Genomic DNA, 115,343 nt, shown 5'->3' on the forward strand with positions numbered 1-115,343 from the left:
GCTGACAAGATTGAGAGCGAGTTTACGCGGTTTATCATTGCGACGGTTTCATGTACGCAGTTGATTTACATGTCAGAGGTTGGGTCGCTGCTGATGGGTTCGAAGGTGCCTGTGAAGTTTTGGGAGTTGGTGGTGATCTTTGTGATTCGCACGATGATTACGTTGCCGATTGTTGTGGGGATGGCGTATGGGATGCAGTGGTTGGGTTGGATGTAAAGGATTGATGGGGACTAATGACAAGATAGAAAGCTCACGATGAAGGTCGTGAGCTTTTTTATTTGTATAAGTGATGAAGGCATGAAAGTGGTCACACTTCCGGGGGGGGATTAGCCTGTGCCGGAAAGTTTGCGGACGGTTTGGTCGAAGTTTTTGACCATCGCATTGAGCATGGCGGCGACGATGAAGAAGTAGCCGGCGGCGGCGATGACGGCGGAGATGGTCATGAAGATGCGAGAGAAGCCGGGGTGCGCGGGGAAGCCGGAGACGTAGTCCCAGGGGTTGATGATCATGAGTGCGGCGGTGGTGGGTGAGAAAGCGTTGAAGGTTGCGCCGAAGATGACGGGTGTGTTGAGTGCGAGGTTGAAGCCGCAGAAGCCAAAGACGAGTGAGACGAGGCCGATGATTGAGACGGAGGGGATGACGGCGCCGAGTACACCTTTGGATTTGAGAGACCAGTACATGCCGGTGGCGACGCAGAGGGCAACGAAGGGGATGAGGACGAGTGCGAGGAGGAGTGCGGACTCGGGAAGCATGAGCATGGCTTCGTTGATGCGTGTGGCGGAGGTTGTGGCGAAGGTTGATTGGTGGGTGTAGATGGCGCCTTGCCAGCCGAAGATTGAGCCGAGGATGCTGTAGACGGAGACGAGTGCGACGGTGAGTACGGGGACGGAGATGAGGAGGATGAGGAACTGGACGAGGCCGCGGAGTTTGCCCCAGACGTATTGTTTTTGGGTCATGGGTGTGGTGAGTAGGAGGTCGAGTGTGCCGTCTTCACGTTCACGGGAGACGCAGCCTGCGGCCATGTAGAGGGCGACGAGTGCGATGATGAGTATTTCCATGAGTAGGAGGATGTAGAGGCCTTGCTTGAAGGTTTCGACGGGGAGCTGGTTGACGCCGGTCATGGTGGTGTTGAGGGTTGGGAGTGAGTTGAAGTGGTAGAGAGCGAGCCAGAGGATGGCGAGGGCGAGGCCGATGACGAGGAAGGCGTAGCGAGAGAGGATGGCGTTGAGTGCGTTGCCACGGGTGTGGGATTCACGCCAAGCGATGGGGTTGCGGCCGGTGACGTGGCGGGGCTTGCGTTTGCGCGCGGCGCCGTCGGGGTTGAGTCGGAGTTTTGATTTGATGTAGATGACGAGTTTGGAGTCGCCGCGGCCGACGTTTCGGAGGACGAGGGCTGACCAGGTGATGAGGGTGAGTGAGGTTAATGAGGTGAGGAAGAGGAATGAGGCGAGGGGTTGGCCGAGGAGGTAGCGTGCGATTGGGCCGTAGGAGGCGAGCATGTCGGGGGTGTGGATTTGGTAGTTGTCGGGGCGTACGAGCGTGTCGAGGACGAGGAGGGGGTGGAAGGGTGTGAGGTAGGTGGTGTAGTTGCCGGGGGTGAGTCGTTGGATGATGAAGGAGTCGAGCATGTATGCGGCGAGGAGGTATGCGGCGATGGAGATGACGAATGTGAAGACGGCTTTGCGGCCGCCGAGTCGCATGACGGAGAGGAAGACGGCGACGGAGCCGACGAAGATGGCGGTGGTTGCGGCGATGGAGAATGCGTAGAAGACGGAGGAGGCGCGGACGCCGCCGAAGATGAGGAGGATGGCGAAGAGTGGTAGGCCTGAGGCGAGGAGTGAGAGGATGAAGAAGAGTCGTCCGATGAGGTTGCCGAGGACGATCTGCATGTTGGTGAGGGGGGTTGTGAGGAGGATGTCGTAGGTTTTGGCGGATTGTTCCTGGGAAATGGCGGCGGCCATGAAGAGGGGAGCGATGAGGCAGACGAGGACGATCTGGCCGTAGGCGATGATTTGGAAGATGGATGAGCCTGATGCGGCGAGGTCGGAGAGGGCGACATTGGAGCCCATGCCTTCACCGGCCATGAGACCGAAGAAAACGATGAGAACGAGTGCGCCGAGATAGCCCATGCGTAGCCAGAGATCGCGCATGCGGACGGAGCCGCCTGAGACGATACGGACGACCATGGGGTTGCCGGGGATCATACGCCAGAGCCAATGGGTCAGAACTTGCATAGTGACATCATAACTTCTGTAAGGGTGGGTGTTAATCGAAAAGGTTGTGCGGGTCGCATGTGTGGGGATGATGAGGTGAGAGGTTGCGTGTGAGGGGTAAGCGGCGTCCGTAGGTAGAGACGTTATTGAGGGGAGGATGTTTCAGGGAATTGGTGGTTGTGAAGAAAATGAAGCATCTGCGGCCAAGTATGATTGCGGCGAGGAATAGGTGGATACTTCACGAGTGGCGGTGGTGGGCTTGAAGGGGATGCGCAAGAGACACATTGAGGGGGGATTAGTCGTGCTGTTCTACGAATTGTGATTTTGCGGTGGCGAGGGTGTGGGTGTCGGTGGTGATTTTGGCTGAGAGGCGATGGAGATTGCGGCGGGATTCGTCGATTTTTGCGGTGACGGTGTATGAGCCAGTGAGGGGGGCGGGGTTGCGGAAGCGGATGTCGAGGGTGGCGGTGACGGCGTGGATGTTGTTGAGGAGGAGGCATTGGGCCATGGCGGAGTCGAGTATTGCAGAGAGGATGCCGCCGTGGAGCTGGTTGGGGAAGCCTTTGAGATGGGGTCGGGGATTGAATGTGGCGGTAACGGTGTTGTCGGGGTTGAGGGTGCAGCGGAGGTTGAGGGAGTGGGGATTGAGTTTGGAACAGATGATGCACTGAGCGTGAAGTTGATCGCGGAGGTTTTCGCCGGCGGGGGGTTCTGGAGGGATGTGTGTGGTGGTCATGGGTTTGGCTTTCAGTGTGAGGCGAGGCGGAGGGTCAAGGTCTGGCGAGAGGGGGGATGAATCACGTTTTACGTTTGCGTATTTTTAGAGTGTTTTTGCGTAAAAACTCATTTGTTGACCAGAAGGTCGATTGTTTGCGAACACTGTGGATCTTTGTCCCAAACACCCTGCCACCAGCGGTGGCAGGCTTGAGGGGAGTACGTCAGATTCAATGTGGTGCGTGTTAGTGATCGCAGTGATGCGGGTGATCGTGGCCGGGACAGACGGAGAGGTCGGCGCTGGAGGGGGCGGCGAGGTGCTGGGCGATGATCTGGGCGGGGTCGTCTTGCGGGGAGGCGGGTTTGACTTGGATGTTACGAGCGAGGAGGCCGTTGAGTGCGCCTTGGCCGAGGCCACCAACGAGGACGAGGTCGATGTTGAGCGAGGAGATCCAGGTGGGGAGGCCGGAGCAGCCGTCGATGGTGCGGGGGAGGGTTTCGGAGTTGGTGATGGCGTTGTTGTCGTCGATGGTGTAGACGGCGAGTGCGTCAGATTTGCCGAAGTGCCGGGAGAAGATGTTGTTTTTGAGTGGGATGGCGATGCGCATGTTGAAGCTCCAAAGAAAAAAGCCGCTGGATGGCCGAGGGATCGGCGGTTCAGGCGGCTGGGTGGTTCAGATTGAATACTAGATGATAAAGCAATCTCGTTAGTTTATGCAAGTGTGTAATTAGGCCTAGAAAGGAGCGAGTGATATACGGATATCATTATATTTAGCGACTATTTATAGGGTTATACCTTAAGTGGATGTTTCGTTTCGTCGATTTTTGAGGAGAGAACAGACCAAATTCCGTCGTAAGCGTCTTGCAGATATGAACAAAAGAGATGTAAGTCGTGATGATTTTGGGGGGAGCCAGCAGGTCGGTGAGTCGCCGGGGTTGTGCAGAAGCTGCTGAGAGATGGAATAAGAAGATCCTGATAGATGGAGGCATGATGATGTCGAGAATTAAATCGCTCTTATCACAGAGTATTGGTGTGCGGATTACGGTGATTGTGTTGGTGTTGATCACGGTTTCGATGGGTGTGTTGTCGTGGATGGCGGTGAGCAAGGCGAGTCGGGCTTTGAATGATCAGGGGGTTGCGAGTGCGAAGCAGACGACGGAATTGATCGTTGCGATGTGTAAGCTGCAGAAGGAGATGATTGGTGCGAAATTGGTGTCGGATTTGCGTGTGGCGGAGGACTTGATGGCGATTGAAGGGGGTGGGCTTGAGCAGTGGGAGGGAGCGATTGGTTTTGAGGAGCAGGTGAAGCAGATTGGGAAGTATGAGGTTCCGCTGATGAAGGTTGGTGGGCGAGAGTTGACGGGTGATTTTGGATTGGTGGATGAGGTGTTAGCGCAGACGGGTTCGACGTGCACGGTGTTTCAGGTGTTGCCGCGGGAGTGGTTGCGTGTGACGACGAATGTGAAGAAGCCGGATGGGAGTCGTGCGGTGGGGACGACATTGGGGAGTGGGTCGCCGGTGTATCAGTATGTGATGGGTGGTGAGACGTATTTTGGTTCGAATATGATTCAGGGTAAGCGTTATGAGACGGCCTATCGGCCGATTAGAGGCGAGGGTGGTGAGGTTGTTGCGGTGTTGTATGTGGGTGTGCCATACGAGCAGTTTAATTCGCTGAAGCAGGCGATGAAGGAGATGAAGATTGGGGAATCAGGGTATGCGTTTGCGGTGAATATGGATGGAGACGCGGTGATTCATCCGACGGTTGAGGGTGAGAATATGAGTGATGCGGCCTTTGTGAAGGAGATGCTGTCGAATGAAGCGGGTGTTACACAGTATGCGTATGATGGGGTTGAGAAGTTGGTGGCCTACGAGCGGTTTGAGCCGTATGGCTGGGTGATTGGTACAGGGTATTCGGTTGAGGAATTGGAAGCGGCTTCGACGCAATTGAAGTATGAAGCGCTGATGATGACGTTGGTGATTTTAGGGATTGGTGCGGTGGTTTGCGTGTGGATGGGGCGCACGATTAGTAAAGGGATTATGCGGGTTGCGGATGCGGTTAATGGGATTGCTGAAGGGGAGGGGGATCTGACAAAGCGACTGGAGGTGACTTCGAAGGATGAGGTGGGTGAATTGTGTCATCGTGTGAATGATTTTATTGGGAATATCCAAGAGATTATTAAAGAGTGTAAGCGTTCGTCGCATGAGGTGGCTTCGTTTGCATCACAGGTGGCGGCGAGTTCGGAAGAGATATCGCAAGGTCTTGAGGAACAGAAGCATCAGACGCAGCAGGTGTCGGCGGGCGTTGAAGAGATGAGCTCGAGTGTGGCGGAGGTGGCGACGCAGTCACAGAGCGCAGCACAGAATGCGATCGATTCGCGGTCACATGCTGAAGAGGGCAAGACGATTGTCAGTGATACGATTGAGTCTATTCATGTCATAGATGGCATTGTGAATAAGACGGGAGATGCGATTGGTCAGTTGGGGAATCGGGCGGATCAGATCGGTGAGATTATTCAAGTGATTAATGATATTGCAGATCAGACGAACTTGTTGGCGCTCAATGCTGCGATTGAAGCGGCAAGAGCGGGTGAGCATGGGCGCGGGTTTGCGGTGGTGGCGGATGAGGTTCGAAAGTTGGCGGATCGTACGACGACGGCGACGGAGCAGATTGAGGAATCGATCAATCAGGTGCAGTCGGATACGCAGCAAGCGGTTAGCCGGATGGCGGAGGGAACGGAGTCGGTGAAGCGTGGTGTTGAACTGGCATCGGGTGCGGGTGATGCGCTTGATCAGATTGTGACGCGGTCGGGTGATGTTGCGGGTGTGATTCAGAATATCGCATCGGCGGCAGAGCAGCAGTCGGGCGCGGCGCTTGCGATTGGTGAAAATGTACAGCAGATTTCAGCGATTGCTGATCAGACGGGGCAAGGCGCGAAGCAGTCGGCGGAGGCGGCGATGGAGCTGAGTGCAAAGAGTAAGCAGCTATTATCGCTGGTTGATCGTTTTAAGGTTTAAATAAGGTATATAGCGATTTCAACAGATGCATGGATGGCTAAGCTTGGACGTTACCCCACACGCAGAGCGTGTGGGCTTGAATTGAATCAATGATGCATTGTTTTGAAAATATGACGAGTAGACATGTGATTTATTTAGGATATACCGCGATTGGAATGATTTAAACGCATATCTTCCAAACACCCTGCCACCGGCGGTGGCAGGCTTGAAACAGAATTGATCAATTCGTTGGTGGTGAAAATTGAAAGTAGACCATCCTTCGAGATGAGAATAGGGCTCACGCTGAGAGGCGTGGGCTTTTTTTGTGTATGAAAAAGAGGTGTGGGGAGATAGAGGGGAAGGGGGGGCTAATCAGGAGATAGGCGGTAGGTTGTTGTTTTGGCGGATGAGGTCACGCTGGTTGTAGAGATGCCATGCGTAGAAGGTTTGGGCGATGGCGTAGGCGAAGATGGCGGAGCCGACGGTGTCGGAGAGGTAGTGACCGCGTGTGAGGATGCGGGTGATGGCACAGCCGATTGCGAAGAGATAGAGGACAGGTGCAGTTTTTGGGAAGAGTTTGGCGAGGATGAAAGCGGCGGCAAATGCGATGATGGCGTGTGATGAGGGGAAGGAGAGGCCGCCGGTGTCGAGGAAGTCGTGGGTGGTTGAGTTGAAGGGGCGGTATTCGTAGAGGTGTGTAGAGTTGGTGGGGGGAGTGAGGTAGTCGGAGTAGTATTTGTAGGGTCGCATGCGGCGGACGAGGAACTTGATGATTTCGGCGATGATGCCAGCCGAGACGGTGGTGAAGATGAGGAGCAGGCCGCGTGATGCGCAGACGGTGCGGTTGAATTTTGGGAGGTATTTGTGTGTGTCGTGGAGGATGATTGCGATGGCAACGGCGATCCAGAAGGGGAGGAAGCCCATGATGCGGAGCATGCGATAGGAGTCGGAGTCTTGCCACTTTTGGAAGCCGTTGTTGTCGATGGCGATGCGGTAGAGCGTGATGTCGAAGACGTGTGCGATGGCGAGTGTGATGATGGAGATGGTGAGAAAAATGATGAGGTGCTTGAAGTTGATTTTCAAGGAGAGCGGCGAGCGGAGATTGTCGGGGTTGATTGGCTTCATGTGATAGTCAGGTTAGCGAGGAAGGTGTGTGCGGTCTAGTGTCGTATGGGTTGTGATTGCGGATTGAGTTGTTGGTTGGTGAAGGTGTTGAGTTTTGGTGGAGAGGTTGGGCCTTGGAAGTTTGAGCCGATCATGAGTCGGTAGGTTGAGGAGGAGGTGGGGATGGCGGAGTCTTTGATGTTGGCGAAGCTGAATTCTTTGCGCCATTTTTCAGGTGTCAGGCCGATGAGAATGGCGGTGCGGTTGTGGAGTGATGGGTTGAGGAGATTTGTGTCTGCGAAGCGGTCGTAGTCGGTGGGGCGTTCGCCGTAGTAGTGTTGTGCGCTGAAGATTGTGGGTTGGCCTGGGAGGTAGAAAGCGAGGCGTGCGGTTTTTTGGTAGTTGTCGGTGATGATGATGGGTGCTTGGCCGGTTTGTTGGGTGGTGAGTTCGATTTGTTTTTGGATTTGAGCGGCGTCTTGTTTGAGGCCGGTGACGCGGCGCATGCCGGAGAGGTTGGGATAGATGTATGAGAGGTAGGGTGCGGACATGATAATGAAAGCGGCGACTGAGCCCCAGCCGATGGCGAAGTGGAAGTTTGCTTGCCATGGGTTGGAAGGTTTTTTGCCGGGCTTGTTGTTGGCTTTCCAGTCTTTGAGGCGTTTGGTGTAGTCGAGGAGTTGTGGGACAGCGGGCAGCGCGATGAGGGGGAGGAGGGTGAGGTAGCCAGCAACGGGCCAATTGGGCTGGACTTTTTTGACGAATGCAACGGCGAGGTAGAAGAGGATGACGGGGAGGGCGGCGTAGAGGAGGAAGCACGCATCTAACCAAAGGTTAGGATTTTCGTTGCGCTGTTTTTTGATTAGTCGGTAAGAGATGAAGGTGAGGATGACGAGTGGGATGCCGAAGGCGCCGACTTGTGTGCCGATCATTTCGAGGGGGTTGAGGATGAGCTTTTGGACGGTGAAGAATGAGGGGGCTTGTTCGATAACGCGGTCACCGCCTTCGACGCCGAGATGTCCGACGAGGTGTTTGACGGTGATCCAGTCGTGTTGTGCGTTCCAGATGAAGACAGGTGAGATGGTGATGAGGAGGATGATCGTGGCGGGGATGAGTGGGAGTAGGTTTTTGGGTTTGAATGTTTGGAGGGGTTTGTGGTGGATGAGTGCGAAGAGGATGAGGCCGGGGATGAGAAGGAGGATGGTGTATTTATAGAGGAAACCGAGGCCGATGATGAAGGCGGCGAGTTGGTAGAGGAGGAATGGGGATTGGTTTTGTTGTTGTTTTTTGAAGGCTTTGAGTGTGAAGAATGATGCGATGATCCAGCAGGCGAAGAAAGGTTCGTCGATGGTCATAAACTGGCCGGCGGCGAAGAAGGGCGGGCATAGGGCGACGAGTGCAGCGGCGAAGAAGCCGGGGCGTTGATCGTTGTTGGCGATGAGGGTGGTGAGCCTGGCGGCGGTGAGCATGATGATGGCGAAGGCGATGAGTGCTGGGAGTTTGACGGTCCAGGTGTATGAGCCAAGGAGTTTGGTAGAGGCGAAGATGGTCCATGCGACGCCGGGGCCTTTGGTGAAATATGAGAGGGAGAGGTGTCTGGACCAGTCCCAGTATTGCGCTTCGTCGCCTGCGAGTTCATAGGGTGAGAGCAAGAGCAGGTAGAGGAGTCGAATGAGGAAGATTGCGATGGTGAGGAGGATTGTGTTTTTCCAGTTGGCCCATGGGAAGGCGGCTTGCAGGTGTGCAAGATGGTTGTCGGGCAGGGGTTGTGTGTTGGGGGATTGATCCTCATGCATGGTAGATATGATATCGGAAGATAGGTGTGAGGTGGGAGACGGGGGAAGAGTGAGGTTGAATGAGAGAAGGTTGAGGGGCTTTAGGGGGAAAGCATTAGAGGTGAGCCGGGGTTGTTTGAGGGATAAATTTTAGCTGAGTCTATGGGGTGGAAATGTGGGATTGGGTCTGGATATATGGCCGATAAGTGGGTTAAGGCAGGATCATAAGCAAAGGCATGGAATCGGGTTTAGGTTCTTTGGTTCATGATAAGCGACAATGGTGCGATATGTGCAGGCGATGTGAGACAGTACTGCTGACGGTTGTGCTGTGCTTTTGCTTGGGTGGGGAAGTCGCAGGGTTTGAGTCGGTGGCGAGTGATGGGAAGAGCCGCGCGAAAGTGAAGGTGGATGCGAAGGCGGCTAAGGATGGGACTGATCAGAAAGATGAGCAGGGGAATAAGCCGAGCCAAGATGGGGATGTAAAGACAGATGATGCGAAATCGGATGACGATAAGAAAGATGATGAATCGGATGGGGGTGGGGCAGATGATAAGAAGAAAGATGATGACGATGATGGCGGGGGAGATGATGATGCGAAAGCTAATGTGCCAACGCAGCAGGCGCCGGCGATTATGCCGAAGACGCGGAAGCGTGTGCCGATCAATTTGAATCCCTTGTTGATTGATACGCCGGTGCCGGAGATTCGGAATCCGTGGGAAGATTTTAAGTTTATGTTTTTAGAAGATTATCGTGTGCGATCTAATATTTATGACACGATTTTTTTTCAGCAAGCTTCGGAAGTCATGGGTGGTGGGCCGAAAGATCAGACGTTTAATCGATTGGATGTTGGTTTGATTTGGGAGGTGTTGGCGCACAGACCGGAGACGTATCCGTTTATTGGTAATGGATGGGTTGAGTTTTTGCTGCGAAGTGGTGTGAATATTGATCATACGAGTCGATTTTTTAATTTGAGTGAGGAATCAGGTGTTCTGTCGCCAGTGAACTCGTTGTTTCAGCAGAACAATGTGTCGTGGAATATTATCTCGTACACGCAGAGCCTTTTTAAAGATGAGGTGTTTTTTACGGTGGGGAGGATTCACCCGAATCAGTATATTGCGTTGTTGACGGTAGCGAACGATGAGTCGTTGCAGTTTTTGAATTTAGCGTTTGATGGGGGATCGGTGATTCCGCAGATTGGTACGTATGCACCGGCATTGGCGATACAGGTGTTGCCAAACGATTGGTTTTCGTTTCATGGTGTGGTTGTGAACAATGATGGGGGGCCGGGTGTTACGGGGTTGAATACGTTGGGGAATGGTAATTACACTTTTATGGCGGATTTGATATTTAAGCCAAATATAAAGGGGGTTGGGCGAGGGCGGTGGCACTTGATCGCGTGGCAGTCGGAGGTTGAGGATAATGCGGCTGGGGGTGTGTCGACGATCATTGAACAGCATTTTGGTGGTGGGATTGTGGCGTTTTTTCGGTATGGGTATGGGAATCATGCGGTAGCGCCGGCGAAGCAACAGGTGGCGGCAGGTGTGACGATCTTGGGGGCGATGAATCGGATTGGTGATATGTTTGGTGCGGCGGTGGCGTGGACAGATCCGTCGTCAGCAGATGAGCGACAAGAGACGGTATTTGAGGTTTTTTATCGTGTGCAGATTACGAACTACATGCAGATAACACCGGATTTTCAGGTGGTTTTTAATCCGGCGGACAATCCGACATCTGATCCGCTTTATTTCTGGGGGATTCGTTTGAGGACTCAGTTTTAGAACGCCTTGCGTGATGGCTATTAATCAGGCAAATTGCTCTGGTGGCAATCATTCTTGTGTGATACTAAGTCTTGTTGCGTTTGGTGCAGAACGTTTAAGTTTCAAACACCCTGCCACCGGCGGTGGCAGGCTTGAGAAGGATTAGTCAGAATGAATTGTGATTAATTCAGAGTCAGTTGGATATTGATATGAAAAAACGCTGCGAGTTGCAGCGTTTTGATTTTTCGTTCTGTGTAGCGGTTGATTAGATTGTTTAATTGAGTTGTAGGTGGTTGTTTATGAGGAAGTGTTACTGGGGAGAGTGATTTAAAAGTCGTAGACGAGTGAACCGTAGTATTTGAGGTCTGAGCGTTTGGGGTTGCTGTCGGTGGTTAGGGTGTTGTATTCGTGAAGGAGGCCGAATTTTAGGGAGAGGCCTGTGAGTGTATCCATTTTGATTTTCCAGTCGAGGCTGGAGATGGCGCGATAGTCTTTGAGTGTGTCGGAGACGTCGGGGATGAATTGAGTTGAGCCGGTGATGGTGTTGTTATCGTTCATGTTCCAAGAGCCGTTGAGGCCGAGGGTTACTTCGGGGACAAACTTTTCATCGACGTCGCCGAAGTTGTAGGCAAAGCCGGAACCGATTTGGGTTTTGAGTTTGAATTTATCGGTGTCGTAGATTTGGTAACCGAGGCCGGTGTTGGGTGCGATGCGGTGACGGAAGGCTTGGAAGGTGTCGTAGTCGTAGCGGGTTTGTGCGAAGATGAAGAGTTTGGAGTTTGTGAATTTCCAGTCGCGTGTGAGTTGGGCGAAGGCTTGGTTTTTGTTTTCTTTGCCGTCGGCTTTGCCGTAGAAGAAGGCGGAGTCGAAGTCCCAGCGGCGGTCATCGTTTTCGAATTTGGCTTTGAATCCGCCGTTTAAGTTAGAGGTTTGGGAGTTGCCTTCGTTGCCGTTGAAGCCGAGTTGGATGGATTTTTCCCAGTCTTCGAGGAAGGTGAATCTAAAGGGTTTGAATTGTTCTTCAGTTTCTTTGAGTAGCGCTTCGGTGTCGGCTTTGGCGGCTTCTCTGGCTAGGGTTTGTTTTTTTTGTTCAGCTTTTTGTTCTGGGGTGGGTTGTGGTTTGGTGAGTTGCTTGGTGAGTGCGGTTGCGGTGATGGAGCCGGTGGAGAGTTTTGGAGATTCGATATTTTCAGTCGGGATGATGAGTTGGCCAAGGAGTGGGTGTTGGACGATGACGCCTTGTGGGGTGACTTCTTTGATGACTGCGGAGAGGGTGTCGCCATTGGTGAGGACGATGGTTTCAGCTGAGAGGGCTGAGGTGATGAGCAGCGAGGCGGCTAGCGATAGGATGGCGAGGCGTTTCATGGGGTAAAGATCCAAGCTTAAGGATTGCTGAAGAATATTGATGCGATTGATTTATAAGGTGGAATCCTGAAGAACGCAACTTAGTCGCGGTAGGGTATTAAAAAAGGCTGCAAAGGCAGCCTTTTCGTGTTCTTGTGGTCGGATATGGCTTATGCCTTGGAGCGAATATCCCAGCTATTGAGCAAGGCTTCGGTATCGATGTCAGGGTTGGCGTGCTTCATTGCAGCAGCGACAAGACCAAGGAACATCGGTTGTGGGTTGAGAGGGCGGCTGGTGAGTTCGGGGTGGAACTGTGCGCCGATGAAGTAGGGGTGTGTGTCTTTGGGTAGTTCGAGTATTTGCATGATGGGTTGCTCGGGATGACGGCCAGAGAAGATGAGACCGTTGGATTCGAGCTTTTCGATGAAGTTGGGGTCGACTTCGTAGCGATGGCGGAAGCGTTCACGGATGGTGAAGCCGTCGGCGTGAGGTTTGGAGGTGTAGTGATCGTCGTAGAGCTTGGCGGCGAGTGTTTGTGGTTTGACAAGGACGTCTTTGCCGCCGAGTCGCATGTTGCCGCCGAGACCTTCGATTTGTTTTTGTTCAGGGAGAAAGTCGATGACGGGTGCTGCGGTTTTTTGGTCGAATTCGGTGGAAGCAGCGTCTTTGAGATTGCAGACGTTGCGGGCGAATTCGACGACAGCCATTTGGAAGCCGAGACAAATGCCGAGGTATGGGACTTTGTTTTCACGGCAGTATTTGATGCATGCGATTTTGGATTCTGTGCCGCGATGTCCGAAGCCGCCGGGTACGACGATGCCGTCGAATTTTTTGAGTGCAGCGGGGATGTCGTCGGGCGCGATTTGTGTGGTGTCGAGCCAATCGAGTTCGATGTCTGCGCCGAGGTGTGTGGCGCAATGTTCGATGGCTTTGTCGATGGAGGCGTATGCGTCGCGGAGAGCGGCGTATTTGCCGGTGATACCGATTTTGATTTTGTGTGGGCGTTTGCTGTTGAGTTTTTTGATGTAGTTGCGCCAGCTGATGCGTGCTTCGTCTTCATGTACGACGTTGACGCGGTCGTGGAGGTTGAGCATGGTGAGGATTTGTGAGTCGAGGCCGGACTCGCGCATGGCATCGGGGATGGAGTAGATGGAATCGCGGTCATGCATGGAGAAAACGCGCTTGATGGGCACGTTTGAGAACATGGCGATTTTCTGGCATGCGGATGCTTCGACAGGTTTTTGAGCGCGGACAGCGATGATGTCAGGCTGGATGCCTGCTTCCATGAGTTTTTTGAGGCCGAGCTGTGCGGCTTTGGACTTTTGCTCGCCGAGGGCAGGGGGCTCGATGACGTAAGTGAGTGCCACGAAGGAGACGGCTTTTTCGCCCTCTTCGAAGGCGAGTTCGCGGAGTGCTTCGATATAGAAGGAGTTTTCGTAGTCGCCAACTGTGCCGCCGACTTCGATGAAGATGACGTCTGCACGCTGCTTGAGGGCGAGTTCACGTAGGCGGTATTTCACCTCGCCGGTGACGTGTGGGATCATTTGAACGTCACGGCCGAGATATCCGCCAGAGCGTTCACGGTCGAGGACGGTGCGGTAGATTTGGCCGGATGTGGTGTAATTGTCACGTGTGAGATTTTGGTCGAGGATGCGTTCGTAGGTCCCGAGGTCCATGTCGGTTTCGAGGCCGTCATCGAGGACGAAGACTTCGCCATGACGGTATGGGTTGAGGGTACCGGAGTCGATGTTGAGATAGCCTTCCATTTTGATTGGAGCGATGGAGAGGCCTTTATCTTTGAGTAATTTGGCGAGGGAGGATGAGAAAATCCCTTTGCCGAGTCCGGAAATGACGGTTCCAAGGACGACGACGTACTTGTGGCGGCCTTTGATGTAGCCCTCGGGGATGGGGTTGAAAAACTCCGAGTCCTGAGTTTGGTGGCCAGCCTTGGTGAGTAGGTCTTGTGTGTCTTGGTTGGTTTGTTTGGTGGGCATGTCCTACCGTACCACGGGGGAAGGGGCGATTCAAGTTGCCAGAGTCCTGTGTTTGTGGCTTGTGAATAATCATAGGTGCTAGATTGCCTAGGCGTTACAGAGGTATTTGGGGCTGGGGAAAAAAGTCGCTGAGTGGGGAATAAGAACGAAAGGGGTGCTGTTTACTGTATGGCCGAGACATGCGTGCAAGCGAGTGCTGTTCGGCAAAGCTTGTACGAAGTCTGTGTTGATTCGTCGTTCCTACTACAGCAGTATGTCTTATAAGGTCATTTACCGGCACAACTAATTGAGATAAGAGATGCACACGGATGCTGAGAGCTGTTGTGTGCGCTCGTTAAGGGAGCTGCTTACATGGTGTGAGCGGCAGAAGCTATCACTTTTTCATATCAGGAGTCTGTGTTTATGTTGAAGAAAGTAAAAACGGCGTTTGTTACATCAATGGTTGCGGGAACGTTTGGCGTGATGGGTGTGGCGAATGCGTCAGGAATTGAAGTGACGGTCGAAAATCTTGCGGCGAGCAATGGATTCTTTTTAACGCCGACATGGGTTGGATTCCATGATGGCTCGTTTGATGTTTATGATACGGATGCAAAAGCAAGTGCGGGTTTGGAGAGATTGGCAGAGGATGGTAATACATCGGTTCTGTCGAGTGAGTTTGCTGCGGTGACGACGCGTGGTGCGGGCGGTGTTGATGATGTGATTTTTGACGGCGGGCCGATTGCACCGGGTACAAGTGCGAGCAAGATGTTCGATGGTTTGGATAAATTGGATAACCGCTACTTTTCATATGCGGCAATGGTCATTCCAACGAACGATGCGTTTATTGCTAATGGATCTCCATCTGCATATGCACTATTTAATGATGCGGGTGAATTTACAGGCCCGATCGTGATTAATATTTATGGTAAAGATGTGTTGGATGCTGGTACGGAAGTGAACGATGAGTTTGGCGTTGCGTTTTTGACAGGTACAGGTGGCCAAACGTCGGCTGATCAAGGAAGTGTTGAGAGTAATCTGGTAGGCGCACATGCGGGCTTGCTTGATGGTGGTAATATTCTTGGCGGTACGACTGCTGCGGGTACTGTGTTTGGTGATGACATTATTGGTTCGGATACGTTATTAGCACGTATTACGATTAATCAACTGCCGGAGCCGTCATCATTGGGGCTGCTTGGCTTGGCTGGTTTGGCGATTGTGGGACGTCGTCGAAAAACTCAAGGCTAAGATAAATCTTAATGCTGAGACGAATTAAAATAAAAGCTGCTCCAGATGGGGCAGCTTTTTTAGTTTTGATAGGTAGATGGTTTATTGGCTGTTGAAGCGATTGACGAAGGCTTCGTATTGCTCGGGGGTATCGATACCGTGGTGTTGGACGTTGGCTTTGATGATGGCGATTGGGTAGCCGTGTTCGAGGGGGCGGAGTTGCTCGAGTTTTTCGGCGTTTTCGAGCGGTGTGGGTTCGAGATTAATGTAAGTGTTGAGGAAATCTGGGCGGTATGCGTACAGTCCGGGGTGCTTGAGTGGTTTGAGTGGGGTGTCGCCGTCACGGTTGTGAGGGATGAGTGAGCGTGAGAAGTAGATGGCGTGGCCTTTAAGGTTGGTGATGAGCTTGACGATGTTGGGGTTTGAGGGGTCTTCGTTTGGGGCAAAATCTGAGGCAAGGGTTGCCATGGGTGCGTTGGTATCGTCGTGCAAGCCGTTGATGAGCGTATCGATGACGTCGGGCTCTACTTCAGGTTCATCGCCTTGCACGTTGACGATGATTTGAGGCATGATTTCGCTTTTTGAGTGGTATTCAGCTTTGAGCTTTTCGACGACTTCGGCGATACGCGATGTGCCGTTGGGATGGTCTTTGCGAGTCATCATGGCTTCTGAGCCGCAATCTGTGACGGCGTCAAAGATGCGTTGATCATCAGTGGCAACGATGATGCGTACGACACGTTTTGTGCGGCGGACTTGCTCGATGACGTGTTGTATCAATGGTTTGCCGGTTTTGTTTGCAAGGGGCTTGCCGGGGAAGCGGGTTGAGTCGTAGCGGGCTGGGATGATGGCGATTGCTCGTGCGGACATTTTTGTTTTCCAATCCAACTAACAGGTCGATAGATGGTTGATATTGTTTTATTGAAAAGCCCACGATGTCGTGGGCCTTGGTGGTCTTGGTTGTAAAAACGGCAAGTAAGGAAAACTTAAGAAAGCTTATCGACGAGAGCGCGAAGTTTATTCATGCGGTCTTTAATGTCGCGGTAGTTGATGTTGGCTTGAAGGATGTTCGAGCCGATATCACGTGCTTCTTTGGCGAGTTCTACGTTTTCCTTCTTAGTTGCGGCTTTTTCAAGTGCATCCATGAGGAGATAGTTTAGGTCGAGTGCGATGCGGTCGTCGGGTACCTTGTGGTTCTGAATACCTTCCTTGAGGGTGTCGATGGCTTCGTCGGCCCAGCCTTTTTTGAGGTAGCAGTCGCCGAGGAAGTAAGACGCGATAGAACGGCGTTTGGGATCTTGTTTGGCGATCTGGAATGTGCCGATGGCATCATCGATCATGCCTGCCTGATGTTGGCGACGACCCAGTTCGAACTTGAGGCCCAGGTCGGTTGGGTAATTCTTAACGCGTTCATCGTATTCTTTGAGATCAAAGACAAGCTGCTGCTTACGTGCTTCTTGGTAATCCTTCTTGAGCTGCTCGTTGCTGGTGTCGTCTTGGAGTTGCTCGCGGAGTGCACGGATTTTGCGGTTGGTCTGCTTCATGAGGATATCGCCAATTTTAACTTTGTAGCGATATTGACTGGTTTCATCGAAGACAGATTGGTAGATGTCGATGGCTTCGTTTTCCGAGTCCATTTCTTCTTTGCGGAGAAGCGCATCTGCGAGTTTGAGTTTACGGTCGGTGTCGTTGGGTTCTTCTTCGACATCAGCACGTTTGGCGGCAATGAGCTGATCGAGTTGGGAGAGTGTGACGGTGGTTGCGTTTTCGATTTCAGTGATGGCTTGGCCTTCTTCGTCACGGATGTTGTCACGGAAGGAGCCGCTGCCGCTATCACGTCTCATACTGTATTCAGCAGCTTCGAGTTGTTTGAGTTGGAAACGAAGTTTGTCGTTGTTGGAGTTGTTGCGTACGAGCCATTTGGAGGCTTCGACGGCTTTGTCATAAGCGCCGATTTCAGCAAAAAGCTCCAAGGCGGTTTTGTAGAGCTTGTCGCTTTTCTTTTGTTGGGTGTTGAAATCGATGAGCTGTGACCCGATCCAATAGGCAACGTCTTCGATCATGAGATCGTCGTTGTCTTCTTCAACGGAGTCGACTGCGTTTTTCATGAAATCGGCCATGAGATCGCAGTTGAGCATATCCTTGAGCCAAATTTTTTCGGCGTGAAGCATTTTTTCGATAGGGGTGGAGCCGCCGCCTTTCATTTTTTCCATGAAGGAAGCGGGTTTGCCGCCACCGACTTTGCGGCGTTTGGCAACGTCGAGCAATGCGTCATGAACCTGCATGTTGTCAGGGTCATGCTTTAGACCACTGATGTACATTTCGATGGCACCATCGTAGTTGCGTGAGTCAGCATAGGTGTTTGCGTGCTCGAAGAAGCGTCGTGCTTTTTTGAGGTCGCGTTTGAAGCCGCTGGCTTTTGGTTTGGACTTCGTCTTGGTTTGATCTTCAGTTTTCTTGCCGAATAGAGCCAAGGTATCACTCGCTAAAACTTGAGGTTTACATGATGATGTCAGGGGACCGGTTTAATCGCTTGATACAAGCCTTTGTGGTGGGGCAACAGGCGGGGGTATGGCGGCAGTATCACTGGAATGCGTTTAATTCGGTGTGCAGACGCGGTTTAACCATGTTCTGCTTGTGTCAATTTTAACGCATATTCCCGTTGCTGTATACCAAATGTGCCTCGGAAAGGGTCATGAACGTGTGTAGTTTCGTCATATTCGCTGTGAATAGCCTAGCTTGACGTCTAAACACGAGTAGATGGGGCAGGGTTGGCAGGTGGTATGTGTGTATTTGATCATAATCGATGGTGCTATTATGTTGCACTGGTTTCCTGTAGAACCCGAGATAGATTGATATAAGAATGGTGGTGTGACATGACTAAAGTCGCAATATTTGGCGCAAATGGCCGTATGGGTCGTCGATTGGTGGCTCTAGCAACAGAGATGGAGGGATTATCTGTTGTGGCTGGGGTTGATGGTGCCGGCTCGCCACAGATCGGTGAGGATATTGGAGTGTTGGCAGGTGTTGGTGAGTTGGGCGTACCACTAACGGACCAATTGTGTGGGGATGTAGAAGTGGATGTTGTGATTGATTTCTCGGTTCCTGCAGCGTTGGCTGGGGTGATTGAGGAGTGTTGTAAGCGGAAGTTGCCGCTTGTAATCGGTACGACTGGGATCGGGGATGAGCATCAAGCCATGATTGATGAAGCGGGTCAGCGGATTCCGATTATTTGGGCGTCGAATTTTTCGTTGGTGGTTAACGTGCTGAACGTGCTTGCTGGTAAGGCGGCTCAATTACTCGGTTCAGATTTTGATATTGAGATTATGGAAGCACATCATCGCTTTAAGAAGGATGCACCATCAGGGACCGCGATCACGCTTGCAAAGCATATCTGTGATGCGAGTGATCATGATTTTGATCGAGATGTTGTTTTTGAGCGCCATGGTGACGATTGCCTTCGTCAGCCCAATGAGATTACGATTCAGACGCTACGTGTTGGTGATCATCCGGGCGAGCATACTGCGTATTTCGCGACTCTCGGTGAACGATTGGAAATCAAGCATGTCTCAACATCACGTGATTCGTATGTGATTGGAGCGTTGAAAGCGGCAAAGTGGTTATCGCTACAGAGTGCGGGGCGATATACGATGTCGGATGTACTAAAGCTTGATCGTGTCTAAGGTGAATGTTGATTTTACATTAATGATTCAGGCGATCGCCAGTGCATCGGCTAGCGGGTACACTATGTGGGTCTTGCTTTAGCATATTTCAGTGATATAAATTCTACTTATCTAATCGAATAGTCATCTGATGATCTGGATCTGTTTATCATTTATTGCGATATCATTTTTGATCGGTTTTCCGATTCTTGCTGTCATTTTGTACGCATCACGGCGAGTAGGGCTGCTTGATCAGGTTGGTTTAGAATCACATAAGCGACATCAAGTACCCGTTCCAAATACCGGTGGGCTTGGGATTTTTTGGGCGGTAGCGATCCCGATGATCCTTGTACTGTTTGGTATCTGGATTATTCAGCCCGAGACCTATGCGGAGTATGTGCCGCAGTTGTATGCACATTTGCCGGGGCTAAGATCGCGTACATCTATGGGAGGGGTGGTGCTGATTGCATTAGCGGTATTACATTTGATGGGGATAATTGACGATCGTAAGCCGTTGGGACCGTACATTAAACTGGCCGTGCAGTTATCCGTTTCAGCTGCATTGGTGATTGTTGCTGATATGCGTGTGTTGCAGTTTCTCGAGACGCCAGAATTGTTGGGCGGCTTGGGCTATGTCATTTCGATTGTGGTTTCGATCGTTTGGTTTACCGTGATTATTAATGCGTTCAACATGCTTGATAATATGGATGGATTGTCAGCTGGTGTGGCGATGATATGTACCGCGATCTATCTATCGGCAACCATTATCAGTGGGCAGTGGTTTGTCGCATCGTTAGCGGCGATGTTACTGGGTGCGTTACTTGCATTTCTTTGCTTTAACTTTCCGCCAGCGAAGATGTTTATGGGGGATGGCGGATCTTTGGTGATTGGGATGCTGATCGGTGTACTGTCTGTTCGTACGACATACTTTGATCCTGCGTCTGTGGTGAGGCCGGGTCATTGGTATGGCGTTTTGATGCCGTTAATGATTTTGGCGATTCCGCTTTATGACTTTGTTTCTGTCACCTTGATTCGGTTGGCACAGGGGCGCTCTCCATTTACTGGAGATCATCAACACTTTTCACATCGGCTTGTGGCGAAGGGTTTATCGCGTCGTGCTGCGGTACTGATTATTTGGCTATGTACTGTTGTGACCGGGTTGTCGGGAATAATGCTTGGCACTTTGGATAAATGGCAAGCAATATTGGCGGCTATTAATTCATTGGCTGTGATCGTATTGCTCGCGATTCTAGAGCATACAACATCACGGGCTGATCGTCTCAATTGAATTGGTCGGTATTGGAGCGGCTTGTTGTGGTGGAAGTGTTGGAATATTGCTTGAACGGATCAGTCTAAAGTTTTTACCATTTTGCGTTACTTCCCATTCAGAATGAAGTGTTTGTTTCCAAATGCCATACATGCCGACCAGATCCTCACTTTGATAGATATCGTCTAATCCATGGCTATACGCTGTCGGGATAACATAGAAAGACATTTCAATATCGATATTGCAGATGCCGTTCATGATACGATTTTTACAATGGAATAAACTTGCAGTATCTGCGAGGCCATAGGGATAACCGTTGATCAAGTTCATCGGTAAACCATCATAGGCCACCTTATCTACGTAAGCTTTGATCTGGAAAACATCATCCCATGGCGTGTCCTGACTGGTACGAGATGTTCGGGTTTGGCCTGAAAACCTCAATGCGTAAGTGTAGGCTGGTGAATCATCATAAAAACGATAAGTGATACTTTCTATCGCAATTGGACGATACCTCATTTTCGCGATGTGGACGATACTCTGTGTGTTGAGTGTTCCTTTCTCCAAAGCAAGTTTGAATACCGGTACGATAAATCTATCGGAATTTCCTAGATTTGTTGATTGTAACTTTGTTTGATATCGCTTAATGATCACATTCATGTCTTCAGAAGTGATATGATCATCTCGGATTCTTGCTGCGAGTTCTTGTCAAAGCAGTGGGTTTTCAAATTGTGTTTGGAATTGTAAAAGAAACACATCATTTTTGAGCGATTGATATATTCTTTCTAATCTGGCAATATTCTTTTTGGGAACAGTTATTGCGGCATAGCTAAACAAGCCAAGCCATGGCAGAGCTAGTAACAGTAATCCAATTAATAGCGGCCGTAGTGAAATTGCACGCTGGAAGTGAATATTCTTTGAATCGCTCAGATCGTTATCACAATGTTGGCATGTTTCAGTGAAAGGTGCAGATGACAAGGTAACATGCTTATGGCATTGATTACATTGAGGTTTAAAGGGGGATCGACTAAAAATTCCCGAGAAGAGAAGAATCAGTACACCGGATAATGTTGGAATGTATATCCAGATGATCCAATTTAACCAAGGTATTTGCTGGAGCCAATCCGATATCATTGTTGTGGTCTATTTGTTTGAGAGTGCAAATGATCTAAACGCAGAACGGGTATATTTTTGAACTCTCTTCGGCCGCTTGGAATTTGTTCTATCGATAAGTCTTTTTTTATGGTTTCCGCTTCGTCGATTAAGACAATATCGACAGATTCAAAGTCCCAGCTGTCAGGGATGGATAGCTCGAGATGCGAACCACTAGACAAGCTATATATCAGGGGCATCGTAATATCATCAACAATGCCCGTAGTTGATTGCTGTGCTTTGTGTGGTCTGATATGCACCCCTAATTCATAAGGCATAGAGTTTAGGTAATGGCTGAGATCGCTATTGAAGCCGATTTGTAAAAATCGTTTTCCTTGTCGATATCGGATCTGGCAATAGCGAAGGTTGACCTTCGTATCGAGCCAATTTTGGAACTCCTTGTTTACGACACGTTTAATTGCTTGCCGTTCATTTTTGTAGACGATGAAATCAAATTTTTTTGTTTCAATTTGATATGACACAGTTTTTTTGGGCCAATTCTTTCGCCAGTACTTGGTATTGCGATCAAGAATATCATTAACGAATGCTTGTTCGAACAGAATTTTTAGTGTGTGCTTACCAGGTTTAAGATCATGGTTTGTGGTTAGATGAATTTCGTTGAAAATAATGTCTGGAGAGACAGATTCATCAATGTTGATTTCATTGCCATCAATCCACATTTGTCTGACCCAGACAAGGCTATCCAAGCCGGTGATGTTAATAATGTGATCTATATCAAATAGAAGTATGAATACGTATTTGGAATCCTCTTTGAACATACGTTCTTCTAATCTAATTCGAAGTGGATTCCCGTATAGCCGGCGTGCTAAATCAACTGCGTGTTGTACATCTAGTGTGTCATATTGGCACAAATCAACAAGAGTGCGGATCTCGGGAGATGATATTGAGGACAGGCTGCCATTGTTGTACGGCAGATTTTCAATTTGCTGGATGAGATTTTCTTTCGCAAAATCTACAAGGTCTTCACTGATCTGTTGGTACTGATGCCGGCGTGTGATTTCACTATATAAGGTAGCATCAAATTCCTTATTCTCTAATTTGGTGAGTATTTCTTTGCTCGTCAAATATCGCGCTGATTTTAATGGCTTTTTTGCTTCAGTGATTTGTTTGAGTGGCTGTTTTTTTTCTTTAGGTATCAAATCTAAATAAATGATATGTACAGACCATATCGCGCATAACACAATCAGTGGTATGGCGGCCATTACTGCAAGCTGCTTACTCAAGATGTATTTTGCATGAAGTATTGATTTGGGTTTTTTGAGATTTATGCCACATTCAGGGCAACAGAAGTCTGTTCCATCATGGATGTTGCTGCGTAGATCATATTTACATTTTCTGCATCGTGGGCTATGCCATCGGAGCTTTATTGTTGCGGCGTTATACAACAGGAGTGCTATAGCAAGCCAAAGGCCTGAGCTATATGTGAGTGATGTGATTAGTTTGAAAAACACTTTGAAGCCCGGGGAAAAGTCGATTCGTTGCAGTGTGTTGTTTACTGTCGCATATTTTAACACGATTGACGATCCGATGGATTGACTGCACGTTTTGATATATGCATAAAAAAACCGCTGATCTGAGGAAGATCAGCGGTTTTAGCTCTTTACGCGTTGTTGAGTCTTATTGGCTCAACATTACTTCACCGATATTGAAGCTTTCAGCTGATTGCTGCATACCTGGGAAGTTCTTTTCTTCTTCTTCGCTCAGGATGATGATCGTTGGTTTGATCAGGATGAGCAAAGTTTTCTCGTCCTTAGCCGTGCTGCTGTTAGTGAACAGACGGTTGAGGAATGGGATCTTGGAAAGAACTGGTACACCAGCTTCAACTTCAACTTCTTCGACCAAACGCTGGCCACCGAGAAGGATTGTGCCGCGGTCAGGAACGCTGACAGTTGCACGCACTTCGGTGATTTCAGTTTCAGGTACTTCGATGAAGCCTTGGAGGACGATGGTTTGATCGTCCGTGTTGTCATTACCATTATTGATGTCGGTCGTGCCGATGACAGGGTAGCGTTTGAACGGAGCCTTAGCACGGCTGAGGCTTGGGTGAACGGTCAGTGTCACGTAGCGACGGTCAGAAGAGATCGTGCCTTCAACTTCGAGGAGTGTACCGCTGGTGAGGACAGAGATTGTGATATCCCAGCCTGCAGCATCGGAAACTGGCTCAAGGTCAGAAACGAACGCGATCTGACGTGCAACGGTGACCCATGCTTGCTGACCGTTAAAGAAGGTCAGGCGTGGGGCTGTGAGAGAGATCGAACGTTGATTCGCTTGGGTCGCACGAACGAGCAGGTTGACTTCAAGGTCATCGATGTAGGAGATGCCAAAGTCCATACTGCGGAGTGTACGTGTGAGGCCTTCGCCTGGGTTGAACGAATTTGGTGAGAGCCAATCAAAATCGCCCTTAGCGTTGGAACGATCGAATGGTGTGAGAGAGGTGGTTGCACCCTGAGCGATGGACATAGAGTCCTGCCCAAGAGCGATTGGGCCGAAGCCGCCACCGAGGTTATTGAGCTTGAGGTCAAGGTCGACGCCAACGTCTTCGAGGAAGTTCTGATCGACAACCAAGAAGCGAGATTCGACATTGATCTGGACCGCACGTGTTTCACGGAGCTGGCTGAGCAAGCCCATGATTTGCTTATGGTTACGTGGGGTGGATTTAACGATGAGTTGGCCGTTGAGTTCGCGGAGGCTGGAAACTTCGCCACCGTTGACATCCCATTCGTCGAACTGGCCGACGGTGTCCATGATCAAGTTCATGATCATTTCGATGGTTGCTTCACGGTCGAGTTGGCCTTCGTTCTCGTCGTTGTTGCTATCGCTGCCAAAGAGGCTGTTGCTGCTGCCGCCTGAGCCACCTGAAGAGGTGTTGCTAAGTGCATCGTTCAGGTCGAAGCTTGGAGCGTTTGAAAAGTTAGGCACTTGGACGAGAAGGTCACGGATATCGTAAGTACGAATCTTCGTTTCCTTCTGAAGGTCACGTTCTGTGGAGATCGTGAGGATGCCTTCGTTGATTGAGTAGCCTAAAGGATCGAATTCTACTTCAGCTGAAACCTGTTGGAGGATGAGCTGGAGTGCTTTTTCAGCTGGGACATTGTTGAGTTGAAGATCAACGAGTGTGTCACGATCAATACCAGCGTTTTCCAAAGCAGTCCAGTTGACGAAGATATTGACGCCAGTAGTTCTGCGGATGAAGTTGACGGTGTTGACGAACTGCCAGTTGTCGAATTCGACGGGGATTGGTTCAGCGAGCTTACGTGTGATACGGCTGTTTGCTTCAGCTTCTTCGCCACTCTCTTCGAGACCCTTGAGGCGGGTTTCAGTGAGCTGTGGCCAATCAGCTGGGTAAGTGATGAGCTCGTTGATGGGGATCGTACGCTCGTTGTTCATGAGGCTGGACTGAGCGATGGCGAGATTACGCTGGCGGTTAAGCTTGCCAGCTTGAACCATCACCTGGGTGTCCTGGATCATGTCACGGAAGCCCTTGGCAACGAAGTTCGTTGGGTCAAGGAACAGAGCGTTATCGAGAAGCTCAAGAGCTTCTTCGTATTTCATTTCATCACGAAGAGCGAATGCACGGCGGATCAGAGATTCAACCTTGGCACGGTTCTCAGCATCTGCACGTTTGCCTTCAATGGTGTTTTTACGATCACGCTTGATCTTTTCAGATTCGAGCTGATTCTTCAGTGCAATCATTTCAGCTGACTGGATCGCAGCTTCCATTTGGGTTGCATCATTACGTAGCTGTTTGTACTCAACATCCGGGAGGATGAGGCGAGCACTGTCCAAAGCATTCTTGGCAGAGTTCAGAGCATTCTTTGCAGCAGCAAAGTCTTTCTGGTTTCCGCCTTCAGCAGCATTATTCATGTACTGCTGGTAACGGGCACGTGCCTGCTGTGCTTGAAGGACGCGTGACGTTTGAAGATCTTGAATGGGGCTGTTTGGAGATGACTTGGCAGCGTTCATTGATGTGATCGCAGCCAGTTCATTCTTGTAAGCCTGATTTTCAGGGTCGTTTTGGATTGCTTGGCCTAGAAGCTTGATGGCAAAGTCGGTCTGACCTTTTGCTTTTGCTTTCTGTGCTTGCATTGCTGAACGCTTGGCGGCAGCGATGCGTGCGGCCTGCATCAAGTCGGCTGAGCTGGCGATGCTTGCTTCTTCTGCAGCAGCAGCTTCAGCTTTAGCCTGCTCAAGAGCAATTGCGACTGCTTCGGCTTTTTCAGCTTCAGCGGTAGCCTGTGCTTTGGCAACAGCCTTGGCGACTGCGGCTTCGCGCTCGGCTTCAGCTTGAGCAAGCTTAGTCGCTTGTTCAGCCTGAAGAGCCTTCAAAGCTTCTTCAGCTTCAGCTTTCGCTGCAGCTTCTTCGGCTTCGGCTTTCGCGAGTGCTTCAGCCTTCTCGGCTTGAGCTTTTGCGAGTGCTTCAGCTTCTGCAGCGGCTTCAGCTTCTGCAGCGGCCTTGGCGGCTTCTGCGGCTTCAACTTCTGCGAGCTTTGTAGCCTGCTCAGCTGCTGCGAGAGCTTCTTTTCGCTCAGCAACGGTGCTTGCAAGACTATTCATGCGGCCTGCATTAAACCAGCCAAGCTCTGCTCCGGCTTCCTTGATATTTTCAAGGCGAGCCTGCGCTTCATCAAGGCGACCTGCTTTGAGGTCTGCTTCAGCCAACGCAAGGGCTTTGAGAGCCGTATTGACGTTTGACTTAAGCTCACGCTTGATTTGAGCAAGTCGAGCATTTGCCGTTGCCTTGACAGGTGCATCTGCACCTTCGCTGGCAATGATCAGCTCGTAAATGGCTGCGGCCTTAGTCGTATCAGAGAGAGTGTCAGCCTCAGCGAGCATTTCTGCTGGCGTAGGGGCTGGAGCCACTTCTTCAACGACTTCAACAGCTTCTGCGGCAACTTCTATTGTTGCAACTTCAGCTGTTTCAGTGACTTCTGCGACTTTCGCGACTTCGGCCTTTTCGGCTTTCGGTGCGACTGCAGGAGCTTGATCCAAAGATTTCAGCGATTCGTACAAGCGTACGCGCTGGTCTTTTGGCAGCTGCATCGGGTCGATCTTGTGAAAGATCTCCCGGGCTGATTGAAGATCGCCTGATTCGAACATGTCCATACCGCTGACATAGAGTTCAGCAGCGGTTGGGGCAGTCGCAGCGGGTTCTTCTGCGTTTAGGTAAAGTGCTGAGCCGGTGATTAGACCGGTACACACTACGAATACGGAAAGGTGCTGACGGGTGAACAACGCGTAGCCTCCCAAGAGCTATGAAAGAACGTAAACGTCGGTAGATTGCGACGATCTTCACAGTGCGGATCACTGTGAAGCCAATGGGGTACAGCATATACAACAAATCTGATTTCCCACCAGTGACGCAGTCTAAACGACCCTTACCGCGTCTGCAAGTGAATGTTGCGACCTTATTTGACAACAAATTCATTCTCAGAAATGAGTAAAAAAAACGCTTGATATCTATTTACGACTATGTTAAGCCCACAATGAACATTGTTTCATACATTTGACCCAATCGCTCGATCATCGTGAAACTCATAAAAGTCTTTGTTTGTAGGGTAAAAACAATGTTTAGTCCGTTGATGCTAAATCTCACACTTGTATAGGTGTGTTATTTTTAAGCTTAAAACCTTGCGGTTTGAATGAAATTAATTGACTATGGCTTCCGGAGTTTAATTTTTATGAAAATTCTTCTCACAGGGATAGCAGGCATTTTGGGGGCAACAGTCGCAAGAGCGCTTGATGCGTTAGGACATGAGATTATTGCGGTCGACAATAGGCCCAATCCTTCAGTACCGATGCGTGTCTATCTTTGCGATTTAGCAGCCCCTAATTTACGTTTGCCAGAGGTCGAAACGGTCGACGCTGTAATACATTTGGCGAACCTCCCGAACATGATTGGAAAGCAACCAAATGAGGTCTTAATTCAGAATAACGCGATTAATGCCAATGTATTTCACATGGCAGCAATTTCAGGTGTGAAGCGTGTTGTTTTTGCTTCTTCGATTCAAGCAATCGCCGGTTATGAAGCAAAATGGACGATTCAAGATTTTCCAAGCCCCCGAATGACATATTTACCTCTAGATTCGAACATGCCGCAAAATCCCGGATCGAATTGGTATGCTTTGTCGAAAGTGCATGCGGAGTTGATGCTTGAAAATTTGGCGATGGAATATCCGGGTCGCACGTTTATTGCCGCAAGATTTCCATGGATTCTTACTGAATTACTTCATTGGAAATATATGACAGATAGCATTAATCATCAGTCATACCCCATACTGAATTATCTAGAGGGGTTTACGTATCTCTCAGTTACTGATGCGGCTACTTTTGTGCTTAAATGCCTTGATTCTGAACTGGTGGGATATCATAACTATCTGCCATCACAGTGTTTTCGTTTTTCAGATGTGTCACATAAACGCGTATTCCACGACTTTTTCGCAAGTATTCCACGACGAAATGAATCAAATCTCCCCAATACAACGGTTGATATTCGGAAAATTACGGATGAAATTGGCTGGGAGCCGCTTCATCCGCAGTGTCGCGTGCCGTTAGAGCCGATTGTTGCCAAATACTTTCCGCACTTGGGGTCTGCAATCGCCCCTTAACTTGCCTCGCACCCCCCGATTCCGCTATACTGCTCCGCCCAAAGGGTTTCCCGAATGGGGCGCTCTATCATTGACAGATCAAAAACACGGGACGCAGCTTGCACCATAACTGCCCCCGCATTGCCCAAAGAGGTGACACATGGCACATAAAAAAGGTCAAGGTTCAACCAAGAACGGTCGTGATTCAAACCCACAATACCGCGGCATTAAGCTCTACGGTGGCCAGACTGCAAAAGCTGGTTCTATCATCGTTCGCCAATGCGGCACCAAGTTCAAGCCTGGCTACCAAGTCGGCATGGGTAAAGACTACACCCTCTTCGCTCTGACCGAAGGTGTCATCGAATTCCAGGGTAAAAAAGTCCACGTCCGCTCTGCCTAATAGCGAGTCGACTGCCCAAATAAACAAGAACGCTCACAACGGGTGCCCAGTTAGGTGCCCGTTGTTCTTTATGTAGACAGAATTTGACTACCGCTGATACCGCTACCGATGATGTCTTAGCTGAAGATGATTTCGGTATGCCAAGATAGACTGCAAAAAATGATTGTTGACTCCGCAAAAATCTTCGTCTCTTCTGGTAAAGGCGGTAATGGCTGCTTGTCGTTTCGTCGTGAAAAGTACATCGCCAAAGGCGGGCCTGATGGTGGTGATGGCGGTGATGGTGGCTCAGTTATTCTCAAAGCTTCGCCCGATGTAGAAACGTTGCTCGACTTTGCAGGCCGTCATCACTGGAAAGCGGATAAGGGGCAGCCGGGGATGGGCAAGAACATGCACGGTAAGGCGGCTGACGACCTGACAGTCAATCTGCCCATTGGCACGTTAGTGTACAACGATGATACCGGTGAATTGATTGTTGATCTGACCGATGAAGGGCAGGAATACACCATCGCCAAAGGTGGCAAGGGTGGTCGTGGGAACGATCGATTCAAGACGCCCACAAATCAAGTGCCGACCGAGTGGGAACCGGGCGGCGAAGCTGAAGAGTTTAATCTACGTTTTGAACTTAAACTGATCGCGGACGTTGGGCTTGTTGGCAAACCGAATGCAGGTAAATCAACATTCCTCTCAGCAGTTTCAGATGCAACACCTAAAATTGCTGATTACCCCTTTACGACATTAACACCACAGCTTGGTATTGCCTCAATTATTGGTAATCGGCGTTTGGTTATTGCCGACATCCCCGGCCTTATCGCGGATGCGCACCTTGGTACCGGTCTCGGACATCAATTCCTTCGCCACGTTGAGCGCACTCGTCTTTTGCTCCACATTATCGAAATTGAACCAACCGATAATTCGGATCCGATTGAGAATTATCACACGATTAGGCAAGAACTTGATGCTTACTCATCTATCTTGGGAGATAAGCCTGAAGTTCTCGCACTTTCTAAGCTGGATTTGTTGGGAACCAAGGAGGATCAGCAAGTAGCCATTGAGTTGATTCAAGATCATCTCGGCACTGATCGTAAGATTTTCCCGATTTCATCAGCAACAGGGCAGGGCACAGAAGCATTACTAGAAGAGTGTTGGCGTTTGCTTCGGGATTCACGTGATCGCGATCAAAAAGGTTGGGGGCGAGATGATGAGGCAGATGCATACGACCAGCGAGAAGAGAATGATTCGTAACATCTTCTCATTTAGCGGGCAATCTGGCCTAATGCTTGATTAAAGTTTGATGTCGTTTTCTGCAATATCAAACACACTGACGCGATATCGTCCCCAAAAAGGCACACTCATTGTTTCGAGTAGTCTGATTTTCCATGCAAGACGTCGCATGATGCTTGCACCCGATTCAGGTAGAGTCCGTGACTCGCGAAGTGCCAGTCTTTCGTCCATAATCTCGATTTCATCAATGTCTTTGATGACCCAGTGAAATTCAAGCCCGCTTTGCCCCTGATTCGCATGTATCATTTTGCCCGGTTTTAAAAGGCGGCGATATAATTCTGTTTGTGTGTCGAATGCAATCCGTCCGCCACCAAAGTACCTGCTAATTAAGTCGAAAAATCGTCTGACGTCTTTACGTTCAAAGTAAGGCAGTACTCCCTCAACGATCAGCATGCATGGCCCTTCTTCGCGTACAACTCTTTGTATCCAGTTGCTTTCAAGCATCGAATCAACAATGTATTCGCATCGATTTTCTGCGGGGATTAATTTTTCACGTAATGCCATGCCTTGCGGTAAATCAAGGCAATACCAGTTTACTTCGCCATTATCAACCCGGTTGAATCGAGTGCTGAGACCGCAGCCTAATTCAACGACAGTGCCTCTTGGATAATCTGTCATGAAATCGCGGACGTAATCATCAAGTATTTTTCCTCGTGTAACTAATCTAACATTAAGATAGTCCATGAGTGTTTTGTTGTTTTCAATGATTGAAAAATCATAATCAAGTGTATCGATAATTTCTGCCGCATTTTCATCGCGTATGATAGGAGATGTTTGTTTTTGCTCTATGCCACGTGCCCACAAGGGGATGAGCATCGTTTCTTCAAATGCGTTAAGGTTGATTTTTACTTTTTGGTTGGGCGCAACCATTGTAAACCTCGTTCTGTTTGAATCTATGTAGCACTTGCGTGCTGGTTTAATAGAACGTATCCAATCTGGGTTTTACTTTGATCCGATCGGAACCATTCCAATACTTTCTCTTTTTTGGGCAAACGTTTGAATGCTCGTGTTCCTCGCTGTGGTATAAGCATGCTATCAGCGACTTTGAAACGATTATCCCAATGCTCAATCTCTTGGAGATTGGATGGGCACCAGCGAAACTCTGCGGTGAATGTTTTCATAAGTTGCAGATGCCCTTTCTCGCGGCGTAGTTTGAGCCAAGGTGTAATCGTGTCCATCAAGCAAACGCCATTTGGAAAAGCATCACTGAATTGGGTCAGTATGTGCCGAACTTGATGTTCATGAAAATACATGAGTACACCTTCGCAAATAATCAGACAATTTCCATTGAAGTTTGGATCGTGTTTGATCGTTTGTATCCAATCCGTATTCAAAATCGATCCTGCAAGATGATGACGTCTTTGGTGTTCTTCAATGATGGATTTTCTGAGCGTGATCGCATCAGCAAGGTCAACGTCGAACCAACGAAGTTGGCCGTTGTCCAGACGGTCGAATCGAGTGCTCAAGCCACAGGCCATTTCAACAACCGTGGATGAGGGATGAAGATCGATATACCGTTTGGCAAATTCATCAAATGCAGCATGCCTTGCCGCCATCACGACCTGGCTGAATGCGTCATTACCTAGTTTGTCCAGATCGCAGTCGATCCGTGACGCAACAGTGCTTGCAGCTTCATCCACAATTAATGGGTCTTTTTCCTTTAACTCGCGTACGCGTGCCCACAACGGCAAAAGCATGGTCTCTTGGACTGTGCCCAGCTTCAGTTTAGATTTGTCCGAGACGCTCGAAGTTGTTGTTTTACCGCTGTTTTGTAAGGTTTTTGAAGCCATCATGATTACTCCCTGTCATGTTGCTGCTACGCGTAAACCCTAGTGTTGCGCATATCGACTCGACTGGCTCTGTCAAACCAGATGAGCGAAGGGGTGAATGTTAGGCGTCTTCCACACGACTATCCTCCCAGCAATCGCCCTCGTTTTTCACGGCCGCGCTTTCCCGCTACACTTTCTAGTCAGCAGCCGCGGTTCCTTCTGGCTTGATCTAAGTAGTTCTACGCGTCAGACCGGCTGAATTTTGATATCTCGATTCCACCTAGTCAGACTGAGTAACACTGATGACCAAAGTTAATCTGCTTGCCGTTAGCGTTGGAAACACACGCACTCGTCTTGGGGCATTTGTTGATGGCGATCTCGTTGAGACCGCGACCTACGTCAACGGCCGTGAAGCCAAGCTCTGTGATGCGATGACCCATTCATTCGAACAGCTCCGCGACAAAGACGACGTTGTGATTCTCATGTCTTCGGTGAATGCCGCAGCCGAGCCACAAATCGAAAAATTGCTTAAGGACAATCTCGGCAACGTTGATATTAAACACGTCGAGCGAGACATACCCATCCCCATTGGCCGTCAGCTTGATCCAGAAGCGATCGTTGGTGAAGATCGTCTGCTTGATGCCGCTGCCGCTTACGAGGTACTCAAGCAAGCTTGCGTCATTGTTGATGCAGGAACTGCGATCACCGTTGACTTCGTTGATGGCGCAGGTACCTTCCATGGCGGTGCAATTGCTCCCGGTGCACAACTCCAACTCGACTCGCTCCATAACCGCGCCGCTCAACTTCCAGAGCTCTTCATCGAGAAGCCTATTGAAGCAATTGGTCACAACACCATCGAGGCGATGCGTGCTGGCGTTTTCTACGGCTTACGCGGTATGGTTCACGAATTAGTTGAGAAATTTGCTGAAGAAACTGGTCAATTCCCACTCGTCATTGCAACTGGTGGCGATGCGAACCTCCTTTTCCGTAACTACGAGCTTGTTGATCGTATCGTTCCCAACCTCACCTTGAACGGTATCGCAACCACACTCCGCAAGGCACTCGAAGCCGAAGAAGCTTGATCAAAAGGCAATGGATATCCCAAACGCTGATCTTTCAGGTCAGCGTTTTTTTTCTGCACATCTCAGATTCAAGTAGAATAAGCATATGCCTGATTCATCGACGCAGACTCATGGTGACCAAGAGCACATCCGACGTGTGTTAATTGTGATGCGCCTCGCCTACTTCGCATTGCTCTCTGGCCAGCTCGGCGCAGCAATCACCTTGCTCGCATTGTTTAGAGGTCGTATGCCCAATCCTCAGCCAGAGCTCGCCCCCACGATTACTATTGCGCTCATCGTTATTTTTCTCGTGACGACTCCGCTGACATTTTTCATCCGGATGCAGACCTACAAGAAGCATTGGAAAGGCGATCGAATATCGCCGCAAGCTTACATTTTTGCGACGCTTTTGGTTGTGACGGCGCAGCAGGCGATTTTTCTGGTTTCAGTGGCGGCGGCGTTTATTACGCAGGCTTATCTGGTGACGTTGGTTCCGGCGATGCTGGCACTTTTGGTGCAGCTGGCGAACTATCCAACGGGGAAGCCGCTTGAGCGGGCATCGGTGGTGTAACCTTAACTTGAATGCTGGAAATGAATTAGCATGGCAAAGATTGTTGCTGGCGGAGCTGTTATGTGGGGTTTGTCTTAAATAAAATTAAAAAATAATTAAAATAGTTTATTTTATCTTGAATAATGTTGAAAAATATTAGATATTATTTATATGGATAAGACTCAGACTCAACGTGAAAACTGGCTTGATGTGCTTAGCGAAGAGGATTCAGCATTTTTGAAGCGGTTCTTGCTGGCGTCCGGCTCGCTGAAGCAGCTGGCGAAGGAATATGACGTTTCTTATCCGACGGTGCGTGCGCGGCTGGATCGGTTGATTGAGAAGGTACAGTCGTACGAGCAGGAGCATACCAAGAGTGAATTTGAGCGGATCCTTCTTGCAACATATGCAGAGGGGAATCTGTCGCGTGAAACGATGAAAGTCTTAATAAGGGCATATCAAAATGAAACAGCTGCAGAATAAACAATGGTTGGTGGTGCTTTCGCTTTTGGTCATCAGTTCGATCGTTGCGATGGTGTTTTCGTATCAACTGCTTGACTTGATTTATGGCAATATTGAAGGCACAGGGAGCGAGCAGATGAGAGCCAGCGCTCTGATTGGGAGTATGGTCGGCGCTTGGATCGGTGTAACCGTCAGCGGGGCTGTGACGATTGTCGCATTCGGCAAAACCAGGTGGGTGTTTGTCGTTCAACGTGTTTTACTTGGTTTGCTTTGCGTATTCTCGCTATATGGGCTTATCGGTTTTCTTGTGAAAGGATGGCAATCTCATCTGGCGTATTACATACCGGGTTACATCGTTTTTGGCATTGGTGTGGTTGCATTTCTATATCTTCAAAGAATACCTAAGCGTCAAATAGATGATCTCGGCTTCGAAAAAATCAGATCGAAAGACGCTGTTTAAATAAGTGAGGCAAAAATGGAACCGAGCAATACATTCAACAAAATGGGGATTGTAATAAACGCTAGCGGAGTCGCACTGATTTCACAGAAGAAAGACAGATGGCGTATGAGCAGCAGCGCATAAACAAGTTGAATACATAGATGTAATCTGATTGGAGGCAAGTATGTTAATCGCAAATTATCCGAGGTTATCAATCATGGCAAAATCACAAGCTACCGAGTTACTCAAGGTTATTGCAATGGGAGTTGGGATCAATGTTATCTCGCTGATCTATATGATAATTGTGATTGGTGTTGAGCCAGATCGCTCATATTTTGCGGGGGATGTTAGTCCAGAGTTGCTGCAACATATTGAAGGCGCTTCGGCGATGGCTTTATTGGTGTTTTTGCTGTGGACAGTGAGTGTGATTGTAATGAGTCAACTGGGGCGGAAAAGCCGTTGGGCTTGTCGCATTCATGGTTGGCTTTTGAAGGCGGAGATGGTAACTGGCGGATTGTTGGTTATCGGGGGGTTGATGATGCCGATCTGGAACGTGCCGCTTCATGTGGGGCTGGTGTTTACTGCACCCGGATTGTTTTTGATGTGTGCGGGGATAATGATGCTGTACCTGACGCGGCGACAAATGATCGGTATTGAATCGAAGATCATGCGAACGAAAGATCTATCAGATTAGTTTGCGTGTGCTTCAAACATAACCTTCAAGCGAGTCTACATTCCTTCTCGCCACCGCTATTCGCAGCGTTTCGCAAAACGCCCAGAGCGGCATTTCACTCGTTTTATCCAGCAACAGATTCAGCCCCAAAACCTCAATGATTTGTTTTTGCAAAGTATCTAAACCATAGCCCGTCATTGCGGAAACCATGACTGTACTTTTATCGCAACCAGACTTTTGGTCTTCTGCAATCTGTTTATTATCGACTTTGTTCATCACATATAAATCGGGCACACAATCAAGTCCCTTAAGTTCAGCAAAACCTTGTTCAGTATCACGCATGGCAATCAACACATCCGCATCATCCAAAACTCTTTTCGCCAACTTAATTGCTTCTTGCTCTATTTCATCATTAGATGTTCGAAGCCCCGGCGTGTCATGCCATCTCACCGCGACATTATTGGATAGTTGTACCTCATCATTTAATGCGCTATCTGATATTGCCAGTTCAACAAAAGCGCCCACCCAATCCCGCGTCGTGCCCGGTAAGTCTGCCACGATTGCAGTATTCTGTCCCGTCAAGTAATTCAAAAGCGCTGATTTTCCAACATTCGGCCGCCCCACCACCGCAACCTTGGGTGCCTTCAATAACTGATTCAATCGCTCACTATCACGCTCAACAGCACCCCAATCCACCACTTCCTGATTCTCAATCACTTCGTACCATCTTTGTGTCTGCGATGCTAAGAGGCCAATCGCTGCAGGCGATGCTGCACTTGCAATTGCCGCCAGAACATCCGCTTCAAGCCGTGAGTTGGCTTCTGGATACATCAGCATCGTATCCATCTGTTCTTCATATATCGCACCTAGCGAGACCAGATAATCCGTCATTTTTTGCACCACACGCAGTCCGCCATGTGGCATCAGTTGCGCAGTAACCTGATGATCGATACGCTGCACCGGCAACACCGCCGTCAATCCATGATCGATTCCAGCGTAGTCCGTCAAATAGACACGCCGATCTTCGTAGCGCTCACGTCCTGTCAATCGCTTTAGCAGCGGCAGCACCTCATCACGCCGTCCACTCAATTGTAAAATCGCCACCGCGCCCGGTTGGGCAGGCGTCGTCACCGTAAACACGACTTCATGACCTTTTCGTTGCATCTCTCTATTTTACGGCACCTCCGCGCCAAATAAAAAACGCCCGCATTGAGCGAGCGTTGATCGTTTCAATCAAGGCGAAGTCATCCTTCTCACGGATTACTTCTTACCTTTATCGTCCTTATCCCCACCACCAATATTGTCACGCATCGACGTGTCAGCCTGAATGTTCTTCATACGGTAGAAATCCATGATCCCCATGTTGCCGCTCCTGAATGCTTCTGCCATCGCCTTAGGCACTTCCGCCTCCGCTAGCACAACTAACGCACGACTCTTCTGCACCTCAGCTTTAAATTCCTGTTCCTGAGCGATCGCCAATGCACGCCGTTTCTCTGCCTCAGCCTGGAATCGCTGCTTGTCAGCTTCTGCCTGTTCTGCCTGCAACTTAGCACCAACATTCGCCTCCCGGTCAACGCCCGCCACGCTCACATCCGCAATATCAACCGACAAGATCGAGAACGCGGTTCCCGCATCCAGTCCACTTTCAAGCGCACGTTTTGCGATCTTGTCCGGGTTCTCAAGCACATCCTTGTAGCTTCCCTGTGAGCCGATCGCAGACACAATCGCTTGGCCAACGCGGGCAATGATCGTTTCCTCTGTCGCACCGCCCACAAGCCTCGCAAGGTTGGTTCGCACCGTTACGCGTGCTTTACAGAGCAATCGGATCCCGTCTTTAGCGACCGCATCCAGCTTGTCTCCGCTTGATGATGCAGTGCTTGGGCAATCAATCACCTTGGGGTCAACACTCGTTCGAATGGCTTCAAGAATATCACGCCCCGCCAAATCAATCGCACACGCCTCATCGAAAGGTAATTGGATTTTTGCTTTGTCTGCTGCAATCAATGAATTCACGACGCGTGGCACGTTACCGCCAGAAAGATAATGACCTTCCAGCATTGATGTTGAGATGTCAATCCCCGCACGCACCGACTGAATCCTCGACAGTACGATCACTTTCGGATTCACTTTTCGTAGCCACATCCCTACCAGATCAATGAACTTCACCGGTGCTTTCGATGTCTGAGCCTGGATCCACAGATTCGCAAACTTAAACACAAAGAACAAGAAGATCAGCAGAAATATCCCACCAACCAAAAACGCGACCACAGAAATCGCAGCCCACGGGTCAATACTCTGTGCCAGTGATGTGACAGTATCCATTTCAACGCTCCTCTGTTGAGCAATCAGTCTTAAACTTGGCCTAAATCATCAGTGCGCATGCTTATGCGCCAATACCCCAGATGATTTGTCAATCATAGCCTACCGCCCCACGCATTCTCTCGCTAGCCCTAACCGTGACTTCTTCACACCCTTGGCAATCTTGCGATGCGAATTCTCATCCTTGCACGTATCGAATCCCCTTATTCATTTTCAATCATTACACCGTGATAGCTTGGGCAAACTGTTCCGAAAACGCCTTGGCCAGACCCAACTTTTTATTTTTTTACGTAATTGCAACACATTTTTTTATTTCCCCAACATGCAGTAGAGCCTACAGCACCGTCCCCGAAATGTGGGGCAGGCATTTCCCATAAATGCTGCAAAACCGTGACAATCCGTACTTTATAACCGGAGTTCACATCAAAAATCAGTTTGGTAACACTTTGTAAAGCTTTATAATGCCTCTCCCCCACGCACAAACGTACCTCGGCATCCGCCACTTGTGCGTAACACCGGCCTGCTTAAATACCCGCTGAATCGGCTGCCCGGTTGAGGATGAAAGCTTCAGCACATCTTCTCTCACGGAGATATTCAAATGCGTGCAATTATCACAGGTCAGGTCGGGATGGATAAACGGTCTTATTTCGAAAGGACCGCTAACTTCGCGAGTTCGCAAGGCCAAGACATCCAACTCTTCAACGTCGGCGACATGATGTACGCCGAAGGACGCGACGTTCCCAAGGGCCGTATCCTCGACCTCCCGCTCTCACGCCTCAACACACTTCGCCGCTCTGCCTTCAAGGACATCATCTCCCAGTCCGTCGGCAACGAGAACATTCTCGTAAACACCCACGCCACCTTCCGCTGGCGTCACGGCCTCTTCTCAGCCTTCGACTTTGACCAGATCAAAGCCCTCAAACCAGACACCCTCATCTGCCTCGTCGATAACATCGAAGTCGTCCACGATCGCCTTCACACCGAGCACACCGTCGACGCCACCTTGAAAGACCTCATGGTCTGGCGTGAAGAAGAAATCATGGCCACCGAACTACTCGCACAGGCCCTCGGCCTCTCCGACAAGTTCTACGTCCTCTCACGTGGTCGTCACGAAGACACCATCGAAACTTGCTACAAACTCATCTGCCGCCCCGAGATGCGCACCGTCTACCCCTCATTCCCTATGACCCACGTCGTTGGCATGCCCGACGTCCTCGCCGAAATCGACGCCTTCCGCGCCGAACTCGCCAAGCATTTCATTACCTTCGATCCAGGTGATGTTGATGAGAAGCTTTTACTCGATCAAGCCATCGCTGCCGCCAAAGATGGCAAAGACTTCATCGAAACACAAGCACACTCATTCAGTGGCAGCAAAGAACCCGTCCGTGTTTCCGTCAAGCAAGTCCTCGACATCGCAGGCGATATCGACGGCCAGATTTACGCACGTGACTTCAAACTCATCGACCAATCCGACATCATCGTCTCGCTTGTTCCCGAATTGCCCGATGGCATGCCCGGCCTATCCTCCGGAGTCGAACGTGAACTGCAACACGCCTTCGAGCACGGCAAAGAGGTCTACGTAGTCTGGAAACCACAAATCAAACAACCCAGCCCCTTCATCACCGAAACCGCTACCAAGGTTTTCAAAACCACCGATGAAGCCCTCAAATACTTCGAAGAAAAAGGCATGTTCCCCACCGCCAACCTCTTTGGCCAATAAGCCTTGCCCCTGTGACATCTATCTCCGCACATCCATCAACGTGCTGGGGATCAACAAACTGGTGAGAGGAAGCAACCCCCGTGGTTGCTTCTTTTCTTTTGATCCTTTTTTAAGTTTTACAAACTTATTCACCCGCATTTTTCTGCTCTTACACAGCTTTTGCCGTGGATCCAAGTGAAAAAACCTTCCCATTTGCCCGATTTCATGTAAAAATAGAATTTAGAGAGATTTCTATGAATGCAATCTCTAAATGCATTTTTCTCTGATAATCTCCTTGGCGAGTGTATTGCGGTTTGGTTTATTGGCGGTTGTTGAATTTTGAATGTAGCTTGAACAGGTATTCTTCAAGTTTGAGATAGTCATCCGGGTCACAACTTAACGTCTCATTCACGCATGCTTTGTCATGCTTTTTTCGCCGCACTCATTTAACCAATTCGCGGCCATATATTTTTAGATTAATCTGTCACATCTTTCTGGAGAGTACGATGGGTAAGATGCAATGGTTGCAGAAGCTGTGGGCGGCGGGAGGCGTTGCCGAAGCCGGTGGTGTGGATCTTGACGCCTTTTATCACGACAAAATCAAAGCCATGGGTAAGCTCCTCGGCCATCGTCAGCCTTTCGTCTTCAAAGACCTGCTCAAGGATGGCAAGATCGAAGTCCGTGAGTTTGAAGGCAAACTCACCGGCACAACCATGGCCACCGTCCAAATGATCGGCCCCGATGGCTCCGGCCCTCTCCCCAATAAACTCGGCACCTATGAGTTGGTCATGTTTACCAAAATCAAACGCCCTGAAGGCTTCGTCATTCGCTATAACGCCAATGATGTCACCGAGTTTGATCGTTCCTACTTTAAGCTCTATTTGACGCTTAGAGATATTATGGACAAGGTTGCTAAACTCGCCAAGGATGAAGTCATTCAGCCCAAGGATGCCCTCGACATCTCATGCGAAGTCACCGGCCGTACCTATCACTGCGTCTTTGATGAACTCAAATTCAAACGTAACCACTTCGAATTTGAAGGCCAGGACCACGGCCTCCTCCTTTGCGTACTCGTCTTCGAATCCGAATACATCTTCGCCAAAAACAACGGCGTCCGCGCACTCATGAACGAATTCAAAAAATCAGAAATCTATCCCTACTCAACACTCAAACGTAAACCCGTTATATAACCCGATACTGGAATAACAATAAAAAACGCGAAGCAATGTGCTTCGCGTTTTTTATTTGATTGATTAAGCCATTTATACCTTCTTCATTTTGCTGAAATTTTCCAGCAATGTTGCCAGCGTTTTAATCCCCAACTTATGCCGATCTAATCCGAAATGTTCATTCGGTGAGTGGATCGCATCTGACTCTAAACCAAATCCAATCAGCAGCGAATCGAGCCCAAGAATCTGCTTGAAATCTGCCACAATCGGTATCGTCGCGCCCTCTCTTACCAGTGCAGGCTTCTTTCCTGCGATCGCTTCTATCGCCTCGATAGCCGGCTGTATATATGGCGAATCTAGCGGCGTTGCGACCGGATATGCCACACCATGCGATTCTAATTTCCATTTCAAATCCGCAACTGGTTGATTGTTCAGCCAATCCGTAAACAGCTTCGCCGTTCGCACAGGATCCATCGATGACGGAATCCGAAACGATACCTTTGCCCCTGCAAACGATGGAATCACCGTTTTGGCACCTTTGCCCATATACCCCCCATAAATACCGTTCACATCACACGACGGCCGTCCCCACCTTCGCTCCAATGTCGTATACCGGTGTTCACCATACGGCTTCGCATCCACATCCCCTAAAAATTCATTCTCATCAAATGACAACCGATCCCACGATGATTTTTCTTCATCCGTAATTGGATCAACCTCATCGTAAAACCCCGGGATATTAATCCTATTCTTATCATCGAATAGATTGCCCAGCACTCGCGCCAAAATATTACACGGGTTCGCAAGCGTGCCTCCAAACACACCGGAATGCAGGTCACGTGATGGCCCATGCAACTGAACATCAAAATACAACAACCCACGCAACGCATACGTGATCGCCGGCGTCGTCGCATTCCACATCGACGTGTCACACACCAAACAGATATCAGCCCCCAGTTTGTCCACATTATCCTTAATAAACTTCGGCAAATGCTCCGACCCGCATTCTTCTTCGCCCTCGATTACCAGCGTCACATGGCAAGGCAATTCCCCATCTTTTCGTGTTGCCTTTAATGCCCGAAGTGCTTCCAGAAAACAGGTGACCTGCCCCTTGTCGTCACACGCCCCGCGAGCATAAACTTTCCCGTCCTTCACCACCGGCTCAAACGCTGGCGATTCCCACAAATCCTCCGGATCTGGTGGCTGGACATCGTAATGCCCATAAAACAAAACCCGTGGCGCATCAGGGTTCGAAACATCCTCGTCACCCGTCTTCACAAACACCACAGGATGCCCCGGTGTCTCCAGCGTTTCTGCCTTCAAACCCAAATCATTCTTAATCAAATCCACCAAGAAGTCTGCACATATTTGCACATCATTCTGATAGTGTGGATCCGTCGAAACCGACGGGATCGATAGCAATTCTTTCAGCCGATCTACCGCCGCATCGTGATTTTTGTCAATATAATCAAGCAATTCAGACATTATCGCCCTGCTTCTCTTTGTAGTGATCTCTCGTGAAAATACCGTAAGGCCCATCATAGCTTACGTCTTACCAGAGCTTATTAAGCTACATGGAAAACATCGACCCTCTTGGGGTTTTCCGGTGAATAAATCTCGCCCTCAAGCCCTCACTTTGCAGCCCCCCTCACACTTCGCCAAAATAGACCGATCCTCCCCCAACCAACGGAACCCCACACATGGACAATCTCGCCAAATACAATCGCATGATGCGCCGCCTCTCAGCCTCCATGCTCAGCAAGTACGACGACACGCAGCAATCCAACACCGATAATCCAAGTGTCGGTATCGGCGCCGCTGCAGGCCGCATCCTTGTCAGTGACACCATCAACCTCGACGATATCCCAGCCCTCCTCGACGGTCTCGACATCCTCGCCCATGCCGCTGAAGAATCCCATCTCTACGGCAAATGTGCCCGTTTTGATGACACGCTCGGCTTCACGCGCCCTTGCTACCACCCCATGCTGCTCCACCTCCACCTCGCTGCACTCACCATCGCTCAGCCGCACCTGTCGCCCGATCAACTCGAAAGGGCCAATCAGCTCACTCGGCAAGCCGCTTCTGCATTCACTTGGCTCGCCGGATTTGTCGTCAACAACAAACCGATCCCTGTACTCGAAATCGAGCAGGTTATCATGGCCACCGCCTGTCTGAACTGGTTCCGTGACTTACCCGCCTCACAAATCTTTGGCAACAATCTCGGCCAATTTCAGAACAACCCTGCTGCCGATATCATCGATATCCTCATTTCACGCGTTCTCTCACATATGGGCCATGACGGGGAGCTCCGTCCCTTTGATCACGATTCAGGCGATCTGCTCGACGCATGGTGGTATCGCGAACTCGTCGCTCTCCACGGCCTCATCGCTCTAGCCATCAAGCAACAACGCATCGATTGGCTCGACGCCGCCAAACGCATCGCCGCTCATCACCTCGCAAATACCCAGCCTGACCACACCACCGCTCAGCCTTGGGGTGTTGCCTGTTACGCCTCACAAATCGATTTCAACAGCTTCGCCGACCAGCAGCTCCATGACTGCGAAGCCAATTGGCACCTCACCCGTGGTGGCTCAGGCGTTGTTGCTGCTTTAGTCCTTGCAGATGCATCATTTACCGCAAACGCAATGCTCGCCTAAACTCAGCCTCATCGTTGTAACCCCACCAAAACCCACCCTGACTTTCAATCACCGTGCTTTTACCACTTGCCCTACCCGCCCCGCCATGGCATCATGCACAAGCACCTGATTTGCGACCCTCGTGGCTACCAAGCTAACGATGCTTGAGTTGCCATGATGTATCGCACAGATTGATCGATGAATCCACCCGGGGGATGGATACGAAATGAGGATGACGGAGTAATGAGAAAGCTTGGCACTGCTGCAACCATATTCGGCCTCTGCGCCCTCGCGTTCACTGCCAACACCGCCAACGCGGAATACCCCATCAAATCCCAAAACTCCAGCGATAGCGTTCCTTGGAAAATCAAGGAAATCAAATCCGACGAGCCAATCACCCAAGAAAGCCAAGCCGCCAAAGATAAAGCCGAGCAACAGGCAATTAAGCAAGCCGAGCAAGACAAAGAGAAAGCTGAAAAAGATAAGCTGCAACTCCAAGCTCAACTCGCAAACCTTCAGCAGGAAATGCTTGCAGTCAAACTCGAATCTCTCGCTGAACGCATCAAGCTCCTTGAAGGTGAACTCACCCGTGACGAAGCCTACTCCGAGCGTATCAAGCGCATGGCCGACAAGATCGTCAACGATGCCCGTGATGCTGGCAAAAAAACCGTCTCTCAAAAACTTAAAATAGACGCGTTCAACATCGAAATCAGCGTCTATGATCTCCTCGCCCAATTCGCCCTCCAAAACAAGAACTGGGATCTCCTCGGCGATCAAGCCGCCAAGCTTCTCGCCACCGGTGGCAAGCTCGAACGGCTCAACCGTCCCAACGGCAAAGCGCAAGGTGTTTTCTGGCGCCTTCAAGCTCAGCTTCTCGACAACCAACGCAGCCAACAAGCCATCAGTCTCGCCGCTGCCTCACGCACAAAGCCCGACAGCCGCAATACTACCGCCTATTGGCAACAAAAATCCATCAGCCAAATCGAACGCACGCTCACCGACCTGCAGCGACTCGATTCCGAGGCCAACCCCGAAGGTATGTCCAAAGGTGAAATCGGCCAGCAAATCGCCGACATCTACAAAGCCGTACAGCTTGGCCTCATCAACCTCTATGCCCAAGCCGGCCTCACCACTCAAGCTTCCGTCATGCTCGAAGAAATGCGCATCCGATGGAATGATGATCCCGAGTTCCTCTCCGCCACCACCGATGTTCAAGCGATGGCCGAGCAGCTCGGTGAAACACTCAACTTCCAGATTCAAACCGCCAAAGGCAAGCTCTGGAAACCCGAGGATTTCACCGGCAAACGTAAAGTTATCGTCTTCACAAACAAAGAACTTCAAACTGATTCCGCCTGGCGCGAAACGCAAACTTGGCTCAAGAAACTTTGGCAAAAACGCCAAGCCACAGGCGCCCAAGTCCTTCTCGTACACACGACCACGCCCGATTTAAACTTTCCCGCTAGCGCCGCCGGCAACACCTATCCTCAAGCCTCAATCTCTCTTCAGCCCAACGACCTACTCAAATCCCTCGGCATCACCAGCCTCCCTTGGATCATCGTCCTTAACAAAGAGAATAAAATCCAAGCCGTCGGCCAGTCCGCATCAATCTTCCTCAATCAGTTCCCCGACATCGATAAACAACCGAAAACAAAACCGCAATTCGTCCCACTTCAAGTTGGCCGCAAACTCAACCTCTCGCTCAACATCGCAAATTCTGTCGGCTGGAGTTCCGCAAATCACATCGGCAAAACCGTTGTCCTCATCCTCGGCGACGCCACACGCATCAAACAATTCGATAAAACTATCAGCGGCGCTCTCAAATCCAGAAACCTCACACCCGATCAGATTGCCCAATCGCTCGAAGCATTCCGAATCGCCATACTGGTCAATGATAAAGAGGGTGACGGTATCCAGTTCCTCCCTCGCACCTCAAAATGGGTTCAAACCTGTATCGCCGCCGGCCCAACGTCAAAAGCATTGCTTCAAAAATTGCACGTTAAAGCACTCCCCACCATGATCTTCGTCGACCCTGCCGGCGTCGTCACTTACGTCGGCAATGACTTCAGTCAGCTCACCACACTCATCAGCAACCTACCACTGGCCTCAAAAACGCAGCCCACCAAACCAGTTCCCGCCAAATCGCAGTCATCCACCAAGCCCCAACTTGCTCCAGCAAGCGAAACGCCAGGCCCCAAACTCCTGAAAAAACCCGCCGCACTCCGCAAGAACACGAAATAGCATCATCCAAAACCGAATCATTTCCCATAGCCCGCTACCAAACCGCGTAACCTTTCCCCAATGATTGTGGAAGCTTTGTTGAGATCAATGTGACTTTTTAGCGCAGATTCCGTCATCCGGATTCCGACCCGCCTTACGCAATTCGAATGGCAGGATGACGCATCTATAACACATACGCCGGATAAGAAACGCAAAATCGGATAAACTATACTTGTTTAACGCGACCGGTTTCAGCCACGGCCAAATCCAAGCGATAAACCAACCGCAACACCCTCAAATCCACATTTTCCTCATTTGATATCCAAAAAAATATCGCCCATCCCTCAGCCCTCTCAATCACTCTCGCGCCTCAGGCGCCTACAATCTCCCTGAATTTGCAGAAAAAGGACGTATTGGTATCTTATTAACTGCATATGGGAGCCATTCCACTAGCACGGGATGGTAATCGCAGCACAAAATTTAGCTTTTTTTGCCGGCTAAGCTGCAGGGCAGGGGACAACAAACAATATTTTTTGGGGATGAATCTGGGGATACCAAGAGGATGGGGGAGGACGACAGATTAATCGCCTGTCGTACATGAAATCAAAACCAAAGCCCGTGTCGACCTGTGTGGACTAGGGCGCCCGGCCTTGAATCGGCCCGATGTGTGGCAGCGCAACCGTCTTGATCCAAGACGCACGCACACCCGCCAAACATCTACCGCGACAAGGACTATTGGACACCCGATAAACCCTTTTTTTAACCATAGTTAAGGTGCTAAAATGACGAATGCAACCCTGACCAATCACAAAAAACTTTTGGCCTGGATTGATGAGATCAAAGAGCTGACCACCCCAGATGATATCTACATCGCGGACGGCTCCAAGGAAGAGTACCAGAACATGCTCAACCTCATGGTTGAGGGTGGTACGGCACAATGGCTCGCAGAAGACAAGAAGCCTAACTCTGTCCTCATCTTCTCCGATCCAGCCGACGTCGCACGCGTTGAAGACCGCACATTCATCTGCTGCGAAAAAGAAGAAAACGCTGGCCCAACCAACAACTGGAAAGATCCTAAGGAAATGAAGGACATCCTCATGCCACTCTTCAAGGGTTGCATGAAGGGCCGTACCATGTACGTCATCCCATTCTCCATGGGTCCTGTCGGTTCACCAATCGCCCACATCGGCGTTGAAATCACCGACTCACCATACGTTGTTGCAAACATGCACCTCATGACCCGCGTTGGCAAACCAGTCCTCGACGTTCTCGGCGAAGACGGCGAATACGTCCCATGTGTCCACACCGTTGGTGCACCTCTCGCCGAAGGCGAAAAATCAGCAGCATGGCCATGCAACGCTGAAAACAAGTACATCACACACTTCCCTGAAACCAACGAAATCTGGTCCTTCGGTTCAGGCTACGGCGGCAACGCACTCCTCGGTAAGAAGTGTTTCGCGCTCCGTATCGCTTCAACCATGGCTAAACGTGAAGGCTGGATGGCTGAGCACATGCTTATCCTCAAGCTCACAAGCCCTGAAGGCGTTGAGAAGTACGTCGCAGCTGCATTCCCATCAGCTTGTGGTAAGACTAACCTCGCAATGATGAACCCAACCATCCCTGGCTGGAAAGTCGAATGCGTCGGCGACGACATCGCTTGGATGAAGTTCAAAGAAGATGGCCGCCTCTACGCCATCAACCCTGAAGCCGGTTTCTTCGGCGTTGCACCTGGTACAAACTACCACTCCAACCCGAACGCCATGGAATCACTCAAGGCTAACTCCATCTTCACCAACGTCGCATTGACCGACGATGGCGACGTATGGTGGGAAGACATCGACGGCGACGTCCCAGCTCACCTCATCGACTGGAACGGCAACGACTGGACTCCAGACGGCGGCAAGAAAGCAGCTCACCCGAATGCTCGCTTCACCGCTCCTGCAGCACAGTGCCCCGTCATCGCTCCTAACTGGGCTGACCCAGAAGGCGTACCAATCGACGCGATCCTCTTCGGCGGCCGTCGTGCAACAACTCAGCCATTAGCTCTCGAAGCTTCTAACTGGGAACACGGTACATTCCTCGGTGCTGCAATGGCTTCTGAAAAGACCGCTGCTGCCGCAGGTGGCCTCGGCGAACTCCGCTTCGACCCAATGGCGATGCTCCCATTTATCGGCTACAACATGGCTGACTACTGGGGACACTGGCTTGAAATGGGCGATAAGGGCGGCGACAACATGCCTAAGGTCTTCTATGTCAACTGGTTCCGTAAGGACGAAGAAGGCAAGTGGCTCTGGCCTGGTTTCGGCGAAAACTCACGCGTCCTCAAGTGGGTCGTTGAGCGTTGTGACGGCAAAGCCGACGCAGTCGACAGCCCAATCGGTAAGCTCCCAACCAAGGAAGCTATGGACCTCGCAGGTCTCGATATGTCCGACAAGGACTGGGACAGCCTCATGAAGGTCGACGCCAGCGAATGGCTCGACGTTGCAGGCAAGATTGAAGAGTACTTCGCTAAGTTCGGCGATAAACTCCCAGCTCGCCTCACCAAGCAGCTCGAAGCGCTCAAGGCTCGCCTTGAAGCAGCTAAATAAGCTGACAAACTAACCAAAAGTTAGACGCAGCCCTCGGCTTCCCGCCGAGGGCTGTTTTTTTTATATCATTTATCTTCATGCCCTAACTCAACCTAGCAACCTCTAGAAACCTGCTTTATACTTGCGGTATTCAATCCTTTCCAGCACATCCGGAGACACGTCATGTCCGATCAAACACAATCCGCCCCGCAGCAGCCGCAAAGCCAAGGCCTCGCTATCGCCTCTCTTGTTCTCGGTATCGTCAGCTTCGTCCTGATCTGCGTCTGGTATCTTTCCATCCCTTGCGCCATCATGGGTCTTATTCTCGGTATTGTTGCCGTAATTCAAAAACAAGGCGGAATGGCTCTCGCTGGCCTTATCCTCTCCGCCGTCACCCTAATCATTGACCTGATACTTGTGATTCTTCTTGTCTTAGGTATTGCCGTCATCGGCATCGCCGCCAGTCAATCCGAAGATAGTTCCTTTGAATTCAATTTCGATTCCGATTCTGAGGAAATGGAGCAATTCCACGACGACATGCAGCAAAACATGAACAAAATACAAGAAGACATGGAAAATGAATTCGAAAGTATGAAACTCAAGATGGATAATCAATAATCCATCGCTCTCAAACACAACCTGACCCGTAAGCCCTCAGCAGAGGGCTTATTTTATAAACTGAGCGCATATCAGGGTTCCAACCTATCGCGTATTCACCTACCCACGCCCGATACCATCTTTAGACATAAACTGGAGCCATACTTGCCCGACCAGCCAACACAACCTCCCCCATCACCCCCTACCGATAACGGACGCACCTTTGCCTCCGGTTCACTCGCCCTCGGCTTCCTCGGCCTACTCTGTTCATGTATCCCCATCGGCGGCTTCCCCCTCTCGCTCATCGCTCTCGTATTTGGCATTATCGCCAAAGCACGCGGTCAAAACGGCATCGCCACCACCGGCATCATCCTCGCAATCCTCGGCCTCATCTTTTCTATCATGGCCATGTTCTCAACCACTCACATAACCACATCTTATTCATTCAGTATCTAATGGTTAGTTAGTCGATTCTTGATGCCCATCAATTCTTGCAGCATTTCTTAAACTTCATTCCCGATCCACACGGACACAGCTCATTCGGCTTCACCTTCTGCCCCGGACGAATCACCCCCGATTTCACCTGCTTCTGCCGCTCAATCTCCGCTTCAGTTGCCGGCAGCTCACCATAATGCCGATAGTGCGTCGCGATCTTTTCAAGCGTCGGCATCGCATGTTCAAAAAACAGTTTATATCCCTCACACAACACTGTTTTTTCCGTCACTTCTCCTCGGCGAGGCCGATGCTTTGGGCATCCCCCATAACAAAACCGTTGATACTCGCACCGTCCGCAATCTTTCTCTGGCAAGTCTAATTTGCGCTTAGCAAATGTCTCAAATACATCTCGATCTAACCCCTCATACCAATCTTCATCAGGCTCATCCCCCGCCGACACCGTTAACGCAACCATACCCGTATCATCCACCTTCTTATGCCGCCAATCTCGATCTGATACATGCCCCAACTGCCAGCGATGATTCACGTAATGATCGCAACCATACACCGACCCGTCATACTCAATCGTTAATTGGTTATGGCATGCATTGGAGTTAATGCATAAAGTCGACCTTGAAAACAAGTACTGATTCAACATCACATCAAAAAGTTGAATCGAAAGATGCGTTCGATGATGTGTGTTCCACATATCAAACGCCTTGCACAAAAACTGACCATATTCAACTGCACTTGGCGAGATCTTCTTTAATCCCACATCTGCCGCCGCATGCCCTTGAACATAATCTTCCTTCGTGTCCTCCCACTCAATAGCCGGAATAAATTGCACATACCTTGAACCCAACTTCGTCACGTAGTTATAAACCAGCTCCGGATGCTTCACATTCACATCATTCAGCACACATAAAATGTTGTACTCGACCCCATGCTTCTTCAGCACATCTAACCCGCGCAAAACCTTATCTGATGACGCATCGCCCTTCACTGTATAGCGATACTTGTCATGCAGATGTGGTGGCCCATCACACGACAATCCCACTAAAAATCGATTCTTTGATAAAAATGCCCCCCATTCATCATCCAGCAGCGTCCCATTCGTCTGCAGTAAATTCTCTATCACCTGTCCCGGCCGCTTATATTTCTCTTGCCAACCCATCGCTTTCTCATAAAACTCAATACCCGCCAATGTCGGCTCGCCACCCTGCCAACAAATACTCACATGATCTTCGTACTCAGGCAAGATCGTTCTGAATATCTCCTCCAAAATCACATCATGCATCCGGTGCGCACGATCACCATACACATCATGCGTTGGCAAATAATAGCAATACGTGCAATCAAGATTGCAAGCTGCGCCCACTGGCTTGATCATCAAACTCGCACCACTCGGATTGATTCGCCCGCTTTGATTGACCAATAATTTTCTGCTTTCGTATCCAAAATCTTAAAACTACAACCCAAGGTCCACAGCCTGAATTCTAGCAAATATCCACCAAACCTTAACCATCTTTTTACCAAGCATATTCATGAACGCCATAAATGACGCTTGCCGCAAGTGCCTAATTTAACAGCCCGAAACGCACTCAACGCGTTTTTCCGATATCATAGGAAACTTGCAGCTTGCATACGCAAAGTTATTGATAACTCGCATCGAGGTTCACATGCGCAATTTCGTCATCATGGGCGTTCAGGGCAGCGGTAAAGGCACCCAGTCCAAACAACTCGCTAAACACTTTAGCCTTCTCCATCTCGGAGTTGGCGACCAGTTTCGCAACGAAATTAAACAGCAATCATCCCTCGCTCAAACCATCAAAAACATCATCGACAAAGGTAACATGGTCCCCGACGAAATGGTCATCAAGATCATGGCCAAGCGCCTCGCTCAACCCGATACGAAAAACGGCTACATCCTCGATGGCTTCCCCCGCACCCTCCCACAAGCTCAATTCGCCCTCGATAACATCCCCATCGACGCCGTCCTCATCCTGCAAGTCCCTGACGAAGTTGTCATCCAACGCGTACTCGCACGCCGCCTCTGCTCCAATTGCGGCCGTGATTACAACCTCGACTACAAACCCCCTAAAACCCCCGGCCTATGCGATGTCTGCGGCGCAAAACTCATCCAGCGCGCCGACGACTACGAAGAAGCGATCAAAAAACGCATCGCCGATTACCACGCGCAAACCGCGCCCACCATCGAGCGCCTTAAAACCAAATTCCGCATTGAAACTTTCGATGCAACCCAAGATTCAAAAGACGTCCAGCAACAAATCCGCGAACGCATCGACTTCTCCTAATCTCTCTCCCCTGCACACACCACCACCCCTCCCGTCCCCTTGCTACCATTCACCATAACTCACACAAACTATTCTTCCATAGCATATATCTCTCCCCCCCCACCACACACACACGCCACCCTCTCTCCATCCCCCCCCCCCTCTCTCTCTCTCTCTCTCTCTCTCTCTCTCTCTCTCTCTCTCTCTCTCGATACAAAAAAATAACCACGTTTTATCTGGCTATACTAACACTTGATTAGGCGGTTAAGAAGCATTTTAAAAAACACCGCAAATTTTCTTTGAGTGGATCACTGATTACTTTCGCGCTTTCTCTCAATCTCAAGCAGTTGCCAGTCAGTCATTGAGTATTCACCATGTATTTGATGGGATGCGCACAAAAGTCCTAAACAGATAGCCGCCAATCACCGGGATATAGAAGACCGTCGTCAATTACTTATCTTGATGGATGATATACGGAAGATCCAAACGATAGAGCAACTTGCGTGATTATTCACAGATCTAGCCAAAGCAAGTCAGTAGCAAAATAGCGAACGCAGCCTCATCAAATCGTAAACGACCTTCTGGTCAACTAGTGAGTATTGACGCAAAACGCTCTAAAACAAGCCTCTACAAAGGAAGTTTGTATACATATTATGCATGATAAAACTTGGTTAAATGATGTATTAACGATTTAGATCCAGAATGCTGGATCTATTTGAGTATGATTCATCGCGATTTTCGGCTTTACCTCTATATGGAAACAAACTGGAAATCTGTCCACATCAAGAACAAGCAGATGAGGGTTATTGGCTACATACCGTTCTTTTGTGAAATTGATCGCAGGCAGTATACGAATGTAGTTATACGAAATCGTGTACGCTATAAATAAAAACAGACCTCTACTCGATAGAGGTCTGCAAAGTTTTGGCTATACTGACACTTGATTAGATGCTGTTGTAGCGGTTGAGTAAGTCGATGATTCGACCTTGATTAGGTTTGATTCGCAGCGATTTTCGCCACGCCTCGAAACCCAACTGCTTCAGCTTGATATCTTTTCGTCCTTCTTGCAGATACTTTGTTAAGTAGCATCCACCAATCCCGTTCAACGCCGCAACGTTCTTAGGTTGAATCTCTAACACGCGCTTATACCCAGCCATCGCGTCTTCAAAATGACTCAGTTTGAAATTCGCATATGCCAAACGTTCAATGATATACGGATCATTTTGATTGCCTGTCAAAGATTCAAGCAGGTTTTTCGCACGCTCAAAATTCTTCAACTTGATATGCGCCGCCGCAAACGCGGGTATCGCTTCCTTTGGCAACTCGCCCAATTCTGCAGCGGTGCGATAGGCTTCAACCGCCTCATCAAAATAACCAAGTAGGTTTGCTGTGGCCGCTAGGTTGCACCATGCTTCCTGCGAACTTGGATCGATTTTAACAGCCTTACGGGCATACTTAATCGCAGCTTCAGGTGCGCCGCCTTGCAGGTAAGCCGAGGCGACATCACGATTGGCTTCGACGCGTTTCGGATTAATCGTGATCGCACGCAGGTACTGGCGGATCGCTAGTTTGACCTTGTCTTGCATCTGGTAACTCAAACCCAGATAGTAGTTTGCATCATAATCATTGGGAGCGGATCGCACCGCACGCTGGTATGCATTTTCAGCAATTCCTGCGTTACCGCGATCCAGGAAGATGTGGCCCATTCCGATATGAGCTTCTGTGATCTGCGCGTTCTCTTCGAGCGCCAGTCCGAACGATGCCAATGCCGCATCCAGCTTGCCCATATCGCGGTATTCATGGCCTTCAGCGATGAGTGTATCGGATGTAACTCGTTGCTCTTGAGACATTTCCATGACGGGTGCAGCTTTGATCGGCTTACCCGGCTCGAAAGGGCGTGAATGTGTTTGTTCATAAGCATCACTGTTCGAAAACAGGAAGCAGCCGCCCTGCATAAGGCTCAGTGAGATGAGACATAAAGTACTGGCAGTTTTGAGGTTAATTTTCATCATGGCCTGATCTAAGTGGTTTAATTTAGGTAATCTTCAGGAGGATGCCATTATCGCGGAAGTTGGCTGTATGTTAAGCGCAGATTGTGAATCACACGTAAAAAATGATCTCATATTAACTTACAGCATTTATCCGAACTGATTTTGCCATGAGATGAAGGCCCAATACAGCGCTGGCAACATGAGGCATGGCTACTAGCACTACGATCGGCGCTGACGGGAGTTCAGTTAAGTGAGATTAACAAGTTATTGGGTATTTGGTTTGTAACTTATGTAATTTACAATGTTTAAGCGTGTTTCGTGAGTGAAATGATCCATGAAAAAACCACGATCAGGAAGATCGTGGTTCATATGTTCTATCGATTGTGGGCTGGAATCAGCTTTTGCGGATTTCGTCGGCTTCTTCTTCAGAAACGCCTAGCCATTCGAGCATATATTTCTCATACACATCTTGTTGGTTAGTGTCAGAGAAGTCTAACCTCAGTTCATTAATGACTTTAGTGCCTTGCTGAATCCATTCTCGCCAAGTGTCCTGACCGAAATTTTGGAAGATGAATTCGCCCATCGGGCCGCGCATTGGGGGGTCGGGGAGCTTGGGCTGAGCGGTGCCGGAGCGGCGATCAAGGACGGTATCGCCTGAGGCGGCGATTTCTTCGCGCTGTTTTTCGATGTCGACGATATCGGGGAGATCCTTGCCGAGCTTCTCGGTGAGGAGCGAGCCGATGGCTTTTTGGGGCATGACATCGCCACGTTGAGCGGCGATTTTGTAGCCTTGAGCAAGGAAATCGGCGGCGGAATCGTTGCGATCGAGCTTGATGAGGCATTGGCCAAGGAACTGATAAGCTCTTGACATGCCGTTATTTAGTTCGATTGCGCGGGTGTATGCGCCGGCTGCATCCTCGTAGCGTTCGGCTTCGCGATAAGCGTTGCCGAGGCTGAAGAAAGCCATGTCGTCGGGAGCGGCTTCTGCCATCTGCTCCCACTGTTCGATACGTTCTTGAATCGTTGCCATAGTGAATACTAGCTTACAGAGAATCGGTCTCAATTGGAAACAGAAGCAAAATAGTACGAAATGATCAATGGGGGATTTGCAGGCTGCGGAGGAAGGGAATGGGCGGGTGGATTGATGTGCGAAATTGTTTTCTGGTGTGCGCGCAGTGGTTGTGCAAAAGGCGCGTTTGTGCGCGCATCTGGCGCGATCTGGGGTTATGGATTGACGTAACTATATGTAAAGAAATAAGATGCGATTTGTGGGTAAATGCTGGGTGTGAGGATTTTAACATGGCTGACTTGGGATCGTTATGGGTGAAGAATCGTGAAGTCTGCTAAGAAATGGTCAAAAAATGGCTGGATTTGAGCAGATATGCATCAATCTCATTGTGGATTATGTGGGATAAATCGATGTGGATAGATGTGGATTGTGTCCCCCATCCCCCCATCCCCCCCCCATCTCATTCCCCTCTTCCTCCCTTTTTTCCATCCTCATTCTTCTCTCGTATTCATCCACTTCTGGAGTCGGTTTACGGTGCTCGGGAAAAGTGATGATGGCCTAGCTGCTCAGTTTAAATTCGTGGGGAGAGAAGATGACGGAATGGTGTCAGTTGGTCGGTGATTAGGGGGGCTGTAGGCGCGATTAGGGGCGGTGGGAAATGAGGTGCGGGGGTATACTGGGGGAATGGAATCAGAGCGGATATTTTTAGGATGGGATCGGCCTGCGCTGAGTGCAGCGGTGGAGTTTTTGTATGAACGCTACGCCCCCCATCCCCCCCATCCCCCTCACCTTCCCCGTTCTCCCCGCCCCCGGAAGTTGGCTTGCGGGGGTGAGAGAGATGATGATTTGCGCGCAGGGTCAGGGGCGGGATTGGAAGTTGGATCAGATGCAATAGGGGGGGGAGAGGTGGCTAATGGTGGGTTAGATGGACGTTTGGGTGATGATGTTGCAGGACATCCCGTGATCGGTGGTCACGGGCTTGACGAAGGCGTGCGTATTTCTAACGGAGAGTTAGATGATCAATGCGCTGCGGGTCAGAGGGCGGGATTGGAAGTTGAATCGGACGCAACAGGGGGGGGAGAGGTGTCTAATGGTGAGTTAGAGGAAGATTTGCGCGCAGGGTCAGGGTCAGGGTCAGGGTCAGGGGCGGGATTGGAAGTTGGATCGGACGAACAGGGGGGGGATGGGGTGTGGGATATGCGGGATGTGGTGGTGGTTGTGCCGGTGGCGAGAGCGGGGCGGCGATTGCTTGAATTATTGGTGCAAAAATCAGAAGAGCGAGGAGGCTGTAAAGGGAACATGCCGCGAAGTATTGCGGCGACTAATGGAGAATTAAATGGGCGCTTGAGTGATGTTGCAAGACACCCCTTGACCGCCGGTCAAGGGCTTGATGAGGGTGTAAGTGTCTCTAATGGTGAATTAGATGATGAATGCGCTGTGAGTCAGGGATCGGGATTGGAAGATGAGGATGACGGAACTGGGGGGGGAGGAGGCGGGTTGTTTCCGCCGCGGATCGTGACGGTGGGTCAGTTGCCGGAGCTGTTTTATGAGCCGAAGGCGGGGGTTGCGGATGGGTTAAGAAGCAGGCTGGTGAGGTTGTCGGTCTTGCAGGAGAAGGGGCAGCGGTTTGTGGAGGTTCTGAAGGGACGGGGCGGTGAGGTGAAGGATGGGGATGAGATGCGGATTGGTGGGGCTGATTGGGGTGTGGTGCAGCAGCTTGAGAAGCTGAGTGTGGACTTGGCGGGTGGGCTGCTGCGGGTGGAGCAAGTGCTGGAGAGGTGTGATGAACTGGGGATTGATTTGGGTGGTGAGGGTGCGGCTGCGCGCTGGCAAGCGGCAGGGATTTTGGAGGAGATGTATCACGAAAGATTGGCGGAGGTGGGATTGGTCGATCGGCAGCGCGAGCGGCTTGAATTGATCGCGGCGTGTGGCAGTGCGTATCAGGGGGACTTGGTTTTGGTGGGGATTGCGGATCAGAATCAGATGTTGAATACGATGTTACATCAGGTTTCGGCTGATGAAAATCGAGAAGGGCGATTGAGCGCGCTTGTGCATTGTGATGAGGCGCATGCTGAGGGATTTGATGAGGTGGGTGGGTTGGTGAGTCATTACTGGGCGGATCAGGAAGTGGTGATTGGGGATGAGATGTTACGGTTTGTTGAGCGGGAGAATGAGACGGGTGGCGAAGTGGTGAGGTTGCTTGCAGAGGTGGGGCAGTCGCTTAAGTCTAATGGCAAGTTAGATTCTGGTTCGAGCGATATTGAAGAACACCCCGTGACCAGCGGTCACGGGCTTGAAGAAAATGTGTATGTTTCTAATGGAGGGTTAGATGAAAAATGCGCTGCAAGTCAGGGGCCGGGTTTGGGAGATGTGGATGACGCAACAGGGGGGGGCGGGGGATTGGGGTTTGATGCGGTGACGGTGGGGTTGTGTGATGAGGGGATGGCGGGAGAGGTTGAGCGGGCGATGGGGTTGGCCGGGGTGAAGGGGCGGTATGCGGGTGGGAAGGCGATGATGTGGAGCGGGCCGGTGGTGCTGCTGGGGATGTTGGGGCGGTATGCGGATGGGAAGCGGTGGGAAGATTTTGCGGCGGTGATGCGGCATGTGGATATGGAGATTTATGTGCAGGGATTGGATGGCGATCATGAATCTAATCAAGAGTTAGGCGAGGTAAGCCGAGAGAGAATGAATGGGGTGTTAGATGGGCATTTATGGCGGTTGGACCGGTATGCGATGAGGTGCGTGCCGATGAGTGTTGAGGAGGTGGTGCGTGAGCATGGTGATGAAGGGGGGATGGTTGGGGTATTGAAGGGGATTTTGGAAGGGTTGTTGCCGGGGGATGTTGGTGGGAAGCAAGGTGTTGGCGAGTGGGCAGTTGAGATTGGGAAGATGATGGGGCGGGTGTATGAGGGAAGGGAGTTAAAGCGGTATGATCGGGTGGATGAGCCGATGTATCAGTGCTTGAAGGGTTTGGGCGGGGTGTTGCGTGAGATGGTGGGCTTGGGTGAGGATTGGGAGGGGATGGGTGAGGTGAGTTTTAGTGAGGCGGTGGTGTTGGTGTTGGGTGAGTTGAAAGAGGCGGGGGTGTCGCCGCTGGGTGGAGAGCGGGCGGTGGAGTTGATGGGTGTGTTGGATTTGCAGATGGATGATGCGCGGGGTTTGGTGTTGTGCGGGTTTAACGAGGGGCGGTTGCCGGCGAGTCGGAATGCGGACGCGTTTTTGCCGGATGGGCTGAGGAAGGGGTTGGGATTGATGGATAATGGGCGGCGGTATGCGCGAGATGTGATGTTGGTCAATGCGCTGATTAGAAGTCGTGAGGTGGTTCGGTTTGTGAGTGCGCGGAAGAGCCGAGAGGGGGATCCGCTGATGCCTAGCCGATTGATGTTGGCTTGCGGGGATGAGGGGATTGTGAGGCGGGTGATGGGGTTTTATGAGGAGGGTAAGAAGCGTGGGGATGAGGTGGGGCTGTTGAAGGCGGGGAAGACGGCGCATGATTTTTTGATTGCTAAGCCTTGGGACGGGAAGACGGTGGAGAAGATGCGGGTAACGGGGTTCAGAGATTATTTGGCGTGCCCGTACCGGTTTTACTTGAAGCATGTTGAGGGGCTGGAACGGATGGATGATGAGGTGGTGGAGTTGGATGGCGCGGGGTTTGGGTTGTTGGGGCACCAGGTGTTGGAGTTGTTTGGCAGAGAAGTAGGGATCAGGGATAGTGCGAATGCTGTGGAGGTGATGGGCTATCTATCGGATAGATTGGATGAGGTGGTGAAGGCTTGGTATGGGAAGAGGATGCGGGCGACGCTGCGGGTGCAGGTGGCGCAGTTGCGTGAGCGGTTGAACTGGTTTGCTGGTGAGCAGGCGAAGCGGGTGATGCAGGGTTGGCGAATATGTGGGGATTGGGTGGAATGGAAGCATGAGATGAAGGTGGATGTGGATGGGGAGGCAATGCGGATTGTTGGGAAGATTGACCGGATTGATGTGCATGAGACGCATGGGTTGTGTTTGATAGATTACAAGACGGGGGATGGGGGGCGGAAGCCAGAAGAGACGCATCGTCGGGGCGGGGAATGGGTGGATTTACAGTTACCGCTGTATATGGATTTGGTGCGAGATGCGAGGTTGAGTGGTTTGGAGAAGGGATTGAGTGTGGGGTATATGAACTTGCCGCGGAAATTGGAGGAGACGGGGTTTAAGGCGGCGGTTTGGGATGAGCAGATGTTGGCGTCGGCGAGGGACGTGAGGGATGAGGTGATACGGAAGGTGAGGGGGCAGGTTTTCTGGCCGCCCGCGGAAAGGCAGGGCGTGCGGTATGAGGATGGGTTTGAAAGATTGTGCGGAGATAAGGTGTTTGATCGGGAGGAATTGATTGAGCGCAGCTGGGAGGTGAAGTGATGATGAATGATGAGCAATACTTTATGTTTAGTGATGATACTAATCGGGAGTTAGATGACGCTTGTGTGTCAGCTCAAAATGCTGCAAATCAAGGGGCAGGTTTGAAAGAGGGATCTGATGGACAGGGGGGGGAGAATCCGCACCGAGTGATTCGTGCGTCGGCAGGGGCGGGGAAGACGTATCAATTGACGACACGGTATTTGTTATTGCTAAGAGCAGGTCAGGATCCGGATGAGATTCTGGCGACGACGTTTACACGCAAGGCGGCGGGTGAGATTTTGGGACGGGTGTTGGGACGGCTTGCCAAGGCGCTGGTGGATGAAGGTGAGCGTGAGTTGTTGAGTAAGCAGTTGGTGGAGGGTGCGTTTTATGAAGAGATGAAAGAGCCGATGGATCGTGGGGAGTGTTTGTTGCTGCTTAAGCGGCTCGTAGGACGGATACATCGGCTATCTATCTCTACATTAGATAGTTTTTTCCAGCGGATTGCATCAAGTTTTAGGTTAGAGATCGGGTTCCCAGGTGATGCAATCATGACTGATGAGCGGAGCGCGATTGCGACGAGGCTGCGATGGGATGCGATTGAGGCAATGCTGAGTAAGGCAACGGGGAGTGAAGATGATTTGCGAACGCTATTACGTCTGCTTAAAGAGTTGTATCACGATAGTGTGCGGCAGACGGTGACGGGGGCGATTGATGAGATTGTGATGGGGTTGTACGAGTTGTACCGCGAGGTGCCGGAGGGGACGAAGTGGTCGCGGATCGAGGCGGTGGGGAAGCTTGATGAGACGGGATTGCAGGCGGCTGTTGAGCGGTTAGTTGGGATGGAGGATGAGCTTGCGCAGACGAAGGCGGGTAAGGTGAATGCGAACTGGCTGAAGGCGTGGCGGAATGAGGTTGCGTGTGCGCAAGCTGGGGATTGGGGCGGGTTTGTTGAGAAAGGGATTGCGAAAGCGGTATTGAATGGGGATGAAAAATTTTCCCGTGCGGAGATTTGTGAGGTTGTTCGAGATGCGTATTGGGTGCTGATCAGTCACGCGCGTGGGGTGATGTTGGAGCGACATGGGAAACAGACGACGTCGACATGGCGGATGCTTCGTGATTTTGATGTGTGCTATCGGCGGTTGTGCGGGCAGCGGTCGGTTGTGATGTTTTCGGATGTGACGCATGAGTTGGCGGGGTATTTGGGGGAGCAGGAGAGCGGGGTGATGGAGGAGATTTATTTTCGGCTGGATGGGCAGGTGAAGCATGTGTTGTTGGATGAGTTTCAGGATACGAGTCGGGCGCAATGGTCGGTGCTTGAACCGATGGCTGAGGAGGTGAGTGCGCATGTTGATGGGTGGTGGGAGCGGAGTTTGTTTTGTGTGGGTGATACGAAGCAGGCGATTTATGGGTGGCGGGGAGGGTGCGCGGGATTGTTTGATGAGGTGGAGAGTTTGCCGGGGATTGATGAGGGGAAGAGTTTGTTGAGGCTGGATGAGAGTCGCCGATCGTCGCAGGTGGTGTTGGATGCGGTGAATCGAGTGTATGAGGGGATTGGTGGTTCTGATGTGATGGGGGGTAAGCCGACGGATTATCCGGAGCGGGTGATGGCGGCGGCGACGATGGGAGAGATGTTTGGGGAGCATCGGGCTTACCATCGTGATTTGGGTGGACATGCAGTGCTGGAGAGTTCGCCGGCGGCGGTGGCGCGGGAAGATGAGGATGATGGGGATATGGTTGATGAGGTGGTGGGGCATGAGGTATATGTGGCGGGGCGCGTGAGGGATTTAGCGGGGCGATATGCGGGTAAGGAGATTGGGGTGCTGGTGAGTCGAAATGCGACAGTGAATCGGGTATTGTTTGAATTGAAGAAGATGGGTGTTGCGGCGAGTGGTGAGGGGGGTGGTGTGATTACGGATGAGCCTGCGGTGGGCGCGGTGCTGAATGCGCTGAGTATGGCGGATCATCCAGGAGATAAGGCGGCTGTTTATGGGGTGGTGAATGGGCCGATGAGTGAGGTGCTGGGATTGAAGGGGAGAGGCAGGGAGCAGGTGGAAGGGGTATCGAAGCGTGTGCGTGGGATGTTGTTACGTGATGGGTATGCGAAGGTGATCGGGGATTGGGCGCGGTCATTAAGCGGGTGGTGTGATGGGGTGGCGGTGAAACGATTGGGGCAATTGGTGGATGTGGCGGAACGGTATGAGCGTGAAGGGATGGGGGGGAGTGGTGGTGAGGGGCTATTGCGGCCGAGCCAATTTGTGAAGTATGCGGAGATGACGCGACTGAGTGAGATGAGTGATGCGAAGGTGCGGGTGATGACGGTGCATCAATCAAAGGGGTTGGAGTTTGATATTGTGGTTTTGGGTGAGTTGGATCAGGCGATTCGCTGTCAGTGGTTAGCGGTGGCGGAGCGAGATGATGATGGGGAGGTTGTGGCGGTGTATCGGAGTGGGGATGAAGTGATTCGAGCGATGTATGAGCCGCTGCGGCGGGCATATGAGACAAGGTGCGCGGAGCAATGGGTGGAGGAGTTGTGCAAGCTGTATGTGGCGATGACACGGGCGAAGCACGGGCTGTACATGATTGTGAAGGGGGCGGGTATGACAAAGAAGGGGGCGTTGAGATCACGGGGTGGGAGTTATGCGGCGCTGTTGGTGGATCAGTTGTGTGAGGTTGAAGAGGAAGGGTCAGGGGGGCAGGTGCTCTTTGAAATGGGTGATGCGGATTGGGACTTGCAGATGAAGCGTCGGACAGATGGTGATGGTGTTGAGGATGTTGTTGATGAGGAGAGAGGGTGGGACTTGCCGGGGTCTATTGGACGGTTAGACGCGGGTGAGGTGTTGGAGGTGTTGGGCGAGGTGTATGGCGAGAAGGATGACGAAGGGGAGCGGATGTGGACGGCGGTAAGTCCGAGTTCGATGGAGGGGCAAGGGACGGTGTTGGCTGAGGATATTTTGCAGGTTGAGAAAAAGGAGCATGGGGGGCGGTTGTTTGGGACATTGGTGCATGAATGGTTTAGTTTGTATGGATTTTGGGGTGAGGAGCCACGGGTTGGAGAAATGGGAGGTCGAGGTGGGGTTGAGCGTTATTGGTTGACGGGTGAGATGGATGCAACGGATGGGATGCTGCTGCAGGTGGGTGGGAATGCAGTGGAGGGATTAACGGATGATGAAATATTGGAAAAGGCGGATCCGTTCCGGGCGATGTTGCGTCGGGAAGGGGTGCAGCGGGCGCTTCGTCGAAGAGAAGATGGGGCGATGGACTTGCTCTGGCGAGAGCGAGGTTTTGCGGTGCGTGTTGCAGATGGCCGATTGATGCGCGGCGCGTTTGACAGGGTCGTGGTCCATCGGTGTCAGGTGGGAGACGAGGTGCGGGTTGTTGGGGCGACGTTGATCGATTTTAAGACGGATCGTTATGAAGGGGAGGAGGGGTTAAGAGATAAGGTGGCGGTCTATCGGCCACAGGTTGAAGCGTATCGATTGGCGCTGAGTCGATTGTTGTGGCTGAGTGAACGCGAGATTGATGTGAAGTTGCTGTTCGTGGGTACGGGTGAGGTTGTGACTGTGGATTGATAAAATTCAGATCTAGACAGATTTTATGTGTTCGGCATATTTACTTATCTAATCATTAGTTAGTATAACTGGCTATAGCCAGTTTTTTATGGATATGGTATTGACAGGGGGAGGGGAGTTGATATTTTGCGGTGTGCGGTGAAAACGAAACGTACTATTATTATCCTTACGGTGGGTTTGAAACTTTTGTCTTCAAGAGAAGCCTTCAGCTTTTCATGCTGATAGAATCGTGTTCAATGGGGCGTAGCTGAACAAGTTCGTAAAGTCAATATGATTGAATGCTATTTTGTGTGGGTGACTAGATATCACAAGAAGGTTTTAGTTGGTGAGTTAGAGACCCGCATGCGTGAGTTGGTATGTGAAGTTTGTAGTATCATTGAGATTGGAATTTTGTCGGACAATGCGTGCGCTGAACATGTACGTGTACTGCTGTTGTATCCGTTGAATGTTTTACTTAGCAAAGCGATGCCCTACATTGAGGGAGTGTGGTTGAAGTTGACGAGTGCTGTATCGGCGGCAGATGTGTAGATAAGTTTGGTCGAGGGGCAGCAAGCGAGATTTCTGTGCTTGGCATTTTAGAGCGTTTTTCGTGATACTTTTGCGTTGACCAGTGGATCGTTACGATGAAAATGCTTTTGTCAGTATACCTGCTGCTGTTTGTGGCATTGGTTTACGGTAATAATTTATGCAAACCGCTCTAGGTCATAAAAACGAGGTGTTTACGAAGATAATCTCAAACGCTAGAGCGAGAATGCTGTTGTTGAATATGCGAAGCAGGATTATATCTGACAGTATTATATCCAAGGCTTAGATAATAAAGTGTGTGGCTACGAAAGATGAAGGCGGATGGGAGTGTTATTGATTGCGATAGTTCGTGGGGGAGAGGCCGGTTTGGGATTTGATTTGTCGGGCGAAAGTGTGCATGGAGGTGTAGCCGAGGGTTTGGGCGATTTCGTTGATGGATAGGTTGGAATGTTTGAGTAGTTGGCGGGCACGTTCGGTGCGGATGTTTTGGAGGTATTGGGCAGGGGGGATGCCGATGCGTTGGGTGAAATGGCGGGTGAGATGTTCGCGGGAGCAACCGACGGAGGCGGCGAGGGTTTTAAGTGACCAAGGATAAGTTGGTTGATTGATGATCTGATCGACGGCGCGATCAACTGGGGATTGTGTAGTATTGCGGCGTGATTCTGAGAAAACGAAAAGGTTGTTGATGAGCTTGTAGATATGTGAGGCGGTGGTGGTGGGTGGTGTTCGTTTATGAGGGCTAACCATGCGATAGATTTGTTGTATGTGATCGATGATGGCGGTGTTATGGGAAAGGTCAATGACGGGTGAGAAGCGTGAGCGGAAGAGGTTGATGTGATCGATGAGGCCGGCGCCGTCGAGGTTTAGCCAAAGGTTTTGATAGGTTTGTGAGGGGTGTGTGAGGTGAGGGTGGCCATAGGCGGAGGGTTCGCCGTAGACGAATATGAGGAGATGATTTGGGGGGGCGATCAGGGTTTGTTGTTGATCTTGATAGGTGATAGAGCCTTGAAGTGAGGTTTGCAGGACGATGCTGCGCGTGGGGGTTCGATCTTGGTTTTCGAACCAGTATGGGTGGCCAGGTGGGATGGCTTCAAGGCCTGCATATTGGGCGTGCCACAGGGTTGGTGTGAGGTTGGTTTGGGGATTATTCATATCACATAATGCACAAAATATGTCACAGATAGATGCTTTTCAAAGGTTATTTGTAAAGCATAATATCACGAAGTGGCAATGATAGATGGTATGTACTCTAGCGAATGAAATGAAAAAGGAAATGAAAATGGCTGATGATGCACAAGTCGTGGCTGGGAATGAGGATAAAGAACAGGGGCATGGTGCACATATTAAGAAGGCGGACGAGCCGCGTGGTTTGGATGGGAAGTTTTGCCGACCGATTAAGGTTTCGGTGATTGGGGCAGGGTCGTTTTTTACACACAGTATTATGTGCGATTTGTTTGCGATTAAGGGTATGCAGGGCGGTGAAGTATCGCTCGTGGATATTGATGAGAAGCGACTGACGACGATGCATGAGTTAGTGGGGCGGATCGTTGAAGCGAGAGGGTTAGCAGATTCGTGGAAGGTGAATGCGACGATGGATCGGCGAGAGGCGCTGAAGGGCAGTGATTATATAGTTTTCTGTGTTGAGGTTTCGGGTTTGGAATGTGTGGCATGGGATAATGATATTCCGCTGAAGTATGGGATTGATCAGTGTATTGGCGATACGATTGGGCCGGGTGGTTTGTTTAAGGCGCTACGGACTGTGCCGGTGTATTTGGATATGCTGAAGGATGCGGAAGAGGTTTGCCCGGATGCTTTGATTCTGAATTATACGAACCCGATGAATATCTTGATGTTGGCGGGTGGTCGGACGAGTGAGATGGAGGCGGTGGGTTTGTGTCACTCGATTCAGGCGGCGAGTCATAAGATGGCTGATGATGGAGGGGTGCCTTATGAAGAGATGGTGTGGGAGGCTGCGGGCATTAATCATATGGCTTGGTTTACAAAGCTGCAGCACAAGGGCAAGGATTTGTATCCAATTCTGCTAGCGAAGACGGAGGATGAGGAAGGGGAAATCTATGAGAGTGATCCGATTCGTTATGACATGATGAAGCATTTTGGCGCGTTTATGACGGAGAGTAGCGGGCATTTGAGTGAGTATTTGCCGTACTATCGTAAGCGTAAAGATTTGATGGAGCGATATTGTCGTGATGGGTATCGTGGGGAGAGTCGATTCTATGCATCGAATTGGCCGACATGGCGTAAGGAGTTTGATGAGCAGCGACAGCGTGTGCTTCATGGTGAGGAAGAATTGCTGAAAGAGCGCAGCTGGGAATATGCGAGCTGGATTATCGAGTCGAAGGAAAAGGATGTGCCTTATCGGATTTATGGAAATGTTATGAATCATGATGGTACGGGGAGTGGTAAGTTGATTACGAACTTGCCGACGGATGGTTGTGTTGAGGTTGCGTGTATGGTGGATCACAACGGGATTAATGCGACGCGTTATGGAAAATTACCAGCACAGATGGCGGCGATGTGCGCGACGAACATGCATATGTTTGATCTTGCGGCGACGGCATGCATTGAGAAAAGTAAGGAAGCAGCAATTCATGCGCTGTTGCATGATCCGTTAACGATGGCGGTGTGTAGCCCGGCTGAGATTAAGGCTATGACACTGGAGATGTTTGAGGTTGAGAAGGATTACTTGCAGGATTACAAATAAGATTGCTCCAAGTTTTGCAGATGATTGCAAAAGCCTCACGATTGTGAGGCTTTTTGTTTGGAGGCGTGGTTTAGGTTTCGCCGGCGAGTTGTCGGAGGGCGCGCGGGGGGAGGATCCAGTGGAGGATGCCGGAAGTTGATGGGAGAGCGGGTTCATTCTTTCTGATGGGCGCTTCGATGAGTGCGCATGATGCTTTTTTGAGTTCGACGGCGTTGGATCTTGCTTTAGGGAAGCAGAGTATGGAGATGAGTTCGGAGAGGTAGGGCTCGTGGCCGACGATGAGGATATCGTTTTCGGGACGGGCTTGAAGGAATTTGATGATTTTTTTGGTTGGCCCGTTGGTGAGTGGGTCGCAGAATTCGGGTGCGAGGTCGAAGGTGTCGCCAATGAAAGCGGCAGTTTGGGCGGCTCTTGTTTTAGAGGATGTGAGGATGGCTTGGGGGCGATCGATGAAGCGAGACAGGCCTTGAGCAGCGAGTGCGGAGCGTGTGAGTCCGAGCGGGGTCAGCGGTCGCAGATCGTCGGGCTGATTGGTTGTGCCGGGCTCGGCGATGCCATGCCTGAAGAGTAGAAGTCGCATATGAAATCCCCAAGTTACAACACAGAAACAGAAGCACGTTAACTGCTTATCGAGTCAATGTTAGCGTATCAGGGATTAAAGTGAAGGATATTTTAAGGTGGTGTTATAGGAATGAGGATTGTGAGTTTGGTGAGTGCGTTTCCCTCATGGCTCACTTGTAGGCCAGCGGGTTGATGATGGGGAATCGAGGTGTTTTCGGGGATTGGCTGTTTAAATTTCTAACACAAATCTTATGAATCATCACACAACTACTCTAGGCATTGGCTTTTTGGCGAAGCTTGGCGTGGCGGACGATTTCGCCATCGACGAGGTAGATGACATCTTTGGCGATGTTGACGGTGTGGTCGGCGATACGTTCGAGCTGACGTGAAACGTTTTGAAGATGGACGTATTGGTCGATTTGCTCGGGATTGTCTTTCATCGCTGCGATGGTTTTGGTGTACATGCCACGATGGATTTCGTCGACTTGATCGTCGAGTTTACGGACCTCACGGGCGAGCTCGACGTCTTGGTTGATGAGGGCATTAAGCGTTTTGTTGAGCATGGTTTGTGCGATTTTACCCATGTTAGGCAGATCGTATGGGAGGACATCAATGCGTGATTCTTGAGCAAGGAATGAAGCTTGCTGAGCAATGGAAGAAGCGAGATCGCCGATGCGCTCGAGGTCGTGGTTGATTTTGAGGAGGGCGATCACAAAGCGAAGGTCGTGGGCGACGGGTTGGTGGAGAGCAAGGGTGTGGAGGCATTCCTCTTCGAGGTCGATTTCAGCGAGGTCGATGAGTTTGTCGTTGTCGATGGTGGATTGAGCGAGTTCGAGATTTCTGTCCTGGATGGAGGTGATCGCGTTATGGAGGGCTTCCTCGACTTGTGAGCCAATGGCGAGGAGTTGGGTTTTGAGCTTGTCGATTTGTCGGACCAGGTGGAGCATGCGTATGACTCGCTTGTAAGGGGAGTGAAAGTGTTTGTTGTTTTATACACGGAGTGGGTCGCGTCGGCTATAGCGTTAACATTGCTAACACGATTAACAAGGAGTGGACATATAAAAAGCCCGCAGGAAGCGGGCTGTGTTGTTTGGTATTTTGTTGATCTGCTTTAAAGCGTCTTCCATGACGATTTACAGGTTGAGTCATTCCAAGTCATGGTGCAGATTACTCTCGGTTTAGATGAAGCAAATCTTGAGTGCGTAGAAGAAGAGGATCGCTAGGCAAGCGCCGGCGGGGATGGTGATGATCCATGAGGCGAAGATGTCGCGGATGGTGTTGAGGTTGATTGCCCCGATACCACGGGCGAGGCCAACGCCGAGGACGGCACCGACGAGTGTGTGGGTTGTGGAAATGGGCATACCAGCGAGTGAGGCGATGAGGATGGTGATGGCGGCGGCGAATTCGGCGGTGAAGCCGCGAGTTGGGGTGAGTTCGGTGATGCGGCGGCCGATGGTTTCCATGACGCGCCAGCCCCAGGTGGCGAGACCGATGACGATACCGACACCGCCGAGGATCAGGGCCCATTCAGGGACGTGCGACTTTGCGATGATGGCGCCTTCGTGGAGTGTTTGGACGGCAGCGGATAGGGGGCCGATGGCGTTGGCGACGTCGTTCGCACCGTGTGAGAAGGCGACGAAGCATGCGGAGAGGATTTGGAGGTAGACGAAGATACGTTCGACTTTTTGGAGGGCTGATTTGGTGAGTTCGGGGTCGGAGCGTTTTTCGATGTTCGATGAGAGGGTTTCGAGCTGCATGAGCAGGTCGGAAGCTTCGGAGGAGTTTGTGCCGGTGGTGTTTGAGGAGATGCGACGGAGGTGTTTCCGGGCTTTGTCGACGGATCGTTTGACGTAAACAGATTCGAAGTGCTGCGTGGATTCGACGGGGTCGTCCTCGATTTTACGAATCATGAACGAGGTGATGACGGTGCCGATGACGCCGGTGATGACGGCGAAGGCCATGGTGATAAGCAGGGCAACGGGGTGGGTTGGGCCGAGCTTATGGTTACTAAAGTATTGGATATTTTCGAGCCAAGCGGCGTCTTTCCAGAAGGCTTTGAGGCCTTTAAAGGAGGTGACGGCGATCATGACAAACATGGTGATGAAGACGAGGAAAGGGGCGACTTTCTTTGCGGCTTTAACGGGGTTGGGCTGGAAGAAGATGAGTTTGAGGATGATGCGGAAGAGGAGGTAAGAGACTGCGGCGGCGAGGACTGGTGAGATGATCCATGAGGACGCAATGGCGGTGACGCCTGAGAAGTCGGTGATACCCCAGTTGATGGCGGTTGGTCCGAGAGCGACGCAACCGAAGCCGACGACTGCACCGACGATGGAGTGGGTGGTTGAGACGGGCCAGCCGAAGTATGAGGCGAGTTGAAGCCAAACACCTGCGGCAAGGAGTGAGGCGATCATCCCGATCGCGAGTATGAGGTAGCCGTCTTCCCCGTAGAACTCGTTGATGAGTGCGGGGTCGAAGATGCCTTTACGGATGGTATTGGAGACGGAGGATCCGACAAAGTAGGCGCCTGCGAACTCGAAAATAGCGGCGACGATGATGGCTTTTTTGAGTGTGAGCGCACCGGAGCCGACGGAGGTACCCATAGCGTTGGCGACGTCGTTTGCGCCGATATTCCACGCCATGTAGAAACCGAAGGCAAGGGCGATGATCACAAGGATCTGTGAGGTGGGTTGCATGCCGGTAAACCAGTCAAAGACCGACAGCGTTTGTATGATCGCGAAAGTGTTCATACTGTTATGCACTTATGAATAAGGGAGGACTCATCGATTTTCTGCATCAGGTAAGCACCTGGTCACAGAACCCAAGAGCTATGTGAAAAATGTGATTGATCACACGGCTGAACAACTAAATTTCAAACGGATATCTCGTGGTTTGCGTGAGGGGGTGTGTTGAGGCGGTTATTTGAGTTCGAGCGTGCTGCGGATCTTGTTGGCGAGGGTTTCGCTGAGGTTGGCGAGTTCGCCAGCTTGTTTGAAGATACGCAACCAGAGATAGAATTCGCCGTGTGAGAAGTCCTTTTCGTGGGCGAAGATGCTTTTTAGGAGTGAACGTTGGATAACGTCGGCTTCATGTTCGAGGACAGCGACTTTATGAACCATTTGTGCGACTTGCTGGGCTTCAGCACCGCCGAAGGATGATTCGAGAAGCTCGTCGAGACGTTTAACGATTTCGACGACGCCGGCGACTGCTTCAAGGTTCTTGGCAAGGAAAGATTTGAAAGTATCTTTGATGCTGTCGGGGCAGTTGAGCGCTTTGATTGTGAGGAGGGTCGCAAAGTTTTCAGTTTTGCCGGCGAGACCATCTTGAATCGCGATGATGTCCAGCAGCTTACTACGATCGACAGCAAGGAACATACCCTTGCGTAGCGCATTCTGAATGTCGTGCTTTGTTTCGTCTGCAGCGTGCTCAAGACGAGAGATTTCCTCTGCGACTTGCTCGACTTTTGCCATGTCGTGTATGAGGAATGCATCCGTGAGAGGATTGATAAGATCGACGCACTGCTTGATCTTATCCATGTGCGTTTGGATCGGGATAAATGGTGATCGACCAAAGAGCTTTGCAATCGTACGCATACGAACCCTTTCATGCGTTTTGGAAGAATGCAATCCGCGTTGATCTTGCTCATTGTTGAGCGGATCGAGCGGTCGTGTGAGACTTGGAGCCTTCGAGGTATTCCATGAAACTCACGCGGTCTGCTTGCCTCAGACGAATGCTTACAACTGGCATCCGGTGATCTGAGGTGTGCATTCTCACCTGTGGCGGTGGTAATGTAAAGTTTACGCTAATGATATGAAAATGATGGACTTGTTGAATCCAGACAGGCCTGTCTGTTGAGGATTGTGTGGTGCTGAGAACGGGGATGAATGAGGCGGTTGTGTTTGTCTGTTCTTCGTCTAAATCTATTTGAATACTTGAGTTAGGATTTACGTTTTGTGGCAGCTAATTAGTACGGGTATTGATGCGATTGGGGTTGTCAGGTTTCGTGCAATGAAAGTGGGGAATGAGGTAGGGGGATCGTCTTAGAAATAAAAGGAGATAGAGGTGTGTTTGAGAGTTCAGTGTCGATGGTGATTTTGGAACCCATGGGATTGAGGATAAGAGATATGATCGGTGGTATATCAAGACGTGAAATGCTTTCAGGCACAGTTGCGGCTGGGTGTGGATGCTTGATGGGCAGCGCTATTGCGAACAGTGATGGCGTTTCGTTGATAGGTCGTGAGCAGCAGGGGGATGTTGTATTTAAGAAGCCGTATGGGGAAGTAAAGCAGTTGGGGGAGGGGGTGTATGCTGTGGTATCGACACCGTTTCTTGCTGATGGGAAGATTGGCGATTTGACGACGCATTGCAATGGCGGATTGATTGGTGGGAGAGATGGTGTGCTTGCTTTTGATGCGTATCGTACGATGGAAGGCGCGGTTTGGGTTGGCGAAGTTTCAAAGGCATTGTTTGGTCAGTTGCCGACGCATGTTGTCTGTTCTCATTTTCATTTCGATCACATTGGCGGTATTGCAGGGTTCTTTGATCGAGCAACTGTGCCCGAAATTGTGATGACTGAAACGACGTATCTGTTGGCGTTAGAGCATTATGCGAAAGTTGTTAGATCAAAGGAGAATGCACGCTTTGCGGAACATGGTCTAGAGACATGGGGAGGACAGTTTGTGAGCCCGACGAAGATCGTGATTCAAGAAGATGAAGACCTAACCATCGATTTGGGGGGGCGTGTCGTAAAGTTAACGCCAATGCGTGGTCATACTCAAAGTGATTTGGTTGCTGAGGTTGATGATCCTGCCGTAACGTTTGGTGGCGATCTTATTTGGAATGGAATTTTCCCAAATTTTATGTCAGCGATTCCATCATTGTATGTTCGTTCGGTTGAACATTTACTCAAGCGAAAGAAGGCAGTCGTGATTCCTGGGCATGGAATGGATGCTCGCGCGGATTCGGTTGGGTTGGTTAGTTATCTGGAATTGCAGCAGCTTATTGAAATGGAAGCGAAGCGAGATTTTACAAAAGGCTTGTCAGTGAGTGAGGCGGTTTCAGAGTTTATTGTGCCGGAGAGATTGGGCTATTGGAAGTACTTCAGGCCTAACTTTCACGAGGTTGCGTTTAAGGCTTGGTATCGAGAATTGGCAGAGAATCAAGGTTAAAACGTCGTCGCGATATCATTCACCTCGATCTTTGCAGGTAAATGAATTCTGAAAGTAGATCCTGATCCGAGGACTGAATCAACCGAGACGCGGCCACCGTGAGCTTCAGCGACATGTTTAACGATGGATAGGCCGAGTCCGGTACCGCCGAGTTCACGAGAGCGAGCTTTGTCAGTGCGGTAGAAGCGTTCGAAGATGCGCGGGAGATGCTCGGGCTCAATGCCGCGCCCCTGATCTGTTACAGAGATGATGACTTCGTTGTCGTGCAGTTCGCTGATGACTTGAACGAGCGTGTTCTCTGGGGAGTATTTAATCGCATTAGTCAGAAGATTGACGATGGCTTGTTCTAGTAGAGGAGGATTCGTTTGACAGGTGAGGACATCTGAGCAAATGATCTGTACTTCAGTATTTTTCTTGTCAGCTATCGCAGAACAGGTTTCGTTAACGGCTCGCAATACACCAATGAGATGGGTGCTCATGAGTTCTGCACGCATATCTTGGCCATCCTGTTCTATTCGAGCAATAGATAGTAGGTCTTCTACAATCGCCGCTAGTCTATCCGCTTGTCTGAGGATGATATTCAGGAAGGGCTTGCCTTGTTCCGAAACAAGCTCGGAGTCATCGAGTATGGTTTCGACAGAAGCTTTGATTGCGCTAACAGGCGTTTTGACTTCGTGTGACACATTGGCAACAAAATCTTGACGTACAGATTCAAGTCTTCGAAGGCGTGTGACATCATGTAATACGAGAACGACGCCGATATGGATGCCGGCTGCATCTCGAAGAATTGCAGATTGTGCTTGGAGTTGCCGATCACCTTCCGGATTGTCGGGCATGCGTAATGTGATTTCGGTAGAGATAGGCGCGTCTTGGCGATGCGTTTGTTTGACAAATGTCTGTAACGCGGTGTTTCGTATGACTTCTTGTATGGATCGGCCGATCGCATGGGTGGGGTCAACTTCAAGCATGGTTGAAGCGGCATTGTTCATGCTGATGATCTGGTCATCCAAATCAATGGCTACGACACCTTCAACCATTGACGTCAGAACTGTGCCAAGCTCGTTACGTTGACGGACGACTGTGGATAGACGTTCTTCTAGCTGGCGGGCCATGGTATTAAGAGCTTCCGCGAGTTCAGCGATCTGCAATGGGCCTTTAATTGCAACACGTTGGGAAAGATCGCCTTGTGCGAAACGGCCGGCTGCCTGCCTGAGTTCTTTGATCGATCGGCTAATCTGCATGAGGATAAAGATGCAGACGCAGCCGAAGATCGCTGCGCCGATGAGCACGATAATGATTTTTGTTTCGCCCTGTGCTTGAGCGATTGAGATCATTGTGTTCAGCTTGGCAAGCAATTCATTCATGAAATTTTACGATCCTATGCATAGCACGTTGTAAGAACTGTTCAGGGTAATCAAATTACAACCCTACACATTCATCGGCAAGCTTTTCGTGAAAAAGCTGTCGTGGCATGTGATAGCTAAGCTCATCATAGCTGCGGTGATATTATTGTATATGCGAAATCTAATGTCAGGGTAGGGGGCTACTCTTTGAAGCGGTAGCCAACGCCACGAACGGTTTCAATGTTGCGACCAGCGTCTTTGAGCTTGCGGCGAAGAGCAACGACCTGCACATCGACAGAGCGATCAGTTACCGCAGCAAAACCTTCATGAATCGTCTCAATGATCTGCTGCCGTGTAAACACACGGCCAGGCTTGCTCATGATCAATGAGAGCAGTTTGAATTCGGTTGCTGTCATGTCGATGGCTTCGCCGTTAGCAATGACTTCATGGCGATCCGGATCGATATGGATGCCGCCGGAAGACATTGTTGATCCAGATTGGTTGTTGAGTAATTCGGCTTCAGCTCGACGTAAGACCGCACGGATACGTGCCATCAAGATACGTGGGCTGAATGGCTTGGTGATGTAGTCATCAGCTCCCATTTCCAAGCCGCGTACGATATCCGATTCTTCGCCACGTGCTGTAAGCATGATGACTGGGATGTTCGCGGTGTGTTCACGAGATTTAAGTGTTCTACAGACTTCCAGTCCGTCCATTGCAGGCAACATCAAGTCTAAAAGAATCAGGTCTGGAGATGTGGAGCGAACTTGCTTCAAACCTTCCTCGCCAGTCATCGCGGTGATGGTGTTGAAACCTTCACGGTTGAGGTTGTATTTCAGCAGTTCAAGCAGATCTTGCTCATCCTCGACAAGGAGGATGGTGGTTAGTTCTTCTTGTTGGTTGCCGGTGGGTGTCGTCATTGTGCTTGAGGTATCTCTCATGTCTCACATTCCTTCATGTTGGCCTGCGTTGGGGCGTAGTTTAGTGAAGAAATGTTAGTAAATAATGAGATATGTTAGCCAAATTGTTAATGTTTGGTAAGAAGTAACTGATCTTGAGCTAAAACTATGCGGATGTCGAGGTTTTGGCAATTAAGTTTGATCAGGCTCTCAAACAGACGACCCCTATAAAAATAGCGACCCGGCGGTTGGCTGCCGGGTCGCATATGTTTTCCCATTCCTGCTGTTAAGCAGGCACAACATACGGGGCGTTAGAACGCAATCTGGAATTGACCGCGGATTGCAACGATGTTGTCGTCGCTGATGCGGCGGCCAGGCCCGTTGTTCAGGCCAAGTGCTGGACCGAACGGGTTACGAGCGAATGCGTAGCTCTGTGCTTGTGGGATGTCGCCTTGGAAGAACCAGACAACGTCCATGCTGAGTTTAGCATTCTGACGTGCGAAGTAGTAATTGAAACCAAAGGTAGCGCCAATCACATCTTCTGCGCCAGCAGTACCATCGGTAAACCATTCGCCGCGTATATATGGCTGGAGTTCATCAGTCAACATATAGGCTGCATATGCGATCGCGCCGTATGAGTCACGATCGGTGAAGCCACCTGTTGGGTTGATGTATTTCGAGCCCATGAAAGCACCCATGAGGCTCAAGCCATTTTGTTTCCACAGTGCGTCAGCGGTGTATGAGAAGTAATCTGCACCGCCGCCGAGGTTACGAGTCACGCCTTCTTTGGCGATTTCGTAGTTAACAGCAGCACCCACGAAGAATGCACTGTCATCGCCACGCCAAGCGACAAAGTCGTCTTGCTGTGACCAATCGCCCCAGACTTTCCAGTCTGCGCGTCCGGTGACGCCGAATTCAACAGCATTACTGCCGAAGACTGCGAAACCGTAGTTGTTCGAGTTGATCGTGTTGTTGCCGTAAAGCTGCAATCCGCCCTGATCATTGAACGGATTCAAGTTTACACGACTACCGTTGTTGATCGAGGTATAGATCTTGAAGTTTTCAAAACCAGTGTACTCGAGCAAGAACTGAGCCGTACGACCGATGTTGAAGAACTCGGTAGCTGACGCACGGTCAACTGCGAGTAAATCGGTTTCATACAAAAGAAATTCACGCAAGAAAGGTGTCTTCATAACACCAGCATAAAGCTTGATGTCATCTGTCACTTGCTTGCTCATCCCAGCTTCCTGCATGAACACGAAGCCGTTTTGACGGAGTGTGCCGTTAGCTCCTTGGTTCGTTGATGTATCGAACTCAGGATTGTTAGTTGCCAACTGGAGGAAGTAACCCCATGACGGGTCAATGATATGACCGTCAAGACGGATCTTCGCTCTGTTGAGCTGGAATTGGTTTTGGTCATCACCGCCGGTGCCGTTTGCTCGTCCATTCTGGAAGTTAGCAACATAACGAATCTGTGCAAACGCACTGATATTCATTAGGAAGTTACCATCTGCTGATTTCAGGAAGAACTTGCCGTTGTCATTACCGGCCATCATCCCTTCTTGCAACAGTGTCGACCGCGTTTCCGCGTCCGACAATACATCTCGAATTAAACCCTTGATCTCTGAAGCTCTGCGCTCGTTCAGCCAGTTTTCGTCAGTATTCTGACGAAGTGCTGCTACCTCAGCCCGCAGGCTATCGACTTCTGAGCGTAGTGCGTCAGCCTCACTAGCGAAAGCTGGTCCGGTCAGCCCTGCCATGAGTGCCCCAGCGATCAATGTCGTGGGTCGCTTACCAAACATGTAGCGTCTCCTTGCTTAAACATTGACTTTCTGTCGGTCCCTAACGTCCCCGTTATTGCCAACCTGAACGTAGGGAAAACTGAAAATTGATCCATGAGCCGCACGTACGACTCAGTCTGTTCCTTCGGTTTATTTCTCACAAATGATCAGAAAATCTTAAATTAATAGATGTTTCTTGCTATCGGTCGTTGTGCTAAAGACTGCTTCGTTTGAACTAAATTGCACAACAAAAATAAATAAGCACATCTGAATCAACTGCGAGACAAATACACTGCCATACTTATTGAACTAAGGGTTACAACCAACAAATAAGAATCATGAATCTGTGATTTACAGCAAACCGCTTCGCGTAAATCGAGTCAACTTTGTCCGTTATCGACTAGCTATCTCACGGACTGTAAAAATTCTTCGATCAATTCACCTGGCATTCGCCGAGGGCGATCTGTTGACATATCTACAAATATCCAAGTTGTCATTGCTCTGACCAATGTTTGGCCATCACTCACTCTTACAATTTCATATCGTCTAAGTGCAGTGAATTTCTCCATCTTATCGGGCCAGGTTGCAATCACGATCGGATCTTCAAGAAAGGACTGTGCCAAATACTCAACTTCATGCCGTCTTACAAAAAACGACGCACCCAATTCCTTATACCGCTGCCAATCGTAACCCAATGAAGTCGAGTGCGCTGTTGCCGCCTGCTCCATCCATTTTACATAAGTTACGTTGTTGACATGACCCTGATCGTCTATGTCGCCCCCATCTATCTGAACATGGTATATAAACGGTTTTTTCACATCAAACAAAATTTTGCAGCCATCGTTTGTGTATAAGTTTAGTTCTTGTTGCTTTTCGGATTTGATTGCTCTTTTATCCATAACAATGATTCACTTTTTAATGAAACGAACTAACCTATTAAATGAATAGAGCGTATTGCATCATGTTTTACCGTATTAATCTTAAGCGTAGTTGATTTTAACAATACATATAATTTCTATAATCAATCCGAGTGAGTATTTTCATTATTGGTAGCATCGAGTGATCTCAGGTATGACCATGAGTAGATACCCGTATGATGGCCATCGGAAAAAAAGATCCGGATGGCGTAGTTTCCCACAAGCTCAACATTCTCAATCAGTAAATTTTGATCATCCCGACCAGATGGCAGAATCGTTAATGGATTATTTCTCATCTCCTCGCGAAGTTTTTTTTCTTCTGCGCTTGGAGACATTTTTCTGAGATATCTGATTTCGTAGACCGATACCCGCCCATCGCTCCAATCAATTTGCAAAGATTTGTCACGCTTTACATCAATGTGTTTGGGTTTTACCGACATGCCCCCATTGTAGCATCACACGTTCATTGCCTCATACCCACAAAAGATTGCTCTAAAACTTTACCTGTAGTTGTGTCCGAAATACGACCATATTATTCGCCCCAAAGTTACCCGATTCCTCATCGATGCCATACAACCGGATAAACACCGGTTCAGTAAATGGATTGATCTGCAGTGAATTAAAGGCGTCCCCATTAAAGAACCAAAGCACATCAGTCGTCCATTTCAGTTTCTGTTTCGCAAAATAGATATTTGTACCAAAGGTCATAAAGATCGGATCATCATTCCCATTGATATCGGGGTTCATCCATTCAAGTCGAACAAACGGCTGATATGTGTCATCAAAAAGATATGCCGCTTCAACTTGTGCTCCAAACAAATCGCGATCTTGCAGGTTTTCATTCGTATGTCGTATAAATGCCCCGAATCCAAACGCTGCAAAATGCCAGTTGTTGTAATCCCAAGCACCGTCAACCGTAAATGAGAGATAATCACCGTTGCCGGGAAAGATGCTGAAGCTTTCGGTTACATCCAAGTTTGCAAGCTGATAGTTTATTGCAGCCCCGACGATCGCAGTCGATTCTGTCCCCGACCATGCCACATTCTTATATTGCTGCTGCCATGTGCCGAACAGTTTCCAGTCAGCTCGTGCAGTAACTGCAAGTGTCGCCGGATCTTTACCAATAGTTTCAAATCCGCGCGGAGGGATCTGTGTGAGATCACGTCTTGTTCCATTGCTAAGTGCTGCGTAAAGTCTTACATATTCACTGCCGAACCACTGGATTTGAAATTGTGTTTGACGGTTCAAATTGAAAAAGTAAGAGGTCAATGAGCGGTCGACCGCGAGCAGTTCCCAGCCATGCGTTAACTGCTCGCGCAGAAACGGCAATTTCGCCAGGCCGAAAATCATCTTCCAATCATCGTTAAACTGATAACTCCCCCATGCTTCCTGCATGAAAACGCGTCCTAAATCGGGCGGAGATGTTTCAAGTTGTAGCCTGAATCCGATTTTTTCGTTAATGATGTTTCCATGAAACCATAAACGTGCACGCCTTGTTTCAAAACCCAACTGTGTATCACCTAGCCCTCTTGGCGGTCGGGCATTCTGTTGATTAACAACAAACCAGTTTTGTGAAAATCCATTGATCAATAGACGGTAATCACCATTCTTCGATCGCAGGAAAAATTGTCCGCCTTGATTGCCCGCATAAATCCCCGAATCGTCCTGAAATCTGTTGTTATTCGATTCTTTCAGAACATCATCAATCAGCCCACGCATTTCTTCTGTCCAGCGTTGCTCTAACAGTTCTTGGTTGTACCGCTCGTCCAGTGTTTTTAGACGAGATTCCAGATTCGCAACATGTCCTTCAAGTTGACTGATTCGCTCTTCCGGATTTTTAGATTGCGCATATATATTTATAGGAATAAACGAAATGACAGCAATCAATATGTACATGACATATCGTTTTGCAATGTGACTGCAATCCGAGTTGAATCTGACTCTTACGATCATGGGTAATATACTTATCAATCGCTCCATTGAGGACTGTTGATAACCGTTAAACATATCGGTCGTGTTATTCGGCACTATTCAATAATCATTCGCTGTATGTGATTTGATCGATGATTTTAGACCCGGATAACTATGCATAAGCCCTAGGGCCCAATAATCTCATCGTCCATGTAACCCGTAATCCACTGTGTCCAAATAAAAAAAGCAGGCTCGCATATACGGGCCTGCTTGAATCAGTAGTCGAGTTGGATTATTAGAATTTCAGCTGGAATTGTGCTCGAGCTGCAATAATCTGATTGTCATCAATATCTGTAGCCGTGTGATTTAACGCTAAGCCTGTGCCGTATGAATCACCTGTAAAGACCATAGCACTGCCAGGGACAGCCGTACCTTCAAAACACCAAACCAAATCAGTTGTAAATTTCGCGTTGTGTTTGTTGAGGAAGTAATTCAAGCCTGCGCTAACAACCTGATTTGTATCTGAGCTGCCGCCCATGCGTGTGTCACTCCACTCATAACGCATAAATGGTTGCATCTTGTCATCCATGTTATACGCAAGCTGAAGAAGCGTGCCATAAGCGTTCGTGTCGGTATTTTCGTCGGTAAAGTAATGGCCACCGTTCACAGCAAGTGATGCTGTCCAGCTATTGACTTTCCAGAGCGTATCAGCAGTCCATGCTAAAAAGTCCATCGGGAATGCCATGCTTGTTGTGTCGCGGTCAGTTCGCTGATAATGAGCCGCTGCTCCAACAAAAATTGCGTCACTATCATCACGCCAAGCGACGTAATCTTTCATCTGCTTCCAATCGCCAGCCAGCTTCCAGTCTGCGCGACCCGTGACTGCAATGTCCGCCGAGTTGTTCTCGAAGTTTGTGTAACCATACTTATCGCCAATCGTACCGTTGCTGATTGCGACATTAAGCTTCAGATCATCACTCACATCAATCTTAGCTCCGAGCATTGCGGAGAAGCCAACACCAAAGCCTTTTGTGACGCATGCACGCTCAACTGCAAGCAACGTGCTTGAAGCCATCAGATCTTCACGCAAGAACGGCAACAAAGTTACACCAGCATAAAGCTTCACATCATCATCAAGCTTCATGTCAACAACAGCTTCTTCAGTATAAACTTCGCCTGTACTCCCATTGGTGGCAAAGCATAATTTATAGCCAAAATCATCCATCGCGTAGCCGGTGATGTATAGCTTGGCTCGTGCATTATTGAACCCGTGAATGGTTTCATTGTCGCGCTTGTTTTGCCAGTTCGTAGCATATCGGAATTGAATGTAACCGCTTAGATTCATGCGGAAGCTGTCGTCAGCACTACGAAGAAAGAAATTGCCATCATGCCCTGCGAGTATGCCGTCTTGCAACAAGGTTGCACGAGAATCAGCATCTGCGATTACATCACGGATCAAACCCTTGATTTCTTCCGCACGGCGTTCGTTTAGCCAATCCCCCTGTTGTGCTTGCTCAAGCTGGCTCACACGTTGCTCGGCTGCCTGTAATTGGGCAGCAAGTGATGCCTGATCCGCCTGGGCAATCGTGCCCGTTGTTAAAGCCATCGTTGCCGCAGCAACAGTTCCCATCATCCTTTGGGTATACATATGTCTCTCCATATTCAAAGAAGTGTGTTACATACAGGCGTAACGAGAAAGAGACACAGGCGATGAAAGTCTATTTGTGGTTAGTTGTAAAAAAGAGCGACCCATGGTTGGCAATGGGCCGCTCTTTTCGTTTACGCTCGACTTATCATGAATAATGAAGAGCGTGACCGGACGTTTAATTTAAATTAGAACGCCAACTGGAACTGAGCGCGAGCCACAACGAGATCGTTGTTGTCGAAGTCAGCACTGTTGTTGTTCAGGCCAAGGCTGTCACTGAATGGGTTTTCACCGAATGCAGTTTGGATGCCGTTGTCCATGCCTTTGAAGAACCAAACCAAGTCGGTCGTGATCTTCGCGTTGTGCTTAGCCAAGAAGTAGTTGACACCAACGGTTGCGCCTTGAATCTGATCAGCACCGTCGAGGTCCATCCACTCGTAGCGAACGAATGGCTGAATCTTGTCGTCCATGTTGTATGCGAGCTGTGCCAGAACACCGTAGTAGTTAGCGTCAGCTGTTGCATCGTCAGCAAAGAAGTGAGCACCGTTGACTGCAAGGTTAGCCATCCACTGGTTAGCCTTGTAAAGGGTGTCCATGGTCCAGCCGAAGTAGTCGCCGTCGAGTGCCGTTGGGGCAACATCGCGGTCAACACGCTGGTAGTTGAGTGCAGCACCAGCGAACCAAGCGCGGTCATCACCCATCCATGCAACGTAATCTTTCGCCTGGCTCCAGTCACCAGCAAGCTTCATGTCAACGCGGCCAGTCAAGGCGATATCACCAGCCATTTCGCCGTATTTGACGTAGCCGTTTTTGTCAGATGCCGTGTCGTTACCAGCTGCGATTGCAACCTTCACGTTATCAGAGACGTCGTACTTCGCACCAACAAATGTACCAATGTTAAGTGTGAAGAATTCAGTCACTGATGAACGCTCAACACCGAGCAATTTGCTTGAGCTTGTCAGTTCTTCCTGTAAGAAAGGAAGCTTATCAATACCCGCAACAACAGTTAGCTTGTCGTCATACTTCCAGCTGACCGCTGCATTTTCCATGCTAACGCTGCCGTCGTTACGACTTGTTCCGAGTGTCAGCTTAAAGCCAAACTCATCGTTGACCTTACCGCTGAACTTCAACTTAGCACGGCGGACTTGGAACGCGTGAAGCGTTTCGTTGTCACGGTCGTCAAGGAAGTTAGCCATGTAGCGGAACTGAATCTGGCCGCCGATGTTCATCTTGAAGCTGCCATCAGCACTCTTCAGGAAGAATTTTTTGCCATCATGACCAGCAAGGATGCCGTCCTGAAGCAAAGTTGCACGTGCGTCAGCATCAGCCAAAACGTCTGAGATCAGACCCTTGACTTCTTCTGCGCGACGCTCGTTTAGCCAATCCTGGCTTTGTGCTTGCTCAAGAGCAGCAAGCTTCTGTTGTACCTTAGCGAGCTGAGCTGCGAGCTCTGCTTCACTTGCCATAGCTGGAGCTGCAAAGCCCATTGCCATAGCGCCTGCGACCAATGCGGTGGTCTTTTTGGAAAACATTGAAACGTCTCCTTGGAGTTGCGATCTCTCTCATTGGCTCGCGCTTGCGTCCCACAAGCCATCTACAAATCGCATTTTTAAAATTTAGGGATAATGGTGTACGTCCGGTTATCCATAACAGTGAATAAGCCGCTCCGCGTCGTGGGATCACGCTTACGCAGCCTTTATTCGCAAAGCGAAATTCTTATCATTTTCTTTGGGTTTGGATGCCGAGATGGGGGCCGCTAGAGCAGCCATAGGCATTCTCTAATATTAAGATGACAACACCAGATCTCATCCTGCCTCACACACGCGTGTGAAACTCCTACAGTCGGATCTTTACGACCAGTCTTGCTCACCGTCAGTTCTCCCGCTGACAGCACGCAGCTCACTCATTTTCCCCGCAAGCAACTGCAAATTGCGCCTGAAACCAGCTCACTTCTTTTTCGCGCATAACACACGATTCGCAAACTCATCTCACCCGGCGCAATATCCATGCTTACGGATGTTCGGTGACCCTGATCGCAGGCTCATCCTGTCGCTTGCCGCACATCTGCTCTCGCTAATTCATAAATCAACGATCTCACTGTGCCGCCGCAACTCATCCAAACGCCACGGTGATTTCGTTTTGCTCAATGACCTTCGGGGTGAATCTTTTGTTCACGATCAATACACAAAACTACTTTCACTAACTCTTCAACTAAGTTGTCAAGCACCGGTAAACCGATGCGGGCGTGTATACCCGATAACTTAAATCGGGTAACTGATCGACCTAAGTATAATTTTTTAAGGAAGAATGTGTAACTTACACATGGTTAACGCTGTGTTAAGAATGCAAGCCCTTTATGAGTATTACGTAAGGAAAATCTGGCCAGAGAGATATGTGTTCATCTCAAATTGTTGTCGCGTATAGTTTTATGTAAAATAATGGTCGCATGACGCAGCAATATTTTTTGGGTTGTAATTCATCCATAGGTACCCAAATTTGTGCGAATTAAAAGTTATTAACGATCGTGTGAATATATATAGCTGTGTGTGGATAACACAAAATCACCGAAGTATGCCCGATAACTCAAGTCGATCTCACATGCTTTGCTCAAACTCAATCCGCTATTCCACCTCAGAGACTATTTCTTCATCATCCATCCCCATCGCCTCTGTCGACTCCACGCCTTCCGCTACTTCACTCACGCCTTGCCCCGGAAGCGCCTTCGCCCCTGTCGTGTACTGCTTCATCTCTTCCGCATTTCTCAGCAGCTCATCCACATCATTATGCTTCCGCTCCGTCTTTTCCATCTCAAAATCCCACTCAACCTCCACCTTATTGCCCGGCACCATCTCCGCAAACAAATCCAGCGGCGGGTTCTCCCATACCGGCGCCACTGCCTCTGCCTGCGTCCACAGTGGCTGATACCCATCCTTCTCCAGCCGCACGTCATAAATGCCATACCACGTAAAATTGACCGCCACCGGCGTCCGTCCCACCTCCTGATCGTTCAAATACACCAATGCCCCCTCAGGCTGTGAATTGATCTTGATCTTCCGTTGTACACAACCACTCAGCGCAACAATACCCATCAATACAACCAGGACGCCGCAAACCTTCATTGTTTTTGCTCGATTCATGCCGCCTATTCTAACCGCTTCCCGCCACCTCGTCCCCCCCTATTCATATCACTTCATGCTCAATTTGTCTTTGATTTGGCACGCATCGCAAATTAATCCGCAGGCCATTCCCCACAAATCCTCACCTCGCATCAAAAATCACATCCCTCTTCCAATTCCATGCTGATCTGCTCTTCAAATCGGCCCATCACCTCGCTCACCACATCTCCCCCATACCCCCGCCGCGCCAATGCCCCATACAGCCGCCGTTTTCGCGCCACTGGCTCCACCCGCATCATTCCTCTCAACTTCTTCTCTGCAAATCGAACCGCTGCCTCCACCTGATCATCCTTCCCCGCAAACTCCTCGATCAGTGTCCCCGTGAGTCGCTCACCCAATCCTTTCTCAAAACATTTCTGACGAATCAGGCCCGGCCCCGCCGCTTTCCGACCCATCAAATCCCGAATTAACATCCTGCCAAACGCATCATCATCCAGCAACTTCAACTCATATAGTCTTTCAACCACCATATCCGCCGCCCCCGTCTCAAAGCCTTTTTCTCTGATTTTCTTCCTCACCTCCCATTCGCTCATCGGCCTCCTCGATAGCGATCGCATCGCACTCCGAAACGCCTTATCAAACACCGATGCCGACTCAACCTTCACTCGCAATTCATCCGTCCACCGCATCCCCACCTTCAAATCCAAATCCGTGATCAGTTTAAGTGTCATCGTCGCAAACACCTTGCCATCCACTTTCACCATCGCCCGATGCGGATCGCGCTTCGTCGGTGCAATCGCTGTGATCTTCCCCCAAAGGTCACCTTCTTCTCCTTGAAACAATTGATTTTGAGCCTCATCCATGCTCTTATTCTACATCAAGAACGCCTCGGATCATCCCCCTCCACCCATTTCCACCCCAATCTTCATCCACCATCATGAACACCATCCAATTCATCAAACGTACCTTCGAACACCGTTGTTGGGCCAATCATCAACTCCTTGAAGTCGCCAAAACCCTCACCTCATCGCAACTCACCCAAACCTTCCTCATCGGGCAAGGCTCCGCCCTCGCCACACTCGTTCACCTCTACGCTGCGGAACTCGTTTGGCTCGAAGCACTTCACGGCAACAAAACCGCTCTACTTCCCACCGCCGACGGCGCGCCCAATTCAGGTGCTCCCGGTTCAACCCCACTGAACGATCTCAACCAACTCATCATCGATTGGCAAACCCTCCAAACTCGTTGGCAGCAATACATCGCTAACCTCACCGAAGATCAGCTCGACACCATGTACGTCCGCACCAACTCCAGAGATGGGAAAGACTATGACTTACCCGTCGCCGACATCCTCATCCACGTCAACACCCACGCTAACTACACCTACGCGCAACTCAACAACATCTATCGCCAGCTCGACGCCCCCGTCCCCTACGTCAATATGTCCAACCTCAGCCGCCAGCAACACAATTAATCTCTCCACCTTCATTCCCTGGATTTTCCTCTGTCAGGATCGATTTACTTCCATTACTATGCGTCAGCATCAACTCGCATTCCCACCGGAGACAAATCATGCCTGAAAACAACATCCCCATCGGCCTTCAACTCTACTCTGTCCGTCAAGACGTTGAGAAGAATCTTCCCGCCGTACTCAAAGAAATCGCATCATGGGGCCTCACCGGCGTCGAATTCGCCGGCTTCTTCAACTACCCAGCAAAAGAACTCAAACAACTCCTCGACGATAACAACCTCATCGCCTATTCCTCACATGTGCCTATCCACATATTAGAGCAATACGTACACGCTATCTCCGACTACCACGCCGAAATCGGCTGCAACAACCTCATCATCAGTTGGCTCCCCGAAAATAAACGCAACTCAGAAGCCTCAACCATCCAAACCGCAAACGAACTCCAATCCATCACCGAACTCCTCAAACACAACAACCAATCCTTCGGCTTCCACTGCCATGCCGAAGACGTCACACCCCTCGAATCAGGTAAATCCCCTTGGCAAATCCTCGCAGAAAACACACCCACCGATTTCATCATGCAATACGACACCGCCAACGGCATGCACGGCGGCGCTGACCCCGTACTGCCCATCACCCAACTCCCCGGTCGCACCATCTCCCTGCACCTCAAAGAATTCAAAGGCACGCCCGGCACACCCGACGGCCAAGGCCAAGCCGTCATCGGCGAAGGTGATGTTCCTTGGAAAGAAGTATTCGAAGCCGCCGAATCCGTCGGCGGAACTCGCTACTACATTATTGAACAAGAAGGTCATCCCACCCTCAACCCCATGCAAGCCGCAAAGAAATGCTTCGAAAACCTCAAGGCAATGGGTAAATAATCTTCCCCTCCCCCCCCCCTCTCCGATCTGCTCATGTATAGGCGTAATCTACGCCGCGATTCGTTCTATGGCATCGTCTATCTTTCCGATAGATGCAACGGTTTCTTTTTGTGTGCTGCTAGCTTCTTTCTTGCGATTCCACCCACTTGCCATTTTCGCAAATGGCCGCTCGCACAAATAGTAAAACCCGACACACATCATGAGTCCCAGCAAGCTCGATAGCACAAACTGTTCAATCCCCTTCTCCGGATACAACAGCATCGCGAGTTGGATTGCTAAGTTGATAACAACCATATGCACAATATAAATTGCATAAGAAGCTTTTCCTAAGAATAGTAACACATGCCGCATGGCCGCTTTCACCACATTCATGCGGCCCAGATTTAATCGTACACCATAAGCACCCCACAAAAGCATACTCGTCATAAACGCGATCGCTACATTCGTATTGACACGTGTCACCCACAACGCAGCGCCATATGTCATAACAGCCGCACTCGATAGCAAAATTACCCCCTGCTTATCCGCAGCATACGCAGCTCTCATTTGTTTTAAGTAAACACCCCTGCGTACCATCTCAAAAGTGATGACGCCCATAAAAAACATTGACCAATACGGCAAGAAGGTTCCTTCTATCAACCAATCTGCCGATCGCATGCAACCCAGCCCACGCTCAAGCCATGCCGAAGGCACCACACTCAATAAGCCAATCACAAATACCCCCGCCATGACCCATTTGTATTTCCTGCCAAACAATAACGCGATGCCAGTTATCACATAAAACTGCAATTCAATCGCCAATGACCAGCAAACCTCATTTAAAGGGAATGCCTGAAATGTCATGTAATTCCCGCTCCCGATCCCACTCGTCAATGTGAGTTGTTTTACCCACGTAACTGTCCCCATATTTGCAAACTTTTGCCATATCCCATAATTCATGCCCGCGCCGTTGCCTGTCATCCAATCCAGTCCATAGAGCAATCCTGGAATCACACCGATCAGTACCAGCGATAACCAGAACGGCGGCATAATCCTGAGCATTCTCCTGATTATGAAATGCAACACACCTCGCCGTTCACCTCGCGCCTTGTTCGCGCTCGCCATGATGCAATACCCAGATAACACAAAAAAAATCGCAACACCCCAGTATCCATGCCCCAATATTTTTTCATACCAACTCCCATCATGCCCTTCCCCAATCGTTCGCCAATGGTAGTGGTAGAGCATCACCCACACCGCCGCCAATGCCCGCATCATGTCCAATAACTCATACCGCCCCGCACTCCCGCCATTCCCCTTGCCTTGTGCAAGCTTCGTTTCGCTTAATTCTGGACTATAAGTGCATGCTCTCATTGAGCTATATATCGACCCAAACTCACCCTAACGCACAAATCCCAAATACCCACAATTATCGGGCGATATCCATGATTTTCAGTCCATTCAAGCCTTATCTTCCCATCATCCTTCTTTAGCCAGACACCAGCCCCTTGTTAATCCCACTCAAAATGCCTATCCTCATATCTGCTCGCGCGCAAATCCGCCTGAGCAACCTCGCTAGGGGTGCCCCCGGAAGTGTGACAAGTTTCACACCTGACGCTGGGCTGAGAATCACCCTTGGAACCTGATCAGCAAACAGCAAGGTCACTGCCGCAACCGCCGCAAACCTGCCATGCCTGTGAGCTGCGTAGGGAAGCGAATCACTTCCATACCGTGATTCCACGTGACTTCCTTTAAACGCAGCGTAACCAGAAAGGAAGTCCATATGGACAATATCACCGATAATCAAAATACTCAGGCCGCCGCCGACATCAAGTCCCTCGGCCTCGACCTTCCCGACCTCGGCCTTAACCCCGGCACATCACCCAATATCACAACCCCCGGCTCATTCGCGCGCCGACCTGTCATCAAACCCGGGTCTGCCGGCGCAGCAACCTTCTCCTCACCCGACACCCCCGGCATGCCACCTCTCCCAACCAAAACAGCCTGGGATTTCATGCCCACCGACTGGACATGCACCGACACTGATAACCACGAGCAAGCTTCAGCATGGCAACCCCCAGCTGGCTTCAGCCCTATCACACAGTTAGAGCACGCACGTCTCGGCAACATCACCCCTGAAATGACACGGGTCGCCGAACGCGAAGGCCACCTCACCCCCGAACAAGTCCGCGACGAAATCGCCGCAGGCCGTCTCGTCATCCCCGCCAACAAAAACCACCTCGCTCACAAGCTCGACCCCATGGCCATCGGTCGCGCCACCAAAACCAAAATCAACGCCAACATGGGCGCCTCACCCATCTCCTCAGGTACAGACGAAGAACTCGAAAAACTCGAATGGGCCAAACGCTGGGGCGCCGACACCGTCATGGATCTCTCCACCGGCGGTGACATCGACGGCTGCCGCGAAGCCATCATCCAAAACTCAACACTCCCCATCGGCACCGTCCCCATCTACGCCATGATCATCGGCATCAAGATCGAAGATCTCACCGAAGAAATCGTCCTCGAATCAATCAAACATCAAGCAGAGCAGGGCGTCGACTACTTCACCATCCACGCTGGCATCACACAAAAACACCTTAAATTCGCCAAGAATCGTCTCATCGGTCTTGTCTCTCGCGGCGGCTCCCTCCTTGCTAAATGGATGCTCACGCACAACAAAGAAAATCTCATGAATACCGCATGGGAAAATATCTGCGACGTCATGCGTGAATACGACGTCACCTTCTCCATCGGTGATGGCTGCCGCCCCGGCGGACTCGCCGACGCCACCGACGCCATCCAACTCGCTGAACTCTGCGAGCTCGGACACCTCACCGAACGCGCTTGGCGTAAAGGTATCCAGGTCATGATCGAAGGTCCCGGCCACGTCCCCTTTGACCAAATCGAATACAACATGAAGCTCGAACGCAACCTCTGCCACGGTGCTCCCTTCTACGTCCTCGGCCCACTGGTCACCGACATCTTCCCCGGCTACGACCACATCACTTCATGCATCGGCGCAACATCCGCCGCATACCACGGCGCCTCAATGCTCTGCTACGTCACACCCAAAGAACACGTCGGCCTCCCCAAGAAAGACGACGTCAAACAAGGCTGCATCGCCTACAAAATCGCCGCACACTCCGCTGACATCGCGCTCGGCTTCCCCGGTGCTCGCGACCAAGATGACGACCTCACCCGCGCTCGCGCCGCTTTGAATTGGGAAAAACACTTCGAGCTTTCCTTCGACCCCGACACCGCCCGCGCCTACCACGACGAAGACATGGACGTCGACACCGACTTCTGTGCCATGTGTGGCCACGACTGGTGTTCAGTCCGAATCTCAAAAGAAATCCAGGACTGGGCCTCCGGCAAAGCCGACGGCTTCGAACGTGACGGCGGCGGCAAGCCCAAAATCTCCGCAGCACTCACCGAAGATCAGCAAGAAATCCTCGAGCAACGCGGCTACCTCTCACCCGAAGAAATCCACAAACTCGCCTCCAAAACCAAAGGCAAAGCTCACGCCCAAGACGAATCCGGCAAAGCTTCCTGCCACTCCGACTACGTCGATGATGACGAAGCCAAGAAGATGCTCGGCGCTGAAAAACTCGTTCAAGTAGACATCCGCCCAGCCCTCGGCCTCGGCAAGAACGACTAACTCCCCCCCCTGTTACGTTGTATGTAGTTTCCAATCGAAAGCCCATTGCAGCGCAGCAATAGACAACCTGGTCAATCCAAACAACCCGCATAACGCGGGTTGTTTTTATAGATAGTTGCAATAATTGTAAATGATCAGGTGCCTCCAATCTGATCTCTTTTGTTTCTCTTTTCATAAGTGTCACATCTTTTCAGCCTCTTCTGTTTCTTGTCTTAATGTGACATACCAGTCATTAATCACACGTGCTACGCCATATCTTCATTTCAACGAAATTACCCGATTGTAGCTCTCCTTTTTCTAATGCCTTCCCTACGCAATCTCTTGAAATGCCTAATGGAATCAATTCACTACCGATCTATTATTGGCGTTCGAAAAATGCATGGCTGTGTATATCAGAATGGCTAGCAAGTTTATCTAAGTATCAGTATCAAATTAATAATCAACAAAGTATGAGTATGCCATTACCTGTAGATCGTGTGGCACAAGGCGCGTAATAGACGCTTTATATTTGCCAACACTACATTTCGTTGTGTAGACGAATTGGCTTGGTCATGACTCTATTAGGTCTCAGTATCATTTTTTAACAAGGTAGTAGACTATATGAGAAAAGTTCTTTCAGTTGCCGTCGGCACGATCGCCTCATTTGGTTTAGTCGCAACATCTCAAGCGGCGCCCGTTCAACTTGATGTTCAAGGTGTAATTTCAAATATCAGCTTGGATACTGGCGAGCTCTTTGGACCTGTCAGTGTTGGAGACGCATATACCCTTTCTTATGTCTTTGATGTGACAGATGATAATTACACGCCCAATGCTTCTGGCGTCACAGGTCGAGTGGATAGCCCGTTTCTCTCAGCATCACTCACCATCAATGACGTAACTTATGACATTGGTATCACTGAACAATTTAGCACGATTTCAACTTCAGGTATCTTTGGTTCAGATGACCTTCTTCTTTCCTTCACACCTTCAGGAAGTGAACAGGCAAATGCTCGATTGGTTTTTCCCCCTGATGCATTCACGAACACGGAAACACTAGAAATCCCAGGCAGTGAACAGCTCGTCACGCGCCAAAGTGAAGCGGTTTTTGGTTTGGCTTCAGATTTTCTCGGCCGAGGCACCGTGACTTCATTTGATGTCACGCCAGTTGCAGCACCCGTGCCCACACCCGCCGCATTCGGCGCGAGCGCATTATTGCTCCCATTGCTACTTAGACGTCAACAACAACCAATCCGTATGATTGCTTAATGCTCTCAGGTCATGAAATGTGATCCACACAATTAATGTGATCGACAAAAATAATTTAGATATAAGCATCAGCCTTCTCTAACGAGCGGCTGATGTTTTCTTAATGTGTTTAATAGCGTGGAATGAATGGTCACGATCTGATCCAAAACCACGACTGATAATACAGTAGGAAACTAAAGATATTGATGCTTTAGCGTCGAACCATAGGTAAGGTGAAACTGGACAAAAAAAAACTGGCAGATGCTGCCGACCTCAAACTCGGTTTGCAGGAGATCATTGCCATTCTCCTTCTACCAGCCATAACCTATGGTATTACCTATACCTACGAAAACGCATACGCCGCCAGTATGGGCATCCCGCTCGGTTTCGTAGAACCCGATAAAGCTGCACTCATCAAAGTCGCCTCCTTCGCTTTCATCATCATCGCCGCCTTTAGTGTTACCGTCTTTCTCGCGGCTGGCCTCTCTTATCTCTTTACCAAATCACTTAAATGGGCCTTCATCTACGCCATGATCGTCTATTCAATTCTGGCAGCAGCAACAAGTTACGCCTACGGCCACATCATGCACAACAACCTCATCGGCCTCGTACTTGGCTTTATTACACTCGGCGTCTGCCTCGTTATTTTCTTTAAGTCCTACCGTATTCCTAAGCATAAACACAAAGAATTTAACGTTAAAGATGGAACGATAATCAATTGGAGCAAAGCGATTTGGCTTGTCATTATTTACAGTTTCATCATGTTTGTCATGCTTGCCGAAGTGGCTGGAAAATATGAAGCCAAAATCTCCGGCTCGTATAACCTGATGACATATAAAGATAGCGACTATCTTCTGCTTAGAACTTATGGTTCCAACGTCGTGCTCGGATGCTACAAGAACGGTTATCTCACCCGCGACATCATCCTCGTTAGCAAGCAAGATTTATATGGCATCACCATTAGACCCTACAATGACGGCGCACCCAAATTTATTGATGATCCGGACGTTCAAGCGCACAAAAATATCGAAGTACAAAACTAATATTGTTTATATTCTACTTGACGAAAAGGGGTTGCATGTCATCGCTGTTCACTACGCTCATTCCTTCCTCTTTTATCCCACTTCTTTTCTCCTTTTCTTCCACTTTTTTTCTCTCCCTCATCGGCGCATAGATTACATGCAAATTTGCAGCTAACTCATTCTTAGTGTGTCTTCTGTATGCAAAATCCATACCAAAACGAATGGTTTTCGTTCGTGCGCACAAACATGACTTATCCACGATTTGTCCTCACTGTTTCTGGGGTTTTCTTGCGGAAAACGAACTCAAATAATGATTTTTTCAATCAAAACACACGAAAACCGAATAGAAACATATACGTGTAAACCCCTGTTATTTCTTTTTTGTGCGCGCAAACACGCCGCGCTGCCGCGATTGAATCTCAGTGATGTGAGATTAACGCACGCGCGTAAAACATCATCGCTGCGCGATAGTTGTGCTAACTAGCGAATAGAATAGAGGGTGTAAAATTTGATTGGCAAGAAAACAGCGGCAGAGGTGACATGGTTACTCGTTATTGATTTTCTTGATAGCATCCTGAAATGAAATCTTTTTGGATCGCTCGCAATAGGGTCGTTAAAATATTATCTATGCTAATCAACGGTTAGGCCGATGGATCGATTATCAATTTTATGCAGTGAGAAGATGCGCACAAACGCATCGCTTAGGTTGAGAGTGATTCGATTTGAGGGTTTAGGCCAGCGTGCGGTTTTTACGGATGCTAACCATGTATCGTTGTAAGTGCTTGCCGGGACAGGCTGTCGGCATCAGTTCTTGATGGGTGTAAATTTTCTTCGCTGAGATGCGGTGTTTGCGCTGGAGTTGTTTGATGAACCCCGTCAATGCATTCAATTGTGCGCGCGATGGCTGCTGCTTATTGAAATGGCCCATCACCATGATCCCGATATTGTGCGGGTTGTTCTTTTTCACATGCGCCCCCTGCAAACTGATCGGCCTGCCTTCCCAAATCCGCCCTTCACGATCAATGCAATAGTGATAACCGATGTCTGCCCAAGAGCTTGCGTGCCCGCCGCGGATCGATTCCATTCGCCGTGCCGCGATCTGGTAGCTGCACTTATCCATCAGGATTGCGTCATGATGCACGGTGATGGCGTTGATGCCGTTCATTTTGTTGGCTTGATTGAGTTTCGGGCCTTTTTTTGCCCAGCTCTTACGGCTTATAACTTCAATACTACCAATACGATGCATGACCTTGGGGGGTAGCACGTCGGCTGTTTTGATGGGTGTATGTGATGCGGCAGATGTTCCGGCAAGTGGGCGGCGGTGTTTGGGCAGTTGGTATGTACTCATGGGCGGCGGCGAGTAAGTTTCACAGCCCGCGGCAAGAAGTGAATAGCTGCAAAGCCCTGCAAGACCAAGCTTTACAAATCGGCGGCGGCTCACGTTTTGATCCGATTCGTCCCGTTTAGAGTCATTGTGGGTGATCGATCTGGACGGATCGGGTTGTTGATTTTGTACATCTTTCACGTCGATTGCTCCATCAATCGTTAGTCGCTTGTGATCTATAAAAGTACTGTTTTTATAGCACAAAACGTCCGTTGTATGTGTGAGTTGGTGTGGTGTGCGGGCGGCGAGGTAGCGGGGGGGATGCGATCAGTCCAAGTTTGATCGCGGCTGTGTTCATGATAACTGAGGTGGGTGTGATGAGGTAGTGAGAATGTTTGAATCGCATGAATCCGGAGGTGTTTTTATGTTTATGTGTTTGTCGCTGTTGTTTTATAATTTCGGTTGAATGGTGAGGTTGAGGCCAATAACGATTTGAGGCTGTGTTTGTAGATGTTTGGGGGATTGTTGAATTGATTGTGGTGCGTAGAATGTGGGGATGGAATCAAAACACTTATTGGCGAATGAGAAGTTGTACGGCTATATCCGTGAGGAAAACACGCGCGAGGATGGTGTGTTGTTGGAGTTGCGCGAGGAGACGGGGATGATGGAGAAGGCGGTGATGCAGATCTCGCCGGATCAGGGGAAGTTTTTGGAAATTTTGGTGAAGCTTATGGGGGCTAAGCGCGGGATAGAAGTGGGGACATTCACGGGGTATTCGTCGATTTGTATTGCACGCGGGCTTGGGAATGATGGGAAGCTGGTGTGTTGCGATCTGAATGAAGATTGGACGGGGATTGCGAAAAGGTATTGGGAGGCGGCTGGTGTGAGTGATCGGATTGATTTACGGATAGGGCCGGCCAGCGAGACGCTTAATGCTTTGATTGAGGCGGAAGAGGATCAAAAAAAAGCAGGGGAGGGATGGGGGTATGACTTTATGTTTATCGATGCGGATAAGGTTGGGTATGAGGGGTATTTTGAGCAGGGATTGAAGCTGGTGCGTTCGGGCGGGCTGTTGGTGTTTGATAATTGTTTATGGAATGGGGATGTAGTGAAGGATGTGTCGGAGCAGGACGAGGAGACACGGGCGATCGTAGCAATCAATAAGAAACTGTATGAAGATGATCGTGTTGAGGGGGTGTTGCTGCCGATGGCGGATGGGATTTATGTGGTGCGTAAACGTTAGAGCGTCTTGCGAAATTACTTGGCTCGTTGGTCATTGGGTCGTTAGATAAACAACGCCTCTTACATGAGCCAACTTCTGATTGTTTCGTGGGACATATGCCACGTTAATGATGTAGCTTGCTCTAATGCGTGAATAAGATTTGGCGTGTGATTGGCGGGTAAGTGGTTGTTGTGTGCGCGTATCGGGGCGAGGTTTTTAGAGAAATCTTTTGAAAATGTGAATGGCTCGTGAAATCAAATGGTTTATGCTGCGTCATGGTTGTGGAAGGGTTGTGTGGTTTTTCGGAAGATTGATACAAGGTGTTGTATTGATCAGGGTTTATTGAAGGTTATAAAAACGGGTTGGCGGGATATTTAAGGAGATTAACCGTGCGCACACATGTATCGAAGAGAAGAAGACTTGGGTTTGTGAGCGTATATTTGGTTTGGTTTGTGGTGGGTGGTTGTTTGCTGTTGGGGGGTGGTGAGTTGGTATGGGGCGGGTGTCATTACACGGTGTCGCCAACGATGACAGATACGGAGACGATGGGTTTACCGGAGCCAAGCGAGGTGCTGGTGATTAATCACAAGGCGATGACTGAGTTTGAGCCGGGGCGGGCGGTGCCGCTTGATACGCGGAGCGCATGGCTGAAGCAGGGTGAGGATACGATCACGTATTGCATTGGTGAGCAGAATCGGCGGGTGGCTTGGACGCTGGAGTTGCCGTTGGAGATTGATGTTGAGCGGTATTCGATTTTGCGGTTTAAGTATCGGTTGAATTCGGCGGCGGTGGATAAGTATTGGGCGTTTTGGGGGCATGTGGTTGGGAAGCGTAATGATAGAGAGGGGTTGTATATGTTGGATCACAAGGATCTGATTGCGGATGATCAGGTGCATGTGATTGAGGTGGATCTGCGGACGATTAAACGGAACGTGAAGCTTGATGAGTTGGCGATCGCGTTTCGGGCGACGGGGAAGCAGATGCCTGCGGAGTTGGAGGTGTTTGAGATTAGTTTTAGAAGGGCGGTGGACAGTAAGGCGGGGCGTGTGTTTGAGAAGGGTGATGTGAAGACTTTTTTGTTGACGGACGAGGCGGGGTTGCCGATTGAGGGCGGGTATGCGGCGCTGAATTATGAGATTTTGAATTTGCAGTCGGGGGCTTGGTCGGATGAGCAGGGGATGGCGCGTGTTGTTCCTTGGATGATTGATGATGCGGGGTATGAGGGGCAGTTTTATGGGAATGGAAAATTTGCGACGCCGATTGTTTATATGGATGCGGCGCCACGATATGAGAAGGATGGAGAAGCGATTTATCCGGTGACGTTGTTTGAAAATAAGGTATTCAAGGGGCGTGTGGTGAATGATGCGAACGAGGGGATTGCGAATGCAGCGGTACGGATTGAGATTACGTATAACAAGTCGGTATTTCATAGGCCTCGAATGACGACGGCATGGGATTTCTTTGCGTATACGAATGAGGATGGATGGTTTGAATATGAGTTGCCTTGGCGGCTGGTGAAGACGGTGAAGGTGGAGGTGGATCACAATGCGTATCAAGGGCAGGTGGCGCGTGGTAATGTGAAGGGGCGGCTGCTGGCGGGAGATTATGTGGTGAGGTTGGATGCTGAGAAGCATTTGACGGGGTTTGTGTTTGATGCGGAGAGTGGTGAGCCGATGGTGGGTGCGAAGGTTGAACGGAAGGTGTCTGCTAAAGTTTTTAACCCGACTGACTTTACGGATGAGCATGGGTATTTTTCGTTCCCGATGAGTGATAAGCGGGATAATGTGAAGTTCGGGAAGCATGAGATTGTTGTGTCGAAAGCGGGTGTCGGTGAGACGGTGTATGTTTATGAGGGGGCAAAGGGGGTCATGCCTGGGGAAGAGATTGTGATTAGTGGTCGGAAGATGGTTGATTTGCAGCCGATGGTGCAGTGGAAAGATGCGGAATCTGATCCGGTGCGGATTTATTTGCCGGCTGACGGTGTGAAAAGTGAGGGGCAGCCGCTGCATTTGGCGGTGGAGGGGGAGGTTGTGGATGTTGAAACAGGAAGAGCGGTGAAAGTGCGTGAAGTGGGTGTTGGGATGGTGAACCCTGAGGATGGTCAGATTTACTGGCAAGCGAACCGGTTGTCGAAGTCGAAGTTAAACGGGAGCCGTTTTAGTTTGGAGATTGAGAATCCGACGCTGAGGTATGTGATTGGTATTCGTGCGAAGGGGTATGCGGATTATTGGAGTGAGCCGATCTCGATTGGGGACGATGGGCTGAAGGGTGGTAAGTTGAAGCTGAAAGTGAAGATGGTGCGGGATTAGTTGAGGTTGGTTTGAATGAGTAGATGATGTGTGTATGGGAGGGGAGGATGGGGCAAATGTGTTGCCCATGGGAGCCTTGGCAAGTCAGATTGCGAAGGCTTTTTATCTGGGGATGAATGGGCTAGAATAGGGGTATGATTATACCTGTAGAAAAATTGTCTAAGGATGCGTTAGAGGGGTTAGTGCAGGAGTACGTTACGCGTGATGGGACGGAGCTGGGAGAGATGGGCGCGAAGACGGAGCGGGTGATGGGGATGGTGAAAAAGGGGGAGTTGCTGGTGGTGTTTGATGAGGTGAGTGAGAGTGTGAACCTGATGACGGAGAAGGAAAATCAGGAGGCAGAGGTTGCGCGGGAGCGTGAGGCTGCGGAAGCAGAAGGGTATGAGATGGAGCAGGGCAGCATGGGGGTTGGTTATGAGGAGGCAGAGCAAGCGTGGGAAGGTCGACGTGGAGGCCGTGATGAGGGTGATGATTGGGAAGGGTTGCCAAGCATTGATGTGAATGATATCTCGTGATGTGGGATGGTGGTGTAGATGAAGGAGGGGAAAGCGGGGTTAGTGTGCTGCGCTATTGTTGATGACTTTGAGGATTCTCCGCTGATCACTTGAGAAGTCGAGTCTGTCGATATTTTCGAGGATATAGGTTTTGGTTTGTGGGTGGAAATCGTAGCGATTGGCGAGTGTGATGAGGATGTCGGTTTGCTGACTTGAGAAGTCGAGTGTGAAGGCGGCACGGGCGAGGGCGAGTTGTGAATGGCGGTAGAGGTTGTGGCGGTTGGCGATATCTTTGAGTGCGTCATGCTGTTGATTTGCGAAGTCAAGCTTTTGAGCGGCTTTGATTTCGGCGACAACGGATTGGTCGATTTGATCACGAGAGTGATCGATTTGGATGAAGTCGGAATTAGGTGGAGTGAAGACGACTTCGACGGATTCGCAGCCGAGGGTGGTGAGCAGGAGAAGGGCGAGGATGATGGTTGTGATATGGCGCATGATGGGCTCCTTGTATGTGTAAGGACGTGGTAGAGCATGGGGAGATTCATCTGATGTGGGAAATGGATGATTTTGGTGATTTGAGAAAATGAGGGGATGTTTTGCGTTGTGGGTTACGGCGGGGGGGCAAGTGTCTACAATTGGACTTGAGTTGTGAGGAATTTGTGACTCATAGGCACAGGAGATGATATTGATGAGTAAGGTTTATCACGGATATGCGGCGATGGAGCAGGGCGGAGAGCTTGAGCGGATTGAATATGAGGTGGGGGAATTGGGGGGTGATGAAGTTGAAGTGAAGGTGACGCATTGCGGGATCTGTCATTCGGATTTGGCGATGATTGATAATGAGTGGGGGAATACGAAGTATCCGCAAGTGCCGGGGCATGAGGTTGTGGGGGTTGTGTCAGAAGTGGGGGCGCATGTTGGGCATTTGACGGTGGGGCAACGCGTTGGGCTGGGATGGCAGAGCGGATCGTGCGGGTGTTGTGAGTGGTGCAATGCTGGGGACGAGAATTTGTGCGCAACAACGAGTGGTACGATTGTTGGGCGGCATGGCGGGTTTGCGGATTATGTGAGGGCGGAGGGGCGGTTTGTTGTGCCGCTGCCTGAGGGGTTGGACGCGGTGAATGCGTCGCCGCTATTGTGTGCGGGGATTACGGCGTTTAATCCGTTTGTTGAGTATGGGATTACGGCGACGGATCGTGTGGGTGTTGTTGGGATTGGTGGGTTGGGGCATTTGGCGATTCAGTTTAGTCGTGCATATGGATGTCATGTGACGGCATTTTCATCGACGGCGGATAAGGAAATGGAAGCACGCGAGTTGGGGGCGGATGGGTTTGTGGTGTCGCGTGAGCCGGGGAATCTGAAGGTGCTGGCGCGATCGTTTGATTTGTTGTTGGTGACGGCGAATGCGGACTTGGATTGGTCGTTGTACGCGTCGATGCTGAGGCCGCGAGGGAATATGTGTTTTGTGGGGATACCGCCTTCGAAGTTGTCGGTGCATGTGTTTGATTTGATTAGTGGGCAGCATTGTTTGAGTGGTTCGCCGATTGGTTCGCCTAAGACGATAGGGCGGATGTTTGATTTGGCTGTTCAGCATCAGATTGGCGCGGTGACGGAGGAGTTTGCGTTTAAGGATGTGAATAAGGCGATTGCGAGATTGCGTGAGAATAAGGTGAGGTATCGAGCGGTACTGGTGCATGAATAGAGGGAGGAATCAATATGAATGAAACGCATGATGATTCGATGTCAGGTCGAATCAGAGACATGATTGAATTGGTTAAAGAACTTTCGAAGGCTGGGACTCCTTCGGAGGTTTTGGATACGTTTGCTAACCGGTGGATAGACGCATTGGGTGAGCATGCGGCGTATTTGTCGCTATCGACGAGGGGGCTAGATGAGGGGGAGTTTAAAGTGACGCGGTTTGTGACAGCGGGGAGGTGGCGGGAGGAGAAGGACGATGTTGCGTGGAAGGATTCGGAAGCGTTGCCGGCGTACGCGGGGGGTGTAATTTCGGAGATTGTGAGGGCAGGGCAGCCGGTGGTGATGTCGGATTTGAGGGTGGATGAAGATGAGGTGTTTGGTGATCGGCTTAAGGGGTATCGATCGTTGATTGCTGTACCATTGTATGAACATGGGGAGATCAATAACTGGGCGATTGAACTAGCTGAGCCTGCGAGTGTGTATACAGAGGATACACTGGAGGATATGTTGCTGCAGGCGAACTTGATTGGGGGAACGGTGCGGCATGTTTTGACGGCACAGCAATTGCAGAAGGCTAATCAAGAGATAGAGAAGGAAGTTCAGCGGATTGCAGATATTCAGCATGCACTTTTGCCGGAACGTTTACCGGAGCTGGATGAGGCGCGGTTTGCGGTAAGCTATCAGACGTTTGATCATGCGGGTGGGGACATGTATTTTTTCCATAAGTTGGCGGATGGGCGGTTGGCGATCATGATCGGGGATGTATCGGGGCATGGGCCTGCGGCGGCGGTGGTGATGGCGATGGTGGAGACGTTGGTGTCGGCGTATCCGCAGGAAAATCTGAGTGCGGGTGAGATGATGACGTTTTTGAATGATCAGTTGTGTGGGAAGCGGATGCATCAGACGTTTGTGACGGCGTTTTATGCGATTTTTGATCCAAGGACGTATACATTGCGGTATTCGAGGGCAGGGCATCCGCCGCCGTTGCTGCGGTCGATCGGCCGATCGGCGGCTTATTGTATTTTGAGGGATGGGGATGTGTGCGAAGAAGAGACTAATCAACCGCTGCATGACGCGGATGAGATTGTGGTGGAGCAATTGGATCATGCGGGAGGATTGCCGTTGGGATTATTTGAGGGGCGGCGGTATGAAGAGGCGGTGTTGCAGTTGAATGATCGGCAGACGATTGCGTTTTATACGGATGGGATTTCAGAAACGCGGAATGCGGTGGGTAAATTTTTTGGATCGCAGGGGATAATAGATGCACTGCATGCTTGTTCGGGTGAGGCGGATTGTGCGGTAAGTACGATATTGCAGCATATTAAGGGGTTTGAGACGGGGGCGCGGCCAGAGGATGATCAGACGCTGGTTGTGATGCAAATGCGATGATGTTCACAAAAAGTTCATGAAGTTAGGATTGTGAAGTGATGGTGTGGTGTTGGTATGATGATTGTCTGTGATGAATTCGTGTTGTGGGGGAGGAAGAAAGGTTTGTGAGTGATGGCTGAGGCGGTTTTGTATGAGACGCATACGCACACGACATTGTGTAAGCATGCGACGGGGACGATTGAAGAATATGCGGAGCGTGCGGTTGCGCGCGGGATGAAAGGTTTGACGGTGACGTGTCATAATCCTTTGCCGGATGAGAAGTCGTTATCGGTGAGGATGCGGGAAGATGAGTTTGATGTTTATTTGGGGATGGTTGAGCAGGTTCAACGTGGATTTGAAGGGCGGCTTGATGTGCTGCTTGGGATGGAGTTTGATTATGCGCCTGAATTTGAAGGATATTTAGGGGAGCAGGTGAAGGCGGCAGGGTTTGATTATTGTTTGGGGTCGATTCACCCACAGACGGATTATTATTGTGAGTGGTATCACAAGGGTGATGCATTTGAGGATCAGAAAACTTACTTTGATATGATCGCGAAGGTGGCGGAGTGTGGGATGTTTGATTGTGTGTCGCATCCGGATTTGATTAAGATTTTTACAAGGGAAGATTGGGATTTAGAGCGGGTGTGGCCTTGGATTGAGGAGATGTTGGATCGGGTGGAGGCAACGGGTGTGGCGATGGAGTTGAACACGTCAGGTGAGATTAAGGTGTATCCGGAGTTTAATCCGTCTGAGCGGATACTTGGTGAGATGCAGCGGCGTGAGATCCCGGTTGTGATCGGATCGGATGCGCATGCGGCGGTGCGTGTGGGTGATCGATGGGAGAAGGCACTGCGGACGCTGGCTGGGGTTGGGTATACGGAGATCAATTATTATAAGCAGCGAGAGCGGGTGAGTGTGGGGATTGATGAAGGGTTGAAGTCGTTGGTTGAATGTTGATTGGGGATGATGTGGGTGTTTAGATGTGTATCAATTAAAATAGTGAAAAGAAAAAGCTCACAGTGAATGTGAGCTTTTTTTGTTGATTTATGAGGGGGGATTAGCCGATGCGTTTTTCGACGATGAGGAGGTGGTAGCCGAACTGTGTTTTGACGGGTTCGGAGACTTTACCGAGTTCGATGTCGCCAAAGACAACGGCGTCGAATTCGGGGACCATATCGCCTTGGCCGAATTCACCGAGCGACCCACCAGCGCGGCCGGATGGGCATTGAGACTTTTGTTTAGCGAGGTCTGCGAAAGAGGAGACGCCGGCGTCGATTTCTTTTTTGAGTTCGAGTGCTTCGGCTTCGGTTGAGACGAGGATGTGACTTGCAACTGCACGTGCCATGCGTTTGCTCCTATGGTATTGGTTTCGATATAAATGGCTGCGTTTACGGCCTAATGGGGATACTCTACACGAGTGGGTGTGAGATTGCGAGTGGTGGGAAGGGAGAAATGCGATGTTGATGTTAAGAGATAAAGATTTTGAGGAGTGTGAGGTCGTCTTTGAAGGTTGGGATGCCTTGGTAGGATTTGAGGGTATCGATGATTGCGTCGAGGTTGCAGGTATTGTTAGAGCGGTTTGAGAGGCAGATTTTGTTGAATTCTTCGAGGCCGAGGAAGGGACCGTTGATGTTTTTTCGGATTTCGAAAGCGCCGTCGCTGAAGAGAAGAATCTCTGATTGTGGTTTGAGGGTAACGGTTTCCTGGATGGGATCGAATTGTTCATCGGGCAAGGCGCCTATCATAAAGTTAGGCTCGCCGAGCGGGGTGAGTGATTTGTCGGGGTTGAAAAGTGAGGCGGGGTGGTGGCCGCCGGCGGCGTAGGTGAGTTCGTGTTTTGCGGAGTTGTAGACGCCGTACCAGATGGTGAAGAATTTGTTTTGGTGACGATGCATCTGGAAGGTTTTGTTGAGTGCGGCGAGGACACGTTTGGGCTGTGTGAAGTCGGTGTGTGGTAGGGTTTGATTGCGGATGGTACTGAAGACGGTTGAGGCGAGGAGTGATGAGCTTACGCCATGGCCGCAGACGTCGAGGAGGTAGAAGGCGGTTTTGCAGGGGGCGACTTCGTGGTAGCCGATGAGATCGCCGCCGAGGATGGAGCTTGAGATGTAACGCCAATCGAATTGGATGGGTGCAGTTGTTTGGGGGTGTGGGATGAGTGATTTGATGTAGTTGGCGGCGTCGTCAAGTTCTTGTTTGAGTTGTTTTTGTGTGAGTTCGAGTTGGCGTTTGGTTTCGATGAGTTCGTGTTGTGTTGAAATGATGTCGACCATTTGTAATTCGTGCTCGGTGAGTTTGGCGAGTTCACGGAGGACTTGTTGCTGTTGCGTGTTGAGCGATTTGGGTTTGGTGTCAGCGATGCAGAGTGTACCGATGTTGTATCCGTTGGGGCCGGCGAGAGGGAAGCCGGCGTAGAAGCGGATGTAGGGTTCGCCGGTGACGAGGGGGTTGTTCTGGAAACGTGGGTCTTTGGTGGCGTCTTGAATGATGAGCGGCTCGTCACGAAGGATGGTGTGGCCACAGAATGATTCTTCGCGTCCGGTTTGATTGAAGGTTAGGCCGCATTTTGCTTTCAGCCATTGGCGGTCGCTGTCGATGAGCGCGATGTAGGACATGGAGGTGTCGGCGATGGTGCAAGCGAGTTTGACGATCTGGTCGTAGCGGAGTTCGCGTGGTGTGTCGAGGATACGTGCGGCTCGGAGGTCAGCGATGCGTTCGATCTCATTGGGTGGTTTGATGGGTGCAACCATGGGGATGGCCTCCGGTGTCTAAATAGAGAAGGTTTTGGGAATCATAGGCTGGTCTGTTTGAGGTTGATGTCACGTGTGTGGTGGATCGGTGTGGGTTTGTTGATTGGCGGTGGTGTGATTGTGTTAATCGGTATAAAGGTCACGAGGGATGACTGGATAAGTCAGGGTTTGTGTGTGGAGGGGCATGGGGGATGAGTGGGGGAGGCGGTGCTGATGGATGGTATCTTGAAGGTGGGTTGTGGGTTAGAATGGGGGTATGGAACAAGAACAGCGGATTGTGAATGTTGAAGAGAAGATCGCGTATCTGGAGAAGATGGTTGCAGATCTGAATGAGGTTGTGACTGGGTTGAATCGTGAGGTGCAGAACCTTTCGAAACAAAACAAGCGGTTGCATTCGCAGGTTGCGGCACAGGGTGAACGGTTGTCGCAGATGGAGCCTGAGCGGACGCTGGAAGATGATAAGCCGCCGCATTATTGATTGGATGGGTGATGATTGATTTTGCTTGTGTATTGGGAGTAAAAAGGTCGTATGGCAGCGAAGATTGTTTACATTTTTGCGAATCCGTATAGTGGCAGCGGTGAGAACAAGCGGTATGTTGCGGAGTTGATTGGTGCGCTTGAAAAGTGCGGTGTTAAAGGAGAAGCGGTGTGGGATCTGCATGAGCGAAAGGCGATCTTGTCGGATAGGAAATTGGGAGAGCGGTGTGAGACGGTGGTGTCTGCGGGTGGTGATGGGTCGCTGGGTGATGTGGTGAATGAGTTAGCGGTGGGTGAGAATTTGGGGGATGTGAATGTGGCGATGTTGCCGATGGGGAATGAGAATCTGTTTGCGAGAGAGTTTGGGTTTACACGCGAAGCGGGGGCGATGGCTGAAGCGATTGCAAAGGGGGATTGCGTTCGAGTGGATATGGGATGGGTGATGCATCGAACGAATATTGGGAAAGATGAGCAGAGTAAGAAGGGAGATGGAAAGTATTTTACGTTGGTGCTTAGTGCGGGGTTTGATGCTGAGGTGATTCATGCGTTGGATCTTTGGCGGCGGGTGAAATCGGATCGTGGTGAGGAGAAAAAGAAGCGTGTGACGCGTTTGAGTTACGTGCCGATTGTGTTGAAGACGGTGTGGCGGTATGGGTGGCCCCGGATTGAGTTGCTGCCGGAGGAAGGGGGCGTGGTGAGGGGATGTTGCGCATTTGTGTTTGTATTGAAGCAGTATGCGGCGGGGTTGCCGATTGCGGGGGAGGTCGTCGCGGATGATGGGATGGTGGATTGGGTGGTGCTTGAGAAAGGGGGCGTGCTGCAGATGTTGCGGTATGTGTGGTGGATATGGCGAGATGTGCATATTGGGAAGCCGGGGGTGAGTTATGGTCGCAGTCGGCGATTAGTGTTGCGGGTTTGTGAAGGAGACAGTGTGAGACGTGAGGTTACGGCAGGGCAGAAGGTGGATGAACGACGAGTCGCGGTTGAGATCGACGGGGATGTGGGGGGATTTTTACCTGTTGAAGTTGAAGCTGAGCGGCGAGTGTTACGCGTGCTGGCTATGGGCTCGTCGTAAAGCGAAGCATAAGTTATTTATGAATATCTAGATATATCAATCGGCGTGGTGAGGTGGGGATCAACATAAGAGACATGAGTGGGGAGGGGCCTATTATTTAGCAATGAAATACAAAACAGTCATGAAGTGTGATATGATTTGAGTGATTATGGCAAATCATGGAAATTTGTGATTGCGGTTTTGGTTGTTGAGGGAGGGTGGCATGAGCAAGTTTTGGGTCAGCTTCGTGGTGTGGGGCAGGGTTTGATATGAAAGTAGCACTTTTTATTACATGTCTGACGGATAACTTTTACCCGCGCACAGGCATTGCGCTGGTGAAGATATTGGAGCACTTGGGATGCGAGGTTGTGTTTCCGGAGGAGCAAACGTGTTGTGGTCAGCCGATGTGGAACAATGGGTTTGCAGAAGAGACACGTGGATTGGCTAAGCGCATGATAGATGTGTTTGAGGGGTATGAGTATGTGGTGACGCCGTCGGGGTCATGTGCGGCAATGGTGCGGGATTATTATGAAGAGGCGTTTGAGGGCATGCCTGAGTGGCAGGCGAAGGCGAGAAATTTAGCAGAGCGGACGTATGAATTTATTGAGTTTTTGGTGAAGGTGGCGAAGATTGATTTGCGTGAGTTTGGTGCGAAGTGGGATGGGGATGTGACATATCATTATTCGTGTCACTTGCGAGGGATTGGGATGACGGATGAGGCGGTGCAGTTGCTGAAGCAGATTGAAGGGGTTAGGTACCATGAGCTTGAGAAGATGGAGCAGTGTTGTGGGTTTGGCGGCACGTTTGCGATGAAGTTTTCAGAGGTGAGTGGTGAGATGTCGCGTGATAAGGTGGGGTGTATTGAGAAGACCGGAGCGAAGGTTGTGGTGGTGAATGATGCAGGTTGCAGTATGAATATCGAGGGGACATGTCGGCGAGAGGGGGTTGATGTGAAATTTATGAGTTTGGCAGAGATCATTGCTGAGAGTTTGAGCTTGATGGATGATTCTGATCAGGTTGGGGCTAATGGTTGATTAGATTGGGATATTGATGTCGCGATTAGAAGATCAGAGAAATTTAAATGGTGATGGGCAGGCTGTGGACGGGCATGAGTTATTATTCCCGGAATTGCCTTATGAGGGGATGAAGAACCGGGTCAAGGGGGCGGTGAAGAATGTGCAGTTGCAGCAGTTTGTGAATAGTGCGACGTTGAAGAAGGATGTTGCCCGTAAGGCGATGATGGAGCAAACATTTGGTGCTAATGTACTCAAGGCTAAAGAGTTGGCGGGTGAGATCAAGCAGCACGCGTTGGACCATCTGGATTATTACCTTGAGCAGTTCATTGAAAATGCGGAGAAAAGTGGGGCTGTGGTTCATTTGGCCAAGGATGCAGAGCAGGCGAGAGAGATCGCATTGGCGATTGCGCGGCAAAATGGGTCGACGTTATGTGTGAAAAGTAAGAGTATGGTGACTGAGGAAGTACAGTTGCTTGATGCTTTTGAGGGAGCGGGTATTGAGACGGTTGAGACGGACTTGGGTGAGTTTATTTTGCAGCTGGATCATGATGCGCCGTCACATATTGTGACGCCAATGATTCATAAGAATAGGGTGTCGGTTGCGGAGGCATTTACGCGTGAGCTTGGCGCAGCGTATACAGAAAATCCTCAAGAGCTGACAACCATTGCGCGTGAACATTTGCGAAAGAAATTTGCGAAAGCAGATCTTGGGATGTCGGGTGGAAATTTTCTGATTGCAGAGACAGGTGGGGTTGTGATCTGTACAAATGAAGGGAACGGACGGCTTAGTACATCGGTTGCTAAAGTGCATATCGCGATGGTGGGGATCGAGAAGCTAATTCCACGGCAGGAACATCTTGGTGCGATGTTGAAAGTGCTTACGAGAAGTAGTACAGGGCAGCCACTCACATGTTATACGCATATTATGACAGGTCCTAAGCGAGAGTTAGAGGTAGATGGGCCGGAGCAGATGCATATTGTGTTGGTTGATAATGGCCGATGCAATGCGTTGGGTGAAGAGACAAGGGAGATGCTGCGGTGTATTCGCTGTGGTGCTTGTTTGAATACGTGTCCGGTGTATCGAAAGATTGGTGGGCATAGCTATGGTGCTGTTTATCCGGGGCCGATCGGTTCGATTTTAACACCGATGTTGAAGGGGATGGAGAACTATAAGGATTTGCCGAACGCGAGCTCGCTTTGCGGAGCGTGTTACGATGCGTGCCCAGTGCGGATAAATATACCGAAGCAGTTGATCCATCATCGTCGTGTGATGAATGAGCAGAAAATGAACAGTTGGGGTGAACGATTGATGATGAAGGGGTGGACGATCGCGTATAGCAGTAAGACTGGTTATTTGTTGAGTAATCGTTTGCAGCGGATGATGAGTCGATTGATTGCAAGGCAGAAAGAGGGAGGGGGGAAGTATGTTGATCGTGGTTGGGTGAAGAGAATGAGAGGGCCGTTGAAAGGGTGGACGGATCAGAAGGATTTGCCGACGCCGCCGAGCCGCCAATTCAGGGATTGGTGGTCACGTGATCATGATTCAAAGGGAGATGAGTGATGCATATGAATCAAAAATTGGGTGAAGAAAAAAGTGTATTTCTTAAGCGCATCACGAAGTCACTTGGGTACGAGAAGGCCAGTGTACCGAAGAATGTGCCGGGAGTTGATGAGGCTGTGTTTCGATTACTTGAAGAAGATGCGGATCTGCTCGCACGATTCAAACAAGGTGCGGAGGTTGTTGGGATGCTTGTGACTGTTTGCGAGCAGGATGAGGTGAAAGATGTGTTCAGGCGATTATGTGAAAAGTATCAGGCGAAGAAAGTGATACGTGGATGGGGAAAGAAACTGGATGATTTGGGTTTGGAAACTGTGATTGATGATGCAGGCGCAGTGTTGTATGTGCCGGCGGATGGGGTGTGCAATTTTGAGGGGCAGTATGATGCGGAGATTGGTGTAACAGATGTTACTGCAGCGCTTGCTGAAACAGGAACACTTGTCATTGAGAGTGGGAAGGATGGTGGTGGCGGCGGTGGACGTGGAGCCAGCTTGGTGCCGGAATGTCATGTTGCCATTGTGCGTGAATGCGACCTTGTGGCTGACATGATCGATTATTGGGCAAGGTTTAAAGGTATTGAAGGAAATGACCAACCCAGCTCGAAGGTATTTATAACCGGGCCAAGCAAGACGGCAGATATTGAAGGTGTATTGATTACAGGTGTACACGGGCCTCGTGAGGTGGAGATTGTTGTCGTGAAGGGGATGTGATGGATGGCGATAGTTATCTGAGCTGATTGATGAAAGTGATTATTAAATTTCTTGATGATCATGTCAGCCTCTTTGTGTCATGTTTGATATTATGCCACATGTGATAAAAAATGGTTGTGGGATATATGATTTTTTTGGCTAATTGTTCGGGTGTTCATGCCCCTCTATGACGGCCCACTTCTTTGGATTTTCGTCGATCCATGTCTGAAGCATATCGATACATGATGGGTCGTTGAGTATTTCGAAAGAGATTTGATGTCGAGATAACGTGTTGCGTGCGCCGGGTACGGTAGTGTCATCGCCAATGATAATGCGTGGGATCTGATAGAAGGTGATGAGGCCGGAGCACATCAGGCATGGCGAGAGGGTGGTGGCGAGTGTGAAAGATTGCCAATCATTGCGGATGCCAGCAGTGCGTGCGGCGCACATTTCTGCATGAGCTGTAGGGTCCTTGGTCTGAAAGATAAGATTGTGTCCTTTGCCAACGATATGTCCTTGGGCGTCCATGATTGCGGAGCCGATGGGTACGCCACCTTCTGTCAGTCCTTTGCGAGCTTCTTTGATCGCAACATCAAGTAGATCGTGTTCAGTCATCATTTCATTATCCTCGGTGTGGCTACTTTAAGTGCATTCTATAACGCAGTTTGTGGCTGTATGTAGGGGATTATGCTTGTTTAAGTTTATGAAAAAATGATTAAGAGTATTGTAAGTGAATACTTATTCTGTTAATGTAAGTAAAAATATACAAAACGTGCTGGCTTTGTTGATTGTCCATTTATTAGCCGCATGAGTAAAAACGAAAGTGTGAAGGAGCGATGTAATGGTTGAGGTGAATCTAATTTTTGGCTGGGCGTGGGTGATGGTTGGCATTTTTACTGGCGCAGTGATCGGTATGTTTTTTGCACGGGAAGACTTCATGGGTGGGTACGGTAGTTGGCGGAGGCGGATGGTGCGCCTTGGACATATCGCATTTATGGGTATGGCTGCAGTGAATATTGGTTTTGCTTTAACGGTAAAAGTTTTTGGCGTTTCTGGGTGGGGTATCAATATAAGTGGCGCGTCCCTGATCATCGGGGGGATTGGGATGCCTGTGATCTGTTTACTGTCTGCGTGGAGGAAAAGTTGGCGGCATGCTTTTGCCTTACCTGTGAGCATGTTGCTTATTGGGATTGGCAGCCTGCTTCTATGGCTTGTCGTGGCAATCTATTGAATCGAGCATATTAATGATCATTCCGAGGATATGAGACATGATGAAACAAAAGGCACAAAAACAACTAAGAGTCGGCTTAATTGCGATGAGTGGTGTGCGGGCGTGTGACCGTGAGTTGTTGGCATTGGGGCTGACGTTGCCGGGATTTGTAGAAAGAAGCGAGACGATTGCATCGTTGCCAAGTTTGGGGCTTATAACGCTTGCAAGCTTATCACCCGATTGGTGCGAGGTGAGTTATCACGAAGTTGATCAAATCGATGATTGGTCGTTGGATGAAATGGATTCGTTTGATGTGATCGCAATCTCGACTTTTACTGCTCAAGTGAAAGAAGCATACGTGTTATGCGAGCGGTTGAAAAATCACGGTGTTCAGTATGTTGTGATGGGTGGATTGCATGCAACATCATTGCCAGACGAGGCGTTGCAGTTTTGTGATTCAGTAATTGTGGGTGAGGGAGAGCTGGTCTGGAAGCAGATGTTGGTTGATGCCCGAGATCGTTGCTTAAAATCAAAATACCGCGCATCTCAACCATTTGATCTCGCTGACGCGCCTATGCCTGCTTATGAACTACTCGATATTCAGCGATACAATCGCCTGACTGTGCAGACTTCTAGAGGATGTCCTTTTAAGTGTGAGTTTTGTGCAAGCTCGATTCTTTTAACGGATAAATACAAACAAAAACCAATGGAAAAGGTGCTCGCAGAGGTTGATAAGATTTGCGAGTTATGGAAGCGTCCATTTATCGAGTTTGCTGATGATAATAGTTTTGTAAATCGAGGGTATTGGAAGAAACTGCTTCCTGAATTGGCAAAACGTAAGGTGAAGTGGTTTACGGAAACGGATTTGAGTGTTGCATGGGATGATGAGCTGCTGGATTTGATGCGTATGAGTGGTTGTGCGGAAGTTCTTATTGGTTTGGAAAGCCCATCTATAGACGGTCTAAATGGCTTGGAAACCAAGGGCAATTGGAAAGCAAAACAATTAGGACGATATCAAGAGGGCATTACCAAGATTCAGAGTGCCGGCATACGCGTGAATGGCTGTTTTATTCTTGGGCTTGATGGCCATGATGTTGGGATATTTGATCGTGTGCTTGCTTTTGCAGATAAGTTGGAGCTGTATGATGTGCAAGTCACATATCTGACTCCATTCCCTGGCACACCGCTCTATTCAAGGCTTAGGCGTGAGGGCAGATTGCTTGAAGAGAATGCATGGGAGCGCTGTACCCTTTTTGATATTACATATCAGCCAAAAGGGATGAGTTGTGAACAGTTGCGTGCAGGTTTTCATCAACTCGTGAAAGAGCTGTATAGCGAAGAGAATACATCGTTACGCAGAGATCGATTTAAGCACAAGTATCGGCAAGCATCAAGATCAAGGCTGCGCAATGTGTCTCATCTCAAGGTTTGAAAATAATGAGCGAGGTGTTTACTTCAAGAACTGCAGCATGAGGTTGTGACGCGTTTGCTGAAAATCGGTTTGATTAATGGCAATGTTGCAAGTGTGAGTAGAAGCAATGAACCGATCGCGATCGGTACCGGGATAATATTATGCGAACTGCTTAATTCCGCAGTGATATTGATATTGAGGATGCCGATGAAGTAGTCGGTTAGTAGGCCTGCACCCAGTGAACAGACTGCAATGGATCCTAAATAAATAATCGTTGCGATCGTGCCAATCTCTCGGCGAATAATCGCAAGCGATCCGATATTTGTAGCTGGCCCAGCTAGCAAAAACACTAACGCAGTGCCTGGCGAAACGCCGGCTAGTAGCATGGCGGCTGCGAGTGGTGTCGATGCTGTAGCGCAAATGTATAGCGGTACGCCAACAATCAGCATCAGAAGCATGGGCATGATGCCTGATCCGACTTCAGTTAGTTTTTCAGGTGGGATGAAAGTCTGAACTGAAGCTGCAATGACAATGCCCACGATTAGCCAAAAAGCGAGATCACGATACAAATCGACAAATGCATAGCGGAATACTTTGACGATCCAGCCTTTGACGCCATTGTTCCTAGCGTCTGCATCTTGTGATTCGACGCAGCATGTTGTTGGTTGTTGGGCTTCTTTGCTGCAACTAATGTCAGAGCTGGAGCAGCACAAAGAGTTTTCATTACCAGCGACCGTTACTGTTTGCGATTCTTTTACAGGTTCTTCTTTGGCAAGGTACTCGGTGAGTACACCTGCTGTTATGGCGGTCGTGATGGCTGCGATTGGGCGAACCAATGTCATAAATGGCCCGAGCAATGCATAACTCACAGCGATTGAATCCAAACCGTTTTCAGGCGTTGCAATCAGAAAGGACGTTGTTGAGCCACGCGATGCGCCCGATCGGCGTAATGTGACAGCGGCAGGTAATACTGAACATGAACACAAGGGCAGTGGCGTCCCCAGGACAGCTGCCCTGGTGATCGAGAATATGCCTCGTCCTGCAAAACATCGCTGTAGCAGGTTGGTAGGCAAGGCAAACTTAATTAATGATGCGACTAGCAATCCCAAAATCAGCCAAGGTGCAGCGTCTAAAGATAAGTCGTATAGATTTCTAGCGTACTCAAGCAACATTGGTTTCTCGCTTTCTGGTGGGCATTATAAGTAATGATGGGGGAATTAAACAAATTCGCACCAAAAAGGTGGTAATTGGGGTTTTGTAGTTGTAACCCATGGTAGGGAAGGCAAAAAGGCTTATAAAAATGTCAAAATAAATAAGGCAACAGTTGCACATGTGTTATTTAGGTGATATAAATAAATATGAAGCATTGATATGCCTGATTGCCTATTAAGTGTTCGTGCTTTCATGTTTATATTTTTTACCGAAGTTATTAATCAGATTTATTTAACATATGTTGCAGCAATCCGTTCGGATTTTCTGTGTCGGCTATCGTTTTAATTACATTGAGATTTTGGATCATTTCAGAGAATTACCGGAAAGGGAAAGTCATGAGAAACGTTTGTAAAATATTAGGTGTAGTAACAATCAGTTCATTGATGATAAGTTATGCTTCAGCAGCAACACTTGGTGCGGGCGAAACTATTTTTGTTGATGTGCAAAGTGGACGCGAGAATCCAGATGGCTCAGTCTATGATTTTGGTGATTACACAGGTGTAATCGGCGGAGTTCACTACAACGACGTACCAATGTACATCGATGATGGTGGCACGGATACTTTGACGACTGCCTATGTTGGCACCATCGTCGATGGTATGGTGACATCGACTGGGACAGTAACAGATGTTGATCTAGTGACACGTGAAGATTTTTTAAATCAAACTGTTGAGGTCGTGAACCTCGATGGCACGGTTACTGTTACAGATAACCTACTCTATGCGAATGGAAGTAATCAAGGTGTTTCTGATAGTACCAGTTGGTTTACAGATACGGCAGCTAAAGACATGTGGCAGGCATCTGGCTGGGATAACAATGCCGACCAAAATGAACAGAACAGTGTCGAAGTTGCATTTACAGGTCTTGTAGCTGGCGCGCTTTATGATCTGAAGACATTCCATGCAACGAAGTTCTCCCACAGCACAACAGGTAACTCGCGTGATTTCCGTGTTATTGCCAATGGCATTGAGGTGTTGGATAACGCTGCGAATGGTGCATTGGTCGAATTCGATTCAATTGCAGCGGATCAAAATGGTGAGATCGTCGTTTCTGTTAAGGGTGGTGATTTCTATCCTAATGGTACAAGGAACTATATCTATCTCAATGCGATGTCGTTGAGTGGTGTGTTGATCCCAGAGCCAGCGAGTCTTGCATTGCTTGGCCTTGGCGGCTTGGCGATGCTTCGCCGCAGGTCGTAATCTTGATTTGATTAGGATTGAAGCTGTAATAATTGGCAGATTACACACTGAAAACAGATAGCAAAAGGCTGCAATCATATGGTTGCAGCCTTTTGCTATATCAGGTATTTGTCGAGTTCAGAAGGTGTAAACGAAAACCTATTATGCCTATTTGCCTATTGAGACTGGGGTTCCAATTAGGCAAATCAGAGTTGCATTTCCTCCAGTTGCTTGCCTTTTGTTTCACGGATCCAGATAAGCACAAAAATGAGCGATATCAGTGCGAAAAGTGTGTAGATTGCATACGAACCAGATAATCCCAGAACGGCAAGCATGGGAGGGAATGTCAGTGTGATCACAAAGTTGGCTAACCATTGTGCTGCTGCGCCCACAGATAATGCTGCGGCTCGAATCCTGTTTGGGAACATTTCGCCAAGAAGCACCCAAACTACGGGGCCCCAAGACACGCCAAAGAAAAATACAAACAAATTGATCACAGTTAACCCAACAATAGCCTGATTGCTTGTCAGCATCAGGTTTCCATCTTTGTCCATGTCTGCCAAAGAAAAGATAACGGTCAGGATCGCGAGATTGACGAACATCCCAATTGATCCCGCTGCCAGTAGTGGCTTTCGTCCAACCTTATCTATCAACAAGATAGCCACAATTGTTGCCGACACATTCACAGCCCCAGAAAGCAGGTTAGTTTGTAGAGCCTGCGCTTCCGTAAAGCCTGCTGCCTCCCACAAGTACGCCCCGTAATAAATCACGACATTGATGCCCACGAATTGCTGGAAAATAGATAAAACAATACCAATCCAAACGATGCTGTGGATGCGTTTAGATTTGTCGTGTATCAAATCTTTAAAAGAAGGTTGTTTGTTTGTTTTTAAGGTTTCTTTGACCTGTTCAACAAGCAGATGTACGTTACCGCCGCGAGTTTTGAGGAAGATTGATTTCGCGCGTTCATGATAACCTTTGGCTACCAAATGTCGCGGCGATTCCGGTATTAATATCGCGCCAATAAAAAACACAATCGATGGTACCGCTTCCATCCAAAACATCCATCGCCATGCTGCAAATCCGAGCAACCAAGTATTGATTGCATTTCCTGCGGAATGCGCGATTAGATAGTTTGTCAGAAATGCCGCAAATATGCCCAATACAATCGCCAGTTGTTGCAGCGATCCGAGGCCACCACGAATATGCTTCGGCGCAATTTCTGCGATATATGCTGGAGAAATCACGGATGCTGCACCAACTGCAAGGCCGCCTAATATGCGAGCGGCAACAAAAAATTCTGAAGTATTTGCAATGCCTGAACCAATCGCTGAAAGCATGAATGCAACCGCGGTGACGATCATCGTCGGTTTGCGGCCAAACCGATTTGCGCATGTCCCAGCTAGCAATGCGCCAAACACGCACCCCAGTAAAATCGAAGCAACATTAAAACCTGTGCCTACATTCGTCGATTTAAACGCAGTTTGCAGGGCAGGGATTGTGCCATTAATCACGCCAGAATCATAGCCAAACAGAAACCCGCCCACCGCAGCCACGCAAGATAAGGTGATCACATAAAGAATGTTGCCTTGCTCGATTTCGCCATGGCTATGATTGCTTTTATTGGATGCTTCGTTCATACACGCACACCTGTTAAGAAAAAGGAAGGCTACAAGTTGAAGATCGGCATAGCTGGTGCGATGAATGATGTTATTTGGGTGAAGTGAGGTAAAGCTGGATGTGAAGCAGGGAGAGTGTCTAATGGTGAATGAGTAAGTGGTTGGCCAAGTTATTGGGAACACGAATTATTTACAGTCAATGAGTAATTGGTAGAATGAGACCAGTCATGTCATGGGTAATTTTGGTTTGTTGCCCTGTGTAATGAGCATATGTTAGCCGTAGCAGATTTACGACCTATCAACAGTCTTATCGTGCGGAATATATGAGAATAAAACGAGCAATCCAAGAATATCTTTGGCATCAACGTACCTATCTGCTCTATGCGAAATTGAGCCAGTATTACAACCTGTCGCAAACCATCTTTATTATGCTTAGGGCAGCGATTGCGTTTTGGGACTATAAAATCCATGTGCCGGGTTATGACGTGCCATTTCTAATCCGCGCGAAACAATCAGATTGGGATGTATTCAAGCAAATTATTCTCAGCATGGAACTTGATCATCTTAATGCGCCTTCGCCCGGCTCACTGATAATTGATGCAGGTGCTAATATCGGAATTTCAACCGCTTACCTCTCCAGACGCTATCCAGACAATACGATTATTGCGATTGAACCAAGCAATGAAAATCTTGTTTTGTTACGTGAGCACTGCAAGGGGTTAAGTAATGTTGTCATCATCGAGGGCGGGCTTTGGGGGGCTGATGCATGGCTAGAAATTTATAACCCCGATGCGAAATCTTGGTCATTCCGCGTAAAAGAAGTGAAAGAAAACTCGAATCAGGCAATGCTAGGTATGCGTATCGACACCATCATGAAAAAGCAAAATGCAGAGAAAATCGGCATTTTGAAAATGGATATCGAAGGCTCGGAGTGTGACGTGTTCAGCCGTGGTGTAGAAAAATGGTTGCCACAAGTTGAGCAGATTGTTGTTGAACTGCATGGCGAGGAAGCTGAGGGTATTGTGACTAACGCAATCTCAGACGAATTTACGGTAGATCGAAAAGGCGAGAAAATGCACTACCAACGGAAAGTCCTTTCCGCAGTTGAAACTTAGTACCCTTTTTTTAACACCTTTCTCCTAATGTATGCTGTAAATCCACTATCAAAAACCTGTGCAAGCTCTGATGAGTGTAATGGGTGATGTCATTGCTTTTAGCTTCAGCGAGTGATATCTAAATTACAGGCATACGTATATTTGGCAACTAAATAGTGATCAAATCTGTATCTCGTATTTGAGATCGCACCTAATCATAAGATAGTTGCTGCCGAAGTGATTTTATTCGTTTAGCGTGATCGCTTCGTCCGCTTGCTTGATATGAATTAAACCATCAGTCACTTCCGAGAATCCGACAAGTATAAACTGTACAGCCATCGCCACGAGAATCAGGCCAAGTAGTCTTGAGCAAATTTCCATCCCCAATCCACCGAGTACGCGCTTGATAGCCGACGACATGAGCAGGATCAGGACCGTGACTCCCGCCACAGCAAAGATGGCTGAGGTGCCCGCGATGCGAGTTGGGATTGTGCTGGGGTATTGCGATGACAAGATGATCGCTGTTGCGACCGATCCCGGCCCGACAAAGATCGGAAATACTAATGGGATAAATATGGTCTGGAATCGAGAGGCCGCCATCCGCATCGCTGATTTCCGCGCCGCCGGGGCCTTTGGATGAGCCGCATCAGAATGAACCTCCCAAAGCATCTTGATCCCGGTCAACAGCAAAATGATTCCCCCCGCAATCCGAAATGCAGGCAACGACACATCGAAAAATCTCAATACCTCGTTCCCTGCTAAGTAAAATGTTCCCAGCCCCAAAAAAATAAACAGCCCCATCAGTAGTGCAATCCCGTTCCGCACCCGCGGTGGGTCGTTACCTGTCGCTTCCACGAATATGGGCAAACACCCGATCGGGTTCACAATCGAAAACAGTGTTATAAAGAAGATTGCAAAATGCTGCGTATGCATAGTTGGCTCCGCACCGCTTCCCCTTGCCGGGTCCCCATCTGAAATCTGATCGGTCAGCCGCGCAAAAAAAAATAGTCAGGCTCCCCCTCTTTGTGCATAAAAGCGGTACGGGAAAATCCGTAATTGAAATGGAAATTAGTTCTGAGTGCCTGCAAATAAAAGAGTTAAGTGCCACAGTCTGCCGAAAGTGGGTTGGCTGGGGGCACACGGTGGATAAATGTTGGGGAAAGCGATGGACTTGTGCAATAAGCTCGGTAACTATAAAACATTAGGTAATTAGAACGAAGGCGCGAAGCTCGCGCAGGCAAAATCCATACCAAATTTAAACGTTTGGAGAAGGTTGTGTCTGTCGAGCTTGTGGGTATGTATACATGGGTGTATACTGTTTCGTTCGCGGCGTGGAACCGGTACTGATCTGGGCTTGTAAAACCCTCCACAGTATGAACTTAGAGATCTCTTAAGCCGAGGATATCGATGCAGCTAAACTCTGTGCGCGATTACTCCAAGCGCGGCGATGCTCTTCCCATTCCAAATCTCGTTCGAGTGCAGCAGGCTGCATATGAGCGTTTTTTGCAGAAAAAAGAGGAAGATCAGAGCGAGCGCGATAAGAACATGGG

95 protein-coding genes (2 of these 95 running past the window's edge) are annotated in these 115,343 nt (G+C 49.7%); 51 read left to right on the forward strand and 44 right to left on the reverse strand.

Annotation, left to right across the window (positions count from 1 at the left end):
- A protein-coding gene (locus KS4_RS02045; protein ID WP_145073898.1) for a YjiH family protein crosses the window boundary here: on the forward strand, positions 1-216 show its 3' portion. The gene continues 1,230 nt to the left of window position 1, outside the view; only the last 216 of its 1,446 coding nucleotides appear in the window; the start codon falls outside the window, past its left edge; the stop codon is at positions 214-216.
- Between the two features lie 110 nt (positions 217-326).
- On the opposite strand, the gene KS4_RS02050 is transcribed toward KS4_RS02045, so the two are convergent.
- From KS4_RS02050 to KS4_RS02060, 3 genes are all read right to left on the reverse strand, one after another.
- A complete protein-coding gene (locus tag KS4_RS02050) occupies positions 327-2,234 on the reverse strand; it encodes an ABC transporter permease subunit (RefSeq protein ID WP_145073927.1) in 1,908 nt (635 codons plus the stop codon).
- 274 nt (positions 2,235-2,508) lie between these two features.
- Entirely contained in the window at positions 2,509-2,949 is a 441-nt protein-coding gene (locus KS4_RS02055) for a PaaI family thioesterase (RefSeq protein ID WP_145073930.1), read from the reverse strand.
- A gap of 223 nt (positions 2,950-3,172) precedes the next feature.
- Positions 3,173-3,535, reverse strand: coding sequence for a NifB/NifX family molybdenum-iron cluster-binding protein (locus KS4_RS02060; RefSeq protein ID WP_145073933.1), 363 nt, complete (start codon positions 3,533-3,535; stop codon positions 3,173-3,175).
- Between the two features lie 386 nt (positions 3,536-3,921).
- On the opposite strand from KS4_RS02060, the gene KS4_RS02065 reads away from it, so the two are divergent.
- Positions 3,922-5,943, forward strand: a complete 2,022-nt coding sequence (locus KS4_RS02065) for a methyl-accepting chemotaxis protein (RefSeq protein WP_200761472.1) — start codon at positions 3,922-3,924, stop codon at positions 5,941-5,943.
- 351 nt (positions 5,944-6,294) lie between these two features.
- On the opposite strand, the gene KS4_RS02070 is transcribed toward KS4_RS02065, so the two are convergent.
- Together KS4_RS02070 and KS4_RS02075 are read right to left on the reverse strand one after the other, a co-directional pair.
- Entirely contained in the window at positions 6,295-7,047 is a 753-nt protein-coding gene (locus KS4_RS02070) for a phosphatase PAP2 family protein (RefSeq protein ID WP_145073939.1), read from the reverse strand.
- Positions 7,048-7,082: 35 nt separating this feature from the next.
- Positions 7,083-8,822 carry an ArnT family glycosyltransferase gene (locus KS4_RS02075; protein ID WP_145073942.1) on the reverse strand — a complete coding sequence of 580 codons (1,740 nt, stop codon included), beginning with the start codon at positions 8,820-8,822 and terminating at the stop codon, positions 7,083-7,085.
- 215 nt (positions 8,823-9,037) lie between these two features.
- Here KS4_RS02075 and KS4_RS02080 point away from each other — a divergent pair, with 215 nt between their 5' ends.
- Positions 9,038-10,579 (forward strand): carbohydrate porin, encoded by a 1,542-nt coding sequence (locus KS4_RS02080; RefSeq protein WP_145073945.1) that lies wholly within the window; start codon positions 9,038-9,040, stop codon positions 10,577-10,579.
- A 306-nt stretch (positions 10,580-10,885) separates the two neighbouring features.
- Here KS4_RS02080 and KS4_RS02085 read toward each other — a convergent pair whose 3' ends face one another.
- Positions 10,886-11,923 carry a DUF481 domain-containing protein gene (locus KS4_RS02085; RefSeq protein WP_145073948.1) on the reverse strand — a complete coding sequence of 346 codons (1,038 nt, stop codon included), beginning with the start codon at positions 11,921-11,923 and terminating at the stop codon, positions 10,886-10,888.
- A gap of 149 nt (positions 11,924-12,072) precedes the next feature.
- Positions 12,073-13,896, reverse strand: coding sequence for a CTP synthase (locus KS4_RS02090; RefSeq protein ID WP_145073951.1), 1,824 nt, complete (start codon positions 13,894-13,896; stop codon positions 12,073-12,075).
- Between the two features lie 402 nt (positions 13,897-14,298).
- Here KS4_RS02090 and KS4_RS02095 point away from each other — a divergent pair, with 402 nt between their 5' ends.
- Entirely contained in the window at positions 14,299-15,120 is an 822-nt protein-coding gene (locus KS4_RS02095; protein WP_200761734.1) for a spondin domain-containing protein, read from the forward strand.
- A gap of 81 nt (positions 15,121-15,201) precedes the next feature.
- Here KS4_RS02095 and kdsB read toward each other — a convergent pair whose 3' ends face one another.
- Positions 15,202-15,966 carry a 3-deoxy-manno-octulosonate cytidylyltransferase gene (kdsB, locus tag KS4_RS02100; RefSeq protein ID WP_145073955.1) on the reverse strand — a complete coding sequence of 255 codons (765 nt, stop codon included), beginning with the start codon at positions 15,964-15,966 and terminating at the stop codon, positions 15,202-15,204.
- 116 nt (positions 15,967-16,082) lie between these two features.
- Positions 16,083-17,570, reverse strand: coding sequence for a tetratricopeptide repeat protein (locus KS4_RS02105; protein WP_145073958.1), 1,488 nt, complete (start codon positions 17,568-17,570; stop codon positions 16,083-16,085).
- Between the two features lie 402 nt (positions 17,571-17,972).
- Here KS4_RS02105 and dapB point away from each other — a divergent pair, with 402 nt between their 5' ends.
- Both dapB and KS4_RS02115 read left to right on the forward strand, forming a co-directional pair.
- Positions 17,973-18,779 (forward strand): 4-hydroxy-tetrahydrodipicolinate reductase, encoded by an 807-nt coding sequence (dapB, locus tag KS4_RS02110; RefSeq protein ID WP_145073961.1) that lies wholly within the window; start codon positions 17,973-17,975, stop codon positions 18,777-18,779.
- A 130-nt stretch (positions 18,780-18,909) separates the two neighbouring features.
- Positions 18,910-20,046 (forward strand): MraY family glycosyltransferase, encoded by a 1,137-nt coding sequence (locus tag KS4_RS02115; protein WP_145073963.1) that lies wholly within the window; start codon positions 18,910-18,912, stop codon positions 20,044-20,046.
- Here the strand turns inward: KS4_RS02115 and KS4_RS02120 are convergent.
- From KS4_RS02120 to KS4_RS02130, 3 genes are all read right to left on the reverse strand, one after another.
- Positions 20,023-20,676, reverse strand: a complete 654-nt coding sequence (locus tag KS4_RS02120; protein ID WP_145073966.1) for a hypothetical protein — start codon at positions 20,674-20,676, stop codon at positions 20,023-20,025. The two genes, KS4_RS02115 and KS4_RS02120, sit on opposite strands and share 24 nt — an antisense overlap.
- A 476-nt stretch (positions 20,677-21,152) precedes the next feature.
- A complete protein-coding gene (locus tag KS4_RS02125; protein WP_145073968.1) occupies positions 21,153-22,418 on the reverse strand; it encodes a hypothetical protein in 1,266 nt (421 codons plus the stop codon).
- Positions 22,419-22,812: 394 nt separating this feature from the next.
- Entirely contained in the window at positions 22,813-26,427 is a 3,615-nt protein-coding gene (locus tag KS4_RS02130; RefSeq protein ID WP_200761473.1) for a hypothetical protein, read from the reverse strand.
- Between the two features lie 446 nt (positions 26,428-26,873).
- Here KS4_RS02130 and KS4_RS02140 point away from each other — a divergent pair, with 446 nt between their 5' ends.
- From KS4_RS02140 to obgE, 3 genes are all read left to right on the forward strand, one after another.
- Positions 26,874-27,800 carry an NAD-dependent epimerase/dehydratase family protein gene (locus KS4_RS02140; RefSeq protein WP_200761474.1) on the forward strand — a complete coding sequence of 309 codons (927 nt, stop codon included), beginning with the start codon at positions 26,874-26,876 and terminating at the stop codon, positions 27,798-27,800.
- Positions 27,801-27,939: 139 nt separating this feature from the next.
- Positions 27,940-28,179, forward strand: a complete 240-nt coding sequence (rpmA, locus tag KS4_RS02145) for a 50S ribosomal protein L27 (RefSeq protein WP_145073974.1) — start codon at positions 27,940-27,942, stop codon at positions 28,177-28,179.
- 159 nt (positions 28,180-28,338) lie between these two features.
- Positions 28,339-29,421, forward strand: a complete 1,083-nt coding sequence (obgE, locus tag KS4_RS02150; protein ID WP_145073977.1) for a GTPase ObgE — start codon at positions 28,339-28,341, stop codon at positions 29,419-29,421.
- Positions 29,422-29,460: 39 nt separating this feature from the next.
- On the opposite strand, the gene KS4_RS02155 is transcribed toward obgE, so the two are convergent.
- Together KS4_RS02155 and KS4_RS02160 are read right to left on the reverse strand one after the other, a co-directional pair.
- Positions 29,461-30,330 (reverse strand): class I SAM-dependent methyltransferase, encoded by an 870-nt coding sequence (locus KS4_RS02155; protein WP_145073980.1) that lies wholly within the window; start codon positions 30,328-30,330, stop codon positions 29,461-29,463.
- 23 nt (positions 30,331-30,353) lie between these two features.
- The gene (locus KS4_RS02160; RefSeq protein ID WP_200761475.1) at positions 30,354-31,250 is read right to left on the reverse strand and encodes a class I SAM-dependent methyltransferase; all 897 of its coding nucleotides are present in this window, start codon (positions 31,248-31,250) and stop codon (positions 30,354-30,356) included.
- A gap of 281 nt (positions 31,251-31,531) precedes the next feature.
- On the opposite strand from KS4_RS02160, the gene KS4_RS02165 reads away from it, so the two are divergent.
- From KS4_RS02165 to KS4_RS02185, 5 genes are all read left to right on the forward strand, one after another.
- On the forward strand, positions 31,532-32,311 hold the full coding sequence (locus KS4_RS02165; RefSeq protein WP_145073985.1) for a type III pantothenate kinase: 780 nt from the start codon (positions 31,532-31,534) through the stop codon (positions 32,309-32,311).
- 85 nt (positions 32,312-32,396) lie between these two features.
- On the forward strand, positions 32,397-32,861 hold the full coding sequence (locus KS4_RS02170; protein WP_145073988.1) for a hypothetical protein: 465 nt from the start codon (positions 32,397-32,399) through the stop codon (positions 32,859-32,861).
- A 150-nt stretch (positions 32,862-33,011) separates the two neighbouring features.
- Positions 33,012-33,320, forward strand: a complete 309-nt coding sequence (locus KS4_RS02175) for a DUF2089 family protein (RefSeq protein WP_145073991.1) — start codon at positions 33,012-33,014, stop codon at positions 33,318-33,320.
- Positions 33,301-33,759 (forward strand): hypothetical protein, encoded by a 459-nt coding sequence (locus tag KS4_RS02180; protein WP_145073994.1) that lies wholly within the window; start codon positions 33,301-33,303, stop codon positions 33,757-33,759. Before KS4_RS02175 ends, KS4_RS02180 begins: the two co-directional genes overlap by 20 nt.
- A 196-nt stretch (positions 33,760-33,955) precedes the next feature.
- Positions 33,956-34,432: a COX15/CtaA family protein gene (locus tag KS4_RS02185; protein WP_145073997.1), complete on the forward strand. Its 477-nt coding sequence runs from the start codon at positions 33,956-33,958 to the stop codon at positions 34,430-34,432.
- A 12-nt stretch (positions 34,433-34,444) separates the two neighbouring features.
- Here KS4_RS02185 and KS4_RS02190 read toward each other — a convergent pair whose 3' ends face one another.
- Both KS4_RS02190 and floA read right to left on the reverse strand, forming a co-directional pair.
- Positions 34,445-35,575, reverse strand: a complete 1,131-nt coding sequence (locus tag KS4_RS02190) for a GTPase (protein WP_145074000.1) — start codon at positions 35,573-35,575, stop codon at positions 34,445-34,447.
- 96 nt (positions 35,576-35,671) lie between these two features.
- Complete coding sequence (gene floA / locus KS4_RS02195) at positions 35,672-36,733, reverse strand: flotillin-like protein FloA (RefSeq protein WP_145074003.1); 1,062 nt, start codon at positions 36,731-36,733, stop codon at positions 35,672-35,674.
- A 595-nt stretch (positions 36,734-37,328) separates the two neighbouring features.
- Between floA and KS4_RS02200 the strand changes: the two genes are divergently transcribed.
- A complete protein-coding gene (locus KS4_RS02200) occupies positions 37,329-38,450 on the forward strand; it encodes an ATP-binding protein (protein WP_145074006.1) in 1,122 nt (373 codons plus the stop codon).
- 485 nt (positions 38,451-38,935) lie between these two features.
- Positions 38,936-39,619 (forward strand): hypothetical protein, encoded by a 684-nt coding sequence (locus tag KS4_RS02205; RefSeq protein ID WP_145074009.1) that lies wholly within the window; start codon positions 38,936-38,938, stop codon positions 39,617-39,619.
- 72 nt (positions 39,620-39,691) lie between these two features.
- Here KS4_RS02205 and KS4_RS02210 read toward each other — a convergent pair whose 3' ends face one another.
- Positions 39,692-41,083, reverse strand: coding sequence for a M20/M25/M40 family metallo-hydrolase (locus KS4_RS02210; RefSeq protein ID WP_145074012.1), 1,392 nt, complete (start codon positions 41,081-41,083; stop codon positions 39,692-39,694).
- A gap of 215 nt (positions 41,084-41,298) precedes the next feature.
- Here KS4_RS02210 and KS4_RS02215 point away from each other — a divergent pair, with 215 nt between their 5' ends.
- The 5 genes from KS4_RS02215 to KS4_RS02235 all read left to right on the forward strand — a co-directional run bounded on the left by KS4_RS02215 (position 41,299) and on the right by KS4_RS02235 (position 48,071).
- A complete protein-coding gene (locus tag KS4_RS02215; RefSeq protein ID WP_145074015.1) occupies positions 41,299-42,255 on the forward strand; it encodes a hypothetical protein in 957 nt (318 codons plus the stop codon).
- Between the two features lie 222 nt (positions 42,256-42,477).
- Positions 42,478-44,472, forward strand: coding sequence for a hypothetical protein (locus KS4_RS02220; RefSeq protein WP_145074018.1), 1,995 nt, complete (start codon positions 42,478-42,480; stop codon positions 44,470-44,472).
- Positions 44,473-45,233: 761 nt separating this feature from the next.
- Positions 45,234-47,039: a phosphoenolpyruvate carboxykinase (GTP) gene (locus KS4_RS02225; RefSeq protein WP_145074021.1), complete on the forward strand. Its 1,806-nt coding sequence runs from the start codon at positions 45,234-45,236 to the stop codon at positions 47,037-47,039.
- Between the two features lie 162 nt (positions 47,040-47,201).
- Entirely contained in the window at positions 47,202-47,636 is a 435-nt protein-coding gene (locus tag KS4_RS17420) for a DUF4190 domain-containing protein (RefSeq protein WP_200761476.1), read from the forward strand.
- 144 nt (positions 47,637-47,780) lie between these two features.
- On the forward strand, positions 47,781-48,071 hold the full coding sequence (locus KS4_RS02235; RefSeq protein ID WP_145074023.1) for a hypothetical protein: 291 nt from the start codon (positions 47,781-47,783) through the stop codon (positions 48,069-48,071).
- Between the two features lie 28 nt (positions 48,072-48,099).
- Here the strand turns inward: KS4_RS02235 and KS4_RS02240 are convergent, their stop codons facing one another.
- Complete coding sequence (locus KS4_RS02240; RefSeq protein WP_145081353.1) at positions 48,100-49,440, reverse strand: radical SAM protein; 1,341 nt, start codon at positions 49,438-49,440, stop codon at positions 48,100-48,102.
- 289 nt (positions 49,441-49,729) lie between these two features.
- Between KS4_RS02240 and KS4_RS02245 the strand changes: the two genes are divergently transcribed.
- Positions 49,730-50,365: an adenylate kinase family protein gene (locus KS4_RS02245; protein WP_145074026.1), complete on the forward strand. Its 636-nt coding sequence runs from the start codon at positions 49,730-49,732 to the stop codon at positions 50,363-50,365.
- Between the two features lie 923 nt (positions 50,366-51,288).
- Here KS4_RS02245 and KS4_RS02250 read toward each other — a convergent pair.
- Both KS4_RS02250 and KS4_RS02255 read right to left on the reverse strand, forming a co-directional pair.
- Positions 51,289-52,356 carry a tetratricopeptide repeat protein gene (locus tag KS4_RS02250; protein ID WP_145074029.1) on the reverse strand — a complete coding sequence of 356 codons (1,068 nt, stop codon included), beginning with the start codon at positions 52,354-52,356 and terminating at the stop codon, positions 51,289-51,291.
- 373 nt (positions 52,357-52,729) lie between these two features.
- On the reverse strand, positions 52,730-53,365 hold the full coding sequence (locus KS4_RS02255) for a Fe(2+)-trafficking protein (protein ID WP_145074032.1): 636 nt from the start codon (positions 53,363-53,365) through the stop codon (positions 52,730-52,732).
- 730 nt (positions 53,366-54,095) lie between these two features.
- On the opposite strand from KS4_RS02255, the gene KS4_RS17425 reads away from it, so the two are divergent.
- The 4 genes from KS4_RS17425 to KS4_RS02270 all read left to right on the forward strand — a co-directional run bounded on the left by KS4_RS17425 (position 54,096) and on the right by KS4_RS02270 (position 61,815).
- Positions 54,096-54,239 carry a hypothetical protein gene (locus KS4_RS17425; protein WP_200761477.1) on the forward strand — a complete coding sequence of 48 codons (144 nt, stop codon included), beginning with the start codon at positions 54,096-54,098 and terminating at the stop codon, positions 54,237-54,239.
- An 11-nt stretch (positions 54,240-54,250) separates the two neighbouring features.
- On the forward strand, positions 54,251-57,736 hold the full coding sequence (locus KS4_RS02260; protein WP_145074035.1) for a PD-(D/E)XK nuclease family protein: 3,486 nt from the start codon (positions 54,251-54,253) through the stop codon (positions 57,734-57,736).
- Positions 57,736-61,287, forward strand: coding sequence for a UvrD-helicase domain-containing protein (locus KS4_RS02265; RefSeq protein ID WP_145074038.1), 3,552 nt, complete (start codon positions 57,736-57,738; stop codon positions 61,285-61,287). Before KS4_RS02260 ends, KS4_RS02265 begins: the two co-directional genes overlap by 1 nt.
- Positions 61,288-61,557: 270 nt before the next feature.
- The gene (locus tag KS4_RS02270; RefSeq protein ID WP_145074041.1) at positions 61,558-61,815 is read left to right on the forward strand and encodes a transposase; all 258 of its coding nucleotides are present in this window, start codon (positions 61,558-61,560) and stop codon (positions 61,813-61,815) included.
- 327 nt (positions 61,816-62,142) lie between these two features.
- Here KS4_RS02270 and KS4_RS02275 read toward each other — a convergent pair whose 3' ends face one another.
- A complete protein-coding gene (locus tag KS4_RS02275; RefSeq protein ID WP_145074044.1) occupies positions 62,143-62,964 on the reverse strand; it encodes an AraC family transcriptional regulator in 822 nt (273 codons plus the stop codon).
- 127 nt (positions 62,965-63,091) lie between these two features.
- On the opposite strand from KS4_RS02275, the gene KS4_RS02280 reads away from it, so the two are divergent.
- A complete protein-coding gene (locus KS4_RS02280) occupies positions 63,092-64,534 on the forward strand; it encodes a family 4 glycosyl hydrolase (protein WP_145074047.1) in 1,443 nt (480 codons plus the stop codon).
- 70 nt (positions 64,535-64,604) lie between these two features.
- On the opposite strand, the gene KS4_RS02285 is transcribed toward KS4_RS02280, so the two are convergent.
- From KS4_RS02285 to KS4_RS02300, 4 genes are all read right to left on the reverse strand, one after another.
- Positions 64,605-65,114, reverse strand: a complete 510-nt coding sequence (locus tag KS4_RS02285; protein WP_145074050.1) for a SixA phosphatase family protein — start codon at positions 65,112-65,114, stop codon at positions 64,605-64,607.
- A gap of 253 nt (positions 65,115-65,367) precedes the next feature.
- The gene (gene phoU / locus KS4_RS02290) at positions 65,368-66,042 is read right to left on the reverse strand and encodes a phosphate signaling complex protein PhoU (RefSeq protein ID WP_145074053.1); all 675 of its coding nucleotides are present in this window, start codon (positions 66,040-66,042) and stop codon (positions 65,368-65,370) included.
- Positions 66,043-66,273: 231 nt separating this feature from the next.
- Positions 66,274-67,842: an inorganic phosphate transporter gene (locus tag KS4_RS02295; RefSeq protein WP_200761479.1), complete on the reverse strand. Its 1,569-nt coding sequence runs from the start codon at positions 67,840-67,842 to the stop codon at positions 66,274-66,276.
- Positions 67,843-68,010: 168 nt separating this feature from the next.
- The gene (locus KS4_RS02300) at positions 68,011-68,685 is read right to left on the reverse strand and encodes a TIGR00153 family protein (RefSeq protein ID WP_145074056.1); all 675 of its coding nucleotides are present in this window, start codon (positions 68,683-68,685) and stop codon (positions 68,011-68,013) included.
- Positions 68,686-69,156: 471 nt separating this feature from the next.
- On the opposite strand from KS4_RS02300, the gene KS4_RS02305 reads away from it, so the two are divergent.
- The gene (locus tag KS4_RS02305; RefSeq protein WP_145074059.1) at positions 69,157-70,260 is read left to right on the forward strand and encodes an MBL fold metallo-hydrolase; all 1,104 of its coding nucleotides are present in this window, start codon (positions 69,157-69,159) and stop codon (positions 70,258-70,260) included.
- On the opposite strand, the gene KS4_RS02310 is transcribed toward KS4_RS02305, so the two are convergent.
- The 10 genes from KS4_RS02310 to KS4_RS02355 all read right to left on the reverse strand — a co-directional run bounded on the left by KS4_RS02310 (position 70,257) and on the right by KS4_RS02355 (position 82,735).
- Positions 70,257-71,624 (reverse strand): HAMP domain-containing sensor histidine kinase, encoded by a 1,368-nt coding sequence (locus KS4_RS02310; RefSeq protein ID WP_145074062.1) that lies wholly within the window; start codon positions 71,622-71,624, stop codon positions 70,257-70,259. The genes KS4_RS02305 and KS4_RS02310 overlap by 4 nt on opposite strands.
- Positions 71,625-71,803: 179 nt before the next feature.
- Positions 71,804-72,544 carry a response regulator gene (locus tag KS4_RS02315; protein WP_234698841.1) on the reverse strand — a complete coding sequence of 247 codons (741 nt, stop codon included), beginning with the start codon at positions 72,542-72,544 and terminating at the stop codon, positions 71,804-71,806.
- A gap of 269 nt (positions 72,545-72,813) precedes the next feature.
- Positions 72,814-74,304 (reverse strand): porin family protein, encoded by a 1,491-nt coding sequence (locus KS4_RS02320; RefSeq protein WP_145074065.1) that lies wholly within the window; start codon positions 74,302-74,304, stop codon positions 72,814-72,816.
- A 383-nt stretch (positions 74,305-74,687) separates the two neighbouring features.
- Complete coding sequence (locus tag KS4_RS02325) at positions 74,688-75,182, reverse strand: acyl-CoA thioesterase (RefSeq protein WP_145074068.1); 495 nt, start codon at positions 75,180-75,182, stop codon at positions 74,688-74,690.
- A 122-nt stretch (positions 75,183-75,304) separates the two neighbouring features.
- Entirely contained in the window at positions 75,305-75,640 is a 336-nt protein-coding gene (locus KS4_RS02330; protein ID WP_145074071.1) for a gamma-butyrobetaine hydroxylase-like domain-containing protein, read from the reverse strand.
- Positions 75,641-75,692: 52 nt separating this feature from the next.
- A complete protein-coding gene (locus KS4_RS02335) occupies positions 75,693-77,096 on the reverse strand; it encodes a porin (RefSeq protein WP_200761480.1) in 1,404 nt (467 codons plus the stop codon).
- 310 nt (positions 77,097-77,406) lie between these two features.
- Positions 77,407-78,759 carry a porin gene (locus KS4_RS02340; RefSeq protein WP_145074077.1) on the reverse strand — a complete coding sequence of 451 codons (1,353 nt, stop codon included), beginning with the start codon at positions 78,757-78,759 and terminating at the stop codon, positions 77,407-77,409.
- Between the two features lie 185 nt (positions 78,760-78,944).
- Positions 78,945-80,288: a porin gene (locus KS4_RS02345; RefSeq protein ID WP_145074080.1), complete on the reverse strand. Its 1,344-nt coding sequence runs from the start codon at positions 80,286-80,288 to the stop codon at positions 78,945-78,947.
- Positions 80,289-81,377: 1,089 nt separating this feature from the next.
- A complete protein-coding gene (locus KS4_RS02350) occupies positions 81,378-81,893 on the reverse strand; it encodes a PEGA domain-containing protein (protein ID WP_145074083.1) in 516 nt (171 codons plus the stop codon).
- 131 nt (positions 81,894-82,024) lie between these two features.
- Entirely contained in the window at positions 82,025-82,735 is a 711-nt protein-coding gene (locus KS4_RS02355; RefSeq protein WP_145074087.1) for a regulatory protein RecX, read from the reverse strand.
- A gap of 74 nt (positions 82,736-82,809) precedes the next feature.
- Here KS4_RS02355 and KS4_RS02360 point away from each other — a divergent pair, with 74 nt between their 5' ends.
- Both KS4_RS02360 and KS4_RS02365 read left to right on the forward strand, forming a co-directional pair.
- Positions 82,810-83,346 carry a DinB family protein gene (locus KS4_RS02360; protein WP_145074090.1) on the forward strand — a complete coding sequence of 179 codons (537 nt, stop codon included), beginning with the start codon at positions 82,810-82,812 and terminating at the stop codon, positions 83,344-83,346.
- A gap of 98 nt (positions 83,347-83,444) precedes the next feature.
- Positions 83,445-84,224: a sugar phosphate isomerase/epimerase family protein gene (locus tag KS4_RS02365; protein WP_145074092.1), complete on the forward strand. Its 780-nt coding sequence runs from the start codon at positions 83,445-83,447 to the stop codon at positions 84,222-84,224.
- A 48-nt stretch (positions 84,225-84,272) separates the two neighbouring features.
- Here the strand turns inward: KS4_RS02365 and KS4_RS02370 are convergent, their stop codons facing one another.
- The gene (locus KS4_RS02370; RefSeq protein ID WP_145074095.1) at positions 84,273-85,577 is read right to left on the reverse strand and encodes an acyltransferase family protein; all 1,305 of its coding nucleotides are present in this window, start codon (positions 85,575-85,577) and stop codon (positions 84,273-84,275) included.
- 409 nt (positions 85,578-85,986) lie between these two features.
- Here KS4_RS02370 and thiC point away from each other — a divergent pair, with 409 nt between their 5' ends.
- The 3 genes from thiC to KS4_RS02385 all read left to right on the forward strand — a co-directional run bounded on the left by thiC (position 85,987) and on the right by KS4_RS02385 (position 90,131).
- Positions 85,987-87,864: a phosphomethylpyrimidine synthase ThiC gene (gene thiC, locus KS4_RS02375; RefSeq protein WP_234698842.1), complete on the forward strand. Its 1,878-nt coding sequence runs from the start codon at positions 85,987-85,989 to the stop codon at positions 87,862-87,864.
- A gap of 600 nt (positions 87,865-88,464) precedes the next feature.
- Positions 88,465-89,109, forward strand: coding sequence for a hypothetical protein (locus tag KS4_RS02380; protein WP_145074097.1), 645 nt, complete (start codon positions 88,465-88,467; stop codon positions 89,107-89,109).
- Between the two features lie 212 nt (positions 89,110-89,321).
- Positions 89,322-90,131 (forward strand): hypothetical protein, encoded by an 810-nt coding sequence (locus KS4_RS02385; protein WP_145074100.1) that lies wholly within the window; start codon positions 89,322-89,324, stop codon positions 90,129-90,131.
- Positions 90,132-90,840: 709 nt separating this feature from the next.
- Here KS4_RS02385 and KS4_RS17430 read toward each other — a convergent pair.
- Entirely contained in the window at positions 90,841-91,275 is a 435-nt protein-coding gene (locus KS4_RS17430) for a peptidoglycan recognition protein family protein (RefSeq protein ID WP_200761481.1), read from the reverse strand.
- Between the two features lie 125 nt (positions 91,276-91,400).
- On the opposite strand from KS4_RS17430, the gene KS4_RS17435 reads away from it, so the two are divergent.
- From KS4_RS17435 to KS4_RS02405, 4 genes are all read left to right on the forward strand, one after another.
- The gene (locus KS4_RS17435; RefSeq protein ID WP_200761482.1) at positions 91,401-91,577 is read left to right on the forward strand and encodes a hypothetical protein; all 177 of its coding nucleotides are present in this window, start codon (positions 91,401-91,403) and stop codon (positions 91,575-91,577) included.
- 413 nt (positions 91,578-91,990) lie between these two features.
- Positions 91,991-92,677 (forward strand): class I SAM-dependent methyltransferase, encoded by a 687-nt coding sequence (locus KS4_RS02395; protein WP_145074106.1) that lies wholly within the window; start codon positions 91,991-91,993, stop codon positions 92,675-92,677.
- A gap of 368 nt (positions 92,678-93,045) precedes the next feature.
- Positions 93,046-94,965, forward strand: coding sequence for a carboxypeptidase-like regulatory domain-containing protein (locus tag KS4_RS02400; RefSeq protein WP_145074108.1), 1,920 nt, complete (start codon positions 93,046-93,048; stop codon positions 94,963-94,965).
- Positions 94,966-95,099: 134 nt separating this feature from the next.
- A complete protein-coding gene (locus KS4_RS02405; RefSeq protein ID WP_145074111.1) occupies positions 95,100-95,480 on the forward strand; it encodes a YheU family protein in 381 nt (126 codons plus the stop codon).
- A gap of 39 nt (positions 95,481-95,519) precedes the next feature.
- Here the strand turns inward: KS4_RS02405 and KS4_RS02410 are convergent, their stop codons facing one another.
- Positions 95,520-95,954, reverse strand: a complete 435-nt coding sequence (locus tag KS4_RS02410) for a hypothetical protein (RefSeq protein WP_145074114.1) — start codon at positions 95,952-95,954, stop codon at positions 95,520-95,522.
- Positions 95,955-96,147: 193 nt separating this feature from the next.
- Here KS4_RS02410 and KS4_RS02415 point away from each other — a divergent pair, with 193 nt between their 5' ends.
- The 3 genes from KS4_RS02415 (at position 96,148) to KS4_RS02425 (ending at position 99,482) form a co-directional block, all read left to right on the forward strand.
- Positions 96,148-97,161 carry an NAD(P)-dependent alcohol dehydrogenase gene (locus KS4_RS02415; RefSeq protein WP_145074116.1) on the forward strand — a complete coding sequence of 338 codons (1,014 nt, stop codon included), beginning with the start codon at positions 96,148-96,150 and terminating at the stop codon, positions 97,159-97,161.
- Positions 97,162-97,175: 14 nt separating this feature from the next.
- On the forward strand, positions 97,176-98,546 hold the full coding sequence (locus KS4_RS02420; protein WP_145074119.1) for a PP2C family protein-serine/threonine phosphatase: 1,371 nt from the start codon (positions 97,176-97,178) through the stop codon (positions 98,544-98,546).
- A 111-nt stretch (positions 98,547-98,657) separates the two neighbouring features.
- The gene (locus KS4_RS02425) at positions 98,658-99,482 is read left to right on the forward strand and encodes a histidinol-phosphatase (protein WP_145074122.1); all 825 of its coding nucleotides are present in this window, start codon (positions 98,658-98,660) and stop codon (positions 99,480-99,482) included.
- A gap of 100 nt (positions 99,483-99,582) precedes the next feature.
- Here the strand turns inward: KS4_RS02425 and KS4_RS17975 are convergent, their stop codons facing one another.
- On the reverse strand, positions 99,583-100,092 hold the full coding sequence (locus KS4_RS17975; RefSeq protein ID WP_261341885.1) for a peptidylprolyl isomerase: 510 nt from the start codon (positions 100,090-100,092) through the stop codon (positions 99,583-99,585).
- The gene (locus tag KS4_RS02435) at positions 99,992-101,275 is read right to left on the reverse strand and encodes a GAF domain-containing SpoIIE family protein phosphatase (protein WP_145074128.1); all 1,284 of its coding nucleotides are present in this window, start codon (positions 101,273-101,275) and stop codon (positions 99,992-99,994) included. The genes KS4_RS17975 and KS4_RS02435 overlap by 101 nt, the downstream gene beginning before the upstream one ends.
- Before the next feature lie 256 nt (positions 101,276-101,531).
- On the opposite strand from KS4_RS02435, the gene KS4_RS02440 reads away from it, so the two are divergent.
- From KS4_RS02440 to KS4_RS02460, 5 genes are all read left to right on the forward strand, one after another.
- Positions 101,532-101,753 carry a SlyX family protein gene (locus KS4_RS02440; protein ID WP_145074131.1) on the forward strand — a complete coding sequence of 74 codons (222 nt, stop codon included), beginning with the start codon at positions 101,532-101,534 and terminating at the stop codon, positions 101,751-101,753.
- 51 nt (positions 101,754-101,804) lie between these two features.
- Positions 101,805-102,827 (forward strand): diacylglycerol/lipid kinase family protein, encoded by a 1,023-nt coding sequence (locus tag KS4_RS02445; protein WP_145074134.1) that lies wholly within the window; start codon positions 101,805-101,807, stop codon positions 102,825-102,827.
- Positions 102,828-103,075: 248 nt separating this feature from the next.
- Positions 103,076-103,840, forward strand: coding sequence for a (Fe-S)-binding protein (locus KS4_RS02450; protein WP_145074137.1), 765 nt, complete (start codon positions 103,076-103,078; stop codon positions 103,838-103,840).
- A gap of 16 nt (positions 103,841-103,856) precedes the next feature.
- Complete coding sequence (locus KS4_RS02455; protein WP_145074140.1) at positions 103,857-105,383, forward strand: LutB/LldF family L-lactate oxidation iron-sulfur protein; 1,527 nt, start codon at positions 103,857-103,859, stop codon at positions 105,381-105,383.
- The gene (locus KS4_RS02460) at positions 105,383-106,090 is read left to right on the forward strand and encodes a LutC/YkgG family protein (RefSeq protein WP_145074143.1); all 708 of its coding nucleotides are present in this window, start codon (positions 105,383-105,385) and stop codon (positions 106,088-106,090) included. The genes KS4_RS02455 and KS4_RS02460 overlap by 1 nt, the downstream gene beginning before the upstream one ends.
- A 138-nt stretch (positions 106,091-106,228) precedes the next feature.
- Here the strand turns inward: KS4_RS02460 and KS4_RS02465 are convergent, their stop codons facing one another.
- On the reverse strand, positions 106,229-106,684 hold the full coding sequence (locus KS4_RS02465; RefSeq protein WP_200761483.1) for a nucleoside deaminase: 456 nt from the start codon (positions 106,682-106,684) through the stop codon (positions 106,229-106,231).
- A gap of 226 nt (positions 106,685-106,910) precedes the next feature.
- Between KS4_RS02465 and KS4_RS02470 the strand changes: the two genes are divergently transcribed.
- On the forward strand, positions 106,911-107,300 hold the full coding sequence (locus KS4_RS02470) for a hypothetical protein (protein WP_145074149.1): 390 nt from the start codon (positions 106,911-106,913) through the stop codon (positions 107,298-107,300).
- A gap of 37 nt (positions 107,301-107,337) precedes the next feature.
- Positions 107,338-108,711, forward strand: a complete 1,374-nt coding sequence (locus KS4_RS02475) for a B12-binding domain-containing radical SAM protein (protein WP_200761484.1) — start codon at positions 107,338-107,340, stop codon at positions 108,709-108,711.
- 23 nt (positions 108,712-108,734) lie between these two features.
- Here KS4_RS02475 and KS4_RS02480 read toward each other — a convergent pair whose 3' ends face one another.
- The gene (locus tag KS4_RS02480) at positions 108,735-109,862 is read right to left on the reverse strand and encodes an SO_0444 family Cu/Zn efflux transporter (protein WP_145074152.1); all 1,128 of its coding nucleotides are present in this window, start codon (positions 109,860-109,862) and stop codon (positions 108,735-108,737) included.
- A 423-nt stretch (positions 109,863-110,285) separates the two neighbouring features.
- On the opposite strand from KS4_RS02480, the gene KS4_RS02485 reads away from it, so the two are divergent.
- The gene (locus KS4_RS02485) at positions 110,286-111,101 is read left to right on the forward strand and encodes a PEP-CTERM sorting domain-containing protein (protein ID WP_200761485.1); all 816 of its coding nucleotides are present in this window, start codon (positions 110,286-110,288) and stop codon (positions 111,099-111,101) included.
- 185 nt (positions 111,102-111,286) lie between these two features.
- Here KS4_RS02485 and KS4_RS02490 read toward each other — a convergent pair whose 3' ends face one another.
- Complete coding sequence (locus KS4_RS02490; RefSeq protein WP_145074158.1) at positions 111,287-112,720, reverse strand: sugar porter family MFS transporter; 1,434 nt, start codon at positions 112,718-112,720, stop codon at positions 111,287-111,289.
- Here KS4_RS02490 and KS4_RS17980 point away from each other — a divergent pair.
- Together KS4_RS17980 and KS4_RS02495 are read left to right on the forward strand one after the other, a co-directional pair.
- Positions 112,685-112,807, forward strand: coding sequence for a hypothetical protein (locus KS4_RS17980; RefSeq protein ID WP_261341897.1), 123 nt, complete (start codon positions 112,685-112,687; stop codon positions 112,805-112,807). The two genes, KS4_RS02490 and KS4_RS17980, sit on opposite strands and share 36 nt — an antisense overlap.
- A 281-nt stretch (positions 112,808-113,088) precedes the next feature.
- Positions 113,089-113,814, forward strand: coding sequence for an FkbM family methyltransferase (locus KS4_RS02495; protein WP_200761486.1), 726 nt, complete (start codon positions 113,089-113,091; stop codon positions 113,812-113,814).
- Positions 113,815-114,036: 222 nt separating this feature from the next.
- Here KS4_RS02495 and KS4_RS02500 read toward each other — a convergent pair whose 3' ends face one another.
- The gene (locus KS4_RS02500) at positions 114,037-114,726 is read right to left on the reverse strand and encodes a MarC family protein (RefSeq protein WP_145074163.1); all 690 of its coding nucleotides are present in this window, start codon (positions 114,724-114,726) and stop codon (positions 114,037-114,039) included.
- Positions 114,727-115,200: 474 nt separating this feature from the next.
- Between KS4_RS02500 and rpoB the strand changes: the two genes are divergently transcribed.
- Positions 115,201-115,343 carry the 5' end (the start) of a DNA-directed RNA polymerase subunit beta gene (gene rpoB / locus KS4_RS02505; RefSeq protein ID WP_145074166.1) on the forward strand. 3,658 nt of this gene lie beyond the right edge of the window, so the window shows 143 of its 3,801 coding nt (coding positions 1-143); it begins with the start codon at positions 115,201-115,203; the stop codon falls past the right edge of the window.

It is taken from the genome of Poriferisphaera corsica (genome assembly GCF_007747445.1).
Lineage (GTDB): Bacteria > Planctomycetota > Phycisphaerae > Phycisphaerales > Phycisphaeraceae > Poriferisphaera > Poriferisphaera corsica.

Bases quoted from the DNA above. Each gene is read 5' to 3' on its own strand.
- KS4_RS02170 (WP_145073988.1), top strand. From the start codon at position 32,397: ATGCCTGATTCATCGACGCAGACTCATGGTGACCAAGAGCACATCCGA.
- KS4_RS02475 (WP_200761484.1), top strand. From the start codon at position 107,338: ATGATGAAACAAAAGGCACAAAAACAACTAAGAGTCGGCTTAATTGCG.
- KS4_RS02410 (WP_145074114.1), bottom strand. From the start codon at position 95,954: ATGCGCCATATCACAACCATCATCCTCGCCCTTCTCCTGCTCACCACC.
- KS4_RS02455 (WP_145074140.1), top strand. From the start codon at position 103,857: ATGTCGCGATTAGAAGATCAGAGAAATTTAAATGGTGATGGGCAGGCT.
- KS4_RS02405 (WP_145074111.1), top strand. From the start codon at position 95,100: ATGATTATACCTGTAGAAAAATTGTCTAAGGATGCGTTAGAGGGGTTA.
- KS4_RS02310 (WP_145074062.1), bottom strand. From the start codon at position 71,624: ATGAATGAATTGCTTGCCAAGCTGAACACAATGATCTCAATCGCTCAA.
- KS4_RS02250 (WP_145074029.1), bottom strand. From the start codon at position 52,356: ATGATGAAAATTAACCTCAAAACTGCCAGTACTTTATGTCTCATCTCA.
- KS4_RS02220 (WP_145074018.1), top strand. From the start codon at position 42,478: ATGAGAAAGCTTGGCACTGCTGCAACCATATTCGGCCTCTGCGCCCTC.
- KS4_RS02180 (WP_145073994.1), top strand. From the start codon at position 33,301: ATGAAACAGCTGCAGAATAAACAATGGTTGGTGGTGCTTTCGCTTTTG.
- rpmA (WP_145073974.1), top strand. From the start codon at position 27,940: ATGGCACATAAAAAAGGTCAAGGTTCAACCAAGAACGGTCGTGATTCA.
- KS4_RS02440 (WP_145074131.1), top strand. From the start codon at position 101,532: ATGGAACAAGAACAGCGGATTGTGAATGTTGAAGAGAAGATCGCGTAT.
- KS4_RS02255 (WP_145074032.1), bottom strand. From the start codon at position 53,365: ATGGCAACGATTCAAGAACGTATCGAACAGTGGGAGCAGATGGCAGAA.
- KS4_RS02395 (WP_145074106.1), top strand. From the start codon at position 91,991: ATGGAATCAAAACACTTATTGGCGAATGAGAAGTTGTACGGCTATATC.
- KS4_RS02200 (WP_145074006.1), top strand. From the start codon at position 37,329: ATGCGTGCAATTATCACAGGTCAGGTCGGGATGGATAAACGGTCTTAT.
- obgE (WP_145073977.1), top strand. From the start codon at position 28,339: ATGATTGTTGACTCCGCAAAAATCTTCGTCTCTTCTGGTAAAGGCGGT.
- KS4_RS17430 (WP_200761481.1), bottom strand. From the start codon at position 91,275: ATGAACGGCATCAACGCCATCACCGTGCATCATGACGCAATCCTGATG.
- KS4_RS02335 (WP_200761480.1), bottom strand. From the start codon at position 77,096: ATGTACATATTGATTGCTGTCATTTCGTTTATTCCTATAAATATATAT.
- KS4_RS02315 (WP_234698841.1), bottom strand. From the start codon at position 72,544: ATGAGAGATACCTCAAGCACAATGACGACACCCACCGGCAACCAACAA.
- KS4_RS02185 (WP_145073997.1), top strand. From the start codon at position 33,956: ATGGCAAAATCACAAGCTACCGAGTTACTCAAGGTTATTGCAATGGGA.
- floA (WP_145074003.1), bottom strand. From the start codon at position 36,733: ATGGATACTGTCACATCACTGGCACAGAGTATTGACCCGTGGGCTGCG.
- KS4_RS02445 (WP_145074134.1), top strand. From the start codon at position 101,805: ATGGCAGCGAAGATTGTTTACATTTTTGCGAATCCGTATAGTGGCAGC.
- phoU (WP_145074053.1), bottom strand. From the start codon at position 66,042: ATGCTCCACCTGGTCCGACAAATCGACAAGCTCAAAACCCAACTCCTC.
- KS4_RS02460 (WP_145074143.1), top strand. From the start codon at position 105,383: ATGCATATGAATCAAAAATTGGGTGAAGAAAAAAGTGTATTTCTTAAG.
- KS4_RS02085 (WP_145073948.1), bottom strand. From the start codon at position 11,923: ATGAAACGCCTCGCCATCCTATCGCTAGCCGCCTCGCTGCTCATCACC.
- KS4_RS02205 (WP_145074009.1), top strand. From the start codon at position 38,936: ATGGGTAAGATGCAATGGTTGCAGAAGCTGTGGGCGGCGGGAGGCGTT.
- KS4_RS02320 (WP_145074065.1), bottom strand. From the start codon at position 74,304: ATGTTTGGTAAGCGACCCACGACATTGATCGCTGGGGCACTCATGGCA.
- KS4_RS02370 (WP_145074095.1), bottom strand. From the start codon at position 85,577: ATGAGAGCATGCACTTATAGTCCAGAATTAAGCGAAACGAAGCTTGCA.
- KS4_RS02065 (WP_200761472.1), top strand. From the start codon at position 3,922: ATGTCGAGAATTAAATCGCTCTTATCACAGAGTATTGGTGTGCGGATT.
- KS4_RS02330 (WP_145074071.1), bottom strand. From the start codon at position 75,640: ATGTCGGTAAAACCCAAACACATTGATGTAAAGCGTGACAAATCTTTG.
- KS4_RS02245 (WP_145074026.1), top strand. From the start codon at position 49,730: ATGCGCAATTTCGTCATCATGGGCGTTCAGGGCAGCGGTAAAGGCACC.
- KS4_RS02055 (WP_145073930.1), bottom strand. From the start codon at position 2,949: ATGACCACCACACACATCCCTCCAGAACCCCCCGCCGGCGAAAACCTC.
- KS4_RS02350 (WP_145074083.1), bottom strand. From the start codon at position 81,893: ATGAATCGAGCAAAAACAATGAAGGTTTGCGGCGTCCTGGTTGTATTG.
- KS4_RS02435 (WP_145074128.1), bottom strand. From the start codon at position 101,275: ATGGTTGCACCCATCAAACCACCCAATGAGATCGAACGCATCGCTGAC.
- KS4_RS02050 (WP_145073927.1), bottom strand. From the start codon at position 2,234: ATGCAAGTTCTGACCCATTGGCTCTGGCGTATGATCCCCGGCAACCCC.
- kdsB (WP_145073955.1), bottom strand. From the start codon at position 15,966: ATGTCCGCACGAGCAATCGCCATCATCCCAGCCCGCTACGACTCAACC.
- KS4_RS02480 (WP_145074152.1), bottom strand. From the start codon at position 109,862: ATGTTGCTTGAGTACGCTAGAAATCTATACGACTTATCTTTAGACGCT.
- KS4_RS02140 (WP_200761474.1), top strand. From the start codon at position 26,874: ATGAAAATTCTTCTCACAGGGATAGCAGGCATTTTGGGGGCAACAGTC.
- KS4_RS02165 (WP_145073985.1), top strand. From the start codon at position 31,532: ATGACCAAAGTTAATCTGCTTGCCGTTAGCGTTGGAAACACACGCACT.
- KS4_RS02450 (WP_145074137.1), top strand. From the start codon at position 103,076: ATGAAAGTAGCACTTTTTATTACATGTCTGACGGATAACTTTTACCCG.
- KS4_RS02225 (WP_145074021.1), top strand. From the start codon at position 45,234: ATGACGAATGCAACCCTGACCAATCACAAAAAACTTTTGGCCTGGATT.
- KS4_RS02345 (WP_145074080.1), bottom strand. From the start codon at position 80,288: ATGTTTTCCAAAAAGACCACCGCATTGGTCGCAGGCGCTATGGCAATG.
- KS4_RS17420 (WP_200761476.1), top strand. From the start codon at position 47,202: ATGTCCGATCAAACACAATCCGCCCCGCAGCAGCCGCAAAGCCAAGGC.
- KS4_RS02070 (WP_145073939.1), bottom strand. From the start codon at position 7,047: ATGAAGCCAATCAACCCCGACAATCTCCGCTCGCCGCTCTCCTTGAAA.
- KS4_RS02155 (WP_145073980.1), bottom strand. From the start codon at position 30,330: ATGGTTGCGCCCAACCAAAAAGTAAAAATCAACCTTAACGCATTTGAA.
- KS4_RS02090 (WP_145073951.1), bottom strand. From the start codon at position 13,896: ATGCCCACCAAACAAACCAACCAAGACACACAAGACCTACTCACCAAG.
- KS4_RS02355 (WP_145074087.1), bottom strand. From the start codon at position 82,735: ATGGATGAGGCTCAAAATCAATTGTTTCAAGGAGAAGAAGGTGACCTT.
- KS4_RS02500 (WP_145074163.1), bottom strand. From the start codon at position 114,726: ATGCATACGCAGCATTTTGCAATCTTCTTTATAACACTGTTTTCGATT.
- KS4_RS02425 (WP_145074122.1), top strand. From the start codon at position 98,658: ATGGCTGAGGCGGTTTTGTATGAGACGCATACGCACACGACATTGTGT.
- KS4_RS02060 (WP_145073933.1), bottom strand. From the start codon at position 3,535: ATGCGCATCGCCATCCCACTCAAAAACAACATCTTCTCCCGGCACTTC.
- KS4_RS02325 (WP_145074068.1), bottom strand. From the start codon at position 75,182: ATGGATAAAAGAGCAATCAAATCCGAAAAGCAACAAGAACTAAACTTA.
- KS4_RS02485 (WP_200761485.1), top strand. From the start codon at position 110,286: ATGATAAGTTATGCTTCAGCAGCAACACTTGGTGCGGGCGAAACTATT.
- KS4_RS02190 (WP_145074000.1), bottom strand. From the start codon at position 35,575: ATGCAACGAAAAGGTCATGAAGTCGTGTTTACGGTGACGACGCCTGCC.
- dapB (WP_145073961.1), top strand. From the start codon at position 17,973: ATGACTAAAGTCGCAATATTTGGCGCAAATGGCCGTATGGGTCGTCGA.
- KS4_RS02075 (WP_145073942.1), bottom strand. From the start codon at position 8,822: ATGCATGAGGATCAATCCCCCAACACACAACCCCTGCCCGACAACCAT.
- KS4_RS02175 (WP_145073991.1), top strand. From the start codon at position 33,012: ATGGATAAGACTCAGACTCAACGTGAAAACTGGCTTGATGTGCTTAGC.
- KS4_RS17435 (WP_200761482.1), top strand. From the start codon at position 91,401: ATGCGGCAGATGTTCCGGCAAGTGGGCGGCGGTGTTTGGGCAGTTGGT.
- KS4_RS02415 (WP_145074116.1), top strand. From the start codon at position 96,148: ATGAGTAAGGTTTATCACGGATATGCGGCGATGGAGCAGGGCGGAGAG.
- KS4_RS02115 (WP_145073963.1), top strand. From the start codon at position 18,910: ATGATCTGGATCTGTTTATCATTTATTGCGATATCATTTTTGATCGGT.
- KS4_RS02280 (WP_145074047.1), top strand. From the start codon at position 63,092: ATGGCTGATGATGCACAAGTCGTGGCTGGGAATGAGGATAAAGAACAG.
- KS4_RS02210 (WP_145074012.1), bottom strand. From the start codon at position 41,083: ATGTCTGAATTGCTTGATTATATTGACAAAAATCACGATGCGGCGGTA.
- KS4_RS02360 (WP_145074090.1), top strand. From the start codon at position 82,810: ATGAACACCATCCAATTCATCAAACGTACCTTCGAACACCGTTGTTGG.
- thiC (WP_234698842.1), top strand. From the start codon at position 85,987: ATGGACAATATCACCGATAATCAAAATACTCAGGCCGCCGCCGACATC.
- KS4_RS02465 (WP_200761483.1), bottom strand. From the start codon at position 106,684: ATGACTGAACACGATCTACTTGATGTTGCGATCAAAGAAGCTCGCAAA.
- KS4_RS02365 (WP_145074092.1), top strand. From the start codon at position 83,445: ATGCCTGAAAACAACATCCCCATCGGCCTTCAACTCTACTCTGTCCGT.
- KS4_RS17425 (WP_200761477.1), top strand. From the start codon at position 54,096: ATGAACGCTACGCCCCCCATCCCCCCCATCCCCCTCACCTTCCCCGTT.
- KS4_RS02080 (WP_145073945.1), top strand. From the start codon at position 9,038: ATGGAATCGGGTTTAGGTTCTTTGGTTCATGATAAGCGACAATGGTGC.
- KS4_RS02300 (WP_145074056.1), bottom strand. From the start codon at position 68,685: ATGCGTACGATTGCAAAGCTCTTTGGTCGATCACCATTTATCCCGATC.
- KS4_RS02275 (WP_145074044.1), bottom strand. From the start codon at position 62,964: ATGAATAATCCCCAAACCAACCTCACACCAACCCTGTGGCACGCCCAA.
- KS4_RS02295 (WP_200761479.1), bottom strand. From the start codon at position 67,842: ATGAACACTTTCGCGATCATACAAACGCTGTCGGTCTTTGACTGGTTT.
- KS4_RS02095 (WP_200761734.1), top strand. From the start codon at position 14,299: ATGTTGAAGAAAGTAAAAACGGCGTTTGTTACATCAATGGTTGCGGGA.
- KS4_RS02270 (WP_145074041.1), top strand. From the start codon at position 61,558: ATGATTGAATGCTATTTTGTGTGGGTGACTAGATATCACAAGAAGGTT.
- KS4_RS02215 (WP_145074015.1), top strand. From the start codon at position 41,299: ATGGACAATCTCGCCAAATACAATCGCATGATGCGCCGCCTCTCAGCC.
- KS4_RS02490 (WP_145074158.1), bottom strand. From the start codon at position 112,720: ATGAACGAAGCATCCAATAAAAGCAATCATAGCCATGGCGAAATCGAG.
- KS4_RS02265 (WP_145074038.1), top strand. From the start codon at position 57,736: ATGATGAATGATGAGCAATACTTTATGTTTAGTGATGATACTAATCGG.
- KS4_RS02285 (WP_145074050.1), bottom strand. From the start codon at position 65,114: ATGCGACTTCTACTCTTCAGGCATGGCATCGCCGAGCCCGGCACAACC.
- KS4_RS02420 (WP_145074119.1), top strand. From the start codon at position 97,176: ATGAATGAAACGCATGATGATTCGATGTCAGGTCGAATCAGAGACATG.
- KS4_RS17980 (WP_261341897.1), top strand. From the start codon at position 112,685: ATGGCTATGATTGCTTTTATTGGATGCTTCGTTCATACACGCACACCT.
- KS4_RS02240 (WP_145081353.1), bottom strand. From the start codon at position 49,440: ATGATCAAGCCAGTGGGCGCAGCTTGCAATCTTGATTGCACGTATTGC.
- KS4_RS02160 (WP_200761475.1), bottom strand. From the start codon at position 31,250: ATGGCTTCAAAAACCTTACAAAACAGCGGTAAAACAACAACTTCGAGC.
- KS4_RS02380 (WP_145074097.1), top strand. From the start codon at position 88,465: ATGAGAAAAGTTCTTTCAGTTGCCGTCGGCACGATCGCCTCATTTGGT.
- KS4_RS02470 (WP_145074149.1), top strand. From the start codon at position 106,911: ATGGTTGAGGTGAATCTAATTTTTGGCTGGGCGTGGGTGATGGTTGGC.
- KS4_RS02340 (WP_145074077.1), bottom strand. From the start codon at position 78,759: ATGTATACCCAAAGGATGATGGGAACTGTTGCTGCGGCAACGATGGCT.